Origin of the sequence: Fulvimonas sp. R45 (genome assembly GCF_030504985.1) — a bacterium.
Lineage (GTDB): Bacteria > Pseudomonadota > Gammaproteobacteria > Xanthomonadales > Rhodanobacteraceae > Rhodanobacter_A.
In genome coordinates, this window is the sequence record NZ_JASERU010000005.1 from 110,913 (window position 1) to 224,910 (window position 113,998).

93 protein-coding genes and 1 pseudogene (1 of these 94 running past the window's edge) are annotated in these 113,998 nt (G+C 70.0%); 51 read left to right on the plus strand and 43 right to left on the minus strand.

The window, feature by feature from the left end:
• The first annotated feature begins 597 nt into the window (after positions 1-597).
• The 3 genes from pdsR to QMK61_RS06485 are packed head-to-tail and all read left to right on the plus strand — an operon-like array spanning position 598 to position 3,868.
• Entirely contained in the window at positions 598-1,287 is a 690-nt protein-coding gene (pdsR, locus tag QMK61_RS06475; RefSeq protein ID WP_302071297.1) for a proteobacterial dedicated sortase system response regulator, read from the plus strand.
• On the plus strand, positions 1,275-1,868 hold the full coding sequence (locus QMK61_RS06480; RefSeq protein ID WP_302071298.1) for a hypothetical protein: 594 nt from the start codon (positions 1,275-1,277) through the stop codon (positions 1,866-1,868). Before pdsR ends, QMK61_RS06480 begins: the two co-directional genes overlap by 13 nt.
• Complete coding sequence (locus QMK61_RS06485) at positions 1,865-3,868, plus strand: ATP-binding protein (protein WP_302071299.1); 2,004 nt, start codon at positions 1,865-1,867, stop codon at positions 3,866-3,868. The genes QMK61_RS06480 and QMK61_RS06485 overlap by 4 nt, the downstream gene beginning before the upstream one ends.
• 130 nt (positions 3,869-3,998) lie before the next feature.
• Here the strand turns inward: QMK61_RS06485 and QMK61_RS06490 are convergent, their stop codons facing one another.
• A complete protein-coding gene (locus QMK61_RS06490) occupies positions 3,999-6,911 on the minus strand; it encodes a TonB-dependent receptor (RefSeq protein ID WP_302071300.1) in 2,913 nt (970 codons plus the stop codon).
• 118 nt (positions 6,912-7,029) lie between these two features.
• Positions 7,030-9,054, minus strand: a complete 2,025-nt coding sequence (locus QMK61_RS06495; RefSeq protein ID WP_302071302.1) for a prolyl oligopeptidase family serine peptidase — start codon at positions 9,052-9,054, stop codon at positions 7,030-7,032.
• Positions 9,055-9,430: 376 nt separating this feature from the next.
• Between QMK61_RS06495 and trpE the strand changes: the two genes are divergently transcribed.
• Together trpE and QMK61_RS06505 are read left to right on the plus strand one after the other, a co-directional pair.
• Positions 9,431-10,906, plus strand: a complete 1,476-nt coding sequence (trpE, locus tag QMK61_RS06500) for an anthranilate synthase component I (protein WP_302071303.1) — start codon at positions 9,431-9,433, stop codon at positions 10,904-10,906.
• A complete protein-coding gene (locus QMK61_RS06505; RefSeq protein ID WP_302071304.1) occupies positions 10,903-11,559 on the plus strand; it encodes a hypothetical protein in 657 nt (218 codons plus the stop codon). The genes trpE and QMK61_RS06505 overlap by 4 nt, the downstream gene beginning before the upstream one ends.
• A 252-nt stretch (positions 11,560-11,811) precedes the next feature.
• Here the strand turns inward: QMK61_RS06505 and QMK61_RS06510 are convergent, their stop codons facing one another.
• From QMK61_RS06510 to QMK61_RS06545, 8 genes are all read right to left on the minus strand, one after another.
• Complete coding sequence (locus QMK61_RS06510; RefSeq protein ID WP_302071305.1) at positions 11,812-12,609, minus strand: N-acetylmuramoyl-L-alanine amidase; 798 nt, start codon at positions 12,607-12,609, stop codon at positions 11,812-11,814.
• Between the two features lie 197 nt (positions 12,610-12,806).
• Positions 12,807-13,859 carry a serine hydrolase domain-containing protein gene (locus QMK61_RS06515; RefSeq protein ID WP_302071306.1) on the minus strand — a complete coding sequence of 351 codons (1,053 nt, stop codon included), beginning with the start codon at positions 13,857-13,859 and terminating at the stop codon, positions 12,807-12,809.
• 174 nt (positions 13,860-14,033) lie between these two features.
• Positions 14,034-14,753 (minus strand): M15 family metallopeptidase, encoded by a 720-nt coding sequence (locus QMK61_RS06520; RefSeq protein WP_302071307.1) that lies wholly within the window; start codon positions 14,751-14,753, stop codon positions 14,034-14,036.
• The gene (locus QMK61_RS06525) at positions 14,750-16,297 is read right to left on the minus strand and encodes a serine hydrolase domain-containing protein (protein ID WP_345783621.1); all 1,548 of its coding nucleotides are present in this window, start codon (positions 16,295-16,297) and stop codon (positions 14,750-14,752) included. Before QMK61_RS06525 ends, QMK61_RS06520 begins: the two co-directional genes overlap by 4 nt.
• Positions 16,298-16,673: 376 nt before the next feature.
• Positions 16,674-17,912: a dipeptidase gene (locus QMK61_RS06530; protein ID WP_302071309.1), complete on the minus strand. Its 1,239-nt coding sequence runs from the start codon at positions 17,910-17,912 to the stop codon at positions 16,674-16,676.
• On the minus strand, positions 17,909-19,195 hold the full coding sequence (lysA, locus tag QMK61_RS06535) for a diaminopimelate decarboxylase (protein WP_302071310.1): 1,287 nt from the start codon (positions 19,193-19,195) through the stop codon (positions 17,909-17,911). Before lysA ends, QMK61_RS06530 begins: the two co-directional genes overlap by 4 nt.
• Positions 19,196-19,432: 237 nt before the next feature.
• On the minus strand, positions 19,433-22,426 hold the full coding sequence (locus QMK61_RS06540; protein WP_302071312.1) for a carboxypeptidase regulatory-like domain-containing protein: 2,994 nt from the start codon (positions 22,424-22,426) through the stop codon (positions 19,433-19,435).
• 61 nt (positions 22,427-22,487) lie between these two features.
• Positions 22,488-23,882 (minus strand): transglutaminase domain-containing protein, encoded by a 1,395-nt coding sequence (locus tag QMK61_RS06545; RefSeq protein ID WP_302071460.1) that lies wholly within the window; start codon positions 23,880-23,882, stop codon positions 22,488-22,490.
• A 290-nt stretch (positions 23,883-24,172) separates the two neighbouring features.
• Here QMK61_RS06545 and QMK61_RS06550 point away from each other — a divergent pair, with 290 nt between their 5' ends.
• The 7 genes from QMK61_RS06550 to QMK61_RS06580 all read left to right on the plus strand — a co-directional run bounded on the left by QMK61_RS06550 (position 24,173) and on the right by QMK61_RS06580 (position 32,203).
• The gene (locus QMK61_RS06550) at positions 24,173-25,327 is read left to right on the plus strand and encodes a DUF819 family protein (protein ID WP_302071314.1); all 1,155 of its coding nucleotides are present in this window, start codon (positions 24,173-24,175) and stop codon (positions 25,325-25,327) included.
• A gap of 16 nt (positions 25,328-25,343) precedes the next feature.
• A complete protein-coding gene (locus QMK61_RS06555) occupies positions 25,344-26,753 on the plus strand; it encodes an SH3 domain-containing protein (RefSeq protein WP_302071316.1) in 1,410 nt (469 codons plus the stop codon).
• 61 nt (positions 26,754-26,814) lie between these two features.
• Positions 26,815-27,918, plus strand: a complete 1,104-nt coding sequence (locus QMK61_RS06560; protein WP_302071318.1) for a dipeptide epimerase — start codon at positions 26,815-26,817, stop codon at positions 27,916-27,918.
• 10 nt (positions 27,919-27,928) lie between these two features.
• Positions 27,929-28,786 (plus strand): MurR/RpiR family transcriptional regulator, encoded by an 858-nt coding sequence (locus tag QMK61_RS06565; RefSeq protein ID WP_302071320.1) that lies wholly within the window; start codon positions 27,929-27,931, stop codon positions 28,784-28,786.
• Positions 28,787-28,960: 174 nt separating this feature from the next.
• Positions 28,961-29,734 carry a hypothetical protein gene (locus QMK61_RS06570; RefSeq protein ID WP_302071322.1) on the plus strand — a complete coding sequence of 258 codons (774 nt, stop codon included), beginning with the start codon at positions 28,961-28,963 and terminating at the stop codon, positions 29,732-29,734.
• Positions 29,731-31,002 (plus strand): cation:dicarboxylase symporter family transporter, encoded by a 1,272-nt coding sequence (locus QMK61_RS06575; protein WP_302071324.1) that lies wholly within the window; start codon positions 29,731-29,733, stop codon positions 31,000-31,002. Before QMK61_RS06570 ends, QMK61_RS06575 begins: the two co-directional genes overlap by 4 nt.
• 79 nt (positions 31,003-31,081) lie before the next feature.
• Positions 31,082-32,203, plus strand: coding sequence for an FAD-dependent oxidoreductase (locus QMK61_RS06580; protein ID WP_302071326.1), 1,122 nt, complete (start codon positions 31,082-31,084; stop codon positions 32,201-32,203).
• 314 nt (positions 32,204-32,517) lie between these two features.
• Here QMK61_RS06580 and QMK61_RS06585 read toward each other — a convergent pair whose 3' ends face one another.
• Positions 32,518-33,744 carry an alpha-galactosidase gene (locus QMK61_RS06585; RefSeq protein ID WP_302071328.1) on the minus strand — a complete coding sequence of 409 codons (1,227 nt, stop codon included), beginning with the start codon at positions 33,742-33,744 and terminating at the stop codon, positions 32,518-32,520.
• Positions 33,745-33,881: 137 nt separating this feature from the next.
• On the opposite strand from QMK61_RS06585, the gene QMK61_RS06590 reads away from it, so the two are divergent.
• Positions 33,882-35,753: a sugar-binding domain-containing protein gene (locus QMK61_RS06590; RefSeq protein WP_302071330.1), complete on the plus strand. Its 1,872-nt coding sequence runs from the start codon at positions 33,882-33,884 to the stop codon at positions 35,751-35,753.
• 180 nt (positions 35,754-35,933) lie between these two features.
• Here QMK61_RS06590 and QMK61_RS06595 read toward each other — a convergent pair whose 3' ends face one another.
• Positions 35,934-37,202, minus strand: a complete 1,269-nt coding sequence (locus tag QMK61_RS06595; protein ID WP_302071331.1) for a type II toxin-antitoxin system HipA family toxin — start codon at positions 37,200-37,202, stop codon at positions 35,934-35,936.
• Complete coding sequence (locus tag QMK61_RS06600) at positions 37,199-37,564, minus strand: helix-turn-helix transcriptional regulator (protein WP_302071332.1); 366 nt, start codon at positions 37,562-37,564, stop codon at positions 37,199-37,201. The genes QMK61_RS06595 and QMK61_RS06600 overlap by 4 nt, the downstream gene beginning before the upstream one ends.
• A gap of 394 nt (positions 37,565-37,958) precedes the next feature.
• On the opposite strand from QMK61_RS06600, the gene QMK61_RS06605 reads away from it, so the two are divergent.
• From QMK61_RS06605 to QMK61_RS06655, 11 genes and pseudogenes are all read left to right on the plus strand, one after another.
• Positions 37,959-39,545 (plus strand): TIGR02677 family protein, encoded by a 1,587-nt coding sequence (locus tag QMK61_RS06605; protein ID WP_302071333.1) that lies wholly within the window; start codon positions 37,959-37,961, stop codon positions 39,543-39,545.
• Positions 39,542-40,807, plus strand: coding sequence for a TIGR02678 family protein (locus tag QMK61_RS06610; RefSeq protein ID WP_302071334.1), 1,266 nt, complete (start codon positions 39,542-39,544; stop codon positions 40,805-40,807). The genes QMK61_RS06605 and QMK61_RS06610 overlap by 4 nt, the downstream gene beginning before the upstream one ends.
• Entirely contained in the window at positions 40,804-44,943 is a 4,140-nt protein-coding gene (locus tag QMK61_RS06615; RefSeq protein ID WP_302071335.1) for a TIGR02680 family protein, read from the plus strand. The genes QMK61_RS06610 and QMK61_RS06615 overlap by 4 nt, the downstream gene beginning before the upstream one ends.
• On the plus strand, positions 44,940-46,247 hold the full coding sequence (locus tag QMK61_RS06620) for a TIGR02679 family protein (RefSeq protein WP_302071337.1): 1,308 nt from the start codon (positions 44,940-44,942) through the stop codon (positions 46,245-46,247). The genes QMK61_RS06615 and QMK61_RS06620 overlap by 4 nt, the downstream gene beginning before the upstream one ends.
• Positions 46,248-46,713: 466 nt before the next feature.
• Positions 46,714-47,313, plus strand: coding sequence for an aminodeoxychorismate/anthranilate synthase component II (locus tag QMK61_RS06625; RefSeq protein ID WP_302071338.1), 600 nt, complete (start codon positions 46,714-46,716; stop codon positions 47,311-47,313).
• Complete coding sequence (gene trpD, locus QMK61_RS06630) at positions 47,310-48,362, plus strand: anthranilate phosphoribosyltransferase (RefSeq protein ID WP_302071339.1); 1,053 nt, start codon at positions 47,310-47,312, stop codon at positions 48,360-48,362. Before QMK61_RS06625 ends, trpD begins: the two co-directional genes overlap by 4 nt.
• A 55-nt stretch (positions 48,363-48,417) precedes the next feature.
• Complete coding sequence (trpC, locus tag QMK61_RS06635) at positions 48,418-49,212, plus strand: indole-3-glycerol phosphate synthase TrpC (RefSeq protein WP_302071341.1); 795 nt, start codon at positions 48,418-48,420, stop codon at positions 49,210-49,212.
• A gap of 10 nt (positions 49,213-49,222) precedes the next feature.
• A complete protein-coding gene (locus QMK61_RS06640; RefSeq protein ID WP_302071343.1) occupies positions 49,223-49,921 on the plus strand; it encodes an HAD family hydrolase in 699 nt (232 codons plus the stop codon).
• A 78-nt stretch (positions 49,922-49,999) separates the two neighbouring features.
• A complete protein-coding gene (locus QMK61_RS06645) occupies positions 50,000-50,989 on the plus strand; it encodes a helix-turn-helix domain-containing GNAT family N-acetyltransferase (protein WP_302071344.1) in 990 nt (329 codons plus the stop codon).
• Between the two features lie 112 nt (positions 50,990-51,101).
• Positions 51,102-51,897 (plus strand): IS5 family transposase gene (locus tag QMK61_RS06650; protein WP_302071345.1). Its coding sequence is split into 2 segments (ribosomal slippage): positions 51,102-51,364 and positions 51,363-51,897, totalling 798 coding nucleotides; the frame shifts between segments, so codons are not numbered across the junction.
• 8 nt (positions 51,898-51,905) lie between these two features.
• Positions 51,906-52,214 (plus strand): annotated as a pseudogene (locus QMK61_RS06655) (transposase); the annotation flags it as partial.
• A 105-nt stretch (positions 52,215-52,319) separates the two neighbouring features.
• On the opposite strand, the gene QMK61_RS06660 reads toward QMK61_RS06655, so the two are convergent.
• Positions 52,320-54,602 carry a DNA translocase FtsK gene (locus tag QMK61_RS06660; protein ID WP_302071461.1) on the minus strand — a complete coding sequence of 761 codons (2,283 nt, stop codon included), beginning with the start codon at positions 54,600-54,602 and terminating at the stop codon, positions 52,320-52,322.
• Between the two features lie 304 nt (positions 54,603-54,906).
• On the opposite strand from QMK61_RS06660, the gene trxB reads away from it, so the two are divergent.
• From trxB to aat, 3 genes are all read left to right on the plus strand, one after another.
• A complete protein-coding gene (gene trxB, locus QMK61_RS06665) occupies positions 54,907-55,872 on the plus strand; it encodes a thioredoxin-disulfide reductase (protein WP_302071346.1) in 966 nt (321 codons plus the stop codon).
• Between the two features lie 64 nt (positions 55,873-55,936).
• Positions 55,937-57,076, plus strand: a complete 1,140-nt coding sequence (locus QMK61_RS06670) for a GNAT family N-acetyltransferase (RefSeq protein WP_302071347.1) — start codon at positions 55,937-55,939, stop codon at positions 57,074-57,076.
• The gene (gene aat / locus QMK61_RS06675; RefSeq protein WP_302071349.1) at positions 57,073-57,801 is read left to right on the plus strand and encodes a leucyl/phenylalanyl-tRNA--protein transferase; all 729 of its coding nucleotides are present in this window, start codon (positions 57,073-57,075) and stop codon (positions 57,799-57,801) included. The genes QMK61_RS06670 and aat overlap by 4 nt, the downstream gene beginning before the upstream one ends.
• Positions 57,802-57,991: 190 nt before the next feature.
• On the opposite strand, the gene QMK61_RS06680 is transcribed toward aat, so the two are convergent.
• From QMK61_RS06680 to QMK61_RS06695, 4 genes are all read right to left on the minus strand, one after another.
• The gene (locus QMK61_RS06680; protein WP_302071350.1) at positions 57,992-58,801 is read right to left on the minus strand and encodes an HD domain-containing phosphohydrolase; all 810 of its coding nucleotides are present in this window, start codon (positions 58,799-58,801) and stop codon (positions 57,992-57,994) included.
• Positions 58,802-58,918: 117 nt separating this feature from the next.
• Positions 58,919-59,047 carry a hypothetical protein gene (locus tag QMK61_RS06685; RefSeq protein WP_302071351.1) on the minus strand — a complete coding sequence of 43 codons (129 nt, stop codon included), beginning with the start codon at positions 59,045-59,047 and terminating at the stop codon, positions 58,919-58,921.
• A 7-nt stretch (positions 59,048-59,054) separates the two neighbouring features.
• Complete coding sequence (gene ispG / locus QMK61_RS06690) at positions 59,055-60,314, minus strand: flavodoxin-dependent (E)-4-hydroxy-3-methylbut-2-enyl-diphosphate synthase (protein ID WP_302071352.1); 1,260 nt, start codon at positions 60,312-60,314, stop codon at positions 59,055-59,057.
• 89 nt (positions 60,315-60,403) lie between these two features.
• Entirely contained in the window at positions 60,404-62,341 is a 1,938-nt protein-coding gene (locus QMK61_RS06695) for an acetyl-CoA hydrolase/transferase C-terminal domain-containing protein (protein ID WP_302071353.1), read from the minus strand.
• A 74-nt stretch (positions 62,342-62,415) separates the two neighbouring features.
• On the opposite strand from QMK61_RS06695, the gene QMK61_RS06700 reads away from it, so the two are divergent.
• Both QMK61_RS06700 and xseA read left to right on the plus strand, forming a co-directional pair.
• Complete coding sequence (locus QMK61_RS06700; protein ID WP_302071462.1) at positions 62,416-63,873, plus strand: phospholipase D-like domain-containing protein; 1,458 nt, start codon at positions 62,416-62,418, stop codon at positions 63,871-63,873.
• Between the two features lie 189 nt (positions 63,874-64,062).
• On the plus strand, positions 64,063-65,415 hold the full coding sequence (xseA, locus tag QMK61_RS06705; protein WP_302071354.1) for an exodeoxyribonuclease VII large subunit: 1,353 nt from the start codon (positions 64,063-64,065) through the stop codon (positions 65,413-65,415).
• A gap of 12 nt (positions 65,416-65,427) precedes the next feature.
• On the opposite strand, the gene QMK61_RS06710 is transcribed toward xseA, so the two are convergent.
• The 3 genes from QMK61_RS06710 to QMK61_RS06720 all read right to left on the minus strand — a co-directional run bounded on the left by QMK61_RS06710 (position 65,428) and on the right by QMK61_RS06720 (position 68,815).
• Positions 65,428-68,382: a type 2 lanthipeptide synthetase LanM family protein gene (locus tag QMK61_RS06710; RefSeq protein WP_302071355.1), complete on the minus strand. Its 2,955-nt coding sequence runs from the start codon at positions 68,380-68,382 to the stop codon at positions 65,428-65,430.
• A complete protein-coding gene (locus QMK61_RS06715; RefSeq protein ID WP_302071356.1) occupies positions 68,382-68,552 on the minus strand; it encodes a hypothetical protein in 171 nt (56 codons plus the stop codon). Before QMK61_RS06715 ends, QMK61_RS06710 begins: the two co-directional genes overlap by 1 nt.
• 98 nt (positions 68,553-68,650) lie before the next feature.
• Entirely contained in the window at positions 68,651-68,815 is a 165-nt protein-coding gene (locus QMK61_RS06720) for a hypothetical protein (RefSeq protein WP_302071357.1), read from the minus strand.
• A 304-nt stretch (positions 68,816-69,119) separates the two neighbouring features.
• On the opposite strand from QMK61_RS06720, the gene QMK61_RS06725 reads away from it, so the two are divergent.
• The gene (locus QMK61_RS06725) at positions 69,120-70,550 is read left to right on the plus strand and encodes an aldehyde dehydrogenase family protein (protein ID WP_302071358.1); all 1,431 of its coding nucleotides are present in this window, start codon (positions 69,120-69,122) and stop codon (positions 70,548-70,550) included.
• Between the two features lie 15 nt (positions 70,551-70,565).
• Here the strand turns inward: QMK61_RS06725 and QMK61_RS06730 are convergent, their stop codons facing one another.
• Positions 70,566-71,339, minus strand: a complete 774-nt coding sequence (locus QMK61_RS06730; protein ID WP_302071360.1) for a YdcF family protein — start codon at positions 71,337-71,339, stop codon at positions 70,566-70,568.
• A gap of 159 nt (positions 71,340-71,498) precedes the next feature.
• Here QMK61_RS06730 and QMK61_RS06735 point away from each other — a divergent pair, with 159 nt between their 5' ends.
• A complete protein-coding gene (locus QMK61_RS06735) occupies positions 71,499-71,978 on the plus strand; it encodes a VOC family protein (RefSeq protein WP_345783622.1) in 480 nt (159 codons plus the stop codon).
• A gap of 66 nt (positions 71,979-72,044) precedes the next feature.
• On the plus strand, positions 72,045-73,490 hold the full coding sequence (locus QMK61_RS06740; protein WP_302071362.1) for a phospholipase: 1,446 nt from the start codon (positions 72,045-72,047) through the stop codon (positions 73,488-73,490).
• A gap of 294 nt (positions 73,491-73,784) precedes the next feature.
• Here the strand turns inward: QMK61_RS06740 and QMK61_RS06745 are convergent, their stop codons facing one another.
• The 3 genes from QMK61_RS06745 to QMK61_RS06755 all read right to left on the minus strand — a co-directional run bounded on the left by QMK61_RS06745 (position 73,785) and on the right by QMK61_RS06755 (position 77,765).
• Positions 73,785-74,117: a hypothetical protein gene (locus QMK61_RS06745; RefSeq protein ID WP_302071363.1), complete on the minus strand. Its 333-nt coding sequence runs from the start codon at positions 74,115-74,117 to the stop codon at positions 73,785-73,787.
• A 185-nt stretch (positions 74,118-74,302) separates the two neighbouring features.
• Positions 74,303-75,958, minus strand: coding sequence for an alpha/beta hydrolase-fold protein (locus QMK61_RS06750; protein WP_302071364.1), 1,656 nt, complete (start codon positions 75,956-75,958; stop codon positions 74,303-74,305).
• A 154-nt stretch (positions 75,959-76,112) separates the two neighbouring features.
• Complete coding sequence (locus QMK61_RS06755; protein ID WP_302071365.1) at positions 76,113-77,765, minus strand: serine hydrolase; 1,653 nt, start codon at positions 77,763-77,765, stop codon at positions 76,113-76,115.
• 145 nt (positions 77,766-77,910) lie between these two features.
• Here QMK61_RS06755 and QMK61_RS06760 point away from each other — a divergent pair, with 145 nt between their 5' ends.
• Genes QMK61_RS06760 through QMK61_RS06770 form a run of 3 tightly spaced genes read left to right on the plus strand, consistent with a single transcriptional unit; the run spans position 77,911 to position 78,970 of the window.
• Positions 77,911-78,318, plus strand: coding sequence for a ribonuclease (locus QMK61_RS06760; RefSeq protein ID WP_302071366.1), 408 nt, complete (start codon positions 77,911-77,913; stop codon positions 78,316-78,318).
• On the plus strand, positions 78,315-78,740 hold the full coding sequence (locus QMK61_RS06765) for a barstar family protein (RefSeq protein WP_302071367.1): 426 nt from the start codon (positions 78,315-78,317) through the stop codon (positions 78,738-78,740). Before QMK61_RS06760 ends, QMK61_RS06765 begins: the two co-directional genes overlap by 4 nt.
• Positions 78,737-78,970 carry an RNA-binding S4 domain-containing protein gene (locus QMK61_RS06770; RefSeq protein ID WP_302071368.1) on the plus strand — a complete coding sequence of 78 codons (234 nt, stop codon included), beginning with the start codon at positions 78,737-78,739 and terminating at the stop codon, positions 78,968-78,970. Before QMK61_RS06765 ends, QMK61_RS06770 begins: the two co-directional genes overlap by 4 nt.
• 10 nt (positions 78,971-78,980) lie before the next feature.
• On the opposite strand, the gene QMK61_RS06775 is transcribed toward QMK61_RS06770, so the two are convergent.
• Complete coding sequence (locus QMK61_RS06775; RefSeq protein ID WP_302071369.1) at positions 78,981-79,799, minus strand: arylamine N-acetyltransferase; 819 nt, start codon at positions 79,797-79,799, stop codon at positions 78,981-78,983.
• Between the two features lie 127 nt (positions 79,800-79,926).
• Here QMK61_RS06775 and msrA point away from each other — a divergent pair, with 127 nt between their 5' ends.
• From msrA to QMK61_RS06790, 3 genes are all read left to right on the plus strand, one after another.
• Entirely contained in the window at positions 79,927-80,625 is a 699-nt protein-coding gene (msrA, locus tag QMK61_RS06780; protein ID WP_302071370.1) for a peptide-methionine (S)-S-oxide reductase MsrA, read from the plus strand.
• Between the two features lie 102 nt (positions 80,626-80,727).
• Positions 80,728-81,942 carry a voltage-gated potassium channel protein gene (kch, locus tag QMK61_RS06785; RefSeq protein WP_302071371.1) on the plus strand — a complete coding sequence of 405 codons (1,215 nt, stop codon included), beginning with the start codon at positions 80,728-80,730 and terminating at the stop codon, positions 81,940-81,942.
• 31 nt (positions 81,943-81,973) lie between these two features.
• Positions 81,974-83,047 (plus strand): mechanosensitive ion channel family protein, encoded by a 1,074-nt coding sequence (locus QMK61_RS06790; protein ID WP_302071372.1) that lies wholly within the window; start codon positions 81,974-81,976, stop codon positions 83,045-83,047.
• A gap of 40 nt (positions 83,048-83,087) precedes the next feature.
• On the opposite strand, the gene QMK61_RS06795 is transcribed toward QMK61_RS06790, so the two are convergent.
• Positions 83,088-83,513 (minus strand): VOC family protein, encoded by a 426-nt coding sequence (locus QMK61_RS06795; protein WP_302071374.1) that lies wholly within the window; start codon positions 83,511-83,513, stop codon positions 83,088-83,090.
• A gap of 206 nt (positions 83,514-83,719) precedes the next feature.
• On the opposite strand from QMK61_RS06795, the gene QMK61_RS06800 reads away from it, so the two are divergent.
• Complete coding sequence (locus QMK61_RS06800) at positions 83,720-85,918, plus strand: penicillin acylase family protein (RefSeq protein ID WP_302071375.1); 2,199 nt, start codon at positions 83,720-83,722, stop codon at positions 85,916-85,918.
• A gap of 536 nt (positions 85,919-86,454) precedes the next feature.
• Here the strand turns inward: QMK61_RS06800 and bla are convergent.
• The 4 genes from bla to QMK61_RS06820 are packed head-to-tail and all read right to left on the minus strand — an operon-like array spanning position 86,455 to position 89,496.
• Positions 86,455-87,327 carry a class A beta-lactamase gene (gene bla, locus QMK61_RS06805; protein ID WP_302071376.1) on the minus strand — a complete coding sequence of 291 codons (873 nt, stop codon included), beginning with the start codon at positions 87,325-87,327 and terminating at the stop codon, positions 86,455-86,457.
• Between the two features lie 54 nt (positions 87,328-87,381).
• On the minus strand, positions 87,382-88,245 hold the full coding sequence (locus QMK61_RS06810; protein ID WP_302071377.1) for a class I SAM-dependent methyltransferase: 864 nt from the start codon (positions 88,243-88,245) through the stop codon (positions 87,382-87,384).
• Positions 88,246-88,276: 31 nt separating this feature from the next.
• Positions 88,277-88,786 (minus strand): DUF1697 domain-containing protein, encoded by a 510-nt coding sequence (locus QMK61_RS06815; RefSeq protein WP_302071464.1) that lies wholly within the window; start codon positions 88,784-88,786, stop codon positions 88,277-88,279.
• Between the two features lie 8 nt (positions 88,787-88,794).
• Positions 88,795-89,496, minus strand: coding sequence for a glutathione S-transferase N-terminal domain-containing protein (locus tag QMK61_RS06820; protein WP_302071378.1), 702 nt, complete (start codon positions 89,494-89,496; stop codon positions 88,795-88,797).
• Between the two features lie 258 nt (positions 89,497-89,754).
• Here QMK61_RS06820 and QMK61_RS06825 point away from each other — a divergent pair, with 258 nt between their 5' ends.
• Together QMK61_RS06825 and QMK61_RS06830 are read left to right on the plus strand one after the other, a co-directional pair.
• The gene (locus QMK61_RS06825; RefSeq protein WP_302071379.1) at positions 89,755-90,606 is read left to right on the plus strand and encodes a hypothetical protein; all 852 of its coding nucleotides are present in this window, start codon (positions 89,755-89,757) and stop codon (positions 90,604-90,606) included.
• 67 nt (positions 90,607-90,673) lie between these two features.
• On the plus strand, positions 90,674-91,990 hold the full coding sequence (locus QMK61_RS06830; RefSeq protein ID WP_302071380.1) for an amidohydrolase family protein: 1,317 nt from the start codon (positions 90,674-90,676) through the stop codon (positions 91,988-91,990).
• Between the two features lie 65 nt (positions 91,991-92,055).
• On the opposite strand, the gene QMK61_RS06835 is transcribed toward QMK61_RS06830, so the two are convergent.
• From QMK61_RS06835 to QMK61_RS06845, 3 genes are all read right to left on the minus strand, one after another.
• The gene (locus QMK61_RS06835) at positions 92,056-92,442 is read right to left on the minus strand and encodes a carboxypeptidase-like regulatory domain-containing protein (protein ID WP_302071381.1); all 387 of its coding nucleotides are present in this window, start codon (positions 92,440-92,442) and stop codon (positions 92,056-92,058) included.
• A gap of 733 nt (positions 92,443-93,175) precedes the next feature.
• On the minus strand, positions 93,176-93,301 hold the full coding sequence (locus tag QMK61_RS06840; protein ID WP_302071382.1) for a hypothetical protein: 126 nt from the start codon (positions 93,299-93,301) through the stop codon (positions 93,176-93,178).
• A gap of 270 nt (positions 93,302-93,571) precedes the next feature.
• Positions 93,572-94,447, minus strand: a complete 876-nt coding sequence (locus QMK61_RS06845) for an aldo/keto reductase family oxidoreductase (protein ID WP_302071384.1) — start codon at positions 94,445-94,447, stop codon at positions 93,572-93,574.
• 109 nt (positions 94,448-94,556) lie between these two features.
• Between QMK61_RS06845 and QMK61_RS06850 the strand changes: the two genes are divergently transcribed.
• From QMK61_RS06850 to QMK61_RS06865, 4 genes are all read left to right on the plus strand, one after another.
• Positions 94,557-95,468, plus strand: coding sequence for a LysR family transcriptional regulator (locus QMK61_RS06850; protein WP_302071385.1), 912 nt, complete (start codon positions 94,557-94,559; stop codon positions 95,466-95,468).
• 116 nt (positions 95,469-95,584) lie between these two features.
• A complete protein-coding gene (locus QMK61_RS06855) occupies positions 95,585-95,878 on the plus strand; it encodes a hypothetical protein (protein ID WP_302071386.1) in 294 nt (97 codons plus the stop codon).
• A 417-nt stretch (positions 95,879-96,295) separates the two neighbouring features.
• Positions 96,296-96,775, plus strand: coding sequence for a VOC family protein (locus QMK61_RS06860; RefSeq protein WP_302071387.1), 480 nt, complete (start codon positions 96,296-96,298; stop codon positions 96,773-96,775).
• Between the two features lie 134 nt (positions 96,776-96,909).
• On the plus strand, positions 96,910-97,560 hold the full coding sequence (locus QMK61_RS06865) for a glutathione S-transferase family protein (protein WP_302071388.1): 651 nt from the start codon (positions 96,910-96,912) through the stop codon (positions 97,558-97,560).
• 18 nt (positions 97,561-97,578) lie between these two features.
• Here QMK61_RS06865 and QMK61_RS06870 read toward each other — a convergent pair whose 3' ends face one another.
• Both QMK61_RS06870 and QMK61_RS06875 read right to left on the minus strand, forming a co-directional pair.
• Complete coding sequence (locus QMK61_RS06870) at positions 97,579-98,715, minus strand: MBL fold metallo-hydrolase (protein WP_302071389.1); 1,137 nt, start codon at positions 98,713-98,715, stop codon at positions 97,579-97,581.
• A 104-nt stretch (positions 98,716-98,819) separates the two neighbouring features.
• Positions 98,820-99,833, minus strand: coding sequence for a phytanoyl-CoA dioxygenase family protein (locus QMK61_RS06875; protein ID WP_302071391.1), 1,014 nt, complete (start codon positions 99,831-99,833; stop codon positions 98,820-98,822).
• 136 nt (positions 99,834-99,969) lie between these two features.
• On the opposite strand from QMK61_RS06875, the gene dbpA reads away from it, so the two are divergent.
• Positions 99,970-101,349 (plus strand): ATP-dependent RNA helicase DbpA, encoded by a 1,380-nt coding sequence (gene dbpA, locus QMK61_RS06880; protein ID WP_302071393.1) that lies wholly within the window; start codon positions 99,970-99,972, stop codon positions 101,347-101,349.
• 97 nt (positions 101,350-101,446) lie between these two features.
• Here dbpA and QMK61_RS06885 read toward each other — a convergent pair whose 3' ends face one another.
• Positions 101,447-103,498: a M13 family metallopeptidase gene (locus tag QMK61_RS06885; RefSeq protein ID WP_302071394.1), complete on the minus strand. Its 2,052-nt coding sequence runs from the start codon at positions 103,496-103,498 to the stop codon at positions 101,447-101,449.
• A gap of 406 nt (positions 103,499-103,904) precedes the next feature.
• Between QMK61_RS06885 and QMK61_RS06890 the strand changes: the two genes are divergently transcribed.
• Positions 103,905-104,459, plus strand: coding sequence for a YaeQ family protein (locus tag QMK61_RS06890; RefSeq protein ID WP_302071396.1), 555 nt, complete (start codon positions 103,905-103,907; stop codon positions 104,457-104,459).
• On the opposite strand, the gene QMK61_RS06895 is transcribed toward QMK61_RS06890, so the two are convergent.
• Positions 104,412-105,917: a PLP-dependent aminotransferase family protein gene (locus QMK61_RS06895; RefSeq protein WP_302071397.1), complete on the minus strand. Its 1,506-nt coding sequence runs from the start codon at positions 105,915-105,917 to the stop codon at positions 104,412-104,414. The genes QMK61_RS06890 and QMK61_RS06895 overlap by 48 nt on opposite strands.
• A 269-nt stretch (positions 105,918-106,186) precedes the next feature.
• Between QMK61_RS06895 and QMK61_RS06900 the strand changes: the two genes are divergently transcribed.
• Positions 106,187-107,815 carry an alpha/beta fold hydrolase gene (locus QMK61_RS06900; RefSeq protein WP_302071399.1) on the plus strand — a complete coding sequence of 543 codons (1,629 nt, stop codon included), beginning with the start codon at positions 106,187-106,189 and terminating at the stop codon, positions 107,813-107,815.
• A 79-nt stretch (positions 107,816-107,894) separates the two neighbouring features.
• Here the strand turns inward: QMK61_RS06900 and QMK61_RS06905 are convergent, their stop codons facing one another.
• Positions 107,895-108,596 carry a hypothetical protein gene (locus QMK61_RS06905; protein WP_302071400.1) on the minus strand — a complete coding sequence of 234 codons (702 nt, stop codon included), beginning with the start codon at positions 108,594-108,596 and terminating at the stop codon, positions 107,895-107,897.
• A 435-nt stretch (positions 108,597-109,031) separates the two neighbouring features.
• Positions 109,032-109,790, minus strand: a complete 759-nt coding sequence (locus QMK61_RS06910; protein WP_302071401.1) for a hypothetical protein — start codon at positions 109,788-109,790, stop codon at positions 109,032-109,034.
• A gap of 213 nt (positions 109,791-110,003) precedes the next feature.
• Between QMK61_RS06910 and QMK61_RS06915 the strand changes: the two genes are divergently transcribed.
• From QMK61_RS06915 to QMK61_RS06925, 3 genes are all read left to right on the plus strand, one after another.
• On the plus strand, positions 110,004-110,363 hold the full coding sequence (locus QMK61_RS06915) for a helix-turn-helix domain-containing protein (protein ID WP_302071402.1): 360 nt from the start codon (positions 110,004-110,006) through the stop codon (positions 110,361-110,363).
• A 216-nt stretch (positions 110,364-110,579) separates the two neighbouring features.
• The gene (locus QMK61_RS06920) at positions 110,580-110,897 is read left to right on the plus strand and encodes a hypothetical protein (protein WP_302071403.1); all 318 of its coding nucleotides are present in this window, start codon (positions 110,580-110,582) and stop codon (positions 110,895-110,897) included.
• Entirely contained in the window at positions 110,894-111,331 is a 438-nt protein-coding gene (locus QMK61_RS06925) for a putative toxin-antitoxin system toxin component, PIN family (RefSeq protein ID WP_302071404.1), read from the plus strand. The genes QMK61_RS06920 and QMK61_RS06925 overlap by 4 nt, the downstream gene beginning before the upstream one ends.
• Before the next feature lie 53 nt (positions 111,332-111,384).
• Here the strand turns inward: QMK61_RS06925 and QMK61_RS06930 are convergent, their stop codons facing one another.
• The 3 genes from QMK61_RS06930 to QMK61_RS06940 all read right to left on the minus strand — a co-directional run.
• Positions 111,385-112,284, minus strand: coding sequence for a pilin (locus QMK61_RS06930; protein WP_302071406.1), 900 nt, complete (start codon positions 112,282-112,284; stop codon positions 111,385-111,387).
• 107 nt (positions 112,285-112,391) lie between these two features.
• Positions 112,392-112,874, minus strand: coding sequence for a hypothetical protein (locus QMK61_RS06935; RefSeq protein WP_302071408.1), 483 nt, complete (start codon positions 112,872-112,874; stop codon positions 112,392-112,394).
• Positions 112,875-113,926: 1,052 nt separating this feature from the next.
• A protein-coding gene (locus tag QMK61_RS06940; protein ID WP_302071410.1) for a type II toxin-antitoxin system PemK/MazF family toxin crosses the window boundary here: on the minus strand, positions 113,927-113,998 show its final stretch. It continues 276 nt past the right edge of the window; only the last 72 of its 348 coding nucleotides appear in the window; the start codon falls outside the window, past its right edge; it ends in the stop codon at positions 113,927-113,929.

Below are 113,998 nucleotides of genomic sequence, written 5' to 3' on the forward strand. Positions count from 1 at the left end.
CAGGGACGCTTGAGGAGAGCACCATCGGCAGGCGCTGCGTCGCCGCGGTCGTGGAGGCTCAGGCCAGCGCCCGCGGCGGCGCGTTCCACGGCCATGGAAGCGCGCCTGCCACAGGATCGGACAGGCCTTCCGGCGTTTGGTTCCCGAGCGGATAAAAAATCCCCTCCGCGCGGGGAGGGGATGAAGGAACGGCGGGAAAGCCGTGAAGAGCCGGGGGATGTAGTGGCGCGGGACCGTCGTCCCTGGTCGCGGCGGCGTGCCTCCCTGCACGCCGCCGCGCCTGCGCCTTCCACGGCAACCATGAATCGGCGGGCTACAGCATCAGCAACAGGGCCAGCAGCAGGGCGCCCAGCGCCAGCGCCACGCGCAATGGCTCGAAGTGGTGCAGTTCGGCGTTGGGGTCGGGGTGGTCGGCGTTCATCGGGGCGTCCTGTGCGGCATGGTGCCTATCAGGCGCCCACGGGCGGTCGGTCCGGCGACCGCGGCCGGGCGAAGCGGCGACGGGATCGGGCAAAATGCGGGCAGGGCCGGTGCGCGGCTTGCGCCCGGGCGGGCCGCATAGCACGCTGCGCGCCAACGTCATACAGGAACGCCGCCATGGGCCGCAGCATCGCCATCGTCGAAGACGAACCCCTGATCCGCGCCAACTACGTCGAAGCGCTGAACCGCTTCGGCTATGACACGCGCGGCTACGGCTCGCGGCAGGAGGCCTCCAGCGCGTTCGGCGCGCGGCTGCCGGAATTGGTGATCATCGACATCGGCCTGGGCGACGAGCCGGAGGGCGGCTTCGACCTGTGCCGCGAGCTGCGCGCGAAGTCGCCCACGCTGCCGATCATCTTCCTCACCGCGCGCGACTCGGACTTCGACGTCATCTCCGGCCTGCGCCTGGGCGCCGACGACTACCTCAGCAAGGACACCAGCCTGCACCAGCTCGCCGCGCGCATCGCCGCGCTGTTCCGGCGCATCGAATCGATGAAGGCGCCGGCCAGCAGCGAGACGGTGATCGAGCACGGCCCGCTGAAGCTGGAATCCGAGCGCATGCGCGTCAGCTGGAACGATGCCGAGGTGCCGCTCACCGTCACCGAGTTCTGGATGGTGCACACCCTGGTGCGCTTCCCCGGCCACGTGAAGAACCGCGACCAGCTGATGCGCGAGGCCGAGCTGGTGGTGGACGACGCCACCATCACCTCGCACATCAAGCGCATCCGCAAGAAGTTCATCGCGGTGGCGCCGGAGTTCGACGCCATCGAGACCGTGCACGGCGTGGGTTACCGGTGGAAGCCGTGAGGCGTCGCGCTGCGGGCTGGGTCGCGCTGGCGCTGGCCGCCTTCGCCGCATCCGCGGCCGCCGGCACGTCCGGCGACGTGCTGGCGCGCGGCGCGCGCGACGGCGATGCGCCGGCCTGGGCCATCGCCGTGGCCACGCCCGCCGGCTGGACGCGCGATTGCTGTACCTATGCCCGCGCCATCGGGGTGGACGCGGTGCTCTACCAGGGCGAGTGGAGCGGCAAGCCGCAGCGGGTGATGGTGCTCAACGTGTGGCCGCGCACATTGCCCACGCTGGACGCCGAGCTGGACGCCGACCGCAGGCGCTATCTGCAGCGCGACCCGGCCGCAAAGCTGCGCAGCTTCGCCATCCCGCACGCGGCAATGCCGTGTCGCGCCACGGTGTACCAGGGCAGCGACCATGTCGACGACGTGGTCGCGTTCTGCGATCCCGGCCAGGCCAGCGGTATCCGCCTGAGCTGGTCGATGAGCTTCGACGACGACGATCCCGCGATGCGCCCGCTGCTGGACGACTTCATGCGCGTGGCGGTGGCCACGCGCTACCGGCGCGACATATCGCCGCCCGCCGCGAAGCGCCGATGACCCTGCGCCGCAAGTTGCTGCTGGTCGCGCTGTGCACGCTGGCGCTGCCGGTGGCCGGCTGGCTGTACGTGCGGCAGATGGAGACCCTGCTGCGCGAGGGGCAGGCGCAGGCGCTGGTCGCCTCGGCGCGCGCAGTGGCGCGCAGCCTGGTCGCCATCGGCGCGCCGCTGCCCGCCGCCGGCGACGGCTGGTACGTGCAGCCCGCGGTGAACCCGATCACCATCGACGGCTACGGCGACGACTGGGCGCCGATGACGCCGTGGAGCCAGCCGCTGGGCACGCGCGGCAAGCTGCTGCTGGCCAGCGACGCGAACGGTTTCTACCTCTACGCCGACATCCGCTGCGCGCGACGTACCCGCGCCGATGCCGACGACCCCGGTGCGCTGCATGCCGATCACCTGATCCTGCTGCTGGGCAATGCCGCGGGCCAGCGCCGCTACCTGATCGCCAGCGCCGCGCCCGGTCCGCTCGAGGCGCTTCCACTGGACGCCCCGGTGCCCGGCCTGCCGGACCGCATCGACGCCTGGTGGCAGGAAGACGGCAGCGGCTACCGCGTCGAACTGCGCCTGTCGCCCGCGCTGGCGCTGGACCGCCTGGGCGTGGGCGTGTACGACGGCCTGGCCGGCGGCGATCCGCTCGCCGCCGACGTGCGGCCGCTGCTGCGTTACTCCGATGCGCTGTCGCACGAGCTGGCCCGGCTCGCGCCCGACAACATGCACGTGCGCGTGCTGGCGCCGGGCGGCTGGCTGCTGGCGCAGAGCGGGAGGCTGGGCAGTGGCGGACGCCAGCCGGGCTGGTTCGCCTCGCTGGTCTACCGCTCGCTGCTGGCCGACCGGCTGCAGGACGCCGAGCCGTGGGCCGAGCAGGCGCCGCGGCTGGATCTGCCCGAGGTGCTGAAGGCGCGCGCCGGCACGCCTGCCACTGTGTGGCGCTGGGGCGAGCAGCGTGGCACCGTGGTGCTGACCGCGGCGGTGCCGATCGGCGCGCCACGGCATCCCTCCGGCGTACTGCTGCTGCAGCAGGCCAGCCGGGCCGTGCCGCTGCTGGCCAACCGCGCGCTGTTCGGCCTGCTGCTGACCAGTTTCGGCGTGCTGCTGGCGGCCGGCATCGTGCTGTTCGCCTTCGCCACCCGGCTGAGCCTGCGGCTGGGGCGGCTGCGCGACGCCGCCGAGCGCGCGCAACTCGACGACGGGCGCCTGGACGGCCACCTGCTCGGAAGCCATTTCCCGATGGCGGACGCCGAGGACGAGATCGGCGACCTGGCGCGCAGCTTCGCGCGGCTGTTCGAGGTGGTGGGCGGCTATACCGACTACCTGCGCACCCTGGCCTCCAAGCTCTCGCACGAGCTGAACACGCCGCTGGCGATCGTGAAATCCTCGCTGGACAACCTGGAACACGCCGGTTTGCCGCCCGCGGCCCAGCCCTACCTGGCGCGCGCCCGCGACGGCACCGCGCGGTTGGGCGCGCTGGTGCGCGCGATGAGCGAATCCAGCCGGATGGAACGCGCCATCGCTGCCGCCGAACCCGAGGACGTGGACCTGCGCGAGGTGGTGCGCGGCTGCGCCGAGGCCTACCGGCCGCTGGCCGGCAGCCGCCGGCTGGAATGCGTGCTGCCCGAGGCGCCGCTGCGCCTGCACTGCGCGCCCGAGCCGATCGCGCAGGCGCTGGACAAGCTGTTCGACAACGCGCTCTCGTTCACACCGCCCGACGGCTGGCTGCGGCTGAGCCTGCATGCCGTGGAGGGCGGCGCCGAGATCGAGCTCGCCAACCAGGGCCCGCCACTGCCCGCGGCGATGCAGGGCCGGCTGTTCGACTCGCTGGTGAGCCTGCGCGACAAGGCCACCCCGGGCGACGCGCCGCACCTGGGCCTGGGTCTGTACGTGGTGCGGCTGGTGGCCGAACGCCACCGTGGCGTGGCTGCCGCGCGCAACCTGGATGACGGCAGCGGCGTGGCCTTCAGTCTGCGCCTGCGCGGGATGCCGCGGCAGCGGCTGGGTTGACCCCGCTCCGGGCTTGGCGCACTCGTCAATGGGTTGCATCGAACCGATCGGTCGGCGCCGCGATGCATCGACTCAAAGAAAGAGGCGGCACAAGGCCGCCTCTTTCTCCGTACAGGCTCCTGTCCCGCGATCAGAACTTGTAGTTCAGTCGACCGAAGAACGTGCGACCGTACCAGTCGTACTGCGAGGCGTACAGCGGCGTATTGCCGATGGTGGTGCCTGCGGTGGCCGAGATCAGGTCCGGCTGCTTGTCGAACAGGTTGCGCACGCCGAGCATCACGCCCCAGTTACCCTTCTCGTAGGTGGCGGAGACGTTGTGCAGGAACTGCCACCCGGCCTTGATGTCGCGTGCTGCACCCTTGTAGCCCGAGTAGGTGAAGGTGCGATCCAGGTCCCTGTTGATCGTGGTGCTGACGTAGCGGCCCTGCCAGGCGAAGGTCCAGTCGCCGCGCTTCAGGCTGACATCGGCGATGCCTACCGTCTTGGGGCGGCCGATGTAGCCCACCTGATTCTCCTTGGTGAAGCCGCTGGCCTCCGCGCTGCTGAACAGCAGGGTGGTGTCTTCCATGGTGTAGGTCACCTGCGCATCGGCCGACAGCTTGCCGAACGAGAAATCGCGATCGTAGTTGATCTGCAGGTCGTAGCCGCGCGTGCGCTCGCTGTTGATGTTGATGTACCGGCTGTAGATGTCCGTGATCATGAACGGATTGCCGGGATCGTCAGCGGGGTTGCGCTTGAACTGATCGCAGAACATGTTCGGGTAGACTGCCGAACCGTAGCAGCCGCCGATGATGTCGCTCGCGCCCAGGTACGTGATCTCGCCACGTACCCGATAGTCGAAGTAGTCCAGCGCGAGGTTCAGGTTGGCGAAGGACGGCGTCCACACGAAGCCTACGGTCTTGGCGCGCGAGGTTTCCGGCTTGACGCTGCCGTGGTTGCCGATGGTATGGATGGTCGCGCTCGAACCTCCGCTTGCGGAGTAGTCATCGGGGATGCCGGCGGCGGCGCAATGCGCGCGGATGCGATCGTTGGTGCTCTCGCCCCACAAGACGCAAGGATCGATGCTGGTCTGCGACGCATAGCCGGTCTGGTCGCCCAGGTACTGTTCATACAGGCTAGGTGCACGGTAGGAGGTGCCCAGCGTGCCGCGCAGGCGGAAGGTGGGGGTGACCTGCCAGTTCAGGCCGGTCTTCCACACGCCGTCGTGGCCATCCACGCTGCCGTACTTGAACAGGCGGCCGGACAGGTTGACCGACAGGGATTCCACCGCCGGCAGTCCCTTCAGCAGGGGCACGTCGATTTCGCTGAAGATTTCCTTGACGTTGTCGGTGCCGTGGGTGCGCTGTGCTGAGGAATATCCCCACACCATGCCTGTGGTGGTCAGTTCGCCCGGCTTGTCGTCGATCATGGAATGGCGGTATTCGGCGCCGAATGCGGCGCTGACGTCACCTGCCGGCAGGGTGAACAGGTTGCCGGTGGCCACGGCATTGATGGTGGCCTGCGTGTACACCGTACTGCCTTCGTTCCATACGCCGATGGTGTTGATCAGGTCGCGCATCCGGGCGCCGCTCAGATAGTCCGGATCGAAGTAGTTGACGAGGGGATCGCCGGAGTCCGCGTAGCTCAGATCACCGGTCTTGGCGGTATCGATGTCCAGATGGCGATAGTCGCCGCTGGAACGGCTGTAGCCAGCGTTGATTTCCCACGACCAGCTGTCGGTGGACGTGAACAGGCCTTCCAGCTTGGTGGTGCCGTACAGATAGTTGACCGACTCCGTGCCCTTGTCCAGGAACGGCATGATGGGCTGGTAGAGATTGGAATAGTCGCTCTTGAGGGGGCCATCGGAGACCAGCGGGAAGAACTGCCGGTACGAGTGAGTCTGGCTGGTGCGATGATTGAGCAGCCATTGCGTCTTCCAGTTCACGCTGCCGAAGCTGAAGTCGGTGGCGGCGTATGCGCTGACACGTTGGCGCGCGCTGATGGCGTCGCTCTCGCCGTAGAACGGATAGTTCAACACATCCTCGTAATAGGCCTGGCCGCCGTTCGCGTAAGTGGGTGTGGGGTACGGACGCGGGTGGTAGCCATGGAACGGCCCGACAGTGCTGCCGTCCTTCGAGGGAACGTAGCGGACCCTGGAATCGAGGTACTTGATGATCGTGTTTGCGTACAGATTGTTGCAGCCCGCCAGGCCGGAGCCTTGCAGAATGGAGTGATCGGCGCGGTCAATGCGCTGGCCGTCCTTGCCCCAGACCATGTCCTGGTTGCATTTAAGAAAGTCGCGGTCGCCCACTTGCAGTGCCTTGAGCTTGTCGAACTGCACCGCGGCCACGACGCTGCCGCTGTCGAAGTTCCAACCGTTGCCGAAGGAGAAGGTGTACTGCTCACCGCCGCCGTGTTCCGGAAGGCTGGTGGCCACCGTCATCTCCGGGCGATCCATCCTCTTCTTGGTGATCAGGTTGACCACGCCGGCCAGCGCGTCCGAACCGTAGATCGAGGACGAGCCGTCCTTCACGATCTCGATGCGCGAAAGAATGACCTGGGGAATCACGTTGAGGTCGAACGCGCCGACCTGGCCGCGCGTTCCCGCCGGTCCAGGGCGCTGGCTATCGAGCAGTACAAGGGTACGGCTGGCGCCCAGGCCGCGCAGGTTGACTGACTGCACGCCGGTGCCGCCCTCGATGACATAGCCGCCGAACTGGCCGTTGATCTGCGTGGAGCCGGCTGCGGCGGCCGTGGTCATCAGTATGTCGGCAGTGTCGAACTGACCGGCGGCAACACTGGTCTTGATGTCGATCACTTGCACCGGCGAGGTCGTCTCGTATTCCGGGCGCTTCAGCAGGGAGCCGGTTACGGTGACCGTTTCAAGCTGCTTGGCCTTGTCCTTGTCGGTCGTCTTCGACGCATTGGTATTGCTGGTCGTCTGGCTCCCGGACGCGCCAGCAGGCGATTGATCCTGCGCGAAAGCAGGCATGACCTGCAGTGCGGCCACCACGGCGATGGCCAGCGGCAGGCGCTGAAGCCCGCGTTGCACGAACTTGCTCATGGATTTTCCCTCCCCTAGTGAAACGCAAATGTTTGCTACCGTATTTTGTTACGGTTCAGTGAATGTAGCGGCACCCTGCCTTGGTCGCAATATTTTTCGAATAGGCGAAAGCGCTCCGTCAATGGCGGGCGAGCCCGCAGTCCTTGTCGAGGTAATTCGCGATCAGCTCGAGGGTTTCCCGTTGCTGGCGCGGGTACCACGGCATGCTGTGCGGCATGTCCGCGATCACGTGGTACTGGGCCGGGACGATGTCCTTCACGGCCTTGTAGAAATCGCGCGGATGGAAGGGGGGCACGCGCACGTCGCGGTCGCCGCCGAACAGCATGATGGGCAGGTGGGCCTTGGCGGTGTTCTGCATTGGGTCCATGCCCTTCACCGTCTGTCCCTGCAGGATGCGTTGCAGGCGGTTGTCGCTCCACGAGGTGCCCAGCCGCCCGAGGTTGGCCACCGGCGCGCCGGCGATCGCGCACTTGAACGGGGAGGGCGAACGGACGTCGGCGGCGATTGCGGCGAAGCCGCCGTAGGAGTAGCCGAAGATGGCGATGCGGTCCTTGTCCGCGATGCCCTGCGCAATCAGCCAGGCGGCGCCGTCGTCGTTGTCGTCGGACATTTTCAGGCCCCACTGCTTGTCGCCCGCGAGCCACAGGCGACGCCCGAGTCCTTCGGAACCCCGATACTGCGGACGGAGCACCGCGTAGCCGCGCGAGGTAAGCAGAGGCACCCAGCCGGAGACGTCCCAGCCCAGGTAGTCGCGCGCCCAGGGACCGCCGTGGGGCATGACGACCGCCGGAGCCGGCGCGTCGCCTTTCTTCCAGCCGGCCGGCAGGTCGAGGATCGCGGGGATTTCGAGGCCATCGCGCGCCGTGTAGCTCACCCAGCGCTCGTCACCCGTCAGGCCCTTCGCGAGCCAGGGGCGCGTGCTGCCCAGGCTCACGACCTTCCTGTCATGCAGCAGGTGATAGGCCGTCGGGGTGCTGGCGCTCCCGGTACTGAACAGCACGGTTGAAAAGTCGTCCGTGTAGTCGGAAATCGCGACCTGCTGGCCCGGGAACGCATTCTTGATGCCGTCCTGTATCGCCTTCAGCGTCGGGTCGACATAGATCGTCTGGCGGTACGGCCCGTCGACGACGAAGCCGACCACCTGGTTGAAGTTGCTGCGCCGGGTGCTGAACAGCAGCGCGCCGATGGAATAGTCCTTGTCGGCGACGACGGGTTCCGGGTCGTACTTGTGCTGGGTCGGGTCGTACAGGCGAGCCTGGACCTTGTCCGAGAACTGGTCAGTCAGCACGTAGTACTTGCCGGTGGCGTCGTCGATGCCGGCGATGTCCACCGTATGCCGGTCGGAGAGTCGGGTGGTCAGCGGAGCCTGCGGCTCGAACTGCCCGGACTTGCCGTTCAGCAGCTGGACCCGCTGTTCATAGTCGCCATCGACCGGGACGACCTCCGTCTTGGCGAGCACCTTGCCGGTGCGCGAGTCGAACAGGGCCGGCGTGGCGCGGGCGCCGCCGCGGAACAGCAGTTCCGTGTCCTTGGTCTTGAGGTTGTAGAGGAAGTAGCTGGAGGTGAGGCTGAGTTCGTTCAGCTGCCGGATGATCACCTTGTCCGGGTCCAGCGGCAGCATGTTGACCAGCGAGGCGGTACCGCTCAGCTCGAGGCAGGTCTGGGTCTGCTGGCTGATGCCCAGTTTGCGGGTGTTGCTGGCGAAGGCCTCGTCGAAGGTCTTCTGGTCGTCGTCCGTGAGGTAGGCCTTGGTCATGAAGGTCCGGGTTGCCCCCGTGACCTTGCCCTCGCCGCAGCCGCCGAGTTCGCCGGTCCATTCCTGGCGGGCGACCGCCAGGATCTTGCCTGCCTTCAGCGCCGCGGCGGCGATGAATTTCATGTGGTCACCGGAGGGCGTGACCACCTTGGGTCCGGATGACAAGGCATCCGTGTTCCACAGGGCCAGGGCCGTCTCGTCGGGATTCCTGGGCGATGGAATCAGGGCGACCAGGTGCTTGCCATCAGGACTCATGGATACCGATTGCAGTGCCGGCAGGCGTGCCAGCTCCTCGACGGGTATGGCCTGCGATGCGTGGGCCGGGCCGTGAACCAGGGCTGCTGCCAAGGTGCCGGCAAGCAAGGTCCGGCAGAACGTGTGCCACATGTGTGGATCCCCAATTGTCCCCAAGATTTTCGCTAGCCGTCGAAAAATGCGAACTGGCGAACGAAATTGCGAAGGTAGCAGAAACCGTGGGGCTGGCAAGAGCGCATGATCTTGAGGTTTCGGCGCAAGTGGCCGTACGTGAGCGCACGGTCCGGATCCGCCGACGAGTACGGAGGAGGGCGTCGATTGGGAACGCCTGGAGCGCCATGTCGCCAAGCGGCCGGACCGATCGGCGGCTCCGGCAAGCAATTCGGCGTCACATGTCGCGCAGGGTGAGCCGCCGCCAGCGATGGCGATCCTCCGGCGGCGCCTTTCGATTCCCGCCATCGCTGCCTCTACAATGGCCGCTCCCCCGTTTGGCCATCCGGACACCTACGTGATTTCCCGAGACGACTTCGATGTGCTGGCGGCGCAAGGCCATACCCGCATCCCGCTGGTGCGCGAGGTGTTCTCCGACCTCGACACGCCGCTGTCGGTGTACCTGAAGCTGGCCGACGGGCCGTATACCTTCCTGTTCGAGTCGGTCGAGGGCGGCGCCACCTGGGGACGCTATTCGATCATCGGCTTACCGGCGAAGCGGGTGTTCCGCCTGCGCGGGCACGCGCTGGAGGTGGAGGACGCGGGCGAGATCGTCGAGCGCCGCCACCTCGACGACCCGCTGGGCGAGATCGAGCGGCTGCGCGCGCAATACACCGTGCCGCGCCTGCCCGAGCTGCCGGCCTTCACCGGCGGCCTGGTCGGCTATTTCGGTTTCGAGACCATCGGCTACATCGAGCCGCGCCTCGCGCAATGGGACCGCGCCGACGAGCTGGGCACGCCCGACGTGCTGCTGATGCTGGCCGAGGAAGTGGCGGTGTTCGACAACCTCAAGGGGCGGCTGTACCTGATCGTGCACGCCGACCCGTCGCAGCCGCAGGCCTATGCGCAGGCGCAGCGGCGGCTGGATGCGCTGGTGTACCGGCTGCGCCAGGGCGGCGCGGCGTATCCGCAGCTCACCCAGTCGGTCGCGCTGGACGAGGGCGACTTCAAGTCCTCCTTCACCCGGGCCGAGTTCGAGGCGATGGTGGAGAAGGCGAAGGAATACATCCGCGCCGGCGACATCTTCCAGGTGGTGCCATCGCAACGGCTCAGCGTGGGCTTCAACGCCCGGCCGGTGGACGTGTACCGCGCGCTGCGCGCGCTGAACCCCTCGCCGTACATGTACTTCGTCGATCTCGGCGGCACCCAGATCGTCGGTTCCTCGCCTGAAATCCTGGCGCGTCTCAAGGACGGCAAAGTGCTGGTGCGCCCGCTGGCCGGCACGCGCAAGCGCGGCGCCACCGAGGCGGAGGACCAGGCGCTGGAGGCCGAGCTGCTGGCCGATCCGAAGGAACGCGCCGAGCACGTGATGCTGATCGACCTGGGCCGCAACGACATCGGCCGGATCAGCGAGACCGGCACGGTGGAGGTAAGCGAATCCTTCGTGGTGGAGCGCTACTCGCACGTGATGCACATCGTCTCGCAGGTGCAGGGCACCGCGAAGCCGGGGCTCGGCTACATGGACGTGCTCAAGGCCACCTTCCCGGCCGGCACGCTCAGCGGCGCGCCGAAGATCCGCGCGCTGGAGATCATCCAGGAACTGGAACCGTACAAGCGCAACATCTACGCCGGCGCGATCGGCTGGATCGGCTGGTGGGGCGACGCCGACACCGCCATCGCGATCCGCACCGCGGTGATCCAGGACGGCCGCCTGCACGTGCAGGCCGGCGCCGGCATCGTCTACGATTCCGATCCCGCGGCCGAGTGGGAAGAGACGATGAACAAGGGCCGCGCGCTGTTCCGCGCGGTGGCGCAGGCGGCGCAGGGGCTGTGAGCGCCGGCCCGCGGAACCTCGCGGTGTGTGTGGCGCTGGCGCTGGCGCCGGCCGTCTCCGCGCACGACACCTGGCCGGACACGCCGCTCGCCCGCACCCAGGCGCTGGCCGAGCTGCAGACGCTCAACGCCGAGCTGCTGAGCCATCCCAGCGCCACGCTGACCCTGGAGCACTGGTGCGGCGCGCATCGCCTTGCGGTGCCGGCGAAGGTGGTGGCGCATCGCCTGCAGGGCAGGGACAAGCCGCTGCCGCCGGACGGGCGCGCGCTGCTCGGCATCGGCCCGGACGAGCCGGTGCGTTACCGTCGCGTCCGACTGGCCTGCGGCGACACGGTGCTCTCCGATGCGGACAACTGGTACGTGCCATCGCGGCTGACGACGACGATGAACCGGCAGCTCGACACCACCGACGTGCCGTTCGGCAAGGTGGTGCAGCCGCTGCACTTCCGCCGCCGAACGCTCTCCGCCGAGCCGCTGTGGTCGCCGCTGCCGCCGGGCTGGGACAGCGGCGCGGCATTGCCGCCGGCCAGCAGCCGGCCGTTGGCAATCCCGCCCCATGTACTGCAGCACCGCGCCCTGCTGTACACGCAGGACAACCGGCCTTTCAGCCTGGTGGTGGAGAGCTACACCGCGAGCGTGCTGGTTCACCCCTGAGGCAGCGCCGAACGGGTGAAGTGGCGCCATGCTCGCGCCGCATGCACGAGGTACTCCATCTCCGCCGGTGGCGACCACTGCCCGAGTCGTCATTCCGGCGCAGGCCGGAATCCAGTAGCCGTATGGCTTGAACGGGCGTGGTCGCCACTGGATGACCCGACCTTCGTCTGTTGAAAAGCGCCTCCGGCCTGCGCCGGGATGACAGGCAAGAGCGCGAGGTGGGTATGCGCTGCACGCCTTTGCGGCGTCACCTCAATCCGCCGGCGGCGAGGGCGCGGCGCAGGTATTGGCCGTCGGCTCGATCTGCTGCACGAGGTTGTAGAGGATGCGCAGGTCCTGCGCGTCCAGGGTGTCGCCCTGCATGCCGCGGAAGTGATGGTGGAAGGAGCGCACGACGGCGGCGCGGTCGTCCAGCGCGTAGCCGACCACGGCCATCGCCATCCACGGGTCGAAGCCGGGCGGTGGGTCGCATAGCGGGCCGCTTGGCCAGCGCCCGAAGCCGGCCGCGGCCAGCTGCGCCCAGGGGAAGTACGGGCCCGGATCGTCCTTGCGCCCGGGGGCGAGGTCCTCGTGGCCGATCACCTGGGTGGGCGGGATGTGCAGCCGCGTGGTGAGGTCGGCGAGCAGGCGCAGCAGGCTGTCGATCTGCGCCTGGGCGAACGGCGTGTGGCCGTCGTTGTCCAGCTCGATGCCGATCGAGGCGGAGTTGAGGTCGGTGATGGTGCCCCAGCGGCCCGGGCCGGCCTGCCAGGCGCGCAGCTGGTCGGGCACCAGCTGGTAGACGTGGCCGTCGCTGCCGATCAGGTAGTGCGCGCTGACCGGGCCGCCGCTGTTGCGCGTGCGCAAGGTGTCGAGCGCCTCCTGCGCGGAGTGCTCGTCGGTGAAGTGCAGCACGATCAGCACCGGCCGGCGGATGTCGTAGTTGGGCGAAGGCACCCAGGTCGCCAGCGGGTTGCGCGGCGGCGCGTGGGCGCAGGCGGCGAGCAGCGCGAGCGCGAGCAGCAGGGCGGTGGTGCGCAGGAGGCGGGGCGTGGGGAGTGTCTGGCGCATGGCGGTGGGCTTCACGGGTGGCTTTTGCTCGTCATTCCGGCGCAGGCCGGAGGCGCTTTTCAACAGACGAAGGTCTGGTCATCCAGTGAAGCATGCGTGCGAAGCACACGAAACCGATTTTGCGTGCTTCGCACGAGTCGTTTGACTGGATTCCGGCCTGCGCCGGAATGACGGTGAGGGTCGGGTGGCGGTCATGGTCAACGCAGGAACGGCTCGGCAATCGCCAGCACGGTGCGGTAGGGCTCGGGATTGTTGCGGTTGCTGAGCAGGACCACCGTGAGGTGCTGCTTCGGCCAGCGCACGATCACGTTGCGGAAGCCGATGCTTTCGCCCGAGTGCCACAGCGTGTCGCCGGTGATGCGCCAGCCATAGCCGTAGTCGGCCTGGTACGGCTCGCCCACGACCTTCGCGTGCGGGCTGAAGGCGAGCTTGCGCGAGGCGTCGCTGAGCAGGCGGTCGTCGTAGAGCGCGGCGTCCCATTTCGCCAGGTCGTCGATGCTGGAGTAGATGCCGCCGTCGCCGCGGGTGGCGCTGGTCAGGTCCTGGTCGGTGCGTTGCCATTGGCCGTTCGCCTGGCTGTAGCCGTAGGCGCGATGGGGCACGGTCTTGGCGTCGTGCACGTAGAGCAGGGTGTGGTCCATGTGCAGCGGCCTGAAGATGCGCCGCGCGAGGAAGTCCTGCAGCGGCAGGCCGGACGCCTTCTCCACCACCAGGCCGAGCAGCACGTAGCCGGTGTTGCTGTAGCGGTAGGCGCTGCCGGGCGGGAAGTAGCCGTGCGTGGTGGCGCCGATCATGCGCAGCACGTCGCCATCGTCGAGCTGTTTCGTGGTGCCCGGCGGAATCAGGTCCTCGTAGTCGAGCAGGCCGCCGGTGTGGCAGAGCAATTCGCTGAGCGTCACCTGGTCGGTGAAGGCCGGCAGCGAGGGCAGCCAGTGGCGGATCGAGTCGTCGAGCTTCAGCTTGCCGTCCTGCGCCAGCAGCAGGATCGCGGCGGCGGTGAACTGCTTGGTGACGGAGGCGAGGCGGTAGTCGGTGGCGGAGGTGGCGGCGACATGGTGTTCCAGGTCGGCCATGCCGTAGCCGCGGTCGAGCAGCGGCTTGCCGTCCTTGACCACCAGCAGCGAGGCGCCGGGGACGTCGCCGGTGTATTTCTGCATCAGGCGGTTGGCGTTGCGGATGGCGTCGGCGGTGGAGGCGTGGGCGATGCCGGCTACCAGCAACAGTGAGGCAAGGGTTGTGGCGACGCGCATGGCGGTTCTCCGGAGCGTTGATGCTTTAGCCCCTCTCCCGTCGGGAGAGGGGTTGGGGTGAGGGTTCGGTATCGCTGCAACGCCCGGCTTTGCCCGTACCCTCACCCGCCTGCCGGCACCCTCTCCCGACGGGAGAGGGATTCGGGCATGCAGGGTACGGCAGTGATGAAGCGATCATTGCACCGGCACGTCGTACAACGTGTGCGGGGCGGGCTCGGGCGACAGGGTGTAGTGCCACCATTCCATCGTGTAGTTCTCGAACCCCTCGCGTTCCATCGCCGCGCGCAGGCGGTGGCGGTTGGCAAGCTGCGCGGCGCTGATCCCGGGCGCGTCGGTGTGGGCGCGCACGCCGAACCAGTCGAAGCCGGTGCCCATGTCCAGCGGCGCGCAGTGCGTGCCGTCGGCGGCGCAGCGTTCCATGGTCAGGTCGACGGTGGCGCCGCGGCTGTGGCCGGAGACGGAGGCGATGTAGACGCCGAGCAGTTGCGACTTGTCCAGGTTCGGATAGTGCTGCGGCTTGGTGCGCTGGTCGGAGAGGTCGTGCGCCCAGTGCACGAAGTCGGCGACCGCGCGGGCGGGGCGGTAGCAGTCCCACAGCTTCAGCCGCTCGTGCCGCGCGCGCAGCTCGTGCTCGACCCGCGCCAGCGCCTGGGCGACCGGGCGCAGCAGCAGGCACTTCGGCGCGAGGTAGCCGTGCACCGGCCGGCCGACGAAGTTGTCGCTGCCGGCGTACTTGATGTCCTCGGCGATGTCGGGCACCAGGCTGCGGATGTCGACCAGGCCGGCCTGTGCCGCGGTCTTCGCGGGCGAGAGCTGTGGCGCCTGTCCGGCGTGCACTGCATGGGGCGCGAAGGCCAGCGCGAAGAGCGCGATGGGCAGGAAGCGGGATGTCATGGGCAGTCCCCCGTGCGGGTGAAGTGCAGGTCCTCGTAGTCGGAGCTGAAGTCGCCCAGCGCATCGACCTTGGCCATGGTCAGCGTGGCGGCTTGTCCGCCCTGCGCGGGATGCAGGTCCAGCCAGGCGTCGGGCGCCACGTTGCGGTTGGTCCAGCGCACCAGGTCGCGGCTGCCCAGGCGCATCACGTCGCCATTGAGCCGGGGCGACTTGGCGACGGCGAAGTGCACGCGGCCGTTGTTCGGGCACAGTGTCATCTCGCCGAGCCAGGGGTCGCGGTAGCGACCGGTCCAGGCCGCCAGGGCGGCGGGCGCGACCGGCTGGGCGGCGGCGGTGTCGGGCGCGGCGGCGCGGGTCGTCGCCTGCCTGTCGGCACGCTCGAGCGCGTCGGCATACCAGGCCACGCCGTGCGTGTCGCCCGGTGCGGTGAAGTGCTTGACCAGCACCTCGCCGAGCACGGTGCGCGCGTCGTCCGCCTCGCCGTTGATCATGAACACGAAGCCGTCCTGCCGGTCGGGCAGCAGCATCAGCTCGGAGTACATGCCGCCCAGCGTGCCGGTGTGCCACACCGTCCAGGTGCCGTCCACGTCGGCCATGCGCCAGCCGTAGCCGTAGGCCATGACGTGGCTGTGGTCCCACTCGCGGCGCTGTTCGGACACCGGGATCAGCATGTGTGGCGACTGCAGCACGCGGCGTTGCTCCGCCGACAGCCACTTGAGCTGCGCCGGCGTGGGTGCCAGCCAATTGCGTGCCCAGGTCAGCATGTCGTCGAGGTCGCAACGGATGCCGCCGGCGGGGGCGGAGGTGATCGCGGGGATCACTGCGCCGTCCTGGCGCATCGGGATGTTGCGCGTGCCCTCGTGGTAGTGCGGCTCGGCCACGTCGCCCACCGCGTCGCGGTTCCACCGGCCGACCTGGCAGCGGTCGAGCCCCAGCGGCTGGAACACCTCGCGGTGCATCAGCGTCTCGTAGGGCGCGCCGCCCGCGGCGGCGGCGACTTCGCCGGCCACCACGTAGAGCAGGTTGTCGTACTGGTACTTCGAGCGGAAGCTGTAGCCGGGCTTGATGTAGCGCAGGCCGTGGATGATGTCGGCGCGGGTGAACGCGTTCGGCTCCGGCCACAGCATCAGGTCGCCGCCACCCTCGGGCAGGCCGCTGGAATGGGTGAGCAGGTCGGCCACGCGCATGTTCTTGGTGACCCACGGATCGTGCATGCGGAAGTCCGGCAGGTACTTCGTCACCGGGTCGTCCCAGTGCAGCTTGCCCTGGTCCACCAGCCGGCCGAGCAGGGCGGTGGTCATCGCCTTGCTGTTGGAGGCGATCTTGAACAGGGTGCGCGGGGTGATCTTTTGTCCCGAGCCGGCGACGGTTTCGCCGCGCGTGCCGACGTAGACCACCTGGCCGTGCTCGACCACGCCGAGGGCGATGCCGGGCAGGTGATAGCGGGCGACGACGGCGTCGAGGATGGGGTCGTAGGTGCCGCGGGCCTGGCTGTTGTCGGGCGGTGCGGCGAGGGCGGTGCCGCAGGGCAGGGCGAGCAGCAGGAGCGAGAGGCAACGGCCGAGCTTTTTGCTCCTCCCCCTGCTGGCAGGGGGAGGCTGGGAGGGGGTGGCCGGGGTTTGCGGAAGAGCACCCCACCCCAGCCCTCCCCTGCATTGCAGGGGAGGGAGCGGAGGCGCGGCGAGTGCTTGTCGCCTCCCCCTGCCTGCAGGGGGAGGCTGGGAGGGGGGGGCCGGGGCTTGCGGAAGAGCACCCCACCCCAGCCCTCCCCTGCGTTGCAGGGGAGGGAGCGGAGGCGTGGCGGATGCTTGTCGCCTCCCCCTGCTTGCAGGGGGAGGCTGGGAGGGGGGCGCCGGGGTTTGCGGAAGAGCGCCCCACCCCAGCCCTCCCCTGCGTTGCAGGGGAGGGAGCATGTCTTGCTCAGTGTCGTGCATCGTGTTCCACCTCGCGCCATACGCGCAGCAGGTTGCCGCCCCAGATCCTGGCGATGTCGGCGTCGCTGAAGCCGGCGCGGCGCAACGCGGCGGTGACGTTGCGGGTCTCGCTGGCGTCGTTCCAGCCGGTGATGCCGCCGCCGCCGTCGAAGTCGGAGGCGATGCCCACGTGGTCGATGCCGGCCACCTGCACCATGTGCCGGATCTGCTTCACGTAGTCGTCCAGGGTGGCCAGCGGATAGCGCTTCTCGATCTCGGCCATGCCCTGGACCATCGCGGGCAGGTAGTCGTCCTTGTCGCTGTCGTACTTCGCGTCGCCGTTGGCCTTGGCCACCGCGTCCTGTAGCTTCTTCTCGGCGGCCTCGCGGCCGGGGTCGTGCTTGAGGAATTCCTTGTAGGCCACCGCCTGGACCACCCCGCCTTTCGCGGCGATCGCGCGCAGCAGGTCGTCGGGCAGGTTGCGCGGGTGGTCGAGCACGGCGCGCGCGCCGGAGTGCGAGGCGATGATCGGCGCCTTCGAATATTTCAGCGCATCGCGTACGCACTGGTCGGAGGCGTGCGAGACGTCGACCATCATGCCGAGCCGGTTGGCCCGTTCCACCACCTGGCGGCCGAACGCGCTCATGCCCTTGTCGCCCGCGCTGTTCATCGCTGGCTCGCCGTGCTTCGTGTCGGGCAGCGAGCTGGTGCACAGGTCGTTGTCGCCCACGTGCACCAGGCCCACGTAGCGTGCGCCGCGGTCGTAGGCGGCGTCGAGGCGGTGCAGGTCGTGGCCCAGCGAGTAGCTGTTCTCGATGCCGATCATCGCCGAGAGCAGGCCGGCCCGGCGGTTGGCCAGCGCCTGCGCGGGCGTGGTGGCGAGGCGGATGCGGTCGGGGTAGAGCATCAGCATGCGGCCGATGCTTTCGTATTTACCCTCGGCCTGGCCGAGGGCCCTGGCGTAGCCGGCCGGCGTGAGCGGGCCCTGCGGCACCCAGATCACGAAGAACGCGGCGTCGAGCCCACCGCGCTCCATCTTGCCCAGGTCGACCTTCAGCGGCGTGGCCTTGCCCACGTCGAAGCGCGGCTCGCGCATGTAGGTGAACGGGATGTCGACGTGGGTGTCGATGGTGATCGGCGGATCGCCGGGCTGGCGGGCCGTGGCGGCGCCGAGGGCGGGCGCGGCGGCGAGCAGGCCGCAGAGCAGCGGGCCGAGGGCGGATGAGGGCGGAGCGATGCGTTTCATGCCGTCTCCCACTGGCGCGCCGGCTGCTCGCCGGCGGTCATCTGTTCGAAGTTCTGCCGCCGGCGCACCAGCGCGTAGCGGCCGCGGTCGAGCAGGGCCTCGGCCGGCAGCGGCCGCGAGTTGTAGGTGGAGCCCATGGACGCACCATAGGCGCCGGCGCCCAGGATCATCAACAGGTCGCCCTCGCCGCAGGCGGGCAGGCGGCGGTCGCGGGCGAAGGTATCCCCGGTCTCGCAGACCGGGCCGACCACGTCATAGACGACCTCCGGCCCGGCGCCGGCGGAGACCGGCACGATGTCGTGCCAGGCGTCGTACAGGCTGGGGCGCAGCAGGTCGTTCATCGCCGCATCCAGCACCAGGAAATCGCGCGCCTCGCCATGCTTGACGCGCAGCACGCGGGTCAGCAGCACGCCGGCCTCGGCCACCAGGTAGCGGCCCGGTTCCAGCAGCAGGCGGCCGTCGAAGCCCGCCAGGGCCTCGCGGATTGCCGCCACGTAGTCTGCCGGGGCGATCGGCGTCTCGCCCTCGCGGTAGCGCACGCCCAGGCCGCCGCCGACGTCGATGCTGGCGATGGGATGGCCGCCGTGGCGCAGCTCGCGCCAGAACGCGGCGACGCGGGCCAGTGTCTGGCGGAACGGCTCCAGCGACAGGATCTGCGAGCCGATGTGCACGTGCAGGCCGTCCAGTCGCACGTGCTGCAACTGCGCGCGGCTTTCGAACCAGCGGCGCGCCTCGTCGATGCTCACGCCGAACTTGTTCTCCGACTTGCCGGTGGAGATCTTGGCGTGGGTGAGTGCGTCCACGTCGGGGTTGATGCGCACCGCGGCGCGGGCGACGGCGCCGCGCAGCGCGGCCAGGCGTTCGATGGCGAGCAGCTCGTCCAGCGATTCGACGTTGAAGCGCTGGATGCCCACGTCGAGCGCGCCGGCGATCTCGTCCTCGCTCTTGCCCACGCCGGAGAACACGATGCGCGCCGGCGGGATGCCGGCCTGCAGCGCGCGCCGCAGCTCGCCGGCGGAGACGATGTCCGCGCCGAGCCCGGCCCCGGCCATCAGTTCCAGGATGGCGCGGTTGCCGTTGGCCTTCACCGCGTAGCAGATCATGGCGTCGAGGCCGTGCAGCGCCTGCTGCAGGCCGTCGATGCGCTGGCGGATCGCGCTGGCGGAGTAGGCGTAGAGCGGGGTGCCGAGCCGGTCGGCGAGCGCGGCGAGGTCCACCCCGTCGAACGAGGCGCCGGGGACGGCGGGCGTGCGGGAAGGAGGGGGCGTGTCGGGTGCGTTCATGCGCTTGCCGGCGATGTCGAAAAAAGGCGGCCCGCGGGAAAGCCGGGCCGCCGAGGCGGGGAGGTCAGTCCTTAGAGTCTGTCTAAAATCTCCCTGTAGCTCGCGTTGCCTTGCCCTGGCCGCCATGCGGCAGCGCGCGGCTGGCCTGCCCGAGGCCGGCGCCACGCACCACCACCTGACGGCCATACGAGGCCAACGCGGGGCACTTGGAGATCATGAACAGGCTCTTGTCCACGGCTAGATGTCCAGCGAAACGGTGAGCTGGGTGAAGCGCGGGGCCTGGAAGCCGATCGGCTGCCGGAAGGTCGGGTTGGTCTCGTCGGAGATGTCGGTCTGCAGGTCCTGGTCCACGCGCACGGTGCGCTGCTGGTTGAGCAGGTTGTAGACCGCCAGCTTCACGCGCAGGTTGCCGCCATTGAACGGTCGCAGGTAGCTGATGCTGGCGTCCAGGGTATAGGTCCACGGCATGTGGCCGTACTTGCCGCGCGGCGAGTTCACGTAGACGCGGTCCTCGGAGACGCTCGAGTCGCACTTGTCCACGCAGATGTAGTAGCTGTGGTAGTTGGTCTTGTCGAACGGGTTGCCCACGCCGAAGCCGGTGATCGGGCCGCCGGAATGGACGTCCATGTTGGCGCCCACCTGCCAGTGCGGGGTGATCGCATAGGTGCCGCGCAGCTTGAGCTGGTGGCGGCGGTCGTTGGGCAGCGGGCCGTCGCCGCCGTAGTTCACCCACGGGTTGTCGAAGTTCTCGGTGCGGCCGGTATCCGCGAAATTGGTGTCGGAATTCACCGGCCCCTCGGCGTTGCCGCGGTTCCACGACATCACGTAGGAGGCATTGAATGCCCACTTCTCGTCCCAGGCGCGGTCGAGCTGGAACTCCACCGCGGTATAGGTGCGCTTGGGCTTCACCCAGCCGCGCTGGCCGAGGTAGTTGCCCTGCGAGTCGTACATCGCCCAGCCCTGCCTGGAGGTGTCGATGGTGAGGTAGCCGTCCGGCGTGCCGGTGCAGTGGGTGTCGCCCCACACGGTGACCTTCTTGCCCGGGTTGGCCATCACCCAGCCGATGTAGCCGTCGCCGCCGCATTGCGGGGTGGCGCTGATCTCCATGTCGTCGATGGCGTTGTGCAGGCGCCGGTAGGTGCCGCTGACGCCCCACGACCACTTCGGGTCGAGCATCTGCTGGAAGCCGAGGATGGCCTCGTCCTGGTAGACCGGGTCCATGTGGCGGTCGACGGCGGCGCGCTGGTCGCGCACGGTGCCGTCGCCCTGCGAGACGTCCACCTCGCCGATCTGCGGTCCGAGCTTCGGCACCGCGTACTGCACGCCGTTGACGGTCTGGATGTCCCAGCCGTTGAAGGCGTAGTAGGTGCGTTCGTCAAGGAGCGCGCCACCCTGCTTGATGTTGATGACGTTGGCCACCGGCAGGTAGTAGCGGCCCAGGTTGCCGAACAGCTTGGTGCTGCCGTCGCCCTTCATGTCCCAGGAGAAGCCCAGCCGGGGCGCGTACTGCCGGTCCATCTTGATGTAGGTGTGGCCGGCGCCGTCCTTGTTGTCGAAGCTGTCGTTGCGCAGGCCCAGGTTGAGCACGAAGCTGGGCGTGATCGACCAGTTGTCCTCGACGTACCAGGCCGAGTTGTCGGTCTCGTAGCTGCCGGAGATCTGGTAGCGGCGCGCGCGGATGTAGGCGTCGTAGCCCGGCGGCACCACGCCGTCGTTGGGAATGGTGGAGCCGGCCTTGGCCGCGTAGAGGTTGTAGTAGTACGCGCCGGGGCCGGCGTAGTACTGGTCCAGCGTGGAGGTGTCGACCTCGTGGTCGTAGCCGAAGCGCAGCAGGTGGTCACCCAGCGTCCACTCGAAGTCCGCGCGGCCCTGCTTGCGGGTGTCCTCGCGGTTGTAGACGGTCGAACTGTTGGTGCAGCCGAGCTGCACACCCGGGTCGTGGATCGACAGGAAGCCGTTGGTGGCGGACACGTAGTTGCACTGCGCGTCGAGCAGCGAGCTGGTGCGCGCCTGGCGCTCGTTGCGGCCGTACATCAGCTTCATCGACAGGTCGTTGGTGAGGTAGCTGGACCAGGTCAGCGCCCAGTTGCGGCCGCCGGTGTCGTTGTAGACTTGGTTGATGCGGCTGCTGAGCGTGTCGGTGTCGAAGTCGTAGCCGTACTGGTCGCCCACGTCGTGGTTCTTGTCCGAGAAGGCCATCAGCGACAGCGTGTTGTTGTCGGTGACGTTCCAGTCGATGGTGCCGCCCCAGAAACCGGTGTGGGCGCCGTGGATGGTCATCGAGGTGCCGGTGTCGTCGGTGTTGCGCGGCGAGCTGCCGCGCGCCTCGTACATGGCGAAGAAGAACAGCTTGTCCTTCACGATCGGGCCGGAGGCCCACACGTTGGTCTTGATCAGCGAATCGCGGTCGCGGCTGGCGGTGTAGTAGCGGCGGCCGTCGGCGTCGTAGTGGTCGCGCGCCACCGAGTGCCAGTTGCCCGGCTCCATGGTGATCTCGGTGCCGGCGTGGAACTCGTTGGTGCCCGAGCGCGCCACCGCGTTGACCACACCGCCGGTGGTGCGGCCGAATTCCACCGAGTAGCCGCCGGTCTTCACCTGGAACTGCTGGTAGAACGCGAACGGGGCCTCGGAGAAGCCGTTGCGGTTGTAGAAGTCGGTGACGTTGAGGCCGTTGACGTAGTAGGCGTTCTCGGCGATCGAGGAGCCGCCGAAGGAGATGCCGCCGAAGCCGGCGTTGCCCTTGACCACGCCCGGCGCCAGCAGCGCGACGGAGGTGACGTTCTGGTCCACCGGCAGGCGGGCCAGCTCGGCGCGGGTGACCACGGTGGCCGATTCGGTGGAACTGACGTCGATCACCGGCAGCACCGAGCCGGTGACCTGCACCGAGGCGAGGTTGGTGGCGCTGACCTGGCCGATGTCCACGGTGGTCGAGGTGCCCAGGTTCACCGTGACCTGCCGTGGCGAACCCAGCGCCTGGCCGTCCTTGCTGGCGGTCAGGGTGTACTGGCCCACCGGCAGGAACGGCAGGCGGTAGCTGCCGTCGCTGCCGGCCACCACGGTGCGGGTGAGGCCGGTGGCCGGGTTGACCACGGTCACGCTGGCGCCGGGCCGGGTGCGGCCCGTCACGCTGCCATCGTTGTTGCCGGCCAGCGCCGGCAGGCCCAGCGACGCCAGGGCAAGACCCATGGCGGCGCACAACACGGTCCTGCGGATGTTTCGACTGCTGCTCATGATCCCCATCTCCCCCATCGACGTCGTCGATGCCATCTATGAAAAACGGTGGTTGGTCGAACTATCGGTGCGCGCTTCCCTGCGTCGTCGTCGTGGCGGGCGCCCCGACGGGCGTCCACGTGAAGCCGTAATGCCATTGGTCGTAGTAGAGGTTGCCGCCGCTCCACTCGACCTCGCCCCGCTGCGAATCCACGGTGTCGGAGCGGAAGTGGCGCTTGGCCGGTACCAGCGGCTGGCCGAAGTCGCTGTTGAAGGCGACGCGCCAGGCGTCCAGCCCGCCGAGGTAGAACCATTCCAGCGCGTCGTCACCGGGCTTCGGATGCGCGCCCGGGCGCAGCCGGCCGAAGGTGACGTCCATCGGCACCCAGCCGTAGGGGGCGAGGTAGAGCTGGCCCCAGTCGTGGATGTCGTCGTAGCCGCCGGGCGCGAAGATCGCGCCGGACTGCCAGCGCGCCGGGATCCCGTTCATGCGCAGCAGGGTGATCAGCAGCAGGGTCTGCTGGCCGCAGTCGGCGTGGCCGGCGTGCAGCGCGTAGTCGCTAATGTTGGGAATGGTGGAGTACTCGCGCGCGCCGGCCCACGGGATCTCGTCCACCGCGGCGAACAGCTTCTGCGCGATGCGGTAGGGGTTGGTCTCGTCGCCCACCACCTGCCGTGAGAACAGCCGCATCTGTTCGGTGAACACCACGTGCGGCGGGCGCTCGGCCACGTAGGGCGCCAGCTCCGGCGTGATCTTCGCCGGCACCACGTTCGCCGGGTCGATCACGTGGTACTGCGCGTCGAGGGTCAGCTCGTAGGTGACCGAGAACGCGGTGGGCTTGCCGGCCTGCGCGGTCTTCTCGAAGTACGCCGTGCGCTGCGGCGCGTCGGCCGGCGCGAGCTCGTGCCGCGCCGGCTCGCTGGCCACGTAGCGGATGTCTTCCTGCTGGCCGGGCAGCGGCTTCGGGTAGGGGATCCACGCGCGCACCACCTGTCCGGCCGGCACCGCGTCGGCGTCCACCGTCAGCGTCTGGGTGATGCGCACGCGGTGCGGTTCGACGCTGCTGCGCTGTTCCTTCAGGGCGGCGTGGCGCACCTTGCGGTGGTAGTCGTTGAGGGCGCCCATCGGGTCGTCGTCGAAGGGCGCGGGGTGCGCGCGCCGCATCGCGGCCTCGTCGCTGAGGCGGAACAGGTTGGAGGCGTCGCGCTTGAAGTACAGCGTGCGGCCGTCGATCACCATGTGCTCGAGCAGGCCGTGCGCGTCCCAGCGGCGGAATTCCTCGTCGCGCAGGTCGGGTATCTGCTGGCGGATGCGGGCTTTCAGCGCGTCCGCGTCCAGCGTGAAGTCGAGCGCGATGCGATGCATGCGTTCGCGCTGGAACAGCAGCGCCTGGCGGTCGGCGGAAGCGAGGCCGGGCGCGGCCAGCGCGCGACCGATGGCCGCGCCGGCGGCCTGGAACTGGCCGGCGTCGACCATCGCGGCGACGTCGGCCGGCGTCCCGCCGGCGGCCCGGGCCAGCGCGCACGGCGCGGCGAGCAAGGCCAGGACGAACAGCAGGCGCGACCCGTGGCCGGATGCCTGATGCGAAGCGGTTGCCACATTCCCCATGAGAAGACCCCACAATGCTTCCCGAAAGGGCTGTGTAGCATGCTTGCAATCGACGGTCAATAATTTATGCTTCTGTCATTTTTAGATGGAATCAAGTATTCCATTGCGGATGGAATGGCCCGCCGCCGCGTCGCGACGGGCCCCGACAAGGGGAAACGATGATCCACACGGTCTGGCCTTATCTCGCGGTGATGCTGCTGGTCGCCGGCCTGTTCCCGGCGATCGAGCGCTACTCCGGCTGGCGCCTGTTCAATGTGCTGCCGCCGATCGTGCTGACCTACCTGGTGGTCACCGCGCTGTCGGTGTCGGGGCTGTGGCAGGTGAACGCCGGGATCCACGCCGCGCAGGCCACGCTGATCGCGCGGACGATCCCGGCGCTGCTGTTCCTGCTGATGATCAACTGCGACCTGCGCGCGATCTTCGCGCTGGGGCCGCGCGTGCTGGCGGTGTTCGCCTGCACCTCGGCGTGCCTGTTCGTGGCCTTCGTCGGCACCTTCCTGGTCTACCGGCGCTGGCTGCCGCCGGGCGACGGCTGGATGCCGCTGGCGGCGCTGTCCGGCAGTTGGGTGGGCGGCAGCGCCAACATGGTGGCGGTGAAGCAGGCCATCGGCATGCCGGACTCGATGCTGGCGTTCTCGTTGCTCACCGACGCGCTGGGCTATTCGACCTGGGTGGTGGTGCTGTTCTCGGTCGGGCCGCTGGCGGCGGCGTTCAACCGCTGGACGCGGGCGAAGTCCAGCGGCGACCTGGTGGTGGCCGAGCGGCCGGCCACCGGGCCGGTGAAGTACGACCACGTGCTGCTGTGGCTGGGCGCGGCGCTGGCGGTGGGGTCGCTCTCGGCCTGGCTGGGCGGCAAGCTGCCCACGTCGAGCATGGTCTCGCCCACCACCTGGACGATCCTGCTGGCCACCGTCGCCGGCCTGGTGGTGGCGCACACGCCGCTGGCGCGCTTCCCCGGCGCTTCCACCATCTCCAGCGCGCTGCTGATCAGCGTGGTGGCGGTGCTGGCTTCGCAGAGCAACTTCCAGGGCATCGCGCAGGCGCCGCTGTACATCGTCTGCGGGCTCACCGTGATCGCGATCCACGCCGGGCTGCTGGTGCTGCTGGCGCGGCTGTTCCATTTCGACCTGTACCTGTGCGGCATCGCCTCGCTGGCGCACATCGGCGGGGTGGCGGCCACGCCGGTGCTGGCCGCCAGCTATTCGAAGTCGCTGGTGCCGGTGGGCGTCCTGCTGGCGCTGCTCGGCTATATCCTCGGCACCGGCTACGGCCTGGTGGTGGCCAGCGTGATGTCGCACCTGGCGGCCATGTAGGCGAAGGAGTGAAATGATGAAACGTCCGATGCTCGCGGCGCTGGCCTTCGCCCTCGCGCTGGTCCACGCGCCGGTGCCGGCGGCCGATGTGCCTGCGGCCACGCTGCCGATCCCGCCGCACGGTGTGCCCGGCGTGGGCGACGCGCAGCTCACCCCGCAGTTCTGGATCGGGCTGCAGGCACAGCCCGACCGGCCGATCCTCACCCGCGCCGCGATCGATGCCCAGAACGCCAAGCTGCTGCGGATCGATCCCTCGATGCACGACCTCGCGACGCTGCCCGCCACGCTGCCGCGCGCGCAGGTGGCGGACTGGATCGGGCGCCGGTCGAAGCGGCCCGCGCGCACGCTGTACGACGTGCACGGCCAGCCGGTGCCCGCGGCCACGCTCGACCGGCTGATGGATGCGGTGGCGCTGGACGCCATCCCCGCTCGGGTGACGGTGCGCTACGGCCTGGTGGTGCACCGCGCCGCGCTGCGCGGCTTCCCCACCACGCTGCGCGTGTTCAGCCGCCAGGGCGACACCGACATCGACCGCTTCCAGGAAAGCGCCGAGTTCCCCGGCACGCCGGTGGCGATCGTGCACGCCAGCCGCGATGGCCAGTGGCTGTTCGTGGTCAGCCCGCGCTACGCGGCGTGGATGCAGGCGAAGTACGTGGCCGAGGGGCCCAGGGACACCGTGCTCGGCTACGCCGCGAAGACGCCGTACCGCGTGGTCACCGGCGCCAGCGTGCGCACCGTGTTCACGCCCGAGCAGCCGGCGGTGTCGCAATTGCAGCTCGACATGGGCACGCGCGTGCCGCTGTTCACCGCGCTGCCGCCCGATGCGCCGGTGAACGGCCAGACCGCGTACGCGGCCTACACGCTGCAACTGCCGGTCCGCAAGGACGACGGTAGCCTGGAACTGGTGCCCGCCCTGCTGCAGAAGAACACCGACACCGCTTCCGACGACCTGCCGCTGACGCCGCGCAACCTGCTCACCCAGGCGTTCAAGTTCCTCGGCGAACGCTACGGCTGGGGCCATGCCTACGACGGCCGCGACTGTTCCGGCTTCGTCTCCGACGTGTACCGCAGCATGGGCGTGCAGATGCCGCGCAACACCAGCGACCAGGGCGTGAGCCCGGCGCTGCAGCACCGCCTGTTCACCAAGGCCGACAGCCACGAGGCGCGCGTCAAGGCGGCGCTGCAGCTGAAGCTCGGCGACCTGGTCTACATCCCCGGCCACGTGATGATGGTGCTGGGCCAGTGGCAGGGCCAGCCATGGGTGATCCACGACGTGCTGGGCATGAGCTACCGCAGGCCCGACGGCTCCACCGCTCACGTCAAGCTCAACGCCGTGTCGGTGACGCCGCTGCTGCCGATGCTCTACGGCAGCGACGGCTCCACCTTCATCGACCACATGACCAGCATCGTGCGCATCCGTCCCTGACGCGCACGGGAAGGCCGCCCGCCAGGGCGTTTCCGCACCCAGGACAAGAACAAGCGACCCCATGAAGATCACAGACATCCAGTTCGGCATGCTGCGGGTGCCGCTGAAGACGCCATTCAAGACCGCGCTGCGCACGGTCAACCAGGTCGAGGACATCGTGGTGATGGTGCACACCGACACCGGCCACGTGGGCTACGGCGAGGCGCCGGCCACCGCGGTGATCACCGGCGACACCCACGGCTCCATCGTCGACGCGATCCGCCACTACATCGCGCCGCGGCTGATCGGCCAGGACGTGGCCGACCTCAACCGGCTGACCCGCGCGATCCAGTCCTCGATGGAGAAGAACTCCAGCGCCAAGGCGGCGGTGGAGATCGCGCTGTACGACCTGTGGGGCCAGCTCTACGGCGCGCCGCTGTACAAGCTGCTGGGCGGCGGCGACCCCGTCATCACCACCGACATCACCATCAGCGTGGACTACATCGACAAGATGGTGGCCGACTCGGTCGCGGCGGTGGAGCGCGGCTTCGAGTCGCTGAAGATCAAGGTCGGCAAGGACATCGGCGTCGACATCGAGCGAGTCAAGGCGATCTACGCCGCGGTGGAGGGCCGCGCGCTGCTGCGCCTGGACGCCAACCAGGGCTGGACCGCCAAGCAGGCGGTCTACGCGCTGCAGACGCTGGAGGAGGCCGGCATCAAGCTGGAGCTGGTCGAGCAGCCGGTGAAGGCGCGCGACCTGGAGGGCATGCGCTACGTCACCGAGCGCGTGCACACCCCGGTGATGGCCGACGAGAGCGTGTTCGGCCCGATGGAAGTGATCGAGTTGATCCGCCTGCGTGCGGCCGACATCATCAACATCAAGCTGATGAAGACGGGGGGTATCTCCAATGCGGTGCGCATCGCCGACATCGCCGCCATGCACGGGGTGGAATGCATGATCGGCTGCATGCTGGAAACCTCGATCAGCGTGGCCGCCGCGGTGCACGTGGCGGTGGCCAAGGCCGACGTGATCACCAAGGTCGACCTGGACGGCCCCTCGCTGTGCCAGTTCAATCCGGTGGACGGCGGGGTGATCTTCAACGAGTCCGAGATCTCGGTGACGGATGCGCCCGGCCTGGGCATCCGCGAGATCCGCGGGCTCGAATCCGGCATCGCCGCGGCCTGAGGCGACGCCCATGTCGCCGCTGGTGAAGATCCGTTCCGAGCGCGACCAGATGTCCGCGGTGGAGCGCCGCATCGCCGACTACATCCTGGAGAACGCGCACCTGCTGCGCGACTATTCCTCGCAGCAACTCGCCAACGCGCTGGGCATCAGCCAGTCCAGCGTGGTGAAGTTCACCCAGAAGCTGGGCTTCAAGGGCTACCCCGACCTCAAGTACTCGGTGGGCGAGGCGATCGCCCGCGCCGACAACGGCGACGACGAGCAGGCTGCGGCGCAGCCCGGCGGCGAGACGGACGAGTCGCTGGCCGGCGGCCTGTGGCGGCGCAAGTCCGAGGCGGAGGAGGCGACCCGCCTGATCAACCCGCCGCAGACCCTGGCCGCGGTGGCCGAGACGATCGGTACCGCCGGACGCAGCGGCAAGGTGTTCATCATCGGCCTCGGCGAGGACGACATCCATGCGCGCGGCTTCGCGCTGAAGCTGTCGCTGCTGGGCATCCTCACCGTGCACAACTTCGACACCGCTCGGATGACCGCCAACGCCTCCGCCGCCGGCCCCGGCGACGTGCTGGTGGTGTTCTCCGAACACGGCAACCATCCGGCGCTGTGCAAGATCAGCCGCTACTTCCGCGAGCGGCGCGGGCAGGTGGTCAGCGTGACCCGGCACACCGCCAATCCGCTGCGCACGCTGGCCGACGTGGCGCTGCTGGTGTCGGCGCACGACGAGCGGCCGTACATCCAGCCGCTGCTCTACCAGTCCGCGCTGCAGCACCTGCTGGACGGCATCTTCGTGCGCCTGTGCGAGGGCGACGATATGCGCCATGCGCAATTGGTGGCCAACCTGGACCGCATCCAGCAGATGCTGGAGCCGTGAGTGGACGTCCGGACGTCCACTTGCGCCATGCCCTTGAGCCCCTCTCCCGTCGGGAGAGGGGTTGGGGTGAGGGTGCGGTTTCGCCGAGACGTTCGTCTCCGCCCGAACCCTCACCCGCCTGCCGGCACCCTCTCCCGAAGGGAGAGGGGTTCCTTCGTTGGAGGATTCCGCATCATGCGTAGCCGCTTCGCCACCTTGTTGATCGCCTGTCTCGCGATGTGCGGCCATGCCCTCGCTGCCGCCGACAACGCCTCCGCCGCCTGGTCCGATGTCCGCCAGATGGTGCTGGTCACCGTACCCGGCTGGAACACGGTGCAGGGCACCCTGCGCACTTACGAACGCAACGATGGCGGCGAATGGCGCCAGGTGGGCACGGCCGAGCCGGTGGTGATCGGTCACAGCGGTGCGGCCTGGGGCCTCGGCCTCAGCCCCGCGCAGCATGACGGCCCCCAGAAGCGCGAAGGCGACGGCCGCAGCCCGGCGGGGGTGTTCCGCATCGGCACCACGTTCGGCTACGCCGAGCACGCGGACACCGCGATGCCGTACCTCGCGCTCACCGCCACCGACTACTGCATGGACGTCAGCGGCTCACCGCTCTACAACCGCATCGCCGACGCAGCCAGGGTGGGCGCGGCGGCGCTGAAGGGTTCCAGCGAACCGATGCGGCGCGACCTGCATGTCCACGGCGACCAGGCCTACCGGCTCGGCTTCGTGATCGAGCACAACCCCGAAGGCGTGCCGGACCGCGGCAGTTGCATCTTCGGCCACCTGTGGAAGACGCCGCAGACGGGCACCACCGGCTGCACCGCGATGACGCCCGACAGCATGCGCCGCCTGCTGGCGTGGCTGAAGCCGCAGGCGCACCCGGTGTTCGTGTTGCTGCCGCAGGACGCGTACGCGCGCCTGCGCGACAGCTGGCGGTTGCCTGTCGTGCAGGCCGGCCGATGAGCGCCACCACCCGCGTCCTGCTGGGCCTCGCGGCCGGCGCGCTGTGCGGCCTGGCGCTGGCCGCCTGGGCGCCGGCGTGGGCGGACCGGGCGGCGACGATCGCCCAGCCGGTCGGCCACCTGTGGCTCAACGCGCTGCAGATGACGGTGGTGCCGCTGGTGCTGGCGCTGGTGGTGGTGGGCGTGAACACCGCCAGCGACGCGGCGGCCTCCGGGCGCGTCGCGCGGCGCACCCTGGTCGCCATCATCGTGGTGCTGGCGCTCGGCGCGGCGGTCGCCGCATTGCTGGCGCCGCAGGTGCTGGCGCTGTTTCCGCACAATGCGGCGCTGGGCGAGGTGCTGAGCGGCCACGCCGCGAACGCGCCCGCCGCGGCGCCGGGCTGGGCCGGCTGGTTCGAGGGCATCGTGCCCAGCAATGCGCTGATGGCCGCGGCGCAGAGCGCGATGCTGCCGCTGGTGGTGTTCGCGCTGTTCCTGGGCTTCGCGCTGACCCAACTGCAGCCGGCGCGGCGCGCCCTGCTGGTGGAGTTCTTCCAGGCGGTCGCCGACGCGATGATCGTGATCGTGCGCTGGGTGCTGTGGCTGGCGCCGCTGGGCGTGTTCGCGCTGATCCTCGCGGTCTGCGCCCGCGCCGGCCTGGGCATGGTGCGCGCGCTGGGCGTGTACGTACTCACCGAGATCCTGATCTACCTGACGGTCACCGTGCTGATGTTGCCGGTGGCGGTGCTGTGGGGCGGCGAGCGGTTGCGCCGCTTCGTGGTCGCGCTGGCGCCGGCGCAGGCGGTGGCGGCCAGCACGCAGTCGTCGCTGGCCTCGCTGCCGGCGATGCTGGAGAGCGCGGAACACCGGCTCGGCTACCCGCCGCAGGTGACCGCACTGGCGCTGCCGATGGCGGTATCGCTGTGCCGGCTCACCAGCCCGGTGCAGTACATCGTGTCGGCCAGCTTCATCGCGTGGGCCAGCGGCATCCACCTGGGGCCGGCGCCGCTCGCGGCGGGCGCGGCGCTGGCGGTGGTGATCAGCCTGGGCTCGGTCGGCCTGCCCGGGCAGGTCACCTTCATGGCCACCAACCTGCCGGTGGCGCAGGCGATGGGCGTGCCGCTGGGGCCGCTGGGCCTGATGCTGGCGGTGGACACGCTGCCGGACGTGTTCGCCACGCTGGGCAACGTCACCGCCGACCTCACCGTGACCAGCGTGGTGGCGCGGCAATCGCGCCGCGATGTGCCCGAAGCCGTTCCCCGCGGGCCGGAGGACGCCGGGCCCACGTGACTCCGCCGGTCGAACCCGCATGCCCCCACCCCACGGCCCTTCCGCGAGCGGCAAGGGCGGGCCCAACACGAGACTGAACATGCAAACGAATACCTTCGATGCCATCGTCATCGGTGCCGGCATGGCCGGCGCCTCGGTCGCGTGGTTCATGGCGCCGCATGCGCGCGTGCTGGTGCTGGAGCGCGAGGCCTGGCCGGGCGTGCATTCCACCGGTCGCTCGGCGGCGCTGTTCAGCGAGACCTACGGCTCGGCCCAGGTGCGCGCGCTCACCCGCGCCACGCGACCCTTCCTGGAGAGCCCGCCGGCCGGCTTCGCCGAGCATCCCATCCTCGCCCCGCGCGGCACGCTGGTGATCGGCTCGGCCGAGCAGGCGGAGAAGGTGCATGCGATGCACGCCGACTACGCGCGGCATACCCGCGACCTGCAATTGCTCGACGGCGCCGCGCTGCGCGCGAAGGTGCCGGTGCTGAAGCCGGAGGCGGCGCAGCTCGGCCTGTACGAACCCGGCGCCGCCGACATCGACGTCAACGAATTGCACCAGGGCTTCCTGCGCGGCCTGCGCCAGCGCGGCGGCACGCTGAAGACGGACGTGGCGGTCCGCGCGATCGAGCGCGTGCACGGGCAGTGGGAACTCGACTGCGGCGAGGCGGTGTACCGCGCACCGCTGCTGCTGGACGCGGCGGGCGCCTGGGCCGACGAGGTGGCGCGCCTGGCCGGGGTGGCGCCGCTGGGCCTGCAGCCGAAGCGCCGCACCGCCTTCCTGTTCGAGCCGCCGGCCGGGCTCGACACCGCGCGCTGGCCGTTCGTGCTCGACGCCGACGAGACCTTCTACTTCAAGCCCGACGCCGGCCTGCTGCTGGGCTCGCCCGCCAACGCGGATCCGGTGCCGCCGCACGACGTGCAGCCGGAAGACCTGGACATCGCGCTTGGCATCGACCGCATCGAGCAGGCCACCACGATGACGATCCACCGCCCGATCCGCAGCTGGGCCGGCCTGCGCAGTTTCGTCGCCGACGGCGACCTGGTGGGCGGCTTCGCGCCGGATGCGCAAGGCTACTTCTGGATCGCCGCGCAGGGCGGCTACGGCATCCAGACCAGCGCCGCGATGGGCGAGGCCTGCGCGCATCTCGCGCTGGGCCGCGCGCTGCCGGCGCACCTGCAGGATGCGGGCATCGACGCGGGGATGCTGGCGCTGCGCTAGCGCGTGCCGGGGCCTGTCCATCCCCTGTATGCGCTAATCTTTCCTCTGGGTAGGAGCGGCTTCAGCCGCGATGCCCTTTGGGCCTCCTGATCGGCGGCAAGGCTCCCGGCACATCACCGTTCGCCCTGAGCGTAGGCCCGCAGGGCCGGAGTCGAAGGGTGGCAGCCTGCGGGCGCTTCGACTCCGCTTGCTATCGCAAGCTACGCTCAGCGCGAACGGTTTTTGGGGCCGGACTTCGTCGCTGATCAGGTCAGGCTTTCGGGCGTCATGCCGAAGGCATCGCGGCTCGCTCCTACCAATCCCCGCATCCACACTCAGCCCGATGCCGCGCCGCCGGCCGGCCGCTGCCCCGGCCACACGCGGAACATCGCCACCGCGTGGGTAGGCACGTCGGCCTCGATGCTGCCATGGCTGGTGGCGTTGTGGTGCTGCCACAGGTCGCGCACGGTATAGCTCGAAGCGGCCTTCAGGCCGACCGCCGCGGCGCGGGTGGCGATGTGCCGCGGGCCGCGGCCGCGGTTGAGCAGGATTACCGCCACCGAGCCGTCGGACATCGGCTTGGCCCAGACGTCGGCATCGCCGTCGCGCTGCACGCGGTAGCCCTGCCGGCCGCCCCAGTCCTGGTCCACCGCGATCACCTCGCGGTTGGTGAGGATGGTGCGCACGTCCTTCGACATGGAGCGCAGGTCGTTGCCGGCGATCAGCGGCGCGTTGAGCAGGGCCCACAGGCTGAAATGCGCGCGGTTCTCGTCGTCATTCAGGTAGCCATTGCCCACCTCCAGCATGTCCGGGTCGTTCCAGGCGCCGGGGCGGGACGCATGCGACAGCGCGGCCTGCTGGTCGAGGATGTCCAGGATGCCCTGCGGGTAGTGGTTGGCCGGCTGGTCGGTGCGCCAGCGCGGGGTGATGTCCTGGGTGGTGCGCCACAGATTGCCGACCGTGGCGGCCCAGTCCCACGGCGACTCGTTGCCCCATTCGCACAGGCTGTAGACGATCGGCCGGCCGGCCGCCGCCAGCGCGTCGCGCATGGCGGCGTAGCGCTGCGGATAGGTCTCGCCGCGGTGGTCGCCGCAGTTGTCGTACTTGAGGTAGTCCACGCCCCAGCGCGCGAACTGTCGCGCGTCCTGCTTCTCGTGGCCGAGGCTGCCGGGATAGCCCGCGCAGGTGGTGGTGCCGGCCGATTCGTAGATGCCCAGCTTCAGGCCCTTGCGGTGCACGTAGTCGGCCACCGCCTTGATGCCTTGCGGGAACTTCGCCGGATCGGGCACCAGCTCGCCGTGCGGGCCGCGTTGCTTGAGCAGCCAGCAGTCGTCGATGTTGACGTAGGTGTAGCCCGCCGCCTGCATGCCGGAGGCGACCATCGCGTCGGCGGTGGCCTCGACCAGCCTGGCGCTGACGTCGCAGTGGAACGCGTTCCAGCTGTTCCAGCCCATCGGCGGGGTGCGCGCCAGGCCGTTGTCGAGCGCGTGCGCGGGGGCGCCGGCCAGCGCGGCCAGGGCCGTGGCCAGGATGATGGACGGGAGTTTTCGCCAGGCAGTCATCGGTGTTTCCTCCGGAAAGGTCCGCCGCCGTTGCAGGTCGGCCGCCACACCATGCTGGACATTTGTCTGACAATTGTCCACCCTCAGGGAGGACGGCGCCGGTGGCGCCGCGAATCGCAATCACGAGGAGAGGGCGGATGAACGGCAGCTTTGGGGTGCGGCGCGCATGCGCCTGTCTGGGTTCGGCCGTGGCGATGGGACTTGCCTCGGCGGCGATGGCGGCGCCGGACCAGGCGGCCACCTGGAGCGGCAAGGTGGCGCCGCTGGCGACGCCCTGGACGGCCGCGGTGTCGCCCACCAACGCCTGGCCCGACTATCCGCGTCCGCAGCTCGCGCGTCCGTCGCTGGAGCATCCGCAATGGATGAACCTGGACGGCCTGTGGCAGTACGCGCCGGGCGACGGCAAGACGCCGCCGCCGCCGTTCGGCAAGACGCTGGCGGGGAAGGTGCTGGTGCCGTACCCGGTCGAGTCGGTGCTCTCGGGCGTGCAGAAGCACTCGGACTACATGTTCTACCGCCGGCTGGTCGAGGTCCCGGCGGCGTTCACCGCGCACGGCCGGCACGTGCGGCTGAACTTCGGCGCGGTGGATTGCGAGGCCACGGTATACGTCAACGGCAGGGAGATGGCCCGCCATGCCGGCGGCTACACGTCCTTCAGCGCGGACATCACGCCGGCGCTGCGCGCGCACGGGCCGCAGGAGATCATCGTCGCGGTGCACGCGCCGGTGGACGGCGCCCACGTGATGGTCGGCAAGCAGCGGCTGAAGCCCGAGGGTATCTTCTACACCGCGGCCTCAGGGATCTGGCAGCCGGTATGGCTGGAGCCGGTGCCGGCCACCAGCCTGGCGCAGCTCAGCTTCACCCCGGCACGCAGCCTGGACGCCTTCACCGTGACCGCGCGGCTGCACGGCCGCGGTCAGGGTGCCATGCTGCATGTCACCGCCTACGCGGACGGCAAGGCGGTGGGCGAGGCCAGCGGGCCGGCTGGCCAGCCGCTGCGCCTGGCCATCGCCCATCCGCACCTGTGGAGCCCGGACGATCCCTTCCTGTACACCTTCAAGGCCACGCTGACGCAGGGCGATCAGCGCGACGAGGTGACCAGCTACGCCGGCCTGCGCACCATCGCCGTGGAGAAGGTGGGTGGCAAGAACCGCATCGTCCTCAACGGCAAGCCGACCTTCCTGCTGGCCACGCTGGACCAGGGCTACTGGCCGGACGGCATCTACACCGCGCCCACCGACGCGGCGCTGAAGTTCGACATCCAGAAGACCAAGGACCTGGGCTTCAACACCATCCGCAAGCACATCAAGGTGGAGCCGGCGCGCTGGTACTACTGGGCCGACCGCCTCGGCCTGATGGTGTGGCAGGACATGCCCGCGCTGCCCACCGGCAGCAACGACAAGCTCAGCGCCGCGGACAAGGCCCGCTTCCGCGCCCAGGTCACCGCCATCGTCGACCAGCTCAAGGGCGAGACCTCGATCATCGGCTGGATTCCCTTCAACGAGGGCTGGGGCCAGTGGAGCATCCCGGCCGCGGCCGAACTGGCCGCGCAGATCAAGCGGCTCGATCCCTCGCGCCTGGTCGATGCACGCAGCGGCGCCAACTGCTGCGACACCAAGGGCGACCCACACGCCGGCGACGTGATCGACGTGCACGACTACCAGGGCCCCGGCCTGCCCAGCCCGGACGCCACCCGCGCCGCCATCGACGGCGAGCACGGCGGCCTGACCCTCGGCATCCCTGGCCACGTCTGGCCCAACACGCCGATCAATCCCTACGGCGCGGTGAAGGACCGCGCCGCGCTGAACGCCGGCTACGTCGCCAACACCGCCGTGCTGCGCGACAAGGGCGTGCCCAAGGGCGTGTCCGGCAGCGTCTACACCCAGATCACCGACGTCGAGGGCGAGCACAACGGCCTGTTCACCTACGACCGCAAGGTCGAGAAGGTGGACGAGGCGCAGGTACGCGCGATCAACCAGGCGGTGATCCAGGCGGGCGCGCAGCCGTGACCTGGCATGCTGCGGACGGCTAGACGTCCGCAGCGGCGCGCCGGAGCCGTCGCCAGTACCGTCGTCGATCGACGGGAAATCCCCGCCAGCCGGGCCGCCCCGCAGGGGGCGTCATGGCGGCAGTGGCGTTGATCCAGACGAGGAGATCGAGGGCGATGTCGCACTCTGATATGGGCAGAGCTAGGGTCGTCCTGCGGACACACGAAACTCCGCATGGGCCGAGAAGGCGCCTGCCGTCAGGTTGATGTCGGCGCCTGCGATCCCCGCCCGGTGTGCAGCGTCCTGCCAACCATCGACCGCCGCTGCGACTTCTTCTACGACTTGCCGAGCCTGGTCGCTGCTGAGTCCGTAGAACATCGCCGTGCCGAGGACCGTTTCCAGACTCGGCCGGTTGTCTGCATCGTCGAGGTTCAGGACGTGCTCAGCCTTGTCGATGTTGGGGTTGACGTCGAAGGCGGGGGCCAGTCGCCACCCTGTCTCGCCCAGCACGAACCCGTGATTGCGGAGATGGTCGTCCCGGTTGCCGACCGCGACGTTGAAGGCAACGCGGCGAAACAACTGTGCCAGATCGGCGTCCGCGTGCGCAGCATCGCCCTGGGTACGCAGGAATTGCGCCAGTTCGAGGTAGCTGGTGCCTTCGCTGTGCTCCTTGCGGAGCAAGGTCATGGCCGAGGCATAGAAGCGCCGCCTGTCCTTCACGCGGTCGAATCGCCGGATGCAAAAGGTGTGGAAGTCGTTGTTCAGCCTGATCAGCCTGGCCGGCGGCACCTCCACGGCGGCCTTCCGGGCGAGGGTGTGCGCCACGTGTTCCCAAGCACCCACGTCCCGGTCGTCGTCCCGTGCGGGGAACTTGCCAATCCAGAGGGAGCCATCCGCTTCCGTGAAGTTGGCCTTCGGCCGGGCGCCACCGAGGGAAGCGCCGGGTGCTACCAGTACGGCCAGCCATTTCCGCAACGCGTCGAGATCGTCGATCCGGCGGCTGCTGAGTTGCCAGGCGACGGCCTCGAGTTCGCGCAGGGTGGTCACCGGCGGGGCCGCCATCTTCTCGTTGCCGAGGAAGGTCCCGGTACCTGCTCGGCGAAAGCGCAGCGCCCCTTGGCGCGTAAAGTCCTGCACGCCGATCAGGAAATCCCAGGCGTAGAGGGTACGGGGCGTCCGGTTCTCGTCCTTGGCCTGCAGCGCTTCGCGGCGCTTCATGAGGGTCTGGCCCCAGCGGTCGGGCGAGGAGTCCAGAAAGATGCCGAAGTTGCCGAGTTCCGGTTTCGGGAAGAAGGGGGATTCGTCGAGCGACAGGTCCGGATCGAGAGCGAAGGCCCGCGGGTCGTTCAGCCAATCGTGGTCGTAGTGGAAGCGGATCTGGCCGCGGTCATGCGCCAGCGTGCCGACTTGGCAGGCGGGGCCGAGGTCGCTGTCGAGCCACACTTCCAGCAGGTTGTCCGGCGGGCTCATGACGAGGGCTCCGTGTCGGGTGGCAGGACCGGATCAATGCGCTTGCCAGCGGCGCGTGACCGGCGCGCCGGCAATGGCGCCAGGGCCAGGTCCTGGAGCTTCCGTCCAACCTTGTCGTCGGCGGCCAGCGCTTGGAGGTCGTTTTCCAAACCGAGCACGGCCAGCACCCGGACGTAGGAACCCAGCGTCGCCCCGGGGTCGCCGGCTTCCACCTTGTACAGGGTGCTTCGCGAGATGCCGGCACGCTGCGCCACGACGGCGTTGCTCAGCTTGCGCCGCAGGCGGGCAAGACGCAGTCGCTCGCCTAGCTCGGAGAGCAGGCGTTGCTCTTGCGGGAAAACGATGGGCGGTTTGCGCGGCATTTCCGCTATTATAGGCTAAAGGATTGATATTTGTCCATAATGAAGAACCTGGCTTTGCCGGACTACCCATCACGCGGTATGCGTCGTTTCTTCTTGGCTTCAATGCCACAAGGATCAGCGCCTATCCGGTTGGGCCAAATGCGGTGCAATCGCATCGGGCCTCGGTCCAAGGCACGGCTGCTCGCACCACAGAAAGGGCTATGCATGCAGCCATGCATCGTTCCGGGCTTGCTTGGCGTGCGATCAGGAAGCGTGGATCCTGAATCGCCGGATGTGCTTGAAGTCGCTCGCCCAGCTTGACAATGTGTTCGGAAGAATCCGATTAGTACCCTATTCCGGCTGGTTCTCATCCGATGAGAACAGGGGAGTCGAGAATGGAACAACGAACAGGGGGATGATGATGGCCGATACGGGTCTGGCACTGGAGGAGCGCACATCGGGAGAGATGAACGTATCGGTTCCGGCATCGGCTGATCTGTTTCGCCACGTCACGGTGGAAAAGGCGGCGTTCTACCGCGCGATCATGGCCGTGTTCGCCGCGGCCAGACGCCAGTACCGCCTGCAGTTGCGCCCCGAGGAGGTGCTGGTCGAGGCGCATTGGCCGGGAACGCCGCCATCGCGCGAGGACGTGGCGGCGGCTCTGGCGCAGCTCACAGACTGGGGCAATCTGGAATCGCAGCCGGACATGGCGCGCAAGCAGACCCTGGCCGACTTCTATCGCGCCCACAACATCTACCGGTTGTCGCGAGGCGGCGAGGCGGTGGAGGCCGGATTGGAAGCATTCGCGCGCAATCTGCGCCATCGCGCCGAATTGCAGACGGTGGCGCTGGAGGACATCGACAGCAGGTTGCAGGCTCTGCGTCAATTGCTGGACGCTGCGCCGTCCGCCAACGACATCGACGTGGCCAAGGCAAACGAGATTTTGCGAGACTTGGTGCGGGTGTTCGAGGACATGACCGCGAACGCGCAGGCATTCATGGCCGGCGTGGCGCGCAGTCTGGAACTGCGCCAGGCCGACGCCACCGCATTGGTGGCTTACAAGCGGAAACTGATCGACTACCTGGATCGTTTCGTCTCCGATCTGATCCGTCGTTCCGATACCATCGCCCGCCTGTTGCACGGCCTGTCGGCGCGGATCGACACGGTCCTGGGCCAGGTGGCCGAGCGCGAGGCGCGCGATGCCGCGCCGGGCGATGCGGAGGGCCGGAGCGATGAGGCATTGCGTCATCTGGCAGTGTGGCGCGAACGCTGGAAGGGCCTGCGGGGCTGGTTCCTGAGCAGCGGCAACGAACCGCCGCAGGCCGAACTGCTGCGCGCTCGCGCCCGCGCCGCGATTCCGCAGTTGCTGGGCGCCATCGCCGCCGTCAACGAACGGCGCAGCGGCCGTAGCGACCGTTCGGCCGATTTCCGTGTGCTGGCGCACTGGTTCGCCGCCTGCACCAGCGACGGCGATGCCCATCGCCTGGCGCGCGCGGCCTTCGCGCTGCATCCGGCGCGGCACTTCTCGTTGGACGCCGCCGGCGAGGGCGAGGTGCCCGTCAGCACCTCGTGGCTGGATGCGCCGCCGCTGACCATCAATCCGCGCCTGCGCGAATACGGCGAAGCCGCGCCGCGCGGGCCGCTGGCGAAGATCCGCGACCGCAGCCGCGGGCGCGAACTGATGGCGCGGCAACTGGCCGAGGAATCGCGCCAGGTCGAGGCCGCGCGCCGGCGCCTGGCGACCGGCCGCCCGACCCGGCTGTCGGAGTTGGGTGAACTCGATCCGCATGCCTTCGGCCTGTTCCTGAACCTGCTGGGCGAAGCCCTGGCTGCGCAGGACGATCCCGAGCAGCCGGTCGATCGCCAGACCGGCGACGGCCTGCTGCACCTGCGCCTGGAGCCGCTGGCGGCGGACAGTCGCGCAGAGATACGAACGCCGGCAGGCGTGTTCTCGGGTCGCGATCACCTGCTGACCATTCGGCCGATGCGGGCATCGGCATGAGTGCGCGTCCATCCCGCCGGTCGCGCCCGGTCGGCGAATGGCAACAGGCCCAGCAGCAGGACGAGTTCCGCCGGGCCCTTCGTGCGCTGCTGATGCGCCCGCTGATGGCACCCGCGGACCCGGAGTTTTCCGCCGTGCGGCGCCAGGCCGAACGCCTGCGAGACTGGTTCGCGCGCGAGGCCGGATGGCCCCTGCAGGTCGATCGCGAAGGCGCGCGCCTGTACAAGCGCCCGGCCGACCTGTCCGATCCCAGCCGCGGCCTGCCTGACTACGACCGCCGCCGCTACGTGCTGCTGTGCCTGGCCTGCGCGGTGCTGGAGCGAGCTGATCCGCAGATCACCCTGCAACAGATTGGCGAGCGTGTGGTGCAGCAGGCCGCCGATCCCGCGCTGGAAGCGCAGGGATTCAGCTTCGTGCTGGACAGTGCGGGCGAGCGCCGCGAACTGGTCGCGGTCTGCCGCACCCTGCTCGAATACGGCGTGCTGGAACGGGTGGCAGGCGAGGAGGAAAGCTTCGTCCGTGAAGGCACCGGCCAGCAGGCCGATGCGCTCTACGACGTGCAGAGGCGCTTGCTGGCCGGCTTGCTGGCGGCGGTGCGCGGCCCGTCCACCTGGAGTGCGGGGGAAGCGCCGATCGATCTGGACGCGCGCCTGCACGCACTGGTGGCCGGGCTGGAACTGGACAGCGAGCAGGCTCGCCGCGACGCGATGCGCCATCATCTCGCGCGTCGCCTGCTCGATGACCCGGTGCTGTACATCGACACGCTGGACGAGGACACCCGCAATTACTTCATCAACCAGCGTGGCCCGCTTGCCACACGCCTGTGCGAGGCGACCGGGCTGGTCGCCGAACAGCGCGCCGAAGGCCTGGCGCTGGCCGACCAGGGCGGGCAGTTGACCGACGTGGCGATGCCCGCCGAAGGCACCGACGCCCACGTCACCCTGCTGGTGGCCGAGCATCTGGCTGCGCGCCTGCGCCAGGCGCGTGCGCCGATACGCGCGGATGCGGACGAGATCGCCTTGTTCCTGCGCGATGCCACCGGTCGCTACGGGAAGTTCTGGCGCAAGTCGGCGCGTGCGCCGGGCGCCGAGCGCGAACTGGCCAATGTTGCCATCGGCCGCCTGCATCGTCTGGGCCTGCTGGCGTGCGATGGCGTCCGCATCGAACCGTTGCCGGCCATCGCCCGCTTCGCCCTCGGACAGACCGAGGTGCGCGATGCCAGCGGTGTCACATCCCTGTTTTCCGAAGACACCGCTCCATGACCGAACACCCGATGTTGCCCCAGTCCTCCCCTCCGGCGCTGCCCGAACCGCAGCGCGAACGCTGGCAGCCGTTGCGCCTGGGGCTGGTCGAGCTGTTCCACTATGATAGCGAGGAGTTCTGGTTCCACGATGGTCACCTGCTGCTGCGCGGCAACAACGGCTCGGGCAAGTCCAAGGTGCTGTCGCTGACCCTGCCGCTGCTGTTCGACGCGCAACTGCGTCCGTCGCGGGTCGAGCCCGATGGCGACGCCGGCAAGAAGATGGCCTGGAACCTGCTGATGGGGGGGCGCTACGAGCGCCGCATCGGCTACAGCTGGATCGAGTTCGGCCGGCGCGATCCGGACGGCCACGCCCGCTACCTGACCCTGGGCGTCGGTCTGTCGGCAGTGGCCGGTCGTGCACAGGTGGAAAGCTGGTTCTTCCTGCTCGAAGGGCACGGCGACGCATCGGATCCACGCCTGGGGCGGGATCTGTGGCTGACCACCACCGATCGCCATGTGCTCAGCCGCGAACGGCTGCGCGAGACGATCACCGGTCGCGGCCTGATGTTCGAGAACAACGCGCAGGGCTATCGCCGTGCCGTCGACGAGCGTCTGTTCCACCTCGGCACGCAGCGCTATGCGGCGCTGATGGACACCCTGATCCAGCTGCGTCAGCCGCAGCTGTCGAAGAAGCCGGACGAAGGCGGTCTGTCCAACGCCTTGAGTGAATCGCTGCCGCCGCTGCCGGTCGACCTGCTGGGCGATGTCGCCGAAGCGCTGAACCAGCTGGAGGAGGATCGCAACCAGTTGCAGGACATCCAGCGCATGGAGCAGACCGTGACCCGGTTCGAGCAGCGCTACCGGGTGTATGCCGGCATGCTTGCCCGCCGCCAGGCGCGCGAACTGCGCCAGGCCCAGACCGGCTTCGACAAGGCCAGCGAGGCGCGAAATCGGGCACAGGCCGAATCTGAGGCCGCGTTGGCGATCAGTCAGGAGACTACCGCCGCTGCCGAGCGGGCCAAGCAGGTCAGCGTGGCGGCGCGAGAACACCTGGAAACGCTGCAAAGCGACCCGGCTAATCAGGATGCCAACCGTCTTTCGCGCGCCGAGGAAGACGCCCGCCAGCGTCACGGTGAAGCCCGCGCCACCGGCAAGCGCAGCCTCGACGCGCAAGCGGCGCTGCAGCGGGAAAGCGAACGCAGCCGGCAACGCGCCGAATCCGCCGTGCAGGCGCGCATCGCACTGGAAACCCGCCGTGCCCAGGCCTTCGATCGTGCCGCGGCAGTCGGTTTGGGCGACGAGTTCGTCGCCCACCCGCTGTTCGCCGCCCCGGTCGATGCCCTGGCCACGGAGACGCTGGCCGCCACCGATGGCTTGCGTGAAGCGACCCAGCGTCGCCACCAGGACATCGGCTTGCTCCGCCGTCGCCATGCCGAGATCGACCGGCGGAAAACCGTCGTCGTCGAGCGGCGGAACGCCATGCAGCTTGCCCTTTCCGAAACCGGCGACGCCCTGGAGCGACGCGAACAAGCCGATCGCGATGCCGAATCCGCCGGCGAATCCCTGACGCAGGCATGGGCCGGGCATTGTTCCACCCTGCATTACCTGCGCCTGGATGCCGACGAGCCGTTGCGGCAACTGGCCGACTGGGCCGCGCGCCCGGACGGCGACAATCCGGCGCAGGTGGCGCTGCATCGCGCTTGGCGGACCGCCCTGCAACATCATGCCACGCGCACGGCGGAACTGGATGCACAGCGCCAGACGCAACGCCAACGCCGCAGCGAACTGGACGCCGAGCGCGAACGCCTGCTGGCCGGCGAAACCGCCAGCCCGTCACCACCGCCGACCCGCGCCGTCGATGCGCGCGTAGGCCGCGCCGGTGCGCCACTGTGGCAGGTGGTGGACTTTCAGCCGCAACTGGATGTCGACGAGCGTGCCGGGCTGGAAGCCGCGCTGGAGGCCAGCGGCCTGCTTGATGCCTGGTTATCGCCGCAAGGCGAACTGGTCGGCGACGATGGACACGTCCTGCTCGACAGCCAGTGGCAGCACCGCACCGCGGTGGCCGGCGCCCGCCTGTCCGAGGCCCTGTTGCCGACGCCGCCGGACGATTGCGGCGTCACGGCCGACACCATCGCCACGCTGCTGGCCGGCATCGCCTACGGGTCACAGGATCGCTCCGAGGCCGAAAGCTGGCTGGCGCCGGATGGGCGGTTCCGTCTCGGCGCCCTGGCCGGCGCGTGGGCCAAGCCTGCCGCCCGCTACATCGGCCATGCTGCGCGCGAACGCGCGCGCCGCGAACGGCTGGACGCCATCGCCTTCGAACTTGTGCAGTTGGACGCTGCCGATGCGGAACTGGCGCAGCAGTTCGAAAGGCTGGCGACCGAACGCGAGGGCGGCGAGCGCGAGTGGCTGGGTGTGCCGTCCGACCAGCCGTTGCGCGAAGCCATCGCTGCTGCGCTGATGGCCGCAGGCGAGGTCGAGCGCGCCCGCGCCCGGCTTGCGCAGGCCGAACAGCGCAGCTGCGATGCCGAGGGTGAACTGCACGAAGCGCGCGAACAGCTGCAGCGCGACGCGACCGATCTGCATCTCCCGGTCGAGGCCGAACGCCTGCCGGAGGTCGAATCGGCATTGCAGGGCTGTCAACAGGCGCTGGTCGATCTGATCCAGGCCGCACGCGACTGGCAGCGTGCCTGGCCCGAACACCTTGAACAACAACAGCGGGAAATCGAGGCCCGGAACGCCGCCGAAGAGGCCGAGGAAGCCCGCATCGTCGCCGAGGCGTTGGCCGGGCAGGCACACAGCCACTTCGAGACCTTGCGGCAATCGGTCGGCCAGAAGGTCGAGGCACTGCGCGCCCAGCTGAGCGCCGCGCGCGATGAAAGCAGGCATGCCGACGGAACATGGGATCGATGCCGCGATGCCGCCAGCGAAGCCGGCAAAGTTCATGCGATCGCCAGCGCCCATGCCGAACAGGCGGAACAAACGCTCGCCGAACGCATCGCCGTCCGCACGGAGGCGGTCGAACGCTTGCGGCAGTTCACTGCCAGCGGCCTGCTGGCCTCGGCCTTGCCCGAACAGGAACTACCGGCGCAATGGAGTATCGATCCGGCCCTGAACCTGGCGCGGCGCATCGAACAGGCGCTGGCCCGCATCGACGACAACGAGCAGGCCTGGACTCGCGTGCAGAAGCAGATTTCCGAGGACCTCGGCGAACTGCAGCGCGGCCTGGGCGCACTCGGCCACCAGGCCATATCCGAACCCAACGACTTCGGTCTGACTGTTTCCATCCAGTACCAGAACCGTGCCGAGCGGCCGGACGCGCTGGCACGCCTGCTGGCCGAGGACATCGCCCAGCGCAGCGAACTGCTCTCGGCCAGGGAGCGGGAAGTGCTGGAAAACCACCTGCAGGCCGAGATCGCCGCCGAGATCCAGCGGCTGATGCGCGCCGCCGACGAACGCGTCAAGGCGATCAATGCCGAACTGTACAAGCGCCCGACCACAACCGGCGTGCGCTATAAATTGAAATGGGAGCCGCTGTCGGTCGAGGAGGGCGCGCCGCTCGGGCTGGAGCAGGCCCGCGAACGCCTGCTCAACACCAGCGCCGACCTGTGGTCGCCCGAAGACCGGCGCACGGTGGGCGAGATGCTGCAGCAGCAGATCGCCGCCGAACGCGCGCGTACCGATGCCGTCGGCGGCAGCCTGATCGACCAACTGGCCCGCGCGCTCGACTATCGCCACTGGCACCGCTTCCGCATCCAGCGCCTGCAGGACGGGCAATGGCGCAAGTTGTCCGGCCCGGCCTCCAGCGGCGAGCGCGCACTGGGCCTGACCGTGCCGCTGTTTGCCGCCACCGCCAGCTTCTATGAGCACGGCGGCAGCCGGCTGGCACCCAGGCTGATGCTGCTCGACGAAGCCTTCGCCGGTATCGACGATGCCGCCCGCGCGCATTGCATGGGGCTGGTGCGCGAATTCGACCTGGATTTCGTCATCACCAGCGAACGCGAATGGGCCTGCTATGCCGAGCTGCCCGGTGTGGCGATCTGCCAGCTGCAGCGTCGCGAAGGCATCGACGCGGTGTTCGTCTCGCGCTGGCTGTGGGATGGCAGCGCCCGTCGCGTACAGGACGATCCCGACCGCAGGTTCCCGCCCGCATGAGCGCCACGGCCGATCCGCGCCTTCAGCGCCTGCTCGGTGGCCCGGAACTGGCCGCGGTGCGCCAGCGGCTGCGTCGCCGCTTCGAGCAGGTCGAACCGGATGTTTCTCTCGAGTCCGTACGCCTGGACAAGCTCGATCCGGACGCACATCGCGCGCTGTGCCAACTCAGCGGGCGTCCGTCGCGGCTGTCGCGCTCGATGACCCTGGACATCGCCGATCTGGATATCCGCCTGCGCGCTGCCGGTCTGGCCGATTCGCTGCGCGACGCGCTGGAGCGACTGGAAGGTCCGATCGTCCCGCATGCTCGATTGCGCAGGGAACACGAAGCCCGATGGCGGGTGGTTGCGGACGCTGCCGGGCCGATGCTGCGCGCCTGGCTGACGTCTTCGCCCGCCGCGGTCGGCTTGCTCAAGCGGCTGTCGCGCGATCCCGAACGCGGCGCCGGCCTGCTGGCCGCCGCCGATGCCGTACTCGCTCGCCTGCCGGCCGCAGGCATGCCCCGTTCGCAATTGGCTGCCGAAACCCTGGGTGATGCGCACGCGCTGGATGCCAGCAGGCCAGTGGCGAGCCTGGTGCTGGCGGCCTGGCGCCACGGGGAGCACCGGGCCGGTGACGAGCGGGCCGGTGACGAGCTTTCAGCCGAGGCCGATCCTGCACAGTTGGACGAATCTCCTGCCACCGGCCAGGAGGCTGCCGCCGAGCGTCTTCGGGAGGTGTGGGCGCGTGTCGGCGTGTCCGTCAGCGAACTGGCGCGCCCCGCATTGTTCCTGAACCTGCCGATGCCCGTTGGCGGCCGCTACGCCTGGATCGCGGGCGAGCCCGACTACCTGTCGTTGCGGCAATTATTGCGCCAGCCGCCGACCTGGCCGGTGGCCGGTTGCCGCGTCCATGTCTGTGAGAATCCTGACATCGTCGCCATTGCCGCCGATCGTCTGGGCGCGAGCTGTGCGCCGCTGGTCTGCACCGACGGCATGCCCGCTGCCGCGCAGCGCATCCTGCTGGATCAGTTGGCGGCCGCCGGGGCGCGGCTCTGCTATCACGGCGACTACGATTGGCCTGGCATCGGCATCGGCAACTTCGTCATGCGGACCTGGCGAGCTTCACCGTGGCGATTCGGTGCGTTCGAATACCGGGCGGCCGTCGGGCAGGCGCCGTCGCGCTCGCGCGATTTGGGCACAGCCAGGATCGAGGCTCTCTGGGACGCTGAACTGACCGCGGCGATGGAGGAACATGGCCTGGTCCTCGCCGAGGAGGCCGTCGTGGGGCAATTGCTCGATGACCTGCGTCAGGATGCCGGCGGTTGAACGATAGCAGTGCCCGTGGCGAACGGGGGTGTCTCGTCGAAGCTTGTGCACAAGCGGATGGGCAGTCTCGTGTTCATCCTCGCCCTGCCTGGGGTGGTCGAGCCGGATGGCGCGGCGGACGTTCAACTCGGTGTGGCGGGCCAGGTGCTGGTACAGGTGGCTGAGCAGTAGTTGCTGGAACGCAGCGTCGAGAAAGTTGACAGCGACGCATTTCCTGGTCGACACCGCTGCAGCCATCAACCAGGCTTCGCTCACCACGTCGTCGTATGCGTACTGGTTCTTGTGAAGGCCACAGGGCATCAGCGCATGCGCGTCGTTCGTTTGGCAGCCGTGGGATACGTGCAAGAATGCTTGCCTGGCGCCGGTTGGCCGTCTACTTGGGTATCCAGCAAAATTGCGGGTATTCATGCGGGTCGGAGCGATGTATCCATCAATGTTCTAAGTAAAACAGGTAGATAGGTCTTTTATGCTCCTGATGATCGACAACTACGACAGCTTCACCTACAACCTCGTGCAGTACCTCGGCGAGCTGGGGCAGGCGGTCAAGGTGGTGCGCAACGACGCGCTGGACGTGGCCGGCATCCGCGCGCTGCAGCCCTCGCACGTCATGATCTCGCCGGGGCCGGGCACGCCGGACGATGCGGGCGTGTCGCTGGCGGTGCTGCGCGAGCTGTCGGACGGGATCCCGGTGTTCGGCGTGTGCCTGGGCCACCAGGCGATCGGCCAGGCCTTCGGCGGCAGGGTGGTCCGTGCCAAGCGGATCATGCACGGCAAGACCTCGCCGGTGCGCCATCGCGGGCAGGGCGTGTTCGCCGGGCTGCCCGACCCGTTCGAGGCCACGCGCTACCACTCGCTGGTGGTGGAGCAGTCGTCCCTGCCGGATTGCCTGGAAGTGACGGCGTGGACGGAGAACCCCGACGGCTCGATCGACGAGATCATGGGCCTGCGCCACAAGACGTTGCCGGTCGAGGGCGTGCAGTTCCACCCCGAGTCCATCCTCACCCAGCACGGCCACGACATGCTGGCCAACTTCCTCGGCCTGCCGCGGCGGAAGCTGGCGGCATGAGCGCGCGCGCGATCACCATCACGCCGCAGGAGGCGCTGCAGCGCACGATCGAGCACCGCGAAATCTTCCACGACGAGATGATCGCGCTGATGCGCCAGATCATGCGCGGCGAGGTGAGCCCGCTGATGACCGCGGCGATCGTCACCGGCCTGCGCGTGAAGAAGGAGACGGTGGGCGAGATCACCGGCGCGGCGCGCGTGATGCGCGAGCTGTCGGCCACGGTGGCCGTGCCGCCGCATCCGCATTTCCTGGATATCGTGGGCACCGGCGGCGACGGCGCCTCCAGCTTCAACATCTCCACCGCCTCGATGTTCGCGGCGGCGGCGGCGGGGGCGCGCATCGCCAAGCACGGCGGGCGCAGCGTGTCGTCGAAGTCCGGCAGCGCCGACGTGCTGGAGGCGCTGGGCGCGTGCATCGACCTCGGGCCCGCCCAGGTGGCGGCGTGCCTGGAGGAGACCGGCATCGGCTTCATGTTCGCGCCTAACCACCATCCCGCGATGAAGGTGGTGGCGCCGGTGCGCAAGGAGATGGGTGTGCGCACCCTGTTCAACATCCTTGGGCCCCTGACCAACCCGGCCGGCGCGCCGAACATCCTGATGGGCGTGTTCCATCCCGACCTGGTCGGCATCCAGGTGCGCGTGCTGCAGCAGCTCGGCGCGCGGCACGCGCTGGTGGTGTGGGGCCGCGACGGCATGGACGAGATCTCGCTCGGCGCGGCCACCCTGGTCGGCGAGCTGAAGGACGGCGTGGTGCGCGAGTACGAGATCGAGCCGGAGGACTTCGGCCTGGCGATGGCTTCCAGCCGCAACCTGCGGGTGGAGAACGTCGACGAATCGAAGGCGATGCTGCTGGAGGCGCTGGACGGCCGCCGCGGCGTGCCGCACGACATCGTCTGCCTCAACGCCGGCGCGGCGCTGTACGCGGCCAACGTGGCCGAGTCGATCGACGAGGGCATCGAGCGCGCGCGGCAGGCGATTGCCAGCGGCGCCGCGCGTGAGAAAATGGCCGCGTTCGTGGCTGCCACGCGCCGGCTGGCCGACGCCGGTTAAGATGGGCCGCGACTTCCCCGCCGTTTTTCATATTCCCGACTGCCGGTAGCGCCCCATGACCGACATTCTCAATCGCATACTTGCGCGCAAGGCCGAGGAGATCGCCGAGCGCAGCGCACGGCTGCCGCTGGCGGAGCTGTCGGCACGGGTCGCCGGCCTGGAGCCCACGCGCGGCTTCGCCGCCGCCATCGAGGCGAAGGTCGACGCCGGCCAGCCGGCGGTGATTGCGGAGATCAAGAAGGCCAGCCCGAGCAAGGGCGTGATCCGCCCCGAGTTCGATCCGGCGGCGATTGCCCGCAGCTACGAGAAGGGCGGCGCGGCCTGCCTGTCCGTGCTCACCGACAAGGACTTCTTCCACGGCAGCGAGGACTTCCTGCGCCAGGCCCGCGACGCCTGCACGCTGCCGGTGCTGCGCAAGGATTTCGTGATCGACCCGTACCAGGTATACGAGGCGCGTGCGATCGGCGCGGACTGCATCCTGCTGATCGTGGCCGCGCTGGGCGATGCCGCCCTGCTGGAGCTGTCGCTGCTGGCCGCGGAACTCGACCTCGACGTGCTGTGCGAGGTGCACGACGCCGAGGAACTGGAGCGCGCGCTGGCCCTGCCGGTGCCGCTGGTCGGGGTGAACAACCGCAACCTGCGCACCTTCGAGACCACGCTGGACACCTCGCTCGAGCTGCAGGCACTGATGGAATACGACCGCATCATGGTCACCGAGTCCGGCATCCGCACCGCCGAGGACGTGGCGATGCTGCGCGACGCCGGCATCCACGCCTTCCTGGTCGGCGAGGCGTTCATGCGCGCCGACGACCCGGGCCGCGAGTTGAAGCGGCTGTTCGCCACGCGCTGATCGTCGAGTCATGGACACAGGGGTTCTTCCGCCGCCGCAGCCTGCGGATGGCGACGTCGCCGCGCCGGCCGTGGCGTTGTTCGATTTCGACGGCGTGCTGGTGCACGGCGACGCGTTCGCGCTGTTCGTGCGCGAACGCTACGCACGCTCGCTGCCGCGCAAGGCGCTGGCGCTGCTGTGCATGCCGTGGCTATTGCTGGTGCTGCCGTTCTCGCGCCGCCGCGTGCTGCGCGCGCTGGTGCACCTGGCCCTGCTCGGCGTGGGCGAGGCGCGCTACCGCGCGCTGGCGCAGGCCTTCGCCGCGTCGCTGGTGCGCCGTCCGCGGCAGTTCTGCCGCGACGGCCTGCAGGCGCTGCGCCGGCACCAGGCGGCCGGCGACCGCGTGATCGTGGTGACCGGCTGCGAGGATGCGCTGGTGCGCGGCATCCTGGCCGAACTGGGCTTGGGCGAGGTCGAGGTGCTCGCTTCGCGTCTGCGCCCGACCTGGCTGGGCATGCGGCAGCAGTGGCACAACGTGGGCCGGCGCAAGGTGGAATCGCTGGCGCGCCACGGCGTGGCGGCATGGGGGCTGACCTACGGCGATTCGCTGTACGACGTGGCGATGCTGAAGCAGGCCGCCGAGCCGGTGCTGGTGAATGCCACGCCGAAGCTGTGCAAGCGGGTGGAGAAGGCGCTGGGGCGCAGCGTGCGCCGGGTGGAGTGGTACTGAGCGGAACGTGGGCGGTGCACTTGCGCCGCCGGTGTCGCGGAATTACGTTAGTGCTAACGTAATTCGTGGAACCCATCCATGTACCTCGCCTCCCTCGCCGAGCTGGCGCTCGGCAGCCGGCTCAAGGCGCTCAGCGACCAGTTCTACGCGGCGGCCGACGAGGTCTACCGCGAATGCGGCGCGCCGATCGAGTCGCGCTGGTTCCCGGTGATGCGCTACCTGTGGGAACGCGGTGCGGTCCCGGTGACCGAGGTGGCTGCGGCGATCGGCCAGACCCATTCGGCGGTCAGCCAGCTGTGCGGGCCGCTGGCGCGCGCCGGCCTGCTGGCCCGGCAAGCCGACCCCGGCGACGGGCGTCGCAGCCTGTTGTCGCTCACCGCCCGGGGGCGCGCGGCGATGGCCGGGATGGGGCGCACCTGGTGCGCCGTGCGGCGCGGCGTGGCGGCTTCGCTGGGATCGCAGGCGGAGACCCTGCTGGCGGCACTGGCGCAGGCCGAGGCGGCGCTGCGCGAACGGCCGCTGGCGCCGGCGATCCTGGCCGAGCATGCCGCGCTGATGGGCGCCGAACTGGAGATCGTGCCGTTCGAGCCGGCGCTGCGCGGGCACTTCCGCCGGCTCAACCTGCAGTGGCTGGAACGGGATTTCGTGGTGGAGGACGTCGACCGCGCCATGCTGGACGAGCCGGAGCGGGTGGTGCTGGCGCCGGGCGGGGCGATCTTCTTCGCGCGGCTGGCCGGCGAGGTGGTCGGCACCTGCGCGCTGCTGCAGGAATCGCCGGGCGTGTACGAGCTGTCCAAGATGGGCGTGGACGAAAGCTTCCGCGGCCTCGGCGCCGGCCGCTGCCTGCTGGACGCCGCCATTGCCGAGTTCCGCCGCCGGCGGGGCGGCACGCTGTTCCTGGAATCCAGCAGCAAGCTGCGCCCGGCGCTGCACATGTACGAGCAGGCAGGTTTCGTGCTGCAGCCGGGCGTGCGGCCCGGCTCGCACTACGCGCGCGCCGACGTGTACATGGTCTATGCGCCGCCGGTGGCCGCGAAGCCGCGGCGGAAGCGGAAGCCGGCGTCCTGAGAGCCTGTTCAAAGTCTCGTCGAAATCCAGGAAGCTAGCGGGATGAGAGCCCGTTACCCCAGTGATCTAAGAGCCTGTTCAAAGTCTCGTCGAAATCCAGGAAGCTAGCGGGATGAGAGCCCGTTACCCCAGTGATCTAAGTCGAGAGCAGTTCAAGGCCGTGGAGCCGCTGCTGGAAAGTGCACGCAAGAAGACAGCGCCGCGCAAAGTGGATCTGTATGACGTGTTCTGTGCGGTGTTGTACCTGCTGCGCACGGGGTGTCAGTGGCGGGCGTTGCCTAGCGACTTCCCCAAATGGCGCACGGTGCATGCGTACTTCCAGATCTGGAGCGACGTGGACAAGGAGGGGGTGAGCCTGCTGGAGCGGGCGCTCAAAAAATCAGGTTGGCGCGGCCCGCGCGCGACAGGGGCGCAACGCCTCAAGCACGTTCTTGATCGTGGACGCGCAGAGCGTGAAGAACAGCGACACGGCCGGTCAGAAGGGCTATGACGCGGGCAAGAAGGTCTCGGGGATCAAGCGGCACATTGCCGTGGACACGCAAGGTTTGCCGCATGCGATCGCCGTGACGACCGCCGAGGTAACCGATCGCCGGGGCGCCTTACAGGCATTCGAGCATTGCAAGGCCGGTCTGGGCCAGGTGCGAAGCGTGCTGGCCGACAGCGGCTATGTGGGTCGCCCCTTCGCCCAAGGCACCCAGGCGATCCTGGGCGAGCACGTCACGGTGCAGATCGCCAAGCGCAGCGAGCTGCACACCTTCAAGGTCATGCCCCAACGCTGGGTGGTCGAGCGCAGCTTCGCCTGGCTGGAAAAGCATCGGCGGTTATGGAAGAACGCCGAACGTCACCTCAATACCAGCCGACAGTTCATCCACCTGGCCTTCCTGACCCTGCTCCTCAGGAGACTTTGAACAGGCTCTTACAGGCATTCGAGCATTGCAAGGCCGGTCTGGGCCAGGTGCGAAGCGTGCTGGCCGACAGCGGCTATGTGGGTCGCCCCTTCGCCCAAGGCACCCAGGCGATCCTGGGCGAGCACGTCACGGTGCAGATCGCCAAGCGCAGCGAGCTGCACACCTTCAAGGTCATGCCCCAACGCTGGGTGGTCGAGCGCAGCTTCGCCTGGCTGGAAAAGCATCGGCGGTTATGGAAGAACGCCGAACGTCACCTCAATACCAGCCGACAGTTCATCCACCTGGCCTTCCTGACCCTGCTCCTCAGGAGACTTTGAACAGGCTCTGAGAGGGAGTTAAGGGTGCGGCTCTGTTTGCGGGCTTGTCGCGGGGTTGGCCCCTCACCCCAACCCTCTCCCCGAAGGGGGGAGGGAGCAAAGCGCTCAGCCCTTGGGCGGTGGCGGCGCCAGCACTTCGCGGTTGCCGTTGTGCTGCGGGGCGCTGACCACGCCGTCCTGCTCCATCTGCTCGATCAGCCGGGCGGCGCGGTTGTAGCCGATGCGCAGATGCCTTTGCACACCCGAGATCGAGGCGCGGCGGGTCTGGGTGACGATGGCCACGGCCTTGTCGTAGAGCTGGGTATCGGCGTCGCCGCCCTCCTCGCCGTCCTGCGGCAGGCCGGCATCGTTGATGAACTTGCCGTCGGCGGTGGCCTGCACTTCCTCCAGCACGCCCTCGATGTACTGCGGCGCGCCCTGCGCCTTGAGCCAGGCCACCACGTTGTGCACCTCGTGGTCGTCCACGAAGGCGCCGTGCACGCGCTCCGGCGTGGCGGTACCGGGCGGCAGGTAGAGCATGTCGCCATGGCCGAGCAGCGCTTCCGCCCCGGACTGATCGAGGATCGTGCGCGAGTCGATCTTGCTCGACACCTGGAACGCGATGCGGGTGGGGATGTTGGCCTTGATCAGGCCGGTGATCACGTCCACCGACGGGCGCTGCGTGGCCAGCACCAGGTGCACGCCGGCGGCGCGCGCCTTCTGGGCGAGGCGGGCGATCAGCTCCTCCACCTTCTTGCCCACGATCATCATCATGTCGGCGAACTCGTCGATGATGATCACGATGTAGGGCAGCGGCTCCAGCGGCTCCGCGGCGAGGTTGGGCATCTCGGGGTTGGGTCGGAACAGCGGGTCCAGCAGCGGCTGGCCGGCGTTCTCGGCGTCCTTCACCTTCTTGTTGAAGCCGCCGAGGTTGCGCACGCCCACCGCGGCCATCAGCTTGTAGCGGCGCTCCATCTCGGCCACGCACCAGCGCAGCGCGTTGGCGGCTTCCTTCATGTCGGTGACGACCGGCGCCAGCAGGTGCGGGATGCCCTCGTAGACCGAGAGCTCCAGCATCTTCGGGTCGATCATGATCATGCGCACGTCTTTCGGGCTCGCCTTGTACAGCAGCGAGAGCACCATCGCGTTCACCGCGACCGACTTGCCCGAACCGGTGGTGCCGGCCACCAGCAGGTGCGGCATCTTGGCGAGGTCCGTCACCACCGGCTTGCCGCCGATGTCCTTGCCCAGCGCCAGCGCCAGCGGCGACTTGGTCTGGTCGTAGCGGTCCGAGCGCAGGATCTCGGACAGGTACACGATCTGCTTCTTGGTGTTGGGGATCTCCAGGCCGATCACGTTCTTGCCCGGGATCACGTCCACCACGCGCACGCTGACCACGGACAGGCCGCGCGCGATGTCCTTGTCCAGGCTGGACACCTGCGAGCCGCGCACGCCGGCGGCCGGCTCCAGCTCGAAGCGGGTGATCACCGGGCCGGGATAGACGCCGACCACCTTGGCCTCGATGCGGAAGTCCTTGAGCTTCAGCTCGACCTGGCGCGACAGCACCTCCAGGGTTTCCTCCGAGTAGCCCGGACCCTGCTCCGGCGCCTCGTCGAGCAGCGACAGCGGCGGCAGCTCGCCCGGCGCGGAGGCGCCGGTGAACAGCGGGATCTGGGTCTCCACGCGGGCGCGCTCGCTGCGCGCCACCGGGGCGGCGGGCGCCTCGATGCGCACCGGCTCGCGCTTGGCCTGCTTCACCGCCTCGACCTTCTTCACCACCTCGCGTTCGGCCCGCGCCTGGCGCGCGGCCAGCAGGTCCGGCGTACGGCGCAGCCGGCCGCCGAGCCAGGCCACGGCGCGCAGCACGCCCTGACCGGTCCAGTCCATCACCCGGAACCACGACAGACCCGTGGCCAGCGTCACCGCCACCAGGAACACCGCCAGCAGCAGCAGCGGCGCGCCCTCGTTGCCGAAGGCGTGGCGCATGCCGTTGCTCACCGCACGGCCGATCACGCCGCCGGCACCTTCCGGCGGCATCATGCTGTCGGGAAAATTGAGCGTGCACAGCGCCGGCGCGGTGACGAAGAAGAACACCGAACCGGCCAGGCGCAGCGAGGATTCCCACGGCTGCGCGTTGCGCACGCCGTGGTGGCGCAGCACCTGCACGCCGAGGAACAGCAGCAGCAGCGGGAAGCAGTACGCCACCCCGCCGAACAGGTAGCGCAACAGGTCCGCGATGTACGCGCCCACGGTCCCGCACAGGTTGTGCACGTGGCCGGACGAGCCCGCGTGCGACCAACCCGGGTCGTGCGCGTCGTAGCTGGCCACGCAGACCAGCAGGAACAGCGCCAGCGGCAGCAGCAGCAGCGCGCCGGCCTCGCGCAGGCGGCGCTTGAGCTCCTCGCTCAGGCCTGGCCGTTCCTTTGCTTTCTTTGCGTTCGCGCTACGCGGCACCGTGGTCGCTTTCCTCTGGAATCCGGGGCGATTAAAGCACGCCCGGCAAGGCCGGATGCACCCGTTTGCCGGCGCCCGCCTGAACGGATGCCGGGCGGAGGCGGCAACCGGGTCGTCGCGGCACGATCGATCGCCGCGCCTTGAATCGGCTGCCCGACTTCCCCATTCTTGCGGGCTCCGGCGACCCGGTCCGCGTAACCCTGCGCTGGCCGGGGACGAATGGCCAACCGGGCCAACCGCAAACTTCGGGATTATACGCATGACCACCACCGCCAAGCACAGCCGCCTGCTGATCCTCGGCTCCGGCCCCGCCGGCTACACTGCCGCCGTGTACGCCGCGCGCGCCAACCTCAAGCCGACCCTGATCACCGGCCTGCAGCAGGGTGGCCAGCTGATGACCACCACCGAGGTGGACAACTGGCCCGGCGACGTGGAAGGCCTGCAAGGCCCGGCGCTGATGCAGCGCATGGCCGAGCACGCCGAGCGTTTCCACACCGAGATGGTGTTCGACCACATCCACAGCGTGGACCTGAAGCAGCGCCCGTTCCGCCTCAAGGGCGACTCGGGCGAATACACCGCCGACGCGCTGGTCATCGCCACCGGCGCCACCGCCAAGTACCTCGGCATCGCCAGCGAGGAGAAGTTCAAGGGCAAGGGCGTGTCCGCCTGCGCCACCTGCGACGGCTTCTTCTTCCGCGAGCAGGAGGTGGTAGTGGTGGGCGGGGGCAACACCGCCGTGGAGGAGGCGCTGTACCTGTCCAACATCGCCAGCAAGGTCACCCTGGTGCATCGCCGCGACAAGCTGCGCGCGGAGAAGATCATGCAGGACAAGCTGTTCGAGAAGGCCGCCGCCGGCAGGATCGAGCTGGTGTGGAACCACACCGTGGACGAGGTGCTGGGCGACGACTCCGGCGTCACCGGGGTGCGCGTGAAGGACGTCGACTCCGGCGCCACCCGCGACATCGCCGCCACCGGCTTCTTCGTCGCCATCGGCCACACCCCGAACACCGGCATCTTCGAGGGCCAGCTGGAGATGCACGACGGCTACCTGAAGATCCACAGCGGCCAGAACGGCATGGCCACCCTGACCTCGGTGCCCGGCGTGTTCGCCGCCGGCGACGTGGCCGACCACGTCTACCGCCAGGCGATCACCTCGGCCGGTTTCGGCTGCATGGCCGCGCTGGACGCCGAACGCTGGCTGGAGCAGCAGACGCCGGCCGGCTGAACGCTTCGCCCCCGCCGCACCGGCATGCCGGAGCGGCGTCCTGGATAGCTGGCATCATCGTGCCGTGATCGAAGCACGCTTCCACGACCGCATCGCCGACGTGCCCGCCGCCGCCTGGGACGCCCTGCGTCCCGACGGCAACCCGTTCGTCTCGCACGCGTTCCTGCACGCACTAGAGCGCGACGGCTGCATTCGCCCCGAATGGGGCTGGCAGGCGCACCACCTCGGCCTGTACGAACGCGACCGGCTGCTCGCCGCGGCGCCGCTGTACCTGAAAGGCAACTCGCACGGCGAGTTCGTGTTCGACTGGAGCTGGGCCAGCGCCTGGGAACGCGCCGGCGGCGACTACTACCCCAAGCTGCTGTGCGGCGTGCCCTACTCGCCGGTGCCCGGCCCGCGCCTGCTGGCCGGCGCGGACGCGATGCAGGCGCCGGTGCTGCGCCGCGCCCTGGCCGAGGCGATGCGCGCGGAAACCGAACGGCTCGGTCTGTCCTCCGCGCACGCCAACTTCCTCGACGCCGCCGACGCGGAAGCCTTCGACGACGACTGGCTGGCCCGCTCCGACGTGCAGTTCCACTGGCACAACCGCGGCTGGAGGGACTTCGACGGCTTCCTCGCCGCGCTCAACCACAAGAAACGGAAGAACATCCGCCACGAGCGCGCGCGGGTCGCCGCCGCCGGCCTGCGCATCGAGTGGCGCGCCGGACACGAGCTGCGCCTGCACGAATGGCGGCGCATCCACGCCCTGTACGAGGCCACCTTCGACGCCAAGGGCAACCACGCCGCGCTCACCGCCACCTTCTTCAGCCGGCTCGGCGAGCTGGGTGACGCGGTGCAGCTCGCACTGGCGTCGGACGGCGAGGACATCGTGGCGATGGCGCTGTTCCTGCGCGGCGACGAAGCCTTGTACGGGCGCTACTGGGGCGCCACCGCCGACGTCCCCGGCCTGCATTTCGAGCTGTGCTACTACCGCGGCATCGAGTACGCCATCGCACAGGGCTTGCAGCGCTTCGAACCCGGCGCGCAGGGCGAGCACAAGCTGGCGCGCGGCTTCCTGCCGGTGCGCACGCATTCGCGGCACTACCTGGCCGACGAACGCTTCCGCGCCGCGGTGCGGGACGCGCTGGCGCGCGAAGCGCCCGCCATGCACGACTACGCCGCCGAACTGGCCGCGCACAGTCCCTACGCGGAACACCACCCATGATCCGCCTGCCCCGGCTCGAGGACGACGCGCCGGAACGCTTTCCCGACCCGTCCCGCGCGCTGGACGAACCCGACGGCCTGCTCGCCTTCGGCGGCGACCTTTCGCCGCGCCGCCTGCTGGCCGCCTATGCCCGTGGCATCTTCCCGTGGTACGGCGAGGGCCAGCCGATCCTGTGGTGGTCGCCCGACCCGCGCTGCGTGTTCCACACCGCCGCGCTGCGGCCCAATCGCAGCCTGCGCCGCCTGCTGGCGCGCCGGGACTGGCGGTTCAGCGTAGACCACGCCTTCCGCGACGTGGTCGAGGCCTGCGCCGCGCCGCGTGGTGGCGACGACGGCACCTGGATCGTGCCGGCGATGGCCGAGGCCTATGCCGGGCTGCATGCGCTGGGCCATGCGCACAGCGTGGAGGTATGGGACGGCGCGCGGCTGGCGGGCGGCATCTACGGCGTCGCCGTGGGTCGGCTGTTCTGCGGCGAATCGATGTTCAGCCGCGAGAGCGGCGGCTCGAAGGCGGCGCTGATGGCGCTGGCCGCGCTGCTGCGCGAGTGGGGCTTCCCGCTGCTCGACGCCCAGGTGGCCAATCCGCACCTGCTGTCACTCGGCGCTTGCGAGATGCCCCGCGCCGGCTTCCTCGCCCGGGTGCGCGAACTGGGTTCGCGGCCGGCCGGCAAAGAGGCCTGGCGCGACGGTGCTCCGCGGCCGCTGCGGGAATTCCTGCTGGGCTAGCCGCTCCGCCACCGTTCGCCCTGGCCAGGCTGGCCACGTGCTCCCCTGCCGTCCGCCTGCGCGTAGCACGGCACAAGCGAAGTCGAAGGCTGCCCAGTGCGCTCCGGCTTCGCCTCTGCGCGGCTGCGCTCCGCGTGAACGGTGACGGTCATGGACGGTGAAGAGGTGAACGGCCGGCGGCCGGAGCCTGTCACGCCGTGCCCGACGCCAATGCCTTCAGCTCGTCGAGGTGGGCGAGGAACAGCTCCACCAGCCGCGGATCGAGCTGGGTGCCGGCCACGCCACGCAGGTAGGCGATCACCTCCGGTTCGGGCCAAGCGGGCTTGTACACGCGGGGCTGGCTCAGCGCGTCCCACACGTCCACCACGCTGAAGATGCGCGCGGCCAACGGAATGGCCTCGCCGCGCAGGCCCTGCGGATAGCCGGTGCCGTCCCAGCGCTCGTGGTGGCTGTGGGGAATGTCGGCGGCACCGCACAGGAAGTCCACCCGCCGCAGCATGTCGCGCCCGATCACCGGATGCGTGCGCATCAGCGCGGTCTCCGCCTCGTCGAGCCGGCCCGGCTTGACCAGGATCGCGTCCGGCAGCGCCAGCTTGCCGATGTCGTGCAGCAGCGCGCCGAACTTCAGGTCGCGCAGCGCCCTGCCCTCGACGCCAGCCAGCTGCGCCAGTCCCACGGCCATGCGCATCACCCGCTCGGAATGGTCGCCGGTCTCCTTGTGGCGCGCATCCATCGCCTCCACCAGCACGCGCAGCGTCTGCTCGTTGCCGTCCAGCAGCATGCGGTTGGCCGCCGCGAGCCGGCGCACCGTATGCCCCATCATCGCGTACAGCAGCGCGCCCGTGCCCAGCACGAACACCCAGCCCTTGATGCTCTGCAACCAGGTGAGCCGGCGCGGATCGCGTACCAGCGCCTCGAGGGCGAGATCGGAAAACCAGATCCACAGCGCGGAAAGGGCGACATAGGCGCACGCCGTGCGCATCTGCGGGCTGATCGTCACACCGGGTTCCCCCTGCCTGCGCGCACCAAGCATGCGGGGCATTCTGCCATCGGGGGACACGCGCCGGCGTGCAGCGCGTCGCGATCCGCGCGACGCCGCACGGGCCTGGCCGGCCCGCTATCCGCCGCGGCCATCGCGGTTTCCGGCGGCCCCGGCGGCCAGCACGCACATCCATGGCGCGGCCCCGGCATGCCAGGCCTCCAGGATGTCCCGTTCGCGCGCGTCGTTGCCGGCGTCGCGGGCCATCGCGGCCTCAGCCCGCCCGGCTGGCGTACTTGCGGGCTACGTAGTCGTCGAGGAGGCCCACGAACTCGGCGGCGATGTTGTCGCCGCGCAGGGTCATCGCCTTCTCGCCGTCGATGAACACCGGCGCCGCCGGGGCCTCGCCGTTGCCCGGCAGCGAGATGCCGATGTTGGCGTGCCTGGATTCGCCCGGCCCATTCACCACGCAGCCCATCACCGCCAGGGTGAGGTTCTCCACGCCGTCGTACTTCACGCGCCATTCCGGCATCCTGGCGCGCACGTGTTCCTGCACCGCCTTGGCCAGCTCCTGGAAGAAGGTGCTGGTGGTGCGGCCGCAGCCCGGGCAGGCGGTGACCAGCGGCGTGAACGCGCGCAGGCCCATGGTCTGCAGCAGTTCCTGCGCCACCATCACCTCCGCCGTGCGCGACTGTCCCGGCTCGGGCGTGAGCGAGATGCGGATGGTGTCGCCGATGCCTTCCTGCAGCAGCACCGCCAGCGCGGCGCTCGAGGCGGTGATGCCCTTGGAGCCCATGCCTGCCTCGGTCAGGCCGAGGTGCAGCGCGTAGTCGCAGCGCGCGGCCAGATCGCGGTACACCGCGATCAGCTCCTGCACGCCGGAGACCTTGCACGAGAGGATGATGCGCTCGCGCGGCAGGCCCAACTGCTCCGCGCGCGCGGCCGAGTCCAGCGCGGAACGGATCAGCGCCTCGCGTGCCACCAGCGCGGCGTCCCACGGCACGGCGCGCCCCGCGTTCTCGTCCATCAGCGTGGCGACCATGCCCTGGTCCAGCGAGCCCCAGTTGGCGCCGATGCGCACCGGCTTGCCGTACTGGATCGCCTTCTCGATGATCGCGCCGAACTGCGCGTCCTTCTTCTTGCCGAAGCCCACATTGCCCGGATTGATGCGGTACTTCGCCAGCACCTCGGCGCAGGCCGGCTCGGCTTCCAGCAGTTGATGGCCGTTGTAGTGGAAATCGCCCACGATCGGCACGTCCACGCCCATCATCGCCAGCCGCTCGGCGATGCGCGGCACCGCCGCCGCCGCCGCCGGCGTGTTCACCGTGATGCGCACGATCTCCGAGCCGGCCCGGGCCAGTTCGGCGACCTGCTTCGCGGTGGAGACGGGGTCCTCGGTGCCGGTGTTGGTCATCGACTGCACGACGACCGGCGCGCCGCCGCCGACCAGCACCTTGCCGACGCGCACGCCGACGCTGGGGCGACGCGGCAGGGGCTCGGCCGGACGCGGTTGCTGCGGGGAGGTCTGGTTCATGGATCGACGGGGACGGCGGGAGCCAGCGGGCCTGGCGATGTGCCAAGGATACCCGATCGCCCGCCCGCCTTGGCCGGCGGCGCCGTGCCTCAGCGGCGCAGCGCGGCCAGCAACAGGCGGCGCAGCAGGCGCTCGCGCAGCGCTGCCGGCGCCTGCAGCCCCATCCGCGCCAGCGCCGCGTCCTCGCCGCCCACCGGCGCGCCGGGACGCGCCAGCGCGCGCAGCAGCGCCCACTTCCCGCGCCACGTCGCGCGGCGCGATTCCAGCCAGGCCAGCGCCGGCAGCAGCCCCTGCTCCACCTCGTCGAAATCGCTGCCGAACGGGAAGCGCGGCAGCAGCCCGCGCTTGCGCAGCGGCGCCAGCGACGCCTCGAGTCCCTGCGGCGTGTGCCGGCGCCAGGCGTCCGGGATGCGGAAGTCCAGCGACAGCTTGCCGTGCGCCTTGGCCTCGGCGGCCAGCGCGTCAAGGAAGCGCGCGTCGGCGATCGACAGCATCGCCTCCACGCACTCGCTGTCGCTCTTGCCGCGCAGGTCGGCCACGCCGTACTCGGTGACCACCAGGTCGCGCAGGTGGCGCGGGATGGTGGCCTGGCCGTAGTTCCAGCGGATGTTGGTCTGCACGCCGCCGTGGCCCTGGCGGGTGGCGCGCAGCATCAGCGCCGAGCGGCCGTCGGGCAGCTCGTGCGCCATCGCCACGAAGTTGTACTGGCCGCCGACGCCGCTGACCACGTGGCCGTCTTCCAGCGTGTCGGACACCGCGGCGCCGAGCAGGGTCGCCACCATGCAGGTGTTGAAGAAGCGCGCGCCGCGCCGCTGCAGCGCCGCCAGCGGCTGGTGGTCGCCGTAGAGCTGGTTGACGTTGGAGACGCGGCACATGTCGATGGCGTCGGGGTCAGCCGCCTCGGTGGCGGCGATCCACTCGTACAACTCGCGCGTGCCGAGGAAGAAGGCGCCGCGCAGGTAATGCCCGCCGGGCACGTCCGCCGGCAGGCGTCCGGCGGCCGCGGCACGCTCCAGCGCCATGTTGTCCCAGCTGCGGCGCTTGAGGATGCCGGCGCGCTGCAGGTGCATGAAGCCGTCCATCACCATCTCGCTGGCACCGTACAGGCCGACGGAGAACGGCCCCAGCCCGCCGAGGTGGGCGGCGACGGCGTGAGTGGCGCCGGTCGGGTCCAGCAGGCGCAGCGCCTCGCGCCAGGCGGGGTTGTCCTGCTGGCGCAGCAGCAGCGACTTCACCAGCGCGTCGGACAGCGCGCCGATGCCGATCTGCAGGCAGCCACCGTCTTTCACCAGCGCGCTGGCGTGCAGGCCCAGCGCGTATTCCGCGGTGCCCACCGGCTGCCGCGGCAGCGCGAACAGCGGCGGTGGCGCGTGCGGCGCCAGCTCGATGTCGAAGAAGTCCTCCGCCACCTCGGCATGGCCGCTCACGTACGGCAGGCCGGGATGCACCACCGCCACGCACAGCGGCCGCGGCTTGCCGGCCGCCTTCAGCCGGTCGAGGAAATCCAGCGTGAGGTCGGGGTTGCACGACAGGCTGTAGCGCACGCCGCCGGCCGTCCCGCGCCGCGCCACCAGTTGCACCACCAGGTTGATGTCCTGGTCCACCAGGTCGCGCGCCACGTGGGTGTAGTTCTGGCTGATGTAGCTGCGCTGCGCCCCGCCGGCGTGCAGCAGCGCGCCGGACTGCAGGTAGAACTCGTGCACCGCCACGTTGGGCGGCAGCGCGCCGCGCATCTGGTCCAGCGCGTACTGCGGGTCCGCGCAGTCGGTGCCGAAGTGGCGGTCGAGGAACGGCTGCAGGAAGCGCGCCTCCAGCCCCGGCCGCGGCTGCGGCCGGGTCAGCGACAGCGCGGTGTACAGCGTCATCGAGCGCCAGGTGTCGGCGCATACCATGGCATACAGCGCGTTGAGCAGGCCGTGCGGCTTGCCCAGCCCCAGCGGCGCGGCGATGCGCAGGTCCGCGCCCAGCCGTGCGGCGATCAGCCGCGCGCAGGCTTCGGTGTCGGTCAGGCGGTGGTCCGGCGACATGGGCCGATCATGCCAGAAGCGCCGTCCACGATGCCTGCACATGGGCGCCGGCGGCCATGTCCTACACTGCCGTCATGCCGCCCTCGCCGCTCACCGCGTCCTCGCCCTATCGCCTGCTGGCCGAACAGGCGCTCAGCCGCGCGGCCGGTGCACCGCTGCTGGGCGGCAACGCCGCGGAGCTGCTGATCGACGCCGAGGCGCACTACGCGGCCTGGCTCGCGGCCATCCGCGGCGCCCGGCGCAGCGTGCTGCTGGAGAACTACATCATCCGCGACGACGCGGTGGGACGCACCTTCCGCGATGCGCTGGCCGAACGCGCCCGCGCCGGCGTGTTCGTCGCCGTGGTGGCCGACTGGATGGGCTGCCTCGGCCAGTCGGGCGCCGCGTTCTGGCGCCCGCTGCGCGAGGCCGGCGGCGAGGTGCGCGTGTACAACCCGCCGCGGCTGGGGCTGTCCTTCGGATGGATCAGCCGCGACCATCGCAAGACCCTGGTGGTGGACGGCGAGCGCGGTTTCCTCTCCGGCGTGTGCATCAGCGCGAAATGGCTGGGCGACCCGCGGCGCGGCGTGCCGCCCTGGCGCGACACCGGCGTGGCGCTGCGCGGCCCGGTGGTGGCCGAGCTGGCCGCGGCCTTCGCCGATAGCTGGCGGCTGATCGGCGCGCCACTGCCGGAAGGTGTGCCGGCGGCCGCTTCGCCGGTGCCGGCCGGCGACGTCGCGTTGCGGCTGATCGCCACCCAGCCCGCCACCGCCGGCATGTACCGGCTCGACCAGTTGGTCGCTGCGATGGCGCGCCGGACGCTGTGGCTCACCGACGCCTACTTCGTGGGCGTGGCGCCCTACGTGCAGGCGCTGGCCTCGGCCGCGCGCGACGGCGTGGACGTGCGCCTGCTGGTGCCCGGCAGCAGCGACATCCCGGTGGTGGCCGGCCTGTCGCGCTCCGGCTACCGGCCGCTGCTGAAGGCCGGCGTGCGCGTGTTCGAATGGAACGGCTCGATGCTGCACGCCAAGACCGCCGTGGCCGACGGCCAGTGGGCGCGGGTGGGTTCGTCCAACCTCAACCTGGCCAGCTGGCTGGGCAACCGCGAGATCGACGTGGCGGTGGAAGACGCCGGCTTCGCCGGCCAGCTCGCGGCGCAGTACGAACGCGATCTGGAGAACGCCACCGAGATCGTGCTGTCGCCGCGGCGCCGGCACCGCGGCGAGAAGGTGCGCAGCAGCAGCGGGCAGCGTCCCGCCCGCCCGCACCGCGGCGGCGGCAGTTCCGGCCGCGCCGCTGCCGGTGCGCTGCGGCTGGCCAATTCGGTCGGTGCCGTCATCGCCGACCGCCGCGTGCTCGGCGACACCTCCACCACGCCGCTGGCGGCCAGCGTCGGGCTGCTGGCTGCGATCGCCGTGGTCGCCCTGCTGTGGCCCGCGATCGTCGCCTGGCCGCTGGCGGTGCTCGTGGCGTGGCTCGCGCTCAACCTGGGCGTGCGTGCCTGGCGGCAATACCGGCGCCAGCGCAGCCCGGCCGCGGACGAGCCGGACTGATCCTTTCCCGGGGACACGTGCCGTGAATGCGTCCGCGCTGGATCCGCTTCAGCGATTTCAACCACGGGCCGGTCGTGCAGGAATCCCGCTTCGGGCCCTCCCACGGCCGAGTCCGTGGATGAGAAAAAGCTTGCAGAGGCAGCCGCAAGCCGCTGTCCACCAAGCGATCCATGCTAGTCTCCGACGTCCATGCGCTCGCCCGACGACCAACCGGCCCCGCCGCGCCACATCCTCACCCCCAGCACGCTCAACGGGCTGGTGCGCGGGCTGCTGGAAGACGCCCTGCCGCTGGTGTGGATCGAGGGCGAGCTGTCCAACGTCTCGCGGCCGGCTTCCGGCCATCTCTACTTCACCCTGAAGGACAGCGCCGCGCAGGTGCGCTGCGCGATGTTCCGGCCCAAGAGCGGCTGGCTGAGGTTCCGCCCGGTCGACGGCATGCAGGTGCTGCTGCGCGCCCGGGTGGGGTTGTACGAACCGCGCGGCGAGTTCCAGCTGGTCGCCGAACACATGGAGCCGGCGGGCGAAGGCGCGCTGCAGCGCGAGTTCGAGCGCCTCAAGGCGCAGCTCGACGCCGAAGGCCTGTTCGACCCCGGGCGCAAGCGCGCCCTGCCCCGCTACGCGCGGCGCATCGGCGTGATCACCTCCGCCACCGGCGCGGCGGTGCGCGACGTGCTGAGCGTGCTGGCGCGCCGCTGGCCGCTGGCCGAGGTGGAGGTGCTGCCGGTGCCCGTGCAGGGTCGCGAGGCACCGCCCGCCATCGTGGCCATGCTGCGGAAGGCCTCCGCCAGCGGCCGCTATGACGCGTTGCTGCTGACCCGCGGCGGCGGTTCGCTGGAGGACCTGTGGGCCTTCAACGACGAGGCCGTGGCGCGCGCGGTGCATGCCAGCGCGGTGCCGGTGGTCAGCGCCGTGGGCCACGAAGTGGATTTCAGCATCGCCGACTTCGTCGCCGACCTGCGCGCGCCCACCCCGTCCGCCGCCGCCGAGCTGCTGGTGCCGGACGCCGAGGCGCTGGGCCGCCACCTGCGCCAGCTGCGGCAGCGCCTGGTCGTGCTGCAGCAGCGCCGGCTGCAGGGCCTCGGCCAGCGCGTCGACCACCTGCTCGCCCGACTGCAGGCGCAACGGCCGCAGGCGCGACTGGCGCGCGACCGCGAGCGGCTGGCCCATCTTCGCCGCCGCCTGCTCGGCGCGATGCGCGAGCGCCAGCAGCAGCGCCGCTCGCGGCTCGACAAGGCCCATGCCCGCCTGCTCGCCCAGCACCCGCGACAACGCCTGCAACTGCTGCGACGCCGCCTCGACGAGCAGGCCCGGCGGCTGCACCAGTGCGTGGAGCGGCGGCTGGAACGCGAACGCCTCACCTTGCGCCAGGCCGCCCGCGCCCTGCACGCGGTCAGCCCGCTCGCCACGCTGGAACGCGGCTACGCCATCCTGTTCGACGCCGAGGGCAAGGTGCTGCGCTCGGCCGGTGAGATCGCGCCAGGTTCGGCCGTGCGCGCGCGGCTCGCCGACGGCGAGCGCCGGCTGCACGCCGACACCGACTGAGCCACGCGCCACTCACGCCGGCGACGGTGCCCCCACCGACAGGCCGAGCACCGACGGCACCCGCGCCGGGTCGGCCAGCCGCAGGCAGCCGTAGGCGATGCCGGCCATGCCCACCATCAGGCCCAGCGGTTCCTGCGCCGCGGACGGCACGCCGCCGATCCAGCCCTTGCGGCCGTCCTCCAGCGCCTGCCGTCCGAGCCGGCGGGCGTCCGCGATCGCCTGCGCGTCGCCCTGGCACACGCCGTATTCGAGCAGCAGCTCAAGGTTGCCCAGGCGGCCGTGGCAAAGGGCGTGCGACGGCTCGCCGGCGATGCCGCGCTCGCGCACCGCTGCCACGCACGCGGCCATCTCCTCGCGCCACGCCGCGTCGCGCAGCGCGTCCGGCCAGAGCAGCCGCGCCAGCCCGACGCCTGGCGCGCCGTGGCACCAGGAATGCACGTCCTCGCGGCCGTCCGGCTCCGCGTAACGGTCGTACCAGCGCCGGCCGCGCCGGGCGAAGGCCAGGCGTTCGTGCCGCAGCGCCGCGCGCGCCAGCGCGACGGCCTCCGCGTCGCCGGCCAGGTGCCCGTAGCGCGCCAGCGCGGCGCCGATCCCCGCGCTGCCGTGTGCGAAGCCGCCCAATGCACGCCCCTGCGAGGCCGGCACGGTCCAGCAGGCGGCGTCGCCGTCGCGCTGCGCGGTGTCGGCGAGGCGGCGCGCGCAGTCGCGGGCCGCCTCCATCGCCCCGTCGTCCGGCCGGTGGCGCAGCAGTTCCAGCAGCACCAGCAGGCAGCCGGCCGCGCCGCCGACCAGGTCCAGGTGCTCGTCGGCCCCGATGCGCGCGGCGAGTTGCGGCACCCAGCCCAGCGCCTCGTCGACCAGCGCTTCGCGCCGGCCGCGCACGCCGAGCGCCAGCAGCACATAGAGCCAGCCGGCCAGGCCGTCGTAGGCGCCGATCGAGGGGAGCGCCCCGGGATCGTCGCGCAACTGGCGGCGGCAGGTGGCCAGGCCCGCCTCGACGGCATCGGCGAAACGCCGCTGCCCGCCGAGCCGGCCCAGCTCGGCGAACAGCAGCAGCACGCCCGGCAGGCCTTCGTACAGCGACGGCCCCATCACCGACACCGAAGCGTGTTCCTTGTCGCGGTATTCGGGGTGGAAGAAGACCAGGCCGCGGCGGTCGCGAAAGGCCAGCGCCAGCAGGTCGTCGCCCAGCCTCGTGGCGGTGTCGAGGAAATCGCCGCCACGCCAGGGGCGCATGGCCGGGACCGGGCGCGAACGCTCGATCACCCGTCCGCCGGCGATCGCCGCCAGGCGGTCGCATTCCAGCGACTGCACCAGCGCATGGCGCTGGCGCCGCAGGTCGCGCGGGGACAGCACGCGCAGGCGGCGCTGCACCTCGTCCCAGCCGGAACGCTCGCACAGCTTCGCCGCGACGTGGCCGTCGACGTCGCGCGCATCGACGTCGTCCACGCGCGCCAGGAAGCGCGGTACGTCGCCGCGCGACAGCGCCGCGCGCTCGGCGGCCTGCACGCGTTCCAGCAGCGGCCATTGCCGGCTGCCGAGGTCGAGCTTGGCCAGCACCGCCTCGCGCTCCCCGGCCGAACGCAGGTACTGCGGGTGCGCCATCGCGTCGATCAGGCGCGCGTAGATCTGCGTCGAACGCAGCACGATGCGCGTCTCCAGCCGGGCGAACGGCGCCAGCAGGCCGCGCTCGCCGCGCAGCTCCGGCTTGAGCCGGCGCAGGCCGCGGTAGGTGGCCTCGAAGCCTTCGACGATGGCCTCGACGTGGTCGTGCGCGGCGACGCGCCGGCCGTCGCCGAGATGCGGCAGGTTGGCCTTCGGTTTCGAGGCGGCCTCGGTCGGCGCCAGCTTCAGTCCGTCGGTGCCGGCGCCGACGGCGCGGCGTACTTGGTAGCGATGCTCGGCCCAGGCCAGCGCGCTGACGTCCCAGGCATCGAGGTGGCTCAGCTGTCCGGGCAGCAGGCCGGAAACCAGCACCGAAGGCGCGTACGCCATGCCCTCGCGCTCGCGCGCGCTGCGCTGGCCGATCCACGGCTGGCACACCGTCTCCAGGTCGACCAGTACCGGGTATTCGCCGCAGGCGACGAGGTTCTCCAGGTGCAGGTCGGTGCAGTTGAGCAGGTAGGCGATCGCGATCACGCCGCCGTAGCGCCGGAAATAGCGCGGCGCTGCCGCGGCGTCGGCCAGCGGCGCGTGTTCGATCCAGCCGGCGTAGCCGTGCCCGCCGCGGTCCAGGCTGCCGGTGGCGCGCTGGTCCGGTTCGACGCCGAGCTCGGCGATGCGGGCGAGCCAGTGCGCGTAGGCCACGTCCATCGCCAGCGAGCGCGGCTTGTACAGCGCCCGGCCCTGCTCGAAACCCAGTTCGACCACGCTGCCGCCGTGGTCGTGGCGGTCGCCCTGCCCCATCGCGAAGCGGCGCAGGCGGCCGGGTTCGCGCGCCCCGTCGAAGAGACCGGGCAGCGCCGGGAAATCCTGCTCCACGCGATGCAGAAAGCTGGCCAGGAAACGCTCGGTGCGTTCCGACTGGCCGACGATATCCGCCTGCAGCAGCGGGTAGCGCGCCTCCAGTACCGCACGGCCGGCCGGGCCGTCGATCCAGTCCAGGAAGAACGCGAAGCGCTGCTCCGGCGTATCGCCCTCGAGCGAGCCCTGGTGCCGCGCGATCGCCAGTTCCAGCAGCAGCGCCCGCGCGCTCCAGGCCAGCGCCGGTGCGGCGAAGGCGGCCCGCACGCTGGCTGCCAGCTGCTCGCCGTCGAACCATCCGGGATGCCGGCGCGCCGCGCCGGCCCAAGCCCGCAGGCTGCGTTCGCGGGCCGGGGCGAGCAGCGGTTCGGCCCAGCGCAACAGTGGCCGGAGCGCGGGATCGATGGCGGCATCGTCCGTCGCGCTGGATGCCGTGCCGTTCGCGTCGGGGCGCGGAAACGAAGCGGGCCACCCGTCGGTGGCCCGCTTGGCCGGCCGCGGCATCACGCGACGCAAAGGCAGAGGGTGTGGCCGCAGGAGCGGTAGCAGGTGTTGGCGGTCGCCATCGCGCCGGGCGGGTCGATCAGCCGGTCACTGCCGAGGTCGACGCTGCCGATGGCCTGCTCGACCAGCCGGTCGAGGGTTTCGGCGGACAGTTCCAGGGACGTGGGCATGGGCGTTCTCCGTATCGGTGGCCGCCGCCGGCAAGCCGGCAGCCGGCCGGGTGCCGCAAGCTGCCCGTGGGCAGCCTGCGGCGTCGCCAGGCATGGGCTCAGCAGGTGCCGGAGGTGTGCACGGTGGTGGTGGTGAAGCACTTGTTCGGATAGGTCATGGTCACCTTGTCGACCACCTTGTCGTCGTCGATGTCGGCGGCGCCGATGCAATCCAGGGTCAGTCGGTCGAGATCCTGTTGCGAGATCTGCAGCTGTACGGGCATGAGGTTCTCCAGGACAAAGCGCGGCACGCGCCGCGCGCGAGGGCGGGGTCCGCTCGGTCCATGCCGGCCCGCGCGCGCCCACGGAACGCACGCCGGCACCCCTGTCTGCACCAAGCCGGGCCATGGTCTATCACGCCCGCGCGCAAAGCGCGTGAATCCATGGAAAACTGTGACGGCCTTCGCCAAATGCCCGTCGCCGCGTCATCGAAGCGAAGGCCCGCGCATCGACCACAGCTCACGGCGATTGAACGGGCCGGATCGCATGCTCGGTGCGATGACCTGCGCGCCTTCGCCGGAGAGAACCATGCTCGACAAGACCTACCCCTACTACCTCGCCAACCGCCCGCAAAGCTCGAAGGAGACGCTGGAGGTACGCGACAAGTACAGCGGCAAGGTGGCCACGCGGGTGGCGGTGCCGGATGCGAAGGCGACCGAGAAGGCCATCGCCGCCGCGGTGGAGGCCGCCGCGCCGATGCGCGCGTTCAGGCCGTGGGCGCGGCAGGCGGTGCTGCAACATTGCGTGGCCCGCTTCAGCGAGCGCCGCGACGAACTGGCCGAGGCGCTGTGCATCGAGGCCGGCAAGCCGATCAGGGACGCCGCCGGCGAGGTGACGCGGCTGATCGAGACCTTCCGCATCGCCGCCGAGGAGTCGGTGCGCATCGACGGCGAGACGATCAACCTGGAGCTGGCCGCGCGCCTGGACGGCTACCACGGCTACACCAGGCGCGTGCCGCTGGGGCCGGTGTCCTTCATCACGCCGTTCAACTTCCCGCTGAACCTGGTGGCGCACAAGGTAGCGCCGGCGATCGCGGCGGGTTGCCCGTTCGTGCTGAAGCCCTCGGAGAAGACGCCGGTCGGCGCATTGATCATCGGCGAGGTGCTGGCCGAGACCGACCTGCCGAAAGGCGCGTTCTCCATCCTCACGCTGGACGGCAGGCACGCCGCGCCGCTGGTCGAGGACGAGCGCTTCAAGCTGCTCTCCTTCACCGGCGGCCAGGTCGGCTGGGAGCTGAAGGCACGCGCCGGTCGCAAGAAGGTGGTGCTGGAGCTGGGCGGCAACGCGGCATGCATCGTCGACGCGGACCAGGGGCCGCGGCTCGACCGCGTGGTGGAGCGGCTGGTGTTTGGCGCGTTCTACCAGTCCGGCCAGAGCTGCATCGGCGTGCAGCGCATCTACGCGCACGCCGGCGTCTACGACGCGCTGAAGAAGAAGCTCGTCGCCGCCACGAAGAAGCTCAAGGCCGGCGACCCGAAGGACAAGGGCGTGTTCCTCGGCCCGATGATCGACGAGGCCGCCGCCGAGCGCCTGCACGGCTGGATCCTCGAGGCGAAGCGCGCCGGCGGGAAGATCCTGTGCGGCGGCAGGCGCACGGGCAACATGCTGGAGGCCACGCTGATGGAAAACGTGCCCGCCGACGCGAAGGCCAACCGGCTGGAGGCGTTCGGCCCGTTCGCCCTGCTCGCGCCGTTCGACACCATCGACGACGCCATCGCGATGGTCAACGACTCGGACTATGGCCTGCAGGCCGGCATCTTCACCGACAGCCTCGGCCACGCCATGCGCGCCTGGAACGAACTGGAGCAAGGCGGCGTGATCGTCAACGACATCCCCAGCTTCCGGGTGGACAACATGCCCTACGGCGGCGTCAAGCTGTCCGGCTTCGGCCGCGAAGGCGTCCGCTACGCGATCGAGGACATGACCGAGATCCGCCTGATGGTGATGCGCGAAGGCTGAGCCGCACCCGCGCTCCTACAGCGAGCCGGGCTCCGACGGCACCAGCGGCGGCAGCGGCGGCGCGTTCCAGCCCATCGCGTTGTATTCGTGGTAGCGCGCGATGCCGGTGTACTCGTGCAGGGCCAGGTCGGTCAGCGCGAGGTTCCAGCTCTGCGGCCACCACGACATCAGCGGCGACACGTCGCCGCCGTCCGCCGGCACCGCGAGGATGCCGAAGTGGGCGAAGTACAGCAGGCTGCGCCGCAGGTGCGCGCCGGAACTGACCAGCACCACCCGCCGCGGCGCCCAGGCTTCGAGCAGCGGCCGGCTGAACTGCGCGTTCTGCCAGGTGTTGCGGCTGCGCGCTTCCAGCTGCAGGTCGGCGGCCGGCACGCCCAGCCGGCGCAGGACGCCGCCGTACACCGCCGCCTCGCTGGCATGGTGCCCCTGGCTGTCGCCGCCGCTGACCAGCAGCAGGCATTCGCGGCCGGCGGCCTTGCAGCCGCGGTACAGCGCGGCGGCCTTCGCGATGCGCCCCCAGGCCAGCAGGGACGGCTGCGTGCTGCCGTAGGCCACCTCGGTGCCCGCGCCCAGCAGCACGATGGCGTTGCGCGCGGCCCAGGCCTGCGGCGGCGCCACCGCGTACGGCCGCTGCAGGCCGGCCAGCAGCCAGCGCGGCAGCGGGCCGCAGGCGGCCAGCAGGAACAGCAGGATGGTCACGGCGGCCAGGCTCCAGGCAGTGCGCCGCCAGCGGCGCCACGCCGCCAGCAGGGCCAGCAGCAACAACACGAGCAGCACGGAAAGGACCATCGTCGCACCGGGTCAGGCAGGGGATGTCCAGCCTACCCCAGCCGGCCATCCGCGGCGATTGCGTCCCGCCGGGAAACGCTGTGGTGACGAAAACCGCATTGGCATGCAGCGGCCGCGCCTCCATCTGGTCGTCGTCCCCGCGGAATCCCCACCGTGAACATGTCCATCGCCACCCGCATCTTCTTCCTGCCGGCCCTGCTGGCGCTCCTGCTGCTCGCGCCGGCCCTGCCCGCGCGTCCCGCATCGCCGGCCGACGGCGGCTACATCGACCTGCAGGTGCCCGACCTGCCCCGCGCCGTGCGGTTCTTCCACGACGTGCTGCACTGCGCGCCGCTGGATGACCCGGACACGCGGCAGGCCGCGCTGCTCGATTGCGGCAACGGCACCATCGTCGCCCTGCGGCGCGGAGATTCCGGCTCGCAAGCCGCGGGAGCCCTGGTCACCGACGATGCCCGCGCCGCCGCCGCATGGCTGCGCGCGAACCACGTGCGCGTCATCGGCGCGCCGACGCGGGTGGACGTGGGACCGGGCACCACGGAGGTCGTGGTCACCTTCCTCGCGCCGTGGGGCCAGCCGCTGCGCCTGGTCAGCCGCGCCGGCGGCAACGATCCCGCCGACGCGCAGCTGGCGGCGCAGTAGCGCGGCGCCGGTACCCGGCGCGGCACGCATCCGCCATCATGGACGGCATCCTCGGAGGAGCCGTCCATGACCACCCTCGTCTTCGTCCACGGCTGGAGCGTCACCAACACCGACACCTACGGCCAGATGCCGCAGCGCCTGCAGCAGGCCGCCGCGGCCGCGGGCATGCCGCTGACGCTGGCCGACGTCTGGCTGTCCGAATACGTGAGCTTCGACGACGTGGTGGGCATGGACGACCTGGTGCGCGCCTTCGACCATGCCCTGCGCGACCTGCACCTCGAAGGGCCCGACTTCGCCTGCGTCACCCATTCCACCGGCGGCCCGGTGGTGCGCGAATGGCTGCGCGCGCAGCGCGAGCGGCCCGGCCGCTGCAGCACCATCCGGCTCACCCACCTGGTGATGCTGGCGCCGGCGAACTTCGGCTCGGCGCTGGCGCAGGTCGGCAAGGGCAACCTCGGCAAGCTGAAGTCGTGGCTGGATGGCGTGGAACCCGGCAGGCGCATCCTCGACTGGCTGGAACTCGGCAGCCCCGAATCGCTGTCGCTGAACCTGGACTTCATCCACGGCGCCGATCCGTCCGTCGCCGGGCAGTTCCTGTTCGTGCTCACCGGCGACCGCCCCGACCGCCACTTCTACGACCACCTCGTCAGCTACACCGGCGAGGACGGCTCCGATGGCGTGGTGCGCATCGCCGCCGCCAACCTCAACGCGCGCCATGCCGTGCTGGCCGTGCAGGACGGAGCGCACGACGGCGATACCGACCTGCTCTCGCTCACCCTGCAGCAGGGTCCGCGCTGCGCGTTCAAGCTGATCCCGGATGCCTCGCACTCGGGCACCGCGCACGGCATCCTCGCCAGCGCCGCGCCGGCCACCATCGACGCGATCCTGCGCTGCCTGCGCGTGCGCGCCACCGGCGACTACGCCGCGCTGTGCGACGCCTTCGACCAGGAAAACGCCGCCCGCGACGCCGCCAAGGTGGAACTGGAACCCGCCGGCCCGTTCGCCCCGCGCGTGCACATCCACGATCCGCGCAGCATGGTGATCGTGCGGCTGGGCGACGAGGCCGGCCATCCGCTCGCCGACGCCGGCTGCGTGTTCACCGCCGGGCCCGAGGCCAGCCCGGACCAAATGCCGCAGGGTTTCATGCAGGACCACCAGCGCAATTCGCGCGATCCGGCCACCGTCACCCTGTTCCTCGACTTCAGCCTGCTCGCCGGCGACGCCCGCGTGCCCGACCCGCGCAACACGCGCAACACGCTGCGCCCGGCGGTGCCCAGCCACCGCCCCTACGGCGCCATCGTGAAGCCGGCCGACCTCGCCGGCCTGGTGCACCACGCGCTGGCCAGCAACGTGCCCGGGGACGACCTGTTCGCCATGCTCGGCCCGCACCAGACCACCGTGCTCGACGTGATCCTGCCGCGCAAGGTGCACGAGGGCGTGTTCCGCCTCACCCAGGACCGGGCACCGCAGGATTTCAGTGATCCGGCACCCGGGCCCGTGCTGCCCGGATGAAGCCCCTCTCCCGCTTGCGGGAGAGGGGTTGGGGAGAGGGCCCGGCGACGCCGAAGCAGCACGCTCCGGACACCCCTCTCCGGCCTGCCGGCACCCTCTCCCCAAAGGGGAGAGGGATTCACTAGCTGGCGTTTACTCCAGCCATGCCGCGCCGTACCCGCAAAACCACTCTCCCGCTTGCGGGAGAGTGGTTGGGGAGGGCCTGGCGATGCCGAAGCACCACGCTCCGGACACCCTCTCCTGCCTTGCCGGCACCCTCTCCCCGGAGGAGAGAGGGATCCACTCGCCGGCGTTTCAGGACGTGCAACCCTTGCCGTGCGGGCCATGGAAGCCCTTGGCCTTGGCGGCGTCCTCGTCCAGGTACTTGCCGTGCTTGGTGCGGCCGTACCACTTGTCGCCGACGCAGTGGTAGACCTTGCTGCCGGCGTTGACCCAGACCTTGCCCGGGCCGCCGCCGGGCGCCGCCTCGGCGGCCGGCTTCGTCCAATCCATCGAATGTTTCTTCGCGTGCCGGACGCCAGCCTGGCTGGCCGGGGCCGCGGCCGGCGCATCGGCCTGCTGCGCGCAGGCCAGGGGAGCCGCCAGCAGAGCGGCGGACAGGACGGTGATCAAACCGAGTGATTTCATTGCGACGTTCTCCTCCATGGTTTCCTTGTCATCGTGACGGGCCGCGATGCGCCGCCCCGCTCCGTGCGGTGGACGCAAGGCCGTGACGCTCCGTCACGCCGTCGCGGGCATCGCCTTGTGCGAGTGCCCGCGACGAAAACTATGGAGAAAAGAAGCGCCGCCGTCGAGTCGGCCGGCGCCTACGCTCAGGGGCTCGCCGCGCCCACGGGCTTGAGCTTCGAATGCGGACGCGCCACGGCGTACATCGCCCAGCTGATCTGCTTCAACAACCCATTGCGGTCCTCGCCGATGCGGTACAGGTCGAAGTGCGTGCGGTCCGGGATGAAGCGGATGTCGGACTTCGCGTGCAGGCCATCCAGCACCGCCTTCAGCCGGTGCGCGGCGCCGTCCAGGTAGAAGGTGTCGGCGGTGCCCACGTAGAGGTGGATCTTGCCGTCGAGGTACGGCTTCAACTCGGGCCAGTGGTGCTGCAGGCGGTAGGCGATGTCGTAGTGGTCGCGCCAGTAGTCCACCACCGCCGGATCGACGTCGCCGGTGTCGCGATCGAACATCGGCTCGGGGCGACCATCCTTGCCCCTGGGCGAGAACACCCACTCGAACGAGGCCAACTGCCCGCCGTAGGGGCCGAACACGCGCTCCAGCTGCGCGAACTGCTGGAAGGTGGCCAGCACCTTGCCCTTGTCGCGCACCAGCGGATACGGCGTGCCGTCGGGCCTGCGGTAGACGTTGGCGTGCGGCGCGTACAGGTCCACGCCGGTGAAGTCGTGGAAGTCGCTGGGGTCGGGCGAGGTGGACCAGGTGCCGCCGAAGATCTCCGGGTAGCGCGTCTGCAGCCACAGCGTGGCCCAGCCGCCCGAGGAATGGCCCTGCAGGAAACGGCCGCTGGGCTTCGCGTCCATGCGGTAGGTTTTTTCAAGCTGCGGGATCAGCTCGGTGGTGAGCGCCATGCCCCACGGCCCGTTGTTCACCGAGTCGGCGAATTCATGCGTGCCGGTGGGGCTGGACTCGTCCAGGAACACCCAGATCATCGGCGGCATCTCGCCCTTGGCCATCGCCGCGTACACGTTCACCAAGCTGCCGATCACGCGGTCATTGTTGCCGCCGAAGCCCTGCGTGTAATACACGACGGGGTACGTGGCCTTCGCCTTCGCGTCGTAGTCCGGCGGCAGCAGCACGCGGCCGCGCATATGGACCGGCCGGCCCCAGAACGCGGTGAGCGCCGGGCTGGTGAAGTCGATGTCGCGCGCGTGCGCGCGCGCCGCCGGCAAGGCGGCCTGCATCGCCGGCGTGGCCCGGTGGCCGAGCTGCCACGGATCGCGCGCCGGCAGGGTCCGGTCCAGGCTGAGGCCGGGGATCTCCGCGGTGGGCAGGTGAACCTTCACCACCGGGCTGACCAGGTCGCCCGCGCCACGGCCGCCGTAGTTGTAGTCGTGGTTCACGTCGAGCACGGCCTGCACGTAGTAGTCGCCCGGCGGCAACTGCGACCAGCCCTGGGGGAACGCCAGGTGGTCGGTGTCGATGTCGACCACCTGGCCCGGCACCAGCCGGCCCACCTCGCGCGCGGCCACCGCGGTGCGGGTGGGGAAGAACGGGCTGGTATCCACCTCATCCACCTTGCCGCCGGCGTCCTTGTCCTCCGCGGCCTGCGCCTCGGCGCTCTTCGCGTCCTGCGCGAACAGCAGCAGGCGGCCGGACACCGGCTGCGTTTCGGCGCCGCCGAGTTGCACGTGGAAGTAGCGGTGCGCCGGCGCGGCGGGTCCGGTATCGCGCGCGAGTGTCGTGCCGGAAAGCAGCAGGCCGCAGCCGAGCAGCGCAGCAAGGATGGGACGGTTTGAACGCATGGTGATCCCCTTTGGTCTGGCCTTTGAGCCCCTCTCCCTGCGGGAGAGGGGTTGGGGTGAGGGTTCGGCCAGCGCGCAATGCACGGCGACGCCGAACCCTCATCCGCCCTTCGGGCACCTTCTCCCGAAGGGAGAAGGAAAAGCAAACGCTCGCTCAGCCCTTCCTTGCGCCGGCCTTCACCGGCGCCAGTCGCAAATCCTGGAAGTCGAAGCTGAAATCGGTGAGCGGCGAGACCGGCTTCATGCGCACCTCGCGCACGTGGCCGTCGTCGTCCAGCGCGAAGTTGACGAAGGCGTCGGCGTTGAGCGAGCGGTCGTCCCAGCGCACGATGAAGGTGTCGTGCTGCCACGGCGTCATCGTGCCGACCAGTTGCTTCGTGTGGCTGAAGCGCAGGCGCAGCTTGCCGCCCTCGTCGCTGACCACGATGTCGCCGTACCACGGGTCGCGGTAGGTACCGGCGTACTGCGCCAGCGGCAGCGACGGTTTGCTGTGCTTGTCGCGCGCGGCTTCATGCTTGGCCCAGCTGTCGTCGGCATGGCTCTCGGACAGCTTGACCGCCTTGTCGTAGGCGGCCACCCAGTCGGTCTTGTGCTGCGGGTCGAGGTAGGCGTCGAGCACGCGGTAGGTGATGGCGTTGAACGCGGCACCGGACTGCTGGTTGGTCAGCACCACCACGCCCAGGTGCAACTTGGGCACCAGGGTGAGGCGCGAGACGAAGCCCGGCCAGCCGCCGGTGTGCCAGACCAGCTTCCGGCCCTGGTAGTCGCTGAGGAACCAGCCCTCGCCGTAGCCGGAGAAATCGGGCACCAGCGGCTTCATCTCGGGGACCGGCGGCTTGCCGGGCGGGATCGGCGTCAGCATGGTCCACATGTCCTCGTGGCTCTTCGCCGAGAACAGCCGCTTGCCGTCCGGCAACTGACCGCCGGCAAGCTGCACGTTCATCCACTTGGCCAGATCGTGCACGCTGGCATAGATGCCGCCGGCGCCGGGGTCGTTGAGCCAGGCCATCGGCGGCACCGGCTTGACGTCCTTGAAGTCGTACGGCGCGTGGCCGGTGGCCGCGTCCATGCCGGGCTTGAGGTAGGTGCAGTCGACCAGCGACTCGTCCATGCCGACCGGCTTGAAGATGTGCTGGCGGATGAAGTCGGCGTAGCTCTGGCCGGAGACCTTCTCGATCACCAGCGTGGCCACCGCGAACAGGATGTTGTCGTAGGCGTAGTGGCCGCGGAAGCTGTTCTTGATCGGCACGTGGGCCAGGCGCTTCACCACGTCCTCGGTGGTGTAGCTGGTCGGCGGCCAGTACAGCAGGTCGCCGGCGCCCAGGCTGAGGCCGCTGCGGTGCGCCAGCAGGTCGCGGATGCGCATCTCGTGCGTCACGTACGGGTCGGACATGCGGAACCACGGCAGGTAGTCGATTACCCGGCCGTCCATGTCCAGCTTGCCCTCGTCGGCCAGCATCTGCAGCGCCGCCGCGGTGAACGCCTTGGTGTTGGAGGCGATGGCGAACAGCGTGTCCGCGTCCACCTTCGCCGGCTGGCCCAGTTCGCGCACGCCGTAGCCGCGCTCCAGCACCACCTTGCCGTCCTTCACGATCGCCACCGCGATGCCCGGCACCTGGAAGGTCTTCAGGGTGCGCTCGACGTAGGCGTCGAGGTCCTGCAGCTGGGCCGGCAGGGCCGCCGGCGTGGCCATCGACGTACCGGCCGGCGCGCCCTGCGCCGGGACGGCCTGGGCCGCCGCGGCCGTGGCGAAGGCGAACAGTGCGCTGCATACGGCCAGCCGCAGGGAAAGAGGGCGCTGGGACATCGTCGGCTCCGGTGGACGTGAATCCTCCCACTATCGCGGCAAAACCGCGGCGGGGCCAGCGCTGGAAGTCACGCCCGCCATGCGGCGCCGCGGCATGCCGGGCCATCCGCTAAGCTGTTCGCCTGTCCGTTGCCGGCCACCCCGCATGCGTTCCTGGAAACCGCTGCTCGTGCTCGTGATCGTCGTCGCCGCACTGCTGTGGCAGCGGCACGCCTCCACGCCCCCGGAAACACCGCCGCCGGCGGCCAGCGTCGCGACGGCCGCGGACGGCACCGCCCTGCCCGCCTTCCTGCCGCCCGAGGCCCGCCGGACGCTGGCGCTGATCGCCCGTGGCGGTCCGTTCCCGCATGCGCAGGACGGCGTGGTGTTCGGCAACTACGAAGGCCTGCTGCCGAAGCAGCCGCGCGGCTACTACCACGAGTACACGGTGGAGACGCCGGGCGCGCGCAACCGCGCCGCGCGGCGCATCATCACCGGCGGCACCCCGCCCGTGGTCTACTACTACACCGACGACCACTACCGCAGTTTCCGCCGCTTCGCCTGGCAGCCATGAACGCGCACGACGCCCCGCTCGACCTCACCCGCCCCGCCCACAGCGGCGTGTACTTCGTGGACGAGGCCGACCTGGACACCATGGGGACCGCCGCCGCGGCCGAGACGCTGGGCGTGTGCCGCATCGACCTCGCCGGTTGCGGCGACAAGGCTTCCCTGCTGCGCCGCATGGCCGACGCGCTGCCGCTGCCGGCCGACTTCGGCCACAACTGGGACGCGCTGGCGGACTGCCTGCGCGACCCGTCGTGGCGTCCCGCCTGGGGCCACGCGCTGCTGTTCGACCACGCCGCGGCCCTGCGCGACGGCGACGAGGCGGCCTTCGAGGTACTGCTCGGCATACTGGACGACGCCGCCACCTTCGCCATGGAACAGGACCGCCCGTTCTTCGCCTTGCTTGCCCTGCCCGACGACGAGACCGCATGAAACCGCAACGCCTCACCTTCGAACTCGACCGCGGCCACGTCGAGCTGAACCAGTTGCTGAAGCTGGCCGGCCTGTGCGGCAGCGGCGGCGCGGGCAAGGCCGTGGTGGCCAGCGGCGCGGTGACGGTGGACGGCCAGGTCGAGCTGCGCAAGACCTGCAAGATCCGCGCGGGCCAGGTGGTGCGCGTCGACGGCGCGGAGATCCGCGTGGTGGCCGCGCCCGCGGCGTAGCGCGCCGGGCTCAGCCTCCCGGCAGCGCCGCGAGCTTGCGTTCCAGCACCGCGTCGTCGGGTACCTGCAGCAGGAATTCCTCGCGCAGCGCGCGGAGGATCTCCGCCGTGTCGTGCAGCGTGCGCCGCTCCGGCTCGGCGTCCACGCGGCGCACGGTGAACTCGCGGTCGCGCAGGGTCAGCCGGCGGTCCGGCAGGGTGCGCGCCACGGTGAGATGGTCGACGAAATGCGAGTCCGGGTGGCTGGACACGTAGTGGTTCGCCACCTCGTAGTCGATCGTCGGGTGCGGTTGCAGGTCGAAGCGGTACAGGGTGAACCAGTCGCCGCGCACGCAGACCTGCATGCGCCACTCGCCGCTCCGCTCCAGCAGCCGGAACGGTTCCAGCGCGGTGGGCTGCGCCTCGTCCGGGCGCAAACGCAGCGCGCCGGCCAGGGTCATGCTGCCGAAGCCCACGTCGGCCAGCCAACTGGCGCCGTCCAGTTCCACCCGCAGCAGCATGTGGGTCTGGGCGGTGACCGCGTCCTCGGGCCTGTTCCACAGCACGCGCGCTATAAGCCCGTGCACCTCGAAACCGATGGCGCGCAGCGCGGCGGCGAACAGCAGGTTCTGTTCGAAGCAGTAGCCGCCGCGCCCACCCCGCACCAGCTTGCGTTCCAGCGATCCGGGCGAAAGCCCCACCGGCACGCCACGCAGCGGGTCGAGGTTCTCGAAGGCGATCGCCCCGGCGTGAGCCACGGCCAGCCCGTGCAGGGTCCGCGCGTCGACGGCCGGCGTTTCGCGGTAGCCGATGCGGCGCAGGTAGGCGGCCAGGTCGATGGCGGAGTCCATGTTCGGCGGAGATGAGGGCGGGTCCGCACGATAGCACCGGGGTCGCGGCGCGGCCACGCACGACCCGACGTAACCCGGCGCGCCACCGCGACGAAGAACCGGTACCCGAACCGCACGGAGAACCGCCATGCCCCGCCCGCTCCGCATCCTCGCCGGCCTCGGCGTCCTGCTGCTGGCCGGCCTCGCCGCATGCAGCGCCACGGCCGCCGACCACCCGCTGCCCGCCCCCACCCTCGACGCACCGGCGACCACGCCCCACGGCGACCGGACCGCCGTGCTCGCCGGCGGCTGCTTCTGGGGCATGCAGCTGGTGTTCGAGCACGTGCGTGGCGTGCGCCACGTGTGGGCAGGCTACAGCGGCGGCAGCGCCGCCACCGCGCACTACGAGGACGTCAGCGAGGGCGACACCGGCCACGCCGAGTCGGTGAAGCTGCAGTTCGACCCCTCGATGGTCAGCTACGGCCAGTTGCTGAGGATCTACTTCGCCGTGGCCCACGACCCGACCCAGCTGGACCGGCAGGGGCCGGACAGCGGCACGCAGTACCGTTCGGAGATCTTCTACGCGAATCCGCAACAGCAACGGATCGCCGCCGCCTACATCGCCCAGCTCGGTGCGGCGAAGGCGTTCGACGCGCCCATCGTCACCCGCCTGGAACCGCTGCGCGCGTTCTATCCCGCCGAGGCCTACCACCAGGACTTCGCGCTCCGGCATCCGGACAACCTCTACATCGCGATCAACGACACGCCGAAGCTCGCGCGGCTGAAGCGGCTGTTCCCGGCGCTGTACCAGCCGGCGCCGACGGTGGTGGACGTGCGGCTGCGTTGAGCCGTGCCGGCGGGGCGGCGTTGGCCTGCGCCGCCCGGCTTGCTAAGGTGGAGCCCCGCCCGGGTCCGCCGTCGTGGCGGACAGGGAGTCCCGCGTTCCACGATGAATCTCGCACCGACCCGCCGCCTGCGCCTCCAGCTGCAACGCCTGCACCACGCGGCGCGCGGCCCGCACTGGTTTCCGCACGTGCCGCTGGCGCTGCTGCTCGGCCTGGGCGGCCTGTGGCTGCTGCGCGCCGAGCTGGGCGTGGGCTGGAGCCGCTACGCGCAGCTGCTGATGGTCGGCTCCACCCAGCTGCAACCGCGCCTGCTGCCGCCGCTGCTGATCGGCGGCGGCATGCTGACCATGGCGCTGGGCCTGCTGCTGCGCTCGCGGCTGGCCTGGACGATGGCGCTGCTGCTGGAGGTGCTCGGCGCGGCCAGCCTGCTGCTCGACGCGCACGCGCACCACGGCCACGTGTTGCTGGCCTACTTCGTGCTGGTGCTGGCGGCGCTGCTGGCCGCGTGGCGGCAGTTCGACCGCAGCAGCGTGGCCGCCAGCACGCTGTTCGCGCTGACCTCGGTGGCGATGCTGCTGCTGTACGCCACCTTCGGCAGCTACTACCTGGGCGCGGACTTCAAGCCGCAGATCACCGACCTGGTCACCGCGCTGTACTACGCCATGGTCACCATGAGCACGGTGGGCTACGGCGACATCACGCCGCAGACCACGGAGGCGAAGCTGTTCACCGTCTCGGTGATCGTGCTCGGGGTGGCGGTGTTCGCCACCTCGCTGACCGCGGTGATCGCGCCGATGGTGAGCCGCAGCCTGCAACGCATCGTCAACCGCAAGGCCAACCGCATGAAACGCGAAAACCATTTCGTGGTGATCGGCAATTCGCCCCTCGCCATCAACACCTGGCGCGAGCTGGCCGGCCGCGGCCAGCCGGTGACGCGGGTGCTGCGCCAGGCGCCCGACGGCGACGTGGCGGAGACCACCGACGTGGTGGTGGGCGATCCCGGCAGCGTCGACGTGCTGCGCCAGGCCGGCGCGGACAAGGCCAACGCCGTGCTGGCGATGCTGGACGACGACTCCGAGAACGCCTTCGTGGTGCTGGCCGCGCGCGAGCTGGGCGGCGGCGCGCGCACCGTGGCCGCGGTGAACGACGCGCGCCACCTCGGCCGCATCAAGCTGGTGCAGCCGGACGTGGTGATCGCGCCGCAGATCCTCGGCGGCGAACTGGCGGCGATGCTGATGTGCGGCGAGGAAGTGACCTCGGACTTCGTGATGCAGCGCGTGTTCCAGCCGGGTCGCCAGGACCGGCCCGCGGGCGCCTGACCGCCTTGCCGGCAAGGACTCGACGAGAACGATGAACCACTGGCTGTTCCACACCCAATGGCTGGACAACCCCACTGTCGCCTGGATGGCCGCCGCGCTGGGCGCGCTGCTCGGCTACCTGCTGGCGCACGCCGCCGTGGCCATCATCGGAGCGCGGCTGGAAGCGCTGGCACAACGCCGGCCCGGCGGCACCGCCGGGATCGCCGCCGTCGTGGCCCGCGCCACGCGCGGGTGGCTGTTGCTGCTGCTGGCGATCGCCATCGCCGGCCGCTACCTGAACCTGCCGCCGTCGGCCCATGGCCACCTGGGCCAGCTGATCTACCTGCTGGCCGGGCTGCAGCTGGCGTTCTGGCTGACCCGGCTGATCGTGGCCTGGCTGGGTCGCGCGGCGCCCGACGGCACGCCGCGCAACTCGGTGATGTTCGGCATCCTGAGCTGGTCCGCGCAGCTGGTGGTCTGGGTGGTGGTGGTGCTGGCCGTGCTGGCCAACGCCGGGGTCAACGTCAACGCCTTCATCGCCAGCCTGGGCGTGGGCGGCGTCGCGGTGGCGCTGGCCGCGCAGACCGTGCTGGGCGACCTGTTCGCCTCGATCAGCATCGGCCTGGACAAGCCCTTCGAGGTCGGCGAATCGATCGCCTTCGGCGACGACTCGGGCACGGTGAAGCGGGTCGGCATCAAGAGCACGCGCATCCAGTCGCTGGGCGGCGAGGAACTGTCGATCTCCAACTCCACTCTGCTGAAGGAACGGGTGCACAACTACAGCCGCATGCGCGAGCGGCGCATCGCGTTCGGCCTGCGCGTGGCCATCGACACGCCGCGCGCCAGGGCCGAGCGCCTCGTCGGCGAGGTCCGCCACCTGATCGAGGGCATGGACACGGTGCGCTTCGATCGCGGCCACATGACCGGCTTCGGCGACTGCTCGCTGGACTTCGAGTTCGTGTACTACGTGCTCGACCCCGGCTTTGCCACCTATCGCGACATCCAGCAGCGGATCAACTTCGGCCTGATGGACCTGCTGGACGACATGCAGGTGAAGCTCGCGGTGCCGGTGCGCGCGCTGCACGGCGCCGGCGCGGGCCCCGCCCCGGCGCCATCCGCCAGCTGACCGCCCGGCCGGTCCGGCGATGCCGGCCGGGCGCGCCGCATCAGCCCGCCGGCTGGGCCGACGTCACCACCAGCCAGTGCACGCCGAAGCGGTCCACCAGCATGCCGAAGCTGCTGGAGAAGAAGGTCGCGCTCAGCGGCTGCTGCACCTGGCCGCCGTCGGCCAGGGCGTCGAAGCAGCGCCTTGCCGAGGCGTCGTCGTCCACGGTCAACGACACGGCGAAACCCTGGAACTGCGGCTGGCCGCGGCAGAAACCGTCCGAAAGCATCAGCTGGGTCTGGCCGATCTGCAGCGACGCGTGCATCACCTTGTCCGCCGGCGGCCGGCTGCCGTCGGGGCACTCGCCACCTTCGGGGCCATCGCCATAGCGCAACAGCATCTGCACCTCGGCGCCGATCGCCTTGCGATAGAACCCGACCGCTTCCTCGCAGCGGCCTTCCAGGAACAGGTAGGGATTGACGTGCATGAGCGTGTCCTCGCGTAGGGGTGAACGATGCCGGCATGGCATCCGTCAGTCCGACGAACGGGCGGCGCAACAATCGACACGCGCGGCATGACCAAAGGCACATGACCTGCACCGGCCGCACCGGCGCCTGCTAAGGTGCCCTTTCCACGCCACACCGACGGTGCGCGGCGGCCCGGACGCCCCGCCTGCCCAGGGGAATCGAACCGATGCACGCGAACCGACGTCCCGTCCCCCGCATCCGCCTGCGGCCGCTGGCCGCCCTGCTGGCCTGCCTCGCGGCCACCGCCCAGGCCGCCACGTCCGACCGCGCGCGCCTGCAGCACGAGGCGCAGGCCGTCACCATCACCCGCGACGACTGGGGCATCGCCCACGTGCACGGCCACACCGACGCCGACGCGGTGTTCGGCATGGCCTACGCCCAGGCCGAGGACGACTTCAACCGCGTGGAAACGAACTACCTCACCGCGCTGGGCTGGACGGCGCAGGCCGAAGGCGAATCCGCGATCTGGCAGGACCTGCGCCAGCAGCTGTGGGTCGACCCGGCAAAGCTGAAGAAGCTCTACGCGCAGAGTCCCGGCTGGCTGCGCCAGCTGATGGACGCCTGGGCCGACGGCCTGAACTGGTACCTCGCCACGCATCCGGACGTGCATCCGAAGGTGATCGCGCACTTCGAGCCGTGGATGGCGCTGTCCTTCTCCGAGGGCAGCATCGGCGGCGACATCGAGCGCGTGTCGCTGAAGGACCTCGCCGCGTTCTACGGCGACGCGCATCCCGCGCTGGCCGCGGTCAACCCGCCCAGTTGGGCCGAACCCACCGGCTCCAACGGCATCGCCATTGCGCCGAAACTCACCACCGACGGCCATGCTCTGCTCTGGATCAACCCGCACACCTCGTTCTACTTCCGCTCCGAGCTGCAGATGTCCAGCGACGCGGGACTGGACGCCTACGGCGCGGTGACCTGGGGCCAGTTCTTCGTCTACCAGGGCTTCAACAAGCACATCGGCTGGATGCACACCTCCACCGGCCTCGACGCGGTGGACGAGTTCGCCGAGACCATCGTGCGCAAGGACGGCAAGCCGTACTACCGCTACGGCAAGGCGCTGCGGCCGGTGACCGCGCGTGAGATCGCCGTGCGCTATCGCGCCGCCGACGGCACGTCGAAGACGCGCCACTTCACCGCGTATTTCACCCATCACGGCCCCATCGTGAAAAGCGAGGGCGGCCAATGGATCGCCGAGGCGCTGATGGACAAGCCCGTCGCCGCGCTGGAGCAGAGCTGGCTGCGCACCAAGGCGCACGACTACGCCAGCTACATGAAGGTGGCCGAGCTCAAGGCCAATTCCTCCAACAACACGCTGTTCGCCGACGACAAGGGCGAGATCGCCTTCCTGATGCCGCAGTTCGTGCCCAGGCGCGACAACCGCTTCGACTACACCCGGCCCGTGGACGGCAGCGACCCGGCCACCGACTGGCATGGCCTCACCCCATTGAACGAGCTGCCGCAGGCGGTGAACCCGCCCAACGGCTGGGTGATGAACACCAACGACTGGCCGTATTCCGCCGCCGGCAAGTACAGCCCGAAGCCGGCCGACTTCCCGCGCTACATGGACAGCTTCGGCGAGAACCCGCGCGGCATCCACGCCACCGGCCTGCTCACCGGCGCCAGTGGCTTCACCGTGCCGAAGCTGATCACCGACGCCTTCGACTCCTACCTGCCCGAGTTCGCCAAGCTCGTCCCGATCCTGGCCAGGGACTACGACGCCCTGCCCGCCGGCGATCCGCTGAAGGCGAAGCTGGCCGGCCCGGTCGAGCTGCTGCGGCATTGGGACGATCGCTGGGGCATCGCCTCCATGCCCACCTCGCTGGCGGTGTTCTGGGGCGACACGCTGTGGGACGAGAGCTACGCGAAGGCGAAGGCCGCCGGCGTCCCGCCCTACGACTACATGGCGCGCGACGGCGGCGCGCAGGAACGCCTGCATGCGCTGGAGGAAGCCGTGGACCGCCTGGTGCGGGACTTCGGCAGCTGGGGCGTGGCCTGGGGCGAGATCAACCGCTTCCAGCGCCTCGACGACGCGATCAAGCCGCACTTCGACGACGCCAAGCCCAGCATCCCGGTGCCGTTCGTGTCCTCGCGCTGGGGGTCGCTGGCCTCGTTCGGCGCGCACCGCTGGCCCGGCACGAAGAAGTACTACGGCAGCAGTGGCAACAGTTTCCTGGCGGCGGTGGAGTTCGGCCCGCGGGTAAGCGCACGCGCCGTCACCGCCGGCGGCGAAAGCGGCGATCCCGGTTCGCGGCATTTCGCCGATGAGGCCGGGCGCTACGCCAGCGGCAACCTGCGCACGGTGTATTTCTGGCCCGACCAGCTCGAGGGGCACACCGAGCGCGTGTACCACCCCGGCCGTTGAATCGCAGGGCCGGCCGGCCCTGCCTCGCTCCGCCACCGGCCTTCTGCCGTACAGGCCGTCCCTGGCCTGCATGGGCGCTCCAGGCGTCGAGGCGTTCCTACTGCGCGCCGCCGGCGGTCGTTGCCGGCGCCGGCGTCTGCGCGGGCGCGGCGCTGGTGGCCGCGGGTTGCGGAGTCGTGGCCGGCGCCGGCATGGCCGGAGCCTGCGTGCTCGCCGCCTGGCCGGGGGCCCCGGGGGAAGAAGCCATGTCGCCGCTCTTGCCGCATGCCGACAATGCCAACAAAGCCACAGCCAACAGCCCTGCCCTGACTGAACCTTTCATATCGAGGTCTCCGTTGCGGGTTGGGTGCGAGCGCGGCCCAATGGCAGCTCCAGTTCCACTTCCACGGCGAAACCGTGACGCCGCGCTCGCGCATCGACCCTACGCAGGTCTCTGTCGACATTCCAGAGTCGTTGCATTAAGTCGCGCTTAACATCGCCGTGACGGGGACGCGAGAAGCCAGGGCCTCGCCCGCCCGGACACGCGGCGAACGGGGTCAGGCCGACGCGGCGATCCGCCCCACCTCGGCCAGCACGGCGGCGCGCGCCGCGGTGTCCGCGTCGCCGTCGGCGAGGTAGGCCGCCACCAGCAGCGGCTTGCGCCGCGGCGGCCAGAAGATCGCGACGTCGTTGACCTCGCCATGAGGACCGCTGCCAGTCTTGTCGCCGGCCCGCCAATCGGGCGGCACGCCGGCGCGCAGCTTGTCGAGCCCGGTGCGGGTGGCGTGCAGCCACGCCTCCAGCCGGTCGCGCGACGCGGCGGAGAGCGCATCGCCGAGCAGCAGCGCGCGCAGGTCGCCGAGCATGGCGGCCGGCGTGGTGGTATCGCGCAGGTCGCCGGGCGCGCCGACGTTGAGCTCCGGCTCGAAGCGATCCAGCCGGGTCAGCGGATCGCCCAGCTTCCGCGCGAAGGCCGTCACCGCGGCCGGGCCGCCCAGGCTTTCCAGCAGCAGGTTGTCCGCCGTGTTGTCGCTCACGGTGATCGCCGCCTCGCACAGCTCGGCCACGCGCATGCCCGGCGCGCCGGTGCGGTGGCTGGTCACCGGCGCATACGACAGCACCACATCGCGGCCGAACACGACGCGCCGGTCCAGCCGCTCGGCGCCACGGTCGACACGCGCCAGCACCGCGCCGACCGTCAGCAGCTTGTGCGTGCTGCACATCAGGAAGCGCTCGTCCGCGCGATGGCCGAAGCGGCGCCCGTCGCCGGTGTCGTGGATGGCCACGCCCAGCCGCACGCCGTGCCGCCGCTCCAGCGCGGCCAGTCGCGCCGCCACGTCCGGCGCGTGGGCCGGATGCGCGAGGGCGGGACGAAGGGCAAGCGCCGAGGCGCCCAGCAAGCCGGTCTTCAACAGTGTCCTGCGATCCATGGGATCCCTTTGCAACGGGGCGGGCCTCCCATCCTGCCCGCGTCCGCGGGCTTTTCAAGGCTGCGCGGATGGCGGAGCCGGGACATGGAAGACCGCGACGCGACCGCCCGCCGGCGCATCGTCGCACGCCAGCCAGGGCTCCGCGGCAAGCGCCGCGGTGCAGGGCCCGAAGCTGCACACGCGGAACGCGCGGCGCGAGGCTTCGCGCCGCAGCGCATCCAGCACGCTGCGCAGGATCGCGCCGGTGAACGGGGTGTACAGGTAGAACACGCTGCCGGTCGAGAAGTCCGCATCGCGGGCGTCGCCCTGCACGAAGCAGGCGTTCGCCAGCTGCAGATCCTGCGCGCAGCGGCGCGCACCGGCGACATAGGCCGGCTCGATCTCGACGCCCACGCCACGCGCCCTGGTGCAGATCGCCGTCAGCAGCGGCACGTGGCCGAGGCCCGAGCCCAGGTCGACCAGCACGTCGGCCTCGTCCAGCGCGAGGCGGTCGAGCAGGCCGAAGACCTGGCGCGCCGGCGTGGGCTGGTAGAGCACCATCTCCGGCGCCAGCGCACCCACCTCGCCCGGCACTTCGAACGGCAGCACGCCGCCGACCAGTTCGTCCAGCCAGTCGTACGCGTCGGCAGAACGGCACGCGGCTTCACCGGCCGCGCCCGCGCGCCACCAGCCCTGCAGCGCCGCGCGCCCCTGCCCCCGCCGGATCGCATGGCGGATGGCCTGGTATTGCGCCGCGTTGGCCGCCTCCAGCCGCGCCTGGAGCGCCTGGCCGCGCCGCACCAGCGCGGGCTCGCCATCCATCGGCATCAGCGCGTCGAGGCGATCGAGCGCCTCGATGCGCTCGCGCAGGCGGTCCGGCGCCTCCAGCGCACGGATGCGTTCCAGCCGTTCGAGCAGGGCCTGCAACGCGTCGCTCATCGGCGGCGCTCCACGGGGCGGCAGGCCCCGCTCACGCCGACGCCATCTCCGCCAGCGTGGCGATGGTGTTGATGTTGCGCGCGGTGCCCATCTTCGCGGCGGGGATGCGCAGGCGCGAGTGGGCCATGCCTTCGCCATAGTGCACGTAGATCTCGCGACGCCCCAGCGCCAGCGCCTCGTCCTTGCGCCCGCTGGCGTGCTCCAGCGCATCGACGGGCGGCGCGCGGTCCAGGAAGATCGCCACCACGCGGTTGCCGGGGGCATCCTGGAACGGATTGGCCGCCAGCACCGCGGCCATCTCGGCGGCGGTGCGCACCAGCACGCCCACCGGCTTGCCGGCATGCGCCGCCAGCCGTCCTTCCAGCGCCGCCGCCACCGCGTGCTCCGCCAGCGCGCTGCGGAACACCACGTTGCCGCTGGCGATGTAGGTGCGCACGTCGGCGAAGCCGGCCTGCCCGCACATCGCGCGCAGCTCGGCCATCGGCAGCTTGCCGGTGCCGCCCACGTTCACCGCGCGCAGCAGGGCCACGTAGCTGTGCAGGGCCCGCGTCAACGCGAGGGCACCTTCAGCCCGCGCTGCACCGCCGGCCGCGACAGCCCGCGCTCCAGCCACGCGCCCACGTGGGCGTAGTCGTTGAAGCCCACCAGGTCGTGCGCGTCGTAGAAGGTGATCAGGTTGTTCACCCAGCCCAGCGTGGCGATGTCGGCGATGGTGTAGTCCCCGCCCATGATCCACTCGCGGCCGTCCAGGCGGCCGTCCAGCACGCCGAGCAGGCGCTTCGATTCGTCGACGTAGCGCCTGAGCGGCCGCTTGTCCTCGTACTCGCGGCCGGCGAAGCGGTGGAAGAAACCCACCTGCCCGAACATCGGGCCGATCGAGGCCATCTGGAAGAACACCCACTGGATCGTCTCCCAGCGCCGTGCCGGATCGGCGGGCAGGAACCGGCCGGTCTTCTCGGCCAGGTACAGGAGGATCGCGCCGGATTCGAACAGCCCCAGCGGCTGCCCGCCCGGGCCCTCGGGATCGATGATCGCCGGGATCTTGCCGTTCGGGTTCAGCGACAGGAACTCGGGCGTGTGGCTCTCGTTCTTCGTGATGTCGACCAGGTGCGCCTCGTACGGCAGCCCGGTCTCCTCCAGCATGATCGACGCCTTCACGCCATTGGGCGTGTTGAGCGAATAGAGCTGGATGAGTTCCGGATGCTTCGCGGGCCAGCGCTGGGCGATGGGGAAATCGGCGAGATCGGGCATGGCGCATCTCCTGGGGGCGAATCGACATGATGGGTGCCCGCCACGGCCGCTTCAACGACAGCCACCGCAGATTCGCAGGGATGTACGAGCCTACTCGTCGACCCATGCGCCCGTGACCGTGGCATCATCGGCGCCATCGTGCGCCGTGCACCCATGGCGCATGGCGTTGCGTCGGGTTCCGGTGGCCTCGCCTTCTTCCGCCCTCGACGCCGTCTTCTGTCCACGTTCACGTGCAGTACCGACCCGGGGAATATGACGATGAGCGATTCGAGAGCGGAGCGGTTCGCATGGCTGGGTCCGGCCGTGCGCCAGACCATGCCGGAAGCATCCCGCGCCGGATGGATGGCGGGTTTCACGGGGCCCGGCCATGTGCTGCTGGCCGCGGTGATGATCGCCCTGGGCCTGCGCGGGCTGGCCTGCGGGGATTTCGCCTCGGTCTGGCAGCGCATCCCCGTCGAGCATCTGCCGGCGCGCGCGTTCTTCGTCTACGCCACCGCCGTGGTCGAGCTGGCCACGGGCGTCGGCCTGCTGCTGCGACGGACCATCGCGGGCGCCTCGCTCGCCCTGTTCGTGTTCCTGGTCCTGTGGGCGGTCCTGCTGAAACTTCCCGCCGTGGTGGTGGCGCCCTCGATGGAGGCCACCTGGCTCGGCCTCGGCGAGATCACCACCATCCTGGCGGGCAGCTGGGCGGTGTTCGCCGTGCACGCGGACGCGCGGGTCCGGGCGCGCCTGCCCGCCCTCGTCGATGCCCGCGGCGTGCGCGGGGCGCGGCTGCTGCTCGCGCTCTCGCTGCCGACCATCGGGCTGGCGCACTTCGTCTATCTCCCGCAGACCGTGCAACTGATGCCGGCATGGCTGCCCTGGCACCACGGCTGGGCCTGGCTCACCGGCGCGGCCAGCCTGGCCGCCTGCCTGGGCATCCTGTCCGGCATCGCCGCGGGCCTTGCCGCCACGCTGGAGGCGGCGATGCTCGGCATCATCACCCTGGTGATCTGGTTGCCCGGGCTGGTCGCGGCGCCCTCGGACGGCAGTGTGACGCCGTTCCTGATGTCCGCAGCCATCGCCTGCGGTGCGTGCGCGGTAGCCGACTCGTATCGCGGCAACCGCTGATCGCCAGGTGTCGTGCCGGCGCGGCGGTAGCGCCAGAAACGACGATCCCGAATCGAGGAGATAACGGATGCGCAAGCTTCCACGCCGTCTGATCATGCTGCTGCTCGTCCTGTGGCCGGCCTTCGCCGGCGCCAGCCCCGCAACCGCAACCGCCACCGCGCCGGCCGACCATCCCTGGCTGCTCAAGGCCGACCGCGTGTTCGACGCGCGCAGCGAACAGGCGCACGCGGGCTGGGCCGTGCTGGTCGAAGGCGGCCGGATCGCCGCGGTCGGGCCCGCCGCGCAGATCCAGGCGCCGCCCGGCACGCAGACCATCGACCTGCCCGGCACCACCCTGCTGCCCGGCCTGATCGACGCGCACTCGCACATCTTCCTGCACCCGTACAACGAGACGCTGTGGAACGACCAGGTGCTGAAGGAGCCGCTGCCCTACCGCACCATCGAGGCGGTGAACCACGTGCGCGACACCCTGATGGCCGGCTTCACCGCGCTGCGCGACCTCGGCACCGAGGGCGCCGGCTACGCCGACGTGGACGTGCAGCGCGCGATCGACCAGGGCCTGATCCCCGGCCCGCACCTGTTCGTGGCCACCCGCGCCACCGTCGCCACCGACTGCTACGGCCCCGGCCCCATGGGCTTCCGCACCGACCTGGACCTGCCGCAGGGCGGCATCCCGGTCAGCGGCGTGCCGGAGATGATCCGCGCCGTGCGCGACCAGGCCGGCCACGGCGCGGACTGGATCAAGATCTACGCCGACTACCACTGCGGCAAGAGCCACGGCTCGGTGCCCACCTTCAGCGAGGAAGAGCTGAAGGTGGGCGTCGAGACCGCACACTCGATGGGGCTGCCGGTGTCGGTGCACTCCACTACCGCCGAAGGCATGCGCCGCTCGGTGCTCGCCGGCGTCAATACCATCGAGCACGGCTTCGGCGGCACGCGCGAGGTGTTCGAGCTGATGAAGCAGCACGACGTCGCGTACCTGCCCACGCTGGAGGCAGTGGCCGCCTACGCCGAGTACTTCGCCCACTGGAAACCCGGCGACCCGCCCACCGCGGAAATGCAGCAGGCCGCGCACGCCTTCAAGCTGGCGATGGCCGCCGGCGTCACCATCGGCTGCGGCAGCGACGTGGGCGTGTTCGCCCACGGCACCAACTACAAGGAACTGGAATGGATGGTGCGCGACGGCATGTCGCCGGCGCGCGCGCTGCTCGCCGCCACCGCGGTCGACGCGCGGATCCTGCGCCAGCAGGACCGCTTCGGCCAGCTCCGGCCCGGCCTCGACGCCGACATCATCGCCGTGCAGGGCGACCCCACGCAGGACATCCGGGCCATCGAGCACGTGCCGTTCGTGATGAAGGGCGGCGTGGTCTACAAGCATCCGTAGCGCTGGCGCAACAAAAAGCCCGGCGCGTTCCGGCGCCGGGCTTTCCAGCACGCAAGCGCGGGGCGTCACTCCTTGCCGACGACCTCCGGGCAGTGGATCTTCGCGCAATCGAAGTCCACCTGGATGCCGCGCCCCACGACCACCGGCACGTTCAGGTGCTTGGCCACGGCGTTGCCGCTGTTTTCCAGCGTCACGCTGTAGACGCCGACCGGCAACTCGCGGATGGAGTAGCGGCCACGGGAACTGACGTGGACCGTACGCGTGGTTCCGGTCGTGTTGCTGTGGACCGCCACGGCATAGCCTGTCGGCGCCTTGCCGAACACCGTGCCCGTGGTGGATTGCGCGTCGACCGCGGTGGACCCGGCCGCGACGCACGCACCGATGACAATCGCCAGCGCCAGGTTCCAGCCGCGACGACGCGAAGACGGACTGACCAGAGTTCTGCTCTTCATGGGACGGATTCCATTGGGGGATCGATGTGACGCATGGGCCGCCAGGGGTTTGGCATGGGCCCATGCGGGTTCCGGATGGCCTGGCCAGGGACCGGTACGTTGCCGGCCGGCCGGACAGGCGCTGTCCGCGGCTGCCGATGGACAGATCGTCCATGGGGAAGCCGCGCGCAGCCTATCCTCTGCCGGGTGCGTCGCCGAAGGGCCAGAGGTCATGAAGGACAAAGGTCATGGGTCGCGCAGTGCGTGCATCGGACGCATGCGAGGGTATTCGCGGGCGACTCTCATGCGCGGGCGACTCTTGTTAGGCGCAGGCATGGACTCCGGCAATCCGCACCAGCCACCCGGCAACGATCGGCCGGCCGGCCGGTCGCGAGGCCGGCAAGGGAGGGGCCGTCTTGCAATCGCGCAGCGGGTGTTCTCAGACCTGCCAGCGGCGTACTTCCACGCGCTGGCAACGCGTGCAGCACCGGCGGTCGGCTTCCGTCTTCACCCAGCGATGTCCGACGAGGCGGCACAGCAGCCGCATGAGCCCTTGGAAAAAAGCCATCTCTCCTCCCCCGGCGGCAGGCCGGGCTTCCGAGCCCGCAAGACTGCCGCTTCGTGGATGAACAGACGTCGTGCCTATCCATCCCCTCAATCCATAACTGTGAACTCTATCACGCTTTTTTGTAGGACAGGCGACACGCGCCAGACAGCCGGAATCGCCCCTCGCGACGGGGAAACCGCTTGGAAATCAAGGCGAAGGAGCAAGGTTCTTCAGCAGGGGAGCGCCCAGGCAAAGGTAGTCCTCCGCGCCGAGCACGCGTGCCGTGGTGACGCCGTCCTTGCCGGTGTCGCCCGGCACGCACAGCGAGCGCATGCGGTCCCAGTCGCGCGGACCATGCTGTCCGCCGTGGCGGCCGCAGCCTGTGGAATGGCCGCCGGCTCGATCCGTGGAAGGTTCGGCATGACTTGGTTCCGCGCGTACCTGGCGGTTGGCCTGCTGGCGTTCGCGCCCTTTCCGCCGGCCTTTGCCCGGGGCGCCGCCGCCGCGAACGTGGCGTCGATGGACGCGATCATCGCGGCGGTCTACGACGTGATCTTCGACCCCAAGGGCAACCGCGCACCGCGCGGGCCGGGCGCAAAACGCTCAGCCAGCTTCCCCTCCGACGGCATCCAGTTCCGCCATCACCGCCCCGTCCAGGCGCAGTTCCGCCGCTGCGAGGTTCTCGCGCAGGTGCGCCAGCGACGAGGTGCCGGGGATCAGCAGGATGTTGGGGGCGCGCGCGAGCAGCCAGGCCAGGGCCACCTGCATCGGCGTGGCGCCGAGACGGCCGGCGACGTCCGCCAGCCGGTCCGACTGCAGCGGGGTGAAGCCGCCCAGCGGGAAGAACGGCACGTAGGCGATGCCCTGCGCGCCGAGCGCGTCGATCAGCGCATCGTCACCGCGGTGCACAAGGTTGTAGTGGTTCTGCACGCAGACCACCTCCGCGATGCGCTGCGCCTCGGCCACCTGGGCCGCGGTGACGTTGCTCAGGCCGAGCTGGCGGACCAGTCCCCGCTGCTGCAACTCGGCCAGCGCGGTGAACTGCGGCTCGATCGAGCCCTCGGACGGCGCATGCGTGCTGCTCATGACGCGCAGGTTCACCACGTCCAGCGCATCCACGCCCAGGTTGCGCAGGTTGTCGTGCACGGCGGCGGTCAGCTCGGCCGGGCTCTGCGCCGGGTTCCACGAGGCGTCGGCGCCGCGCACCGCGCCGACCTTGGTCACGATCACCAGCCCGTCCGGGTACGGATGCAGCGCCTCGCGGATCAGCCGGTTGGTCACGTGCGGCCCGTAGAAGTCGCTGGTGTCGATGTGGTCCACGCCGCTCGCCACCGCCTCGCGCAGCACCGCCAACGCCGCGGCATGGTCCTTCGGCGGGCCGAACACGCCCGGCCCGGCCAGCTGCATGGCGCCATAGCCCATGCGGTTCACTGTGCGGTTTCCCAGGGCGAAGGTGCCCGCGTTCGTCAGCTTGTTCATGATCGTCTCCAGAGGGGCGGCCGGATGGCGCCGGGGCACGCACTGTACGCCGCCTTCGCCTGGCCGATAATCCCGTGCAATCGGCACGGGCCGTGCGGGAATCAGGACAATGGACACAGAGCTGCGTGACCTCTTCGCCTTCCTCGCCGTGGTGCGCGCCGGCGGCTTCCGCGAAGGCGCGCGCGCCAGCGGCACGTCGGCCTCGCGCCTGAGCGAGAGCGTGCGCCGGCTGGAGGCGCGCCTGGGCGTGCGCCTGCTCCATCGCACCACGCGCCATGTCGCGCCCACCGAGGCGGGCCAGCGCCTGGCCGAACGGCTGTCGCCCGCGCTGGGCGAGGTGCAAAGCGCGCTCGACGTGGTGAACCACTACCGCGACCGACCCGCCGGCACGCTGCGGCTCAACGTGCCGGCCACGGTGGCGCGGCTGGTGCTGCCCGCCATCGTCACGCCCTTCCTCAAGGCCTATCCGGACATCCGGCTGGAGGTCATCGTCGAGGACAGCTTCGTGGACGTGCTGGCGGCCGGCTGCGACGCCGGCATCCGCTACGACGAGCGGTTGGAGAAGGATATGGTCGCCGTGCCGATCGGCCCGCGCGTGCAGCGCATGGCCACCGCCGCCGCGCCGGCCTACCTGGAGGCGCACGGCCGCCCTCGCCATCCGCGCGACCTGCTGCGGCACGCCTGCCTGCGCGGGCAGTTCGCCAGCGGCGCCATCCCGACCTGGGAATTCGAGCGCAAAGGAGACATCGTCCGCGTCGATCCCGGCGGCCCCCTGCTGGTGCGCCTGGGCGCGTCGGTGGACCTGGCGGTCGCCGCCGCGGTGGACGGGCTCGGCATCATCCACCTGTTCGAGGCCTGGCTGCAGCCGTACCTGGACAGCGGCGCGCTGATACCGCTGCTCAAGCCGTGGTGGCAACCCTTCAGCGGGCCATACCTCTACTACCCGGGCCGCAGGCACCTGCCCGCACCGCTGCGCGCGTTCGTCGATTTCGTCAGGACCGCCGGCCAGGCGCGCGCGTGAGGAGCCGTCGAAGACGATGCGCTTCGCCAGCCATGACAGGCGTGCGCGCGTTCGTTGACGCGCGGTTCAAGCTTCCCGCGCCACGATCCGGACGCTGCAGCTCCACGGAGAAGCGCATGAAAGCGGTCACCGTCATCATCCTCGTCGCGACGCTCGGCCTGGCGGGCTGCCATGCCCATCGGGACAAGGAAACACCGCCCGCCCCATCCGCGCCAGGCGTATCCCCGGCGACGGCGAAGTCCGACAAGGCGCTGGAAAAATCGCGCGACGCCATGCTGGGCAAGGACATGGACATCGGCAGCCAGCACTGGGCCACGAGCCCGGCCGCGGCGTCGACGGCGCCGGTCGCAGCGACGGCCGCGAGCGGCCCCGCGGCCGCTTCGTCCGCGCCCCGCGCCGGCAAGCATTGAGAGCCTGTTCACGATCTCCGCGTGGCCCGCGTGGCCTTGCTTTGGCCGCCCGGTGGGAGTGCGTGGCGCAGCGACTGCCTGGCGGGCAGGCCAAGCCGCGCGCTGCCGCATGGCGGCCAAAGCAAGGCAACCCGAAGGGCCGGCTCTGTTGGCTCACACGCCGGCGTCATCGCTCCGTCGTGGACGGACGTCCACTCTCTCACTCTTCCTTGGCCTGCGTGCAAACAGCTCCCCGCGCGGGCTACGCGGAGATCGTGAACAGGCTCTGAGGCCACCCCGCAACAGGGCCATGGGAGGCACCGGCGCCGGGACCGCCTGCGTGCCGGCGAAAATGGATGCCGTCCGTGTCGATCCGCGCGCCCGCCATTCGTCGAAGGGATGAAGGGCGCCCCTGCCGCCCTGAATCGGAGAACCGGAATGACCCGCAAGAACACGATCTGCCTCTGGTACGACGGCAACGCCCTCGACGCCGCGACCTTCTACGCGAAGACGTTCCCGGACAGCGCCGTGGGCGCCGTCCACCGCGCGCCGGGCGATTATCCCGCCGGCAAGCAGGGCAACGTGCTGATGGTCGAGTTCACGGTCATGGGCATCCCGTGCCTGGGCCTGAACGGCGGCCCCGGGGTCCCGCACACCGATGCCTTCTCGTTCCAGGTGGCGACCGACGACCAGGCCGAGACCGACCGCCTGTGGAACGCGATCATCGACCACGGCGGCCAGCCGAGCGCCTGCGGCTGGTGTCGGGACAAGTGGGGCCTGTCCTGGCAGATCACCCCGCGCGCCCTCACCGCCGCGGTCACCGACCCCGACCCCGCCGCGGCCAAGCGCGCCTTCGACGCCATGATGGGGATGACCCGGATCGACATCGCAGCGATCGAGGCGGCGCGGCGCGGCTGACGCAGCCGTCGCCGTCCTTGGCCGGAATGCATCGCGCCCGGCCGGTCCGCCAGCCTTCCATCCGCCTTCGGGAACCCGGGACCACCGCACGGACGCGCGGTCACGGAGCCCCTGTCCGATCCGGAGCCTTGCTCATGCACCCCATCATCACCGCCTTCGAGAGTTCGCCCGACCGTGGCCAGGGACTCGCGCGCGACATGCGCGTGCGCTGGGCGCTGGAGGAAGTGGAGCAGCCCTACGACGTCCGCCTGGTGTCATTTCGCGCGATGAAGGAACCCGCGCACCGCGCGCTGCATCCGTTCGGGCAGATCCCCACCTACGAGGAAGACGGGCTGGTGCTGTTCGAGTCGGGCGCCATCGTGCTCCACGTCGCGCAGCGCCACGCGGGCCTGCTGCCGGAGGAGCCGGACGCCAGGGCGCGCGCGATCGCCTGGATGTTCGCCGCGCTCAACACGGTGGAGCAGCCCATCCTCGAACTGCAGGTCGCCAAGTTCCAGGAAGGCGACAAGCCCTGGAGCGCGGAACGCCTGCCGCTCATCAAGGACCGCATCCGCGCCCGGCTGGGCGAGCTTTCAGTCCGCCTGGGCGATGCCGACTGGCTGGACGGCACGTTCAGCGCGGGCGACCTGATGATGGTGCACACGCTGCAGCGGCTGAAACCCTCCGGCATGCTGGACGACTACCCGGACCTCGCCGCCTATGTCGCACGCGGCGAGGCGCGCCCCGCCTACCAGCGCGCCTTCGCCGCCCAACTGGCGGTATTCACCGGCCAGCGGCCAAGCTGACCGGCAAGGTCGCGCCGTTCAATCCAGCGGCCAGGGCAACCGGTCGCCCAGCCGGTCGTTCGCGCCATCCCTGGCCGGTTCGGCCTGGGCCGCGGGCCGCTCGTCGCCCATGGGTTGTCCGCGCCGCCACCACGGCTGCACCTCGCGGCGCTCGGCGGGCTCAGCCGGTTCGCCGAGGCGCGGCAGCAGCAGCGCGGTGTCGGAGCCGGCCCGTGCGAGCAGGTCTTCCACCGGCTCGTCCCAGGCATGCGTGGACAATGCGAACGTGCCCCAGTGCACCGGCATCAGCACGCCGCCGCCCAGCAGGCGGTGGGCCTTCAAGGCATTGTCCGGGCCCAGGTGGATGTCGCCCCAGGACGGGTGGAACGCGCCGACTTCGAGCATCACCAGGTCGAACGGGCCCAGCCGCTCGCGGATGGCCTCGTATTCGGTGGTGAGTCCGGTGTCGCCGCTGAAGAACACGCGATGCCGCTCTCCGGTCATGACCATCGACGACCACAGCGTCTGGTTGCGGTCCTTCAGGCCGCGGCCGGAGAAATGCTGCGATGGCGCCGCGGTGATGGTCAGCCCGGTGCCCGGCACGCGATGGCTCTGCCACCAGACCAGTTCAGTGATGCGCGAAGGTGCGATGCCCCAGCTTTCCAGGTGGGCGCCGACGCCGAGCGAGGTGACGAACGGCACCTTCGATTTGGCCAGCGCGCGTATCGTCGGGTAGTCGAGGTGGTCGTAGTGGTCGTGCGAGATGACCACGGCGTCGATCGCGGGCAGGTCGCGCAGCCCCACCGGCACCGGCTGGAAGCGCTTCGGCCCGAGCAGGGTGAACGGCGACGCGCGCTGGCCCCAGACCGGGTCGGTGAGCACGCGCCAGCCGTCGATCTCCAGCAGCACCGTGGAGTGCCCCAGCCAGGTGGCGCGCAGCCCGCTCGCGGGCTTGCGCAGCCAGGCCTCGCGCGGATCGTGCGACGGCAGCGGTTGCGGCGGCGTGCGCGCCTCGTCGCCGCACAGGAACTCGCGCAGCGTCGGCCGCGGCGCCAGCGGATCGCGCAGGCCCGGCAGCACCGGGTGGATGTTGCGCAATTGCCCGCCGTCCCACATGGGCAGGTCGCGCAGCCGCTCCAGCCGCTCGCCCTGCGGTGGCTTGCCGAAGGATTTCATGCGCCGCTCCCGTCATTGCCTGTCCTATCGGGCAAGCATGGGGACGCGGCCTGCCATGCCCAAGGGCCCGGCGTGCGGGGCGCCGACGCAACGCGACGCGCAGGTCACTCCGGCGCGGGCAGGCCCGGCATCATGTTGACGTACTGCACCACGCGCGGCCGCTCGCCCAGGTTTGGGCGGCTGCCGTGCGGCAGCCAGGCGTGCCAGATCACCATGTCTCCCGCACGCCCCGCCACCGGCTTCGGGCCCAGTGCGTGCAGGTCCTGCCGCTGCGGATCCGCGCCGGGCGGCAGCGATGCCAGCCAGTCCGGCAGGCGCCGCTGGAAACCGGGCACCACGGTCAGCGCGCCCTGCTCGGCCGGCGTGTCGGCCAGGTACACGATGCCCTGCGTCTCGAACGCGAGCGGCTCGCCGAAATCGAGGTCCCAATGCAGGTCCGGCCCCGGAAAGGGGGCGCCGTTGCGTTGCGGCGGATGAAAGCCGCAGCGGTCCGCGCTCACCCACAGGTCGGCGCTGCCCCACAGCTGCGCGTAGGCCTTGTGGATGCGTGGCGAGCGCCGCACGGCTTCCAGCGCGGGATGCTGGATCAACTCGACCATGATGCCGTGACGCCCGTCGCCCCGGTACCACGACTCACGCGCGTCCGACGTCGCGTCGACGTGGGCATAGACCGCCCGCTCCGCGTCGCGGCGCACCGCTTCCCCGACGGCCTGCCGCAACACCACGTAGCCGTTGGCCTGCCAGCACGCCAGATCGTCCCCGGTCAGCACGGGCGGGGCCGCCTCCACCGCCGCCATCCACGATCGCACCGCCGGCGGCGGCGGCGCGCCGAGCAGCGTCGCCTGCAGCCGCTCCACGCGCAGGGCGTCGGGCGGCCCGACGGTGGCGACCACCCATGCCTCGAACGCCTCGAACGTCGGCCCGGCACTCATCAGGTGATGCCAGGTCTGGTGCAGGCCCAGCCCCAGCGCGTCGAGCACCAGGCGATCCAGCCTCGCCTCGCCCGGCCGCCGGACCGGCGCCCCCGTCCTCGCGGCCATCGCGGTCGACCACAGCCGTTTGAGGTGGGGCACGCCGAGCGCGCCGACGACCCTGGACGATGGAAGCGGGCGATTCATGGGACCCTGGTGCAGTGGATTTCGACCGGGGCGGATCATGGCACAGCGAGCGACGCCTTCGGCGTGTCCGGCATTCCCGTCATGCGGGCCGCCACGGCCACGCCCGGCCCGCACCGGTTTGATGCGATCATGGCGAATGACCGATTTCGCCACGCTCCCGCTCAAACCCGCCCTGCTGGCCAGCCTGGAAGCGCACGGCTACGCCGCCATGACGCCGGTGCAGGCACAGAGCCTGCCGCCGATCCTCGCCGAGCGCGACGTGATCGCCCAGGCCCGCACCGGCAGCGGCAAGACCGCCGCGTTCGGCCTCGGCCTGCTGCAGGCGCTGGACGTGGACACCATCCGACTGCAGGCGCTGGTGCTGTGCCCCACGCGCGAACTGGCCGACCAGGTGAGCAAGGCGATCCGCCGGCTCGCGGCCGCCCTGCCCAACGTGAAGCTGCTGACCCTGTGCGGCGGCATGCCGCTCGGCCCGCAGCTCGCGTCGCTCGCCCACGACCCGCACATCGTGGTCGGCACGCCCGGCCGCGTGCAGGAACACCTCAAGCGCGGCAGCCTGCACGGCGGCGGCATCAAGGTGCTGGTGCTGGACGAGGCCGACCGCATGCTCGACATGGGTTTCGGCGAGGCCATCGACGACATCGTCGGGCGCATCGCCAGGCACCATCAAACCTTGTTGTTCTCCGCCACTTACCCGGAAGCGATCCGCACCGCCAGCCGGCGGCTGCAGCAGGCCCCGGTGGAAGTCACCGTGGACACGCCGGCCGAGGCCGCGCCGCCGATCGAGCAGCAGTTCGTCGAGGTGGAACCGGCCCGCAAGCCCGACGCGCTGGCCCAGTTGCTGGCCGCCGACCGCGGCCAGCACGCGCTGGTGTTCTGCAACATGCGCAAGGACGTCGACGCCGTGGCGCAGGAGCTGGACCGCCGCGGCTTCTCCGCGCTCGCCCTGCACGGCGACATGGAACAGCGCGATCGCGACGAGGTGCTGGTGCGTTTCGCCAACCGCAGCTGCGGCGTGCTGGTGGCCACCGACGTCGCCGCACGCGGCCTGGACATCGCCGCGCTGCCGCTGGTGGTCAGCTACGACACCGCGCACGACCCCGACACGCACACCCACCGCATCGGCCGCACCGGACGCGCCGGCCAGTCCGGTCTGGCCATCACCCTGTGCACGCCGCGCGAGCGGCCCAAGGCCGCCAACATCGAGCAGGCGCTGGGCGAGCCGCTGCCCTGGCGCCCGCTCAAGCTCGCGCCGCCGCGCGGCAAGACCCTGTACCTGGCGCCGATGAAGACCCTGGTGATCGACGCCGGCCGCCAGGACAAGCTGCGCCCCGGCGACATCCTCGGCGCGCTCACCGGCGAGGCCGGCCTGTCCGCCGGCGACATCGGCAAGATCGACGTCTTCGCCACCCGCGCCTACGTCGCCATCGCCCGCCCGCTGGCGAACAAGGCGCTCGAACGCCTGCGCGCCGGGCGGATCAAGGGGCGCAACTTCCGGGTGCGGGCGCTGGGTTAGCGCGCGTCGCCGGCGAGCCCGGCCTCGCCTTGGGCGACCACCGGGCTGATGGAAGAAACGCGCGCGCAGCGGACACCCACGCGTTGCGCCGCGCCCGTCACCAGATCCGGACGCGGTCCTGCGGCGCGCGCCACATGGGCTGCCCGGGCTTCACGCCGAACGCCTGGTAGAACGCGGGGATGTTCGACATCGGGCCGAGCACGCGCCACTTCGCCGGGGCGTGCACGTCGGACAGCAGCCGCTGGCGCAGCTGCTGCGGGCGCTGCTGCATCATCCAGCCCATGGCGTAGCCGAGGAAGTAGCGTTGCGTCGGCGTCAACCCGCCGATCTTCTTGCCCGCCTTGAACTGCGCCGTCTTCTCGAACGCCTCCAGCCCGAGCAGCACGCCGCCGTAGTCGGCGATGTTCTCGCCCAGGCTGGCCTTGCCGTTGATGTGCAGGCCCGGCAGCGGCTCGTACGCGTCGAACTGCCTGACCATCATCTGCGCCGCGGCGTTGAAGCGGGCGGCGTCCTGCGGCGTCCACCAGTCGGACAGGTTGCCCCGCGCGTCGAACTGGCGGCCCTCGTCGTCGAAGCCGTGGGTGATCTCGTGGCCGATCGTGCTGGCGGCGACGTAGCCGTAGGCGACCGCGTCGTCCACCTGGTCGTCGGGCACGCCGGGCACCATGAAGATCGCCGCCGGCAGCACGATCTCGTTGTTCGACGGGTTGTAGTACGCGTTGTAGGTCTGCGGGGTCATGTCCCATTCGGTGCGGTCGACCGGCTTGCCGAACTTGGACAGGTTGTCCTGGAACTGCCAGCGGCGCGCCGACATCACGTTCGCCGCATAGGACGCGCGCCCCACCACCAGCGCCGAATAGTCCTTCCACTTATCCGGATAGCCGACCTTGGGCGTGACCGCGGCCAGCTTGGCCAGCGCCTTGGCCTTGGTCGCGGGGCCCATCCAGTCGAGCCGCTCGATGCGGTCGTGGAAGGTGCTGCGCACCGCCTCGACCATCGCCTCGTAGCGCCGCTTGGACGCCTCCGGAAAGTACTGCCTGACGAAGATGCGCCCGAGCACCATGCCCATGGCGTCGTTCTCCTCGTCCAGCACCCGCTTCCAGCGCGGGCGCTGTTCCTGCTGGCCCGACATCGCGCGGCCGTGGAAGTCGAAGTGTTCCCGCTCCAGCGCGGTGGACAGGAAGGGCGCGTAGCCGTCGACCAGGTGGTAGCGCAGGTAGTCCTGCAGCACCGGCAGCGGCGTCGCGCGCAGCAGGCGGTCCTCGGCGGCGAAGAACTCCGGCTGGCCGACGATCACGTAGGACGGGTGGAGGCCCCAGGCCGCCAGCCGTGCGTTCCAGTCGATGGACGGCGTGTACTTCGAAGTGAATTCGGCCGGCGACATCTTGTGGTAGTTCTTCTGCGGGTCGCGCAGGTCCTCGAGCTTGCGCGAGGCCTTCGCCAGCGCCGTCTCGAAGGCCATCACCCGCGCCGCCGCCGCCCGGGCCGCGGCCGGGTCGCGGCCGAGCAGCGCGAACGTGCGCGCCATGTGCCCGACATACGCGGCGCGGACCTTCGCCACGCCCGCTTCCGGGTTGAAGTAGAAATCGCGGTTGGGCAGGCCCAGGCCGCCCTGGTGGATCTGCACCGCCATCGTCGCGCTGTCCTTGTCGTCCTGCGCGATGCCGATGCGGAACAGCGCACCGACGCCGATCGGCTTGAACGCGAACACGGTGTCCAGCACGCCCGCGGGCGAAGTGATCGCGTCGATGCGCGCCAGCTCGGCATCCAGCGGATGCAACCCAAGGCGATCGGCCTTCGCCACGTCCATGGCGGTGGCCCAGAAGTCGCCGATCTTCTGCGGGTCGCTGCCCGGCGCCGCCGGCTGCTTCGCGGCCGACTCGCTGATGCCGCGCAGGCGCGCGTACAGCTCGTCGTCCACCTCGTTGCCGATGCCCCACGACGCCTCCGACGCCGGGATCGGATGCGCCTTCAGCCAGGCCCCGTTGGCGTACTCGAAGAAATCCACGCCCGGGTCGACGGACCGGTCGATGTGCGAGGCGAGGAAATCCTGCCCGGGCGCGGCATCCGCCGCGAAGGCGCCGGCGGAGGCGAAGGCCAGCGTGGCGGACAGCAGCGCGACGCGGAGGGAGGCGGCTAGGCGGGTCATGGGTCGTTCCGGGCTGGGAATCGCGCGACTTTGCAGGTCGCGGGGGTGTTTGTGTACCTGTCAGAGGTCATGCCCGCGGCCTGGCGGCGTCCACCCGTGACTCAGCCACATATGGGCGGGTGACATTCCAATTCGATGCGACAAGACATCACGGCCATGCGGTCCGCCGCGATGCGCAGCGGCGCGTCCGTGGACGGCGGCCGGGCGTCCTCGCCCCTGGCGTACATCAGGAAGACGGTGGGCGAGCCCGGCGTATGCGAGGCCAGCATGCGCACGGTGGCCCCTGGCGTAGGCCTGTGGTCTTCGACGGCCTTGTGCCTGCCGGGCAGTCGTTCGCGGGCGCGTCGATCTCCCCTCCCGAAACGATGCCGCATAAAATGGCCGTTTCATGCGCGCTCGAGTCCCCATGGCCCTCACTGCCACCATCCACAAGGCCGAACTGTCGATCAGCGACATGGACCGGCACTACTACGCCACCCACGCGCTGACCCTCGCCCGGCATCCGTCGGAGACCGAGGAGCGCCTGATGGCGCGCCTGCTCGCATTCGCGCTGTATGCCGACGAACGGCTGGAGTTCGGCAAGGGGCTCAGCGACACCGACGAACCGGCGCTGTGGCGCAAGGCCTATACCGGCGAGATCGAGCTGTGGATCGACGTCGGCCTGCCCGATGAAACGCGCCTGCGCAAGGCCTGCAACCAGTCGCGGCATGTCGTGGTGCTGGCCTACGGCGGCCACGCCGCCGACGTCTGGTGGAGCAAGGTTGCCGGCACGCTCGCGCGCCACGACAACCTCAGCGTGCTCGCCATCGACCACGCCGACATGCAGCCACTGGCCGCCCTGTGCGAGCGCAGCATACGCCTGCAGTGCCTGGTCCAGGACGGCGAACTGCAGCTCATCGCCGGCGAGCTCACGCTACCGGTCCGCCCGGACATCCGCATGGGCGACTACGTCGCCGCCTGATTCCGATCCATCCGTCCAGCCAGCGGAATCGGCCACCGCCAGATAGGCTTCGGCGAGCCGGGTCGCGGCCCGCTTGAGGGCCGCCTCGGACACCCCCGCATAACTGAGCACCAGCGTGGCGTGGTCGGGCGGCGTCCGGTGGAAGCGCTCGGCGGAACGAATGCGCACGCCGCGCGCCAGCGCCTCGGCCACCAGGACCCCGGTGGCGCTGCACGGCAGCCGGGGCAGGCGCACGAAAAGCGACCCGCCCGCCACCGAGCCGCTCGCCTCCATGGCGCTGCCGAGGCGCGCCTGCAACGTGTCGTGCAGGGCCCGGTGGCGGGAAGCCAGGCGGTGCGCGATGCGCCGCAGGTCGCGCAGGTACTGGCCGCTGGCGATGCACGCGGCGAGCACGTGCTGCTGCATCGACATGCTGCCGCGGTCGGCCAGCCACTTGACCGCCAGGAACCGTTCGCGCAACGGGCGCGGCACCAGCATGTAGCCCAGTTGCAGCGCCGGGAACATCGAACGCGCGAAGCTGCTCACGTGGATCACCCGGCCATGGCGGTCCAGCGACCACAACGGCGGGGTCGTGCACACGCCGAAGCGGTGCTCGCAATCGAAGTCGTCCTCCACCAGGCAGGCGTCTTGCGCATAGGCCCATTGCAGCAGGGCCCTGCGCCGCTCCTCGGGCATGACCGTGCCGGTCGGGAACTGGAACGACGGGGCCACGCTGACCAGCCGCACGCCGTCCAGCGCCTCCGCATTTCGGTCGATGTCCATGCCGTGCGGGCCCACCGGGCACGGCACGACCCGCGCCCCCATCGCCTCGTAGGTATGACGAACGCTCCAGTGGCAGGGATCCTCCACGCCGACGCCGTCGCCCTCGTCCAGCAGGACGCGGGCGATGAGGTCGCGCGCCTGCTGGGCCCCGCTGACGATCAGGATGTCATCCGGGTCGATCTCGATCGCCCGTTCCACGCCCAGGTAACCGGCCACGGCCCTGCGCAGCTCGATGGCGCCCTGCAGCTCGGGAAAGTCGGGCGCGTCGCGGCGGCGCAGCAGCGCCATCAGGTGATGCACCCAGGCCTTCAGGCTGCGCGGGTCGGACTTCACGCGGGGCTGCGCGAGATCGATCACCTCCCCTTCGGGGGCGGGCGGGTCGGCCGCTGGCCCGGTGGGCAGCACGGCCCGCCGGGCCAGGCGGGACAACCGTGGACCTTCCGGTATCCCGACCTGCTCCTCCACGGGCATCCCGTACGCGGGCGCGCCTGCGGGGCGCGCGCTCACGTAGGTGCCACTGCCGGACCGGGACGCCAGGTAGCCTTCGCTCTCCAGTTGGTCGTACGCCATCAGCACGACCGTGCGGGAGACCCCCAGGGCGACCGCCATCGAGCGGCTTCCGGGCAGGCGCGCACCTGCCTGGAAGCGACCCGAGTCGATATCCCGCCGGATCGACCCGGCGATCCGGACATACATCGGTTCACCGTCTTGCCGCCCGTCCGCCATCCTGTCTCCCGGGGACGGATCGAAGTGGTCACATCGAAAAAGCCCGCGACCGGTCATTTACCGTCCTGCCTACCCTGAAGAATCATCATGCCACGGCAGGCAGGACGCCCACGTGCCCCCGCCGCCGCGACCGCCCGCTTCGGGCAGCCCAGCAAGGGAGAACACCATTGAGCATTCCAAACGACACCGGGCGGCGCCCCCGGCGGCCCAGTGCGCCCGCCTTCGCCCTGATCCTGGCCATGGCAACCGGCGGGGCCCTGGCGCAAGGCGCCGCGGGACCGCTCCTGGGCCTCGCCGGCAACCACCAGGTCGACGACCACTCGACCGACCCGGCCTACGCCAGGTACTACCGGCAAACCGTGGACTGGGGCGGCTGCCCACCCTCGCTGTTCACCGACGGCAGCACCATCCAGTGCGCCCTGGTCACGGTGCCTGTCGATTGGTCCGACCCAAGCCGGGGCGACATCACCATCGGCATCTCCCGGCCGCTCGATCCGCCGCCCCACGCCCGCCTGCTGCTGGTGAACACCGGCGGCCCGGACAACTCCAGCGCCTCCATGGCGGAGATGCTCGAGCAGTTGCAGCCGCAGGTCCAGGTCGACCACCTGGTGGTCGGCGTCGACCTGCGCGGCGTCAGCGACGGCCTCGGCACCCAGGTCAGCTGCGACTACGCGCCACGCAGCGGCGCCGAGAACTTCATGGATGGCGACAGCCGCAACCCCACGGTCGAAAGCGTGCAGGCGCAGCAGGACTGGTGGAACCGCTCGATCGACGCCTGCCTGCGGCAGCACGCGACCTTCCTCAGGAACATCAACACGCCCAACCACGCGCGCGACCTGAACCTGGTGCGCGCCGTGCTGGGCTTCCCGCACGCCGACCTGCTGGGCGTGTCCAGCGGCACCAGCCTCATGGCCTACGCCAGCCGCATGTTCCCTGACCGGTTCGAACGCGTGGCGCTCGACAGCAACATGGACTGGGTGCACCTGGACTGGCAGCGGCAGGCGTTGCGGCGGATGGCGATGGACCAGCTCAACCTGCAGCAGGCGTTCATCCCGTTCATCGCCCGGCATGACGACCGCTTCCATATGGGCACTACCCCCGCGCAAGTCATGACCACCTTCCAGCGGATCTACGAGGCCACGTCCCAGCACCGCATGGGCAGCGTGACGCCGGACCAGGCGCTGGGTGCGCTGGACGGCACCGGCATGTGGGTCTTCTGGGACCTGCTCGTATCGCCGTCGCTGAGTGCGATGTCCACCGCGCTGGACGGGAACCCGGCCGACATCGCCAACGCCGAACAGATGGCCGCGATGACCTACGCCGACCTGCGCACCCAGTCGAGCTTCAACCCCATGGCCGACGTCCTCCAATGCAACGACTCCGGCTCCACCGACCCGCGCAGCATCGCGCAGAAGATCAAGGACGTGCGCAGGTATTGGGCCATCGGCGCCTCCACCCTGGTGGACAAGTGCCAGCACTGGCCGTGGCGGCCGGCGCTCGACCGCAAGCTGGAGTCGCGCACCAAGGTGCATGCCCTGATGGTGCAGAACGAGTTCGATCCGTCCACGCCCTACTCGGGGGCGCTCAAGGACCGGCGCGAGAACAGCCCCGCCGCGCGCATGGTGCTGGTCGACAACGCCGCCACCCACGCCGCCATGTTCGATGACAACGCCTGCACTGCCAACGCCGAGTTCGCCTACCTGAACTTCGGCGCCATGCCGGCCAGGGACGTGATCTGCCAGGCCAAGCCGATGCACTCCTTCACCATGCAGGACACCGTCACCTACGAATACGGCCACCCCGCGACGGGACCAGGGCTGCCGCCGGTGCCGGACATCCACCAGGTGAGCTGGGTGCTGGTGCCCTAGCCTCGGTCGATGATGCAAGGCCGCGCCCGGCCGGAGCCAGAGTCGACCTGGAACCGCACTCTGGCCCTGGCCGAGGCGCCTACATCGGATGCGCCGCGGCGGGTGTGCCGTCGGACCAGGTGGCGACGCCGACCAGCAGCACCGACAGCGGTGGCAGCCTGGCGGCCTCGGCCTGGTGGTCCGCCGCATAGAACCAGTAGTTGCCGCCGAAGACGGGCGAGCCGGGCACGTTGGCGCCCCAATCGGCACCGTCCCTGAAGGGGACGTAGAACATGACGTGCGCCATGTCGTGGCCGCCATCGTCCGACAGGTAGGAAGCTTTCGACATCATGTAGCACATGGCGCCCGGCTCCAGCGGCGGGATTTCCCCGCTGCGCAGGGCGGCTCCGATGCGCCGGGCGATCTCGGCGTCGGTGCGGCCGGCAAGCGTCATCGCGGTGCGGAGCCTGGCGATCGGGGTGACGCTGCGCGCGGCCTGCGGATTGTCGCAGCCAGCGGCACGGATCTTCGGGTTCCACCGCTCGGGCCAGTCGGGGGCGCCGCTGAAACTCCGCGCGACCCAGCAGACGAACCCGTTGGTGCCGGTGACGGCGGTTTCATAGCCGGTGCGGGTCAGGACCAGGACGGTCGCATCCCTGGAAACGGAACCGGGCGCGGCGCTCCTGGCCAGGGCGATCTCCCGGGCACGGTCCATCAGGTAGGCATCGACGGGGGCCATGCGCGGATAGGCCTCGGCCGCACCCGCAACGGCGCTGGCGAAGGCGGACAGGGCCAGGGCCACGCATGCCGTCCGCCTGGCGGCAAGCCCGCCGATGGACTTCGCTCCCGCCGTTCTCCGCGCGGCCCGGACAGCGCCACCGTCGTCGTTGCCAGACAGGCCTGGGGATAGCGTCATATGCATGGTCGTACCCGCCCGTGGAGCCGCTGCGCTGTTCGGTTCGTGATTCCGGTGCGCGTGCGCCACCTCGGCCGCGACGTGCCCCTCCCGACTGCTCATCCAAACGACGAGCGGGGCTTGCCGGGATCGACATCCCCGGGCAGCCCCATCTCGCGCGAGGGTTATCGCGTGCCGAGCGCCATGGGGGCATGGAGAAGCGCCGACCCGCGGTGTAACCGGCGACACGGAATGGCTGGACGCGACATGGCCCCGGCTGCCTGCAGGCAACCGGGGCCATGCATCAACGCACCGGACGCCGGCGTCGCGGCCGGCCGGCGCTCAAGGTCCCGCTGGAATGGCGCGTGGCCGCGGTACCTGGCCCGCCCGGGCCGCGGCCCATGGCGGAAGCCCCTTGCCGACGGCCGGACCGGGGACGGGGAAAGGCATCACCGTTCCGCCTGCATGCAGGCGGCGACCACGCGACGATGCGGTGTCGGGCAGGCATGCCGGCGGGGCATCGTGTGGCAGGTAGGTGGCCCGCTCCTCGCCCACCCTGGCGTGCGGGCCGCGCGCCGGCCCGAGCCGCTGCGACGTCACCTCGCGGACGATCGCGAACATGGCCCGCGCGTCGTTGAAGATGGCATGCCCCAGCATGGGCAGCGTCTGGCTCGTCAGCTCGGCGTCGTCGCTGGCCGTCACCACGTCGCCGTGCGCCGTGATCATTCCGATCAGCTGGTCCAGCCGGTCGACCTGGTCCAGGGTGACGCCGAACACATAGCGGCCACCCGCACCGCCAGGCACCGGCCCCGCGTTGCCGGGTTCCCCGTCCGCCGTGGACGCAGCCTCCTCTTGCCGCTGCGCCGGCCACGACATGTCGTCCAGCACCATCCCCAGCTGCTCCGCCAGCAGCTCCAGGCAGATCGCCACTTCGCCCATGTTGATCTCGGGGAGCCCCTCCAGACTCGCATCCGGCGTCCGCGGCTGCGCCAGATGCGACAGGAACTCGACATACTCGCGCACCCTCTTCAGCCGGAACTGGCTTTCCTCCGGCAGGAAATAGCCCATCGCATCCGGGTCTTCCGATTCGATCATCGACATATTCGCCTCCTCGTTCCATGAAGTGCCGTGTACAAGCCCCGCCCTCGGCAAGGGCTCCTGTCCCCCGCTTTCCATGGCAACAATGCAACTTGAACGTGGCAATGTCAACAACCATAAATGGCCAGCACGCAAGCGCGCGTGCGCAACAATGGGCCGCACGTGCCGGGCACACCACACGCAGGCACACGGGACGACGCGACAACAGGAGTCTGGATGGCCGCACCCTACGAGCACTTCGCGGAACGCCTGCGAAAGGCGCTGGACCGGTCCGGTTTCGAGCAGGGACGCAGCAGGACAGGCGCGCTGGCCCAGCGCTACGCGGTATCGCGGGAAACCGCGCGCAAATGGCTCACCGGCCTCGCCCTGCCCGAGCTTCCCCGCATCATCGAACTGGCCAAGGACTTCGACGTCAGCCTCGAATGGCTCGCCACCGGGCGAGGTGCCATGGCCCCGGGCGTCGGCGAAGCGGGCGCCACCTACCGCCGCCTGACCGACAACGAAGGCCACCTGCTCGACGTGTTCCGCAAGCTGCCCGAATCCAAGCGGCAGTTGCTGGTGAAGTTTCTTTCCTGAAAACGGCAGGGCGGCGCGATCACAACACGGGATAGCGCCGCCATCGCGATGGATTCATCGGCCGGCAGTCACGCAGCATGGGCGAAACAGAACATCCGCCCGCGAAAGCATCTTTGATGCCGCACGTCGAGCGGGCATCGAGCGAATCCGGCGACAAGCTTGCAGTCGACGGCAACGCGACCTAGAGTAAGGCATCCTTACATCAGGCCTCGCCTCATGCTCGCCAAGCTCACCAGCAAGAACCAGCTGACGCTGCCCAAGGCTGCGGTCGAGGCCGCCGGCAACGCCGAGTATTTCGAGGTGGAGGCGCGCGCCGGGCAACTGGTGCTGACGCCCGTGCGCATCCAGCGTGCCGATGCCGTGCGCGCCAAGCTCGCCGCGCTGGAGCTTGGCGACGAGGATCTCGCCGCGGCGGTCGCCTGGGCACGCCAGGCCGGCCCGACGCGCCGCGCCGCGCGTGTCGCGGAGCCGCGGGCCCGTTACGACACGAAACCGCCGCACCCAGGCAAGTCCGCGCCGCGGCGCAAGCCGTGAGCCCGCCCGCACGCGGCACGCCGCGCTGGGTACTCGACACCAACGTCGTGCTGTCGGCGCTGATCCGTCCCGGCGGCGTCAGCGGCCGGCTGCGCCTCGCCTGGCAGGCGGCCCTGTGCGTGCCGCTGGTCAGCCGTGCCACGGCCGCCGAGCTGATCCGCGTGCTCGCCTATCCCAGGTTCAAGCTGACACCCGACGAACAGCACGACCTCCTCGCCGACTACCTGCCGTGGACGGAGGCCTTCCGCATCCCCGAGTCGCCGCCCCGCACGCCGCCGTGCCGCGACCCGCACGACCTGCCGTTCCTGCAACTGGCGCTCGCCGCGAAAGCCGATGCGCTGGTCACCGGCGACGCCGACCTGCACGTGCTCGCACCGCTGCGCGGCCTCGCCATCCTCACGCCGGCGCAGGCGGTCGAGCGGTTGTCATCGTGACCGTTCGACGGTGACCAGGCCATCCACCGTTTCGACATCCGGGGCAGCGTTTGTCATTGGCCGAATGTCGATTCGGCCCAAGATGGAATCCGGCAAGGGCGGGGAAGGTATTTGTCGTCGATGTCCGGACTCGCACAATGCCATGCCACGGCCTTGTCGCCACGCACTGCAATCGACATCACGTGACGACCGCGGAGGTGCTCGTCGACGGATGCGCCATCGAACTTCAGGATGATGCTTCCCTTGGCGACCTCGATTTCACTCGTGTGCAGGCCGGCCAGATGGACCGGTGGTGGCAGGCCCAGGGCCTCGTTGTCTTCAGGCAGGACACCGTTGTCGCGCAGATAGGTTTCGACCGCGGCTTTTTCCCCGGCAACGGATGACAAGGCCTCAGCCACCTGCTTGCGCGCCCCATCGGCCCGGTGAAACGAAACGGCGATCCACGCCAGCGGCAGCATCACGGCCGCCCCGCCCAGAGCCTGGAAAACCGGCCACCGAACCGCGCCCCGAGGTGCCGGCCTTTCATCGCCGACACGATCGGTCGAGCGCCACGCGTTTCCGCGCGCGGTGCCACAGCGTTCCGCAGGCGAAAGGGCGAGCATCATGCACGCCACAGCCACAAGCAGGAGAACACCACTGAGCCCCGTGAGCACCGAGACCAGCACCCAGAACGCTACCGGGCTTTCGTCACGGGTGAAGCAGACCACGTGCCGGGAATGTCGTCCCACCGCGCACGCCACGCCATCCAGACCCCTGGCAACGACGTAGGCATAGCCACCGACGAAAAATATCAGGCCCGCAAGCGCCATCACGAAATGCGACAGCTTCTTCAGGGCACCGCTTTCCGGAAAGAAACGGGCCCATGCGAGCCAGACGATCACACCGAGCGCGAAGACCAGGACCGCCGCGCAAAACGCCACATTCGAGTTCGCAAGACGCGTCCAATGCTCCATGTGATGACCTCGAGCAGCCTTCGGCAAGGATAAAAGAAAACGAAGGAAACGGGATGCGTCCAGCCAACATGATTCAATCGGAACCCATCCATCCGCCTGCCTGCTTCTCAATTCGCCAGCAACGCCTTGCTGGTCTTTTGCAGCCAATCTGAAATTCCAATCTTTACTGCATCCACATCACCTTGCCCCCGCAACTGGCGCTGGATAGTCAAGCGCGTAAGCTTTCCATCGCTCAGAATGATTGCATCGCCATCCACGGTGTCGAAAGAGAAAACGGTGCCATCCTTGGAAATCTTGCGGCGCCTTATGGAAACAACCATGTACGAGCCCGGAGAAATGCGCCGTATGGAAACAAGTACGGGCTGCTCGATCGACATGCTGGCTCGCCCGGAAGCGGAGGACGATGCTTCCTGGATCAGCTTGCGAACGCGTTGCTCATACGCCGTTTTATCTTTGTTCCATAGTGATGCAACATTTTTCCATTGCCGTTCTGTCGCAGCATAGAGTTGGTCGACGCCAGCCACAGTGAAAGGCCCCGACGCCCCCTGAGAAAGGGTAATGGCAAACGCTGACTCCTTGGGCTTTTCCATTCCATGCACGGATGCCTTCTCAACGGAGGCAAAGCACCCGACAAGTGTCCCGGACGCTGACGCGGCACGTTTCATCGTGACCAATAGCTGGCTATCGGGTGCGCACGCGCTTAGACCTTGTGGAGCTGGTATGGCCATATCGGCCGACCGAGCAGACAACGAGAACAAAGCCAAAAAAAGCAGGCCGCCAATAGAAATATAAAACCTCACGTCACGCGCGCTCCTATTCAGGCCCGGCCAAGCACAGGGATCAAAATTGACTTTCTGCAAAGCAAAGCTCCAAGCGGCGACACACACGTGCGCGAGCCATGGCTGATCACGGGTGGTTCCACCTTGGCTTTAGAAAGGCTTGGAAAGAAGCGGCCCCGATCCACTTAGTTTTGGGTCATGCCAACTTTCACATACGCAGATAAGTGAACCTGACCCCGTTTTGCGTTGCATGGGAACCTCCAGGGTGCGATCAAAGTATCGCTTCCTGGCCTCCGCTCTGGCGGGGCAGGTTCAGGCTTGGAAAGAAGCGGCCCCGATCCACTTAGTTTTGGGTCATGCCAACTTTCACATACGCAGATAAGTGAACCTGACCCCGTTTTGGACTTACCCTTTCTTCGCCAGTTCGTCAGCCACCAACTGGAACGCGTCCAGCGCCGTCTGCAGGTTCTCCACGGTATCAGCAGCGATTTCTCGTGAGCCTGCTCGGCCACGCCGCTGAGCATGACACCGGCTTCTTGGCTTCGATCACGCCGCAGGCGTACCACCGACGAACAGCAGGTAGTCACACGGGCCGGCGCTGGTGGGGAACTCGCGCACAGCCACACCTTCGGCCGCATTGCGGTTGAAGTCAACCATGCCCTGGATGGTCCAGCCGCCGCCTGCATCAGTGCATCGATGTGCTCCCTTGCCTGTCGTTCCGGCGCCAATGGCGACATTGTTTCCCCTCAAGCAACGGACTCTAGCGCGACCCGCCGGGCAAACAAGCAACAGTAGTTGTCATAATGCCCCCGCGTTGCTTCGTCGGCCGGAGTGCAGCGGTGAATACCGCGCAACCCAGTAATCTACTCTAGGATTGACCGCACCGCGTCTAGCGCCTCCTCTACCAAGGACGCAGGTGCCTTCTCCACCCGTTT

Bases quoted from the DNA above. Each gene is read 5' to 3' on its own strand.
- QMK61_RS06770 (WP_302071368.1), top strand. From the start codon at position 78,737: ATGAAACCGCAACGCCTCACCTTCGAACTCGACCGCGGCCACGTCGAG.
- QMK61_RS06825 (WP_302071379.1), top strand. From the start codon at position 89,755: ATGAGCGATTCGAGAGCGGAGCGGTTCGCATGGCTGGGTCCGGCCGTG.
- QMK61_RS06765 (WP_302071367.1), top strand. From the start codon at position 78,315: ATGAACGCGCACGACGCCCCGCTCGACCTCACCCGCCCCGCCCACAGC.
- QMK61_RS06750 (WP_302071364.1), bottom strand. From the start codon at position 75,958: ATGCGTTCAAACCGTCCCATCCTTGCTGCGCTGCTCGGCTGCGGCCTG.
- QMK61_RS06740 (WP_302071362.1), top strand. From the start codon at position 72,045: ATGACCACCCTCGTCTTCGTCCACGGCTGGAGCGTCACCAACACCGAC.
- QMK61_RS06850 (WP_302071385.1), top strand. From the start codon at position 94,557: ATGGACACAGAGCTGCGTGACCTCTTCGCCTTCCTCGCCGTGGTGCGC.
- QMK61_RS06860 (WP_302071387.1), top strand. From the start codon at position 96,296: ATGACCCGCAAGAACACGATCTGCCTCTGGTACGACGGCAACGCCCTC.
- QMK61_RS06920 (WP_302071403.1), top strand. From the start codon at position 110,580: ATGCTCGCCAAGCTCACCAGCAAGAACCAGCTGACGCTGCCCAAGGCT.
- QMK61_RS06910 (WP_302071401.1), bottom strand. From the start codon at position 109,790: ATGTCGATGATCGAATCGGAAGACCCGGATGCGATGGGCTATTTCCTG.
- QMK61_RS06810 (WP_302071377.1), bottom strand. From the start codon at position 88,245: ATGAGCGACGCGTTGCAGGCCCTGCTCGAACGGCTGGAACGCATCCGT.
- QMK61_RS06745 (WP_302071363.1), bottom strand. From the start codon at position 74,117: ATGAAATCACTCGGTTTGATCACCGTCCTGTCCGCCGCTCTGCTGGCG.
- QMK61_RS06875 (WP_302071391.1), bottom strand. From the start codon at position 99,833: ATGAATCGCCCGCTTCCATCGTCCAGGGTCGTCGGCGCGCTCGGCGTG.
- QMK61_RS06595 (WP_302071331.1), bottom strand. From the start codon at position 37,202: ATGAGCCCGCCGGACAACCTGCTGGAAGTGTGGCTCGACAGCGACCTC.
- aat (WP_302071349.1), top strand. From the start codon at position 57,073: ATGATCCGCCTGCCCCGGCTCGAGGACGACGCGCCGGAACGCTTTCCC.
- QMK61_RS06605 (WP_302071333.1), top strand. From the start codon at position 37,959: ATGATGATGGCCGATACGGGTCTGGCACTGGAGGAGCGCACATCGGGA.
- QMK61_RS06715 (WP_302071356.1), bottom strand. From the start codon at position 68,552: ATGCCCACGTCCCTGGAACTGTCCGCCGAAACCCTCGACCGGCTGGTC.
- QMK61_RS06600 (WP_302071332.1), bottom strand. From the start codon at position 37,564: ATGCCGCGCAAACCGCCCATCGTTTTCCCGCAAGAGCAACGCCTGCTC.
- QMK61_RS06695 (WP_302071353.1), bottom strand. From the start codon at position 62,341: ATGTCGCCGGACCACCGCCTGACCGACACCGAAGCCTGCGCGCGGCTG.
- QMK61_RS06565 (WP_302071320.1), top strand. From the start codon at position 27,929: ATGTCGCCGCTGGTGAAGATCCGTTCCGAGCGCGACCAGATGTCCGCG.
- xseA (WP_302071354.1), top strand. From the start codon at position 64,063: ATGCGCTCGCCCGACGACCAACCGGCCCCGCCGCGCCACATCCTCACC.
- trxB (WP_302071346.1), top strand. From the start codon at position 54,907: ATGACCACCACCGCCAAGCACAGCCGCCTGCTGATCCTCGGCTCCGGC.
- QMK61_RS06495 (WP_302071302.1), bottom strand. From the start codon at position 9,054: ATGTGGCACACGTTCTGCCGGACCTTGCTTGCCGGCACCTTGGCAGCA.
- bla (WP_302071376.1), bottom strand. From the start codon at position 87,327: ATGGATCGCAGGACACTGTTGAAGACCGGCTTGCTGGGCGCCTCGGCG.
- QMK61_RS06580 (WP_302071326.1), top strand. From the start codon at position 31,082: ATGCAAACGAATACCTTCGATGCCATCGTCATCGGTGCCGGCATGGCC.
- QMK61_RS06840 (WP_302071382.1), bottom strand. From the start codon at position 93,301: ATGCGCTCGCTGTGCGTGCCGGGCGACACCGGCAAGGACGGCGTCACC.
- QMK61_RS06795 (WP_302071374.1), bottom strand. From the start codon at position 83,513: ATGCACGTCAATCCCTACCTGTTCCTGGAAGGCCGCTGCGAGGAAGCG.
- QMK61_RS06820 (WP_302071378.1), bottom strand. From the start codon at position 89,496: ATGCCCGATCTCGCCGATTTCCCCATCGCCCAGCGCTGGCCCGCGAAG.
- QMK61_RS06610 (WP_302071334.1), top strand. From the start codon at position 39,542: ATGAGTGCGCGTCCATCCCGCCGGTCGCGCCCGGTCGGCGAATGGCAA.
- lysA (WP_302071310.1), bottom strand. From the start codon at position 19,195: ATGAACGCACCCGACACGCCCCCTCCTTCCCGCACGCCCGCCGTCCCC.
- QMK61_RS06540 (WP_302071312.1), bottom strand. From the start codon at position 22,426: ATGAGCAGCAGTCGAAACATCCGCAGGACCGTGTTGTGCGCCGCCATG.
- QMK61_RS06730 (WP_302071360.1), bottom strand. From the start codon at position 71,339: ATGGTCCTTTCCGTGCTGCTCGTGTTGTTGCTGCTGGCCCTGCTGGCG.
- QMK61_RS06545 (WP_302071460.1), bottom strand. From the start codon at position 23,882: ATGGTCGACGCCGGCCAGTTCCAGGCCGCCGGCGCGGCCATCGGTCGC.
- QMK61_RS06700 (WP_302071462.1), top strand. From the start codon at position 62,416: ATGCCGCCCTCGCCGCTCACCGCGTCCTCGCCCTATCGCCTGCTGGCC.
- QMK61_RS06485 (WP_302071299.1), top strand. From the start codon at position 1,865: ATGACCCTGCGCCGCAAGTTGCTGCTGGTCGCGCTGTGCACGCTGGCG.
- QMK61_RS06790 (WP_302071372.1), top strand. From the start codon at position 81,974: ATGAACCACTGGCTGTTCCACACCCAATGGCTGGACAACCCCACTGTC.
- QMK61_RS06625 (WP_302071338.1), top strand. From the start codon at position 46,714: ATGCTCCTGATGATCGACAACTACGACAGCTTCACCTACAACCTCGTG.
- QMK61_RS06640 (WP_302071343.1), top strand. From the start codon at position 49,223: ATGGACACAGGGGTTCTTCCGCCGCCGCAGCCTGCGGATGGCGACGTC.
- QMK61_RS06755 (WP_302071365.1), bottom strand. From the start codon at position 77,765: ATGTCCCAGCGCCCTCTTTCCCTGCGGCTGGCCGTATGCAGCGCACTG.
- QMK61_RS06510 (WP_302071305.1), bottom strand. From the start codon at position 12,609: ATGCGCCAGACACTCCCCACGCCCCGCCTCCTGCGCACCACCGCCCTG.
- QMK61_RS06710 (WP_302071355.1), bottom strand. From the start codon at position 68,382: ATGCCGCGGCCGGCCAAGCGGGCCACCGACGGGTGGCCCGCTTCGTTT.
- QMK61_RS06855 (WP_302071386.1), top strand. From the start codon at position 95,585: ATGAAAGCGGTCACCGTCATCATCCTCGTCGCGACGCTCGGCCTGGCG.
- QMK61_RS06735 (WP_345783622.1), top strand. From the start codon at position 71,499: ATGTCCATCGCCACCCGCATCTTCTTCCTGCCGGCCCTGCTGGCGCTC.
- QMK61_RS06930 (WP_302071406.1), bottom strand. From the start codon at position 112,284: ATGGAGCATTGGACGCGTCTTGCGAACTCGAATGTGGCGTTTTGCGCG.
- QMK61_RS06935 (WP_302071408.1), bottom strand. From the start codon at position 112,874: ATGGAAAAGCCCAAGGAGTCAGCGTTTGCCATTACCCTTTCTCAGGGG.
- QMK61_RS06490 (WP_302071300.1), bottom strand. From the start codon at position 6,911: ATGAGCAAGTTCGTGCAACGCGGGCTTCAGCGCCTGCCGCTGGCCATC.
- QMK61_RS06725 (WP_302071358.1), top strand. From the start codon at position 69,120: ATGCTCGACAAGACCTACCCCTACTACCTCGCCAACCGCCCGCAAAGC.
- QMK61_RS06590 (WP_302071330.1), top strand. From the start codon at position 33,882: ATGAACGGCAGCTTTGGGGTGCGGCGCGCATGCGCCTGTCTGGGTTCG.
- QMK61_RS06575 (WP_302071324.1), top strand. From the start codon at position 29,731: ATGAGCGCCACCACCCGCGTCCTGCTGGGCCTCGCGGCCGGCGCGCTG.
- QMK61_RS06620 (WP_302071337.1), top strand. From the start codon at position 44,940: ATGAGCGCCACGGCCGATCCGCGCCTTCAGCGCCTGCTCGGTGGCCCG.
- QMK61_RS06915 (WP_302071402.1), top strand. From the start codon at position 110,004: ATGGCCGCACCCTACGAGCACTTCGCGGAACGCCTGCGAAAGGCGCTG.
- trpC (WP_302071341.1), top strand. From the start codon at position 48,418: ATGACCGACATTCTCAATCGCATACTTGCGCGCAAGGCCGAGGAGATC.
- QMK61_RS06720 (WP_302071357.1), bottom strand. From the start codon at position 68,815: ATGCCCGTACAGCTGCAGATCTCGCAACAGGATCTCGACCGACTGACC.
- QMK61_RS06870 (WP_302071389.1), bottom strand. From the start codon at position 98,715: ATGAAATCCTTCGGCAAGCCACCGCAGGGCGAGCGGCTGGAGCGGCTG.
- dbpA (WP_302071393.1), top strand. From the start codon at position 99,970: ATGACCGATTTCGCCACGCTCCCGCTCAAACCCGCCCTGCTGGCCAGC.
- QMK61_RS06570 (WP_302071322.1), top strand. From the start codon at position 28,961: ATGCGTAGCCGCTTCGCCACCTTGTTGATCGCCTGTCTCGCGATGTGC.
- QMK61_RS06845 (WP_302071384.1), bottom strand. From the start codon at position 94,447: ATGAACAAGCTGACGAACGCGGGCACCTTCGCCCTGGGAAACCGCACA.
- pdsR (WP_302071297.1), top strand. From the start codon at position 598: ATGGGCCGCAGCATCGCCATCGTCGAAGACGAACCCCTGATCCGCGCC.
- QMK61_RS06895 (WP_302071397.1), bottom strand. From the start codon at position 105,917: ATGTATGTCCGGATCGCCGGGTCGATCCGGCGGGATATCGACTCGGGT.
- QMK61_RS06530 (WP_302071309.1), bottom strand. From the start codon at position 17,912: ATGAAACGCATCGCTCCGCCCTCATCCGCCCTCGGCCCGCTGCTCTGC.
- QMK61_RS06645 (WP_302071344.1), top strand. From the start codon at position 50,000: ATGTACCTCGCCTCCCTCGCCGAGCTGGCGCTCGGCAGCCGGCTCAAG.
- kch (WP_302071371.1), top strand. From the start codon at position 80,728: ATGAATCTCGCACCGACCCGCCGCCTGCGCCTCCAGCTGCAACGCCTG.
- trpD (WP_302071339.1), top strand. From the start codon at position 47,310: ATGAGCGCGCGCGCGATCACCATCACGCCGCAGGAGGCGCTGCAGCGC.
- QMK61_RS06520 (WP_302071307.1), bottom strand. From the start codon at position 14,753: ATGACATCCCGCTTCCTGCCCATCGCGCTCTTCGCGCTGGCCTTCGCG.
- QMK61_RS06830 (WP_302071380.1), top strand. From the start codon at position 90,674: ATGCGCAAGCTTCCACGCCGTCTGATCATGCTGCTGCTCGTCCTGTGG.
- QMK61_RS06900 (WP_302071399.1), top strand. From the start codon at position 106,187: ATGGCAACCGGCGGGGCCCTGGCGCAAGGCGCCGCGGGACCGCTCCTG.
- QMK61_RS06835 (WP_302071381.1), bottom strand. From the start codon at position 92,442: ATGAAGAGCAGAACTCTGGTCAGTCCGTCTTCGCGTCGTCGCGGCTGG.
- QMK61_RS06760 (WP_302071366.1), top strand. From the start codon at position 77,911: ATGCGTTCCTGGAAACCGCTGCTCGTGCTCGTGATCGTCGTCGCCGCA.
- ispG (WP_302071352.1), bottom strand. From the start codon at position 60,314: ATGAACCAGACCTCCCCGCAGCAACCGCGTCCGGCCGAGCCCCTGCCG.
- QMK61_RS06800 (WP_302071375.1), top strand. From the start codon at position 83,720: ATGCACGCGAACCGACGTCCCGTCCCCCGCATCCGCCTGCGGCCGCTG.
- QMK61_RS06865 (WP_302071388.1), top strand. From the start codon at position 96,910: ATGCACCCCATCATCACCGCCTTCGAGAGTTCGCCCGACCGTGGCCAG.
- QMK61_RS06550 (WP_302071314.1), top strand. From the start codon at position 24,173: ATGATCCACACGGTCTGGCCTTATCTCGCGGTGATGCTGCTGGTCGCC.
- QMK61_RS06890 (WP_302071396.1), top strand. From the start codon at position 103,905: ATGGCCCTCACTGCCACCATCCACAAGGCCGAACTGTCGATCAGCGAC.
- msrA (WP_302071370.1), top strand. From the start codon at position 79,927: ATGCCCCGCCCGCTCCGCATCCTCGCCGGCCTCGGCGTCCTGCTGCTG.
- QMK61_RS06885 (WP_302071394.1), bottom strand. From the start codon at position 103,498: ATGACCCGCCTAGCCGCCTCCCTCCGCGTCGCGCTGCTGTCCGCCACG.
- QMK61_RS06585 (WP_302071328.1), bottom strand. From the start codon at position 33,744: ATGACTGCCTGGCGAAAACTCCCGTCCATCATCCTGGCCACGGCCCTG.
- QMK61_RS06560 (WP_302071318.1), top strand. From the start codon at position 26,815: ATGAAGATCACAGACATCCAGTTCGGCATGCTGCGGGTGCCGCTGAAG.
- QMK61_RS06685 (WP_302071351.1), bottom strand. From the start codon at position 59,047: ATGGCCCGCGACGCCGGCAACGACGCGCGCGAACGGGACATCCTGGAG.
- QMK61_RS06775 (WP_302071369.1), bottom strand. From the start codon at position 79,799: ATGGACTCCGCCATCGACCTGGCCGCCTACCTGCGCCGCATCGGCTAC.
- QMK61_RS06555 (WP_302071316.1), top strand. From the start codon at position 25,344: ATGAAACGTCCGATGCTCGCGGCGCTGGCCTTCGCCCTCGCGCTGGTC.
- QMK61_RS06615 (WP_302071335.1), top strand. From the start codon at position 40,804: ATGACCGAACACCCGATGTTGCCCCAGTCCTCCCCTCCGGCGCTGCCC.
- QMK61_RS06515 (WP_302071306.1), bottom strand. From the start codon at position 13,859: ATGCGCGTCGCCACAACCCTTGCCTCACTGTTGCTGGTAGCCGGCATC.